Source organism: Candidatus Protochlamydia phocaeensis (assembly GCF_001545115.1).
GTDB classification, from domain to species: Bacteria; Chlamydiota; Chlamydiia; order Chlamydiales; family Parachlamydiaceae; genus Protochlamydia_A; species Protochlamydia_A phocaeensis.
Window position 1 is genome coordinate 1 of the sequence record NZ_FCNU01000030.1, and the last position, 96975, is coordinate 96975.

At 43.3% G+C, this 96975-nt stretch carries 80 protein-coding genes, 1 tRNA gene and 1 pseudogene; 41 read left to right on the forward strand and 41 right to left on the reverse strand.

Annotated elements, in window-relative coordinates:
- Positions 1-380: 380 nt before the first annotated feature.
- Entirely contained in the window at positions 381-629 is a 249-nt protein-coding gene (locus tag BN3769_RS11310; RefSeq protein WP_154017898.1) for a hypothetical protein, read from the forward strand.
- A gap of 640 nt (positions 630-1269) precedes the next feature.
- Here BN3769_RS11310 and BN3769_RS14810 read toward each other — a convergent pair.
- From BN3769_RS14810 to BN3769_RS11325, 3 genes and pseudogenes are all read right to left on the reverse strand, one after another.
- Positions 1270-1465: pseudogene (locus tag BN3769_RS14810) on the reverse strand (IS3 family transposase); the annotation flags it as partial.
- Positions 1466-1762: 297 nt separating this feature from the next.
- Positions 1763-2641: a hypothetical protein gene (locus BN3769_RS11320; protein WP_154017899.1), complete on the reverse strand. Its 879-nt coding sequence runs from the start codon at positions 2639-2641 to the stop codon at positions 1763-1765.
- Positions 2642-2870: 229 nt separating this feature from the next.
- Complete coding sequence (locus BN3769_RS11325) at positions 2871-5174, reverse strand: gamma-glutamyl-gamma-aminobutyrate hydrolase family protein (RefSeq protein ID WP_068470665.1); 2304 nt, start codon at positions 5172-5174, stop codon at positions 2871-2873.
- Between the two features lie 1007 nt (positions 5175-6181).
- Between BN3769_RS11325 and BN3769_RS11340 the strand changes: the two genes are divergently transcribed.
- The 6 genes from BN3769_RS11340 to BN3769_RS11365 all read left to right on the forward strand — a co-directional run bounded on the left by BN3769_RS11340 (position 6182) and on the right by BN3769_RS11365 (position 14350).
- Positions 6182-7222 carry a S49 family peptidase gene (locus BN3769_RS11340; protein ID WP_068470671.1) on the forward strand — a complete coding sequence of 347 codons (1041 nt, stop codon included), beginning with the start codon at positions 6182-6184 and terminating at the stop codon, positions 7220-7222.
- 271 nt (positions 7223-7493) lie between these two features.
- Entirely contained in the window at positions 7494-8246 is a 753-nt protein-coding gene (locus tag BN3769_RS11345; protein ID WP_068470673.1) for a hypothetical protein, read from the forward strand.
- 207 nt (positions 8247-8453) lie between these two features.
- Positions 8454-11126, forward strand: a complete 2673-nt coding sequence (polA, locus tag BN3769_RS11350; RefSeq protein WP_068470675.1) for a DNA polymerase I — start codon at positions 8454-8456, stop codon at positions 11124-11126.
- Positions 11120-11731, forward strand: a complete 612-nt coding sequence (gene coaE / locus BN3769_RS11355; protein WP_068470677.1) for a dephospho-CoA kinase — start codon at positions 11120-11122, stop codon at positions 11729-11731. The genes polA and coaE overlap by 7 nt, the downstream gene beginning before the upstream one ends.
- Positions 11732-11864: 133 nt before the next feature.
- The gene (gene rho / locus BN3769_RS11360; protein ID WP_420885325.1) at positions 11865-13196 is read left to right on the forward strand and encodes a transcription termination factor Rho; all 1332 of its coding nucleotides are present in this window, start codon (positions 11865-11867) and stop codon (positions 13194-13196) included.
- 257 nt (positions 13197-13453) lie between these two features.
- Complete coding sequence (locus BN3769_RS11365; RefSeq protein WP_068470680.1) at positions 13454-14350, forward strand: hypothetical protein; 897 nt, start codon at positions 13454-13456, stop codon at positions 14348-14350.
- Positions 14351-14420: 70 nt separating this feature from the next.
- Here BN3769_RS11365 and BN3769_RS11370 read toward each other — a convergent pair whose 3' ends face one another.
- Positions 14421-16382 (reverse strand): cellulase family glycosylhydrolase, encoded by a 1962-nt coding sequence (locus tag BN3769_RS11370; RefSeq protein WP_068470682.1) that lies wholly within the window; start codon positions 16380-16382, stop codon positions 14421-14423.
- A 372-nt stretch (positions 16383-16754) separates the two neighbouring features.
- Between BN3769_RS11370 and BN3769_RS11375 the strand changes: the two genes are divergently transcribed.
- Entirely contained in the window at positions 16755-18443 is a 1689-nt protein-coding gene (locus BN3769_RS11375) for a hypothetical protein (protein ID WP_068470684.1), read from the forward strand.
- Positions 18444-18885: 442 nt separating this feature from the next.
- Positions 18886-20580, forward strand: a complete 1695-nt coding sequence (locus tag BN3769_RS11380; RefSeq protein ID WP_068470686.1) for a hypothetical protein — start codon at positions 18886-18888, stop codon at positions 20578-20580.
- Positions 20581-20621: 41 nt separating this feature from the next.
- Here BN3769_RS11380 and obgE read toward each other — a convergent pair whose 3' ends face one another.
- The 5 genes from obgE to tsp all read right to left on the reverse strand — a co-directional run bounded on the left by obgE (position 20622) and on the right by tsp (position 24811).
- Positions 20622-21635, reverse strand: coding sequence for a GTPase ObgE (obgE, locus tag BN3769_RS11385; protein WP_068470688.1), 1014 nt, complete (start codon positions 21633-21635; stop codon positions 20622-20624).
- Between the two features lie 101 nt (positions 21636-21736).
- Positions 21737-21988, reverse strand: a complete 252-nt coding sequence (gene rpmA / locus BN3769_RS11390) for a 50S ribosomal protein L27 (protein ID WP_068470690.1) — start codon at positions 21986-21988, stop codon at positions 21737-21739.
- Positions 21978-22322: a 50S ribosomal protein L21 gene (gene rplU, locus BN3769_RS11395; protein WP_068470692.1), complete on the reverse strand. Its 345-nt coding sequence runs from the start codon at positions 22320-22322 to the stop codon at positions 21978-21980. Before rplU ends, rpmA begins: the two co-directional genes overlap by 11 nt.
- A gap of 213 nt (positions 22323-22535) precedes the next feature.
- Positions 22536-22608: transfer RNA gene (locus tag BN3769_RS11400), tRNA-Phe, on the reverse strand.
- Between the two features lie 196 nt (positions 22609-22804).
- Positions 22805-24811: a tail-specific protease Tsp gene (gene tsp, locus BN3769_RS11405; RefSeq protein WP_068470695.1), complete on the reverse strand. Its 2007-nt coding sequence runs from the start codon at positions 24809-24811 to the stop codon at positions 22805-22807.
- Between the two features lie 369 nt (positions 24812-25180).
- On the opposite strand from tsp, the gene BN3769_RS11410 reads away from it, so the two are divergent.
- Both BN3769_RS11410 and scpB read left to right on the forward strand, forming a co-directional pair.
- Complete coding sequence (locus BN3769_RS11410) at positions 25181-25909, forward strand: segregation and condensation protein A (protein ID WP_068470697.1); 729 nt, start codon at positions 25181-25183, stop codon at positions 25907-25909.
- The gene (scpB, locus tag BN3769_RS11415; protein ID WP_068470698.1) at positions 25906-26664 is read left to right on the forward strand and encodes an SMC-Scp complex subunit ScpB; all 759 of its coding nucleotides are present in this window, start codon (positions 25906-25908) and stop codon (positions 26662-26664) included. Before BN3769_RS11410 ends, scpB begins: the two co-directional genes overlap by 4 nt.
- A 106-nt stretch (positions 26665-26770) precedes the next feature.
- On the opposite strand, the gene BN3769_RS11420 is transcribed toward scpB, so the two are convergent.
- On the reverse strand, positions 26771-28468 hold the full coding sequence (locus tag BN3769_RS11420; RefSeq protein ID WP_068470700.1) for a hypothetical protein: 1698 nt from the start codon (positions 28466-28468) through the stop codon (positions 26771-26773).
- A gap of 253 nt (positions 28469-28721) precedes the next feature.
- On the opposite strand from BN3769_RS11420, the gene rpsL reads away from it, so the two are divergent.
- From rpsL to rpsJ, 4 genes are all read left to right on the forward strand, one after another.
- On the forward strand, positions 28722-29096 hold the full coding sequence (gene rpsL / locus BN3769_RS11425; RefSeq protein ID WP_068470702.1) for a 30S ribosomal protein S12: 375 nt from the start codon (positions 28722-28724) through the stop codon (positions 29094-29096).
- 165 nt (positions 29097-29261) lie between these two features.
- A complete protein-coding gene (gene rpsG, locus BN3769_RS11430) occupies positions 29262-29735 on the forward strand; it encodes a 30S ribosomal protein S7 (RefSeq protein ID WP_068470704.1) in 474 nt (157 codons plus the stop codon).
- A gap of 15 nt (positions 29736-29750) precedes the next feature.
- Positions 29751-31838, forward strand: coding sequence for an elongation factor G (gene fusA, locus BN3769_RS11435; RefSeq protein ID WP_068470706.1), 2088 nt, complete (start codon positions 29751-29753; stop codon positions 31836-31838).
- Between the two features lie 17 nt (positions 31839-31855).
- Positions 31856-32191, forward strand: coding sequence for a 30S ribosomal protein S10 (gene rpsJ / locus BN3769_RS11440; RefSeq protein ID WP_068470707.1), 336 nt, complete (start codon positions 31856-31858; stop codon positions 32189-32191).
- Between the two features lie 550 nt (positions 32192-32741).
- On the opposite strand, the gene BN3769_RS11445 is transcribed toward rpsJ, so the two are convergent.
- A complete protein-coding gene (locus BN3769_RS11445; protein ID WP_068470709.1) occupies positions 32742-34154 on the reverse strand; it encodes a hypothetical protein in 1413 nt (470 codons plus the stop codon).
- Positions 34155-34455: 301 nt separating this feature from the next.
- Positions 34456-35829: an MATE family efflux transporter gene (locus tag BN3769_RS11450; RefSeq protein ID WP_068470712.1), complete on the reverse strand. Its 1374-nt coding sequence runs from the start codon at positions 35827-35829 to the stop codon at positions 34456-34458.
- A 195-nt stretch (positions 35830-36024) separates the two neighbouring features.
- Between BN3769_RS11450 and sctJ the strand changes: the two genes are divergently transcribed.
- The 8 genes from sctJ (at position 36025) to BN3769_RS11490 (ending at position 42772) form a co-directional block, all read left to right on the forward strand.
- The gene (sctJ, locus tag BN3769_RS11455) at positions 36025-37032 is read left to right on the forward strand and encodes a type III secretion system inner membrane ring lipoprotein SctJ (protein ID WP_068470715.1); all 1008 of its coding nucleotides are present in this window, start codon (positions 36025-36027) and stop codon (positions 37030-37032) included.
- 32 nt (positions 37033-37064) lie between these two features.
- A complete protein-coding gene (locus tag BN3769_RS11460; protein ID WP_068470717.1) occupies positions 37065-37907 on the forward strand; it encodes a hypothetical protein in 843 nt (280 codons plus the stop codon).
- Between the two features lie 3 nt (positions 37908-37910).
- Positions 37911-38564, forward strand: coding sequence for an HrpE/YscL family type III secretion apparatus protein (locus tag BN3769_RS11465; RefSeq protein WP_068470719.1), 654 nt, complete (start codon positions 37911-37913; stop codon positions 38562-38564).
- An 8-nt stretch (positions 38565-38572) separates the two neighbouring features.
- A complete protein-coding gene (gene sctR / locus BN3769_RS11470) occupies positions 38573-39589 on the forward strand; it encodes a type III secretion system export apparatus subunit SctR (RefSeq protein ID WP_068470721.1) in 1017 nt (338 codons plus the stop codon).
- Positions 39590-39602: 13 nt separating this feature from the next.
- A complete protein-coding gene (gene sctS / locus BN3769_RS11475) occupies positions 39603-39887 on the forward strand; it encodes a type III secretion system export apparatus subunit SctS (protein ID WP_068470723.1) in 285 nt (94 codons plus the stop codon).
- A gap of 32 nt (positions 39888-39919) precedes the next feature.
- Complete coding sequence (locus tag BN3769_RS11480; protein WP_068470725.1) at positions 39920-40762, forward strand: EscT/YscT/HrcT family type III secretion system export apparatus protein; 843 nt, start codon at positions 39920-39922, stop codon at positions 40760-40762.
- Positions 40763-40971: 209 nt separating this feature from the next.
- A complete protein-coding gene (locus BN3769_RS11485) occupies positions 40972-41682 on the forward strand; it encodes a hypothetical protein (protein ID WP_068470727.1) in 711 nt (236 codons plus the stop codon).
- Positions 41683-42028: 346 nt separating this feature from the next.
- The gene (locus tag BN3769_RS11490) at positions 42029-42772 is read left to right on the forward strand and encodes an NADAR family protein (RefSeq protein ID WP_068470729.1); all 744 of its coding nucleotides are present in this window, start codon (positions 42029-42031) and stop codon (positions 42770-42772) included.
- Positions 42773-42836: 64 nt separating this feature from the next.
- On the opposite strand, the gene BN3769_RS11495 is transcribed toward BN3769_RS11490, so the two are convergent.
- From BN3769_RS11495 to sufB, 5 genes are all read right to left on the reverse strand, one after another.
- Positions 42837-43772, reverse strand: a complete 936-nt coding sequence (locus BN3769_RS11495) for an L-threonylcarbamoyladenylate synthase (RefSeq protein ID WP_068470731.1) — start codon at positions 43770-43772, stop codon at positions 42837-42839.
- A 6-nt stretch (positions 43773-43778) separates the two neighbouring features.
- Positions 43779-45014, reverse strand: coding sequence for a cysteine desulfurase (locus BN3769_RS11500; protein WP_068470732.1), 1236 nt, complete (start codon positions 45012-45014; stop codon positions 43779-43781).
- The gene (gene sufD / locus BN3769_RS11505; protein ID WP_068470734.1) at positions 45011-46333 is read right to left on the reverse strand and encodes a Fe-S cluster assembly protein SufD; all 1323 of its coding nucleotides are present in this window, start codon (positions 46331-46333) and stop codon (positions 45011-45013) included. The genes BN3769_RS11500 and sufD overlap by 4 nt, the downstream gene beginning before the upstream one ends.
- A complete protein-coding gene (gene sufC / locus BN3769_RS11510) occupies positions 46330-47094 on the reverse strand; it encodes a Fe-S cluster assembly ATPase SufC (protein WP_068470736.1) in 765 nt (254 codons plus the stop codon). The genes sufD and sufC overlap by 4 nt, the downstream gene beginning before the upstream one ends.
- Before the next feature lie 69 nt (positions 47095-47163).
- Positions 47164-48609 (reverse strand): Fe-S cluster assembly protein SufB, encoded by a 1446-nt coding sequence (gene sufB, locus BN3769_RS11515; protein ID WP_068470738.1) that lies wholly within the window; start codon positions 48607-48609, stop codon positions 47164-47166.
- Between the two features lie 477 nt (positions 48610-49086).
- Here sufB and BN3769_RS11520 point away from each other — a divergent pair, with 477 nt between their 5' ends.
- From BN3769_RS11520 to BN3769_RS11530, 3 genes are all read left to right on the forward strand, one after another.
- The gene (locus BN3769_RS11520) at positions 49087-49848 is read left to right on the forward strand and encodes a class I SAM-dependent methyltransferase (protein WP_228840686.1); all 762 of its coding nucleotides are present in this window, start codon (positions 49087-49089) and stop codon (positions 49846-49848) included.
- A gap of 297 nt (positions 49849-50145) precedes the next feature.
- Positions 50146-50502: a hypothetical protein gene (locus tag BN3769_RS11525; RefSeq protein WP_068470741.1), complete on the forward strand. Its 357-nt coding sequence runs from the start codon at positions 50146-50148 to the stop codon at positions 50500-50502.
- Between the two features lie 182 nt (positions 50503-50684).
- Positions 50685-51305 (forward strand): exopolysaccharide biosynthesis protein, encoded by a 621-nt coding sequence (locus BN3769_RS11530; protein ID WP_068470743.1) that lies wholly within the window; start codon positions 50685-50687, stop codon positions 51303-51305.
- Positions 51306-51325: 20 nt separating this feature from the next.
- Here BN3769_RS11530 and BN3769_RS11535 read toward each other — a convergent pair whose 3' ends face one another.
- From BN3769_RS11535 to BN3769_RS11545, 3 genes are all read right to left on the reverse strand, one after another.
- Positions 51326-52180 (reverse strand): glycosyltransferase family 2 protein, encoded by an 855-nt coding sequence (locus BN3769_RS11535; protein ID WP_068470745.1) that lies wholly within the window; start codon positions 52178-52180, stop codon positions 51326-51328.
- Between the two features lie 16 nt (positions 52181-52196).
- Positions 52197-55166: a hypothetical protein gene (locus tag BN3769_RS11540; RefSeq protein WP_068470747.1), complete on the reverse strand. Its 2970-nt coding sequence runs from the start codon at positions 55164-55166 to the stop codon at positions 52197-52199.
- Between the two features lie 75 nt (positions 55167-55241).
- Complete coding sequence (locus BN3769_RS11545; protein ID WP_068470749.1) at positions 55242-56288, reverse strand: polysaccharide biosynthesis/export family protein; 1047 nt, start codon at positions 56286-56288, stop codon at positions 55242-55244.
- Between the two features lie 403 nt (positions 56289-56691).
- Between BN3769_RS11545 and BN3769_RS11550 the strand changes: the two genes are divergently transcribed.
- Positions 56692-58026 carry a hypothetical protein gene (locus BN3769_RS11550; RefSeq protein ID WP_068470751.1) on the forward strand — a complete coding sequence of 445 codons (1335 nt, stop codon included), beginning with the start codon at positions 56692-56694 and terminating at the stop codon, positions 58024-58026.
- A gap of 196 nt (positions 58027-58222) precedes the next feature.
- Here BN3769_RS11550 and BN3769_RS11555 read toward each other — a convergent pair whose 3' ends face one another.
- The 4 genes from BN3769_RS11555 to BN3769_RS11570 all read right to left on the reverse strand — a co-directional run bounded on the left by BN3769_RS11555 (position 58223) and on the right by BN3769_RS11570 (position 61715).
- Positions 58223-58726, reverse strand: a complete 504-nt coding sequence (locus BN3769_RS11555; RefSeq protein ID WP_068470753.1) for a hypothetical protein — start codon at positions 58724-58726, stop codon at positions 58223-58225.
- 163 nt (positions 58727-58889) lie between these two features.
- A complete protein-coding gene (locus tag BN3769_RS11560; protein WP_068470755.1) occupies positions 58890-59429 on the reverse strand; it encodes a hypothetical protein in 540 nt (179 codons plus the stop codon).
- A 170-nt stretch (positions 59430-59599) separates the two neighbouring features.
- Positions 59600-60868, reverse strand: coding sequence for an ABC transporter ATP-binding protein (locus BN3769_RS11565; protein WP_068470757.1), 1269 nt, complete (start codon positions 60866-60868; stop codon positions 59600-59602).
- A 10-nt stretch (positions 60869-60878) separates the two neighbouring features.
- Positions 60879-61715 (reverse strand): ABC transporter permease, encoded by an 837-nt coding sequence (locus BN3769_RS11570; RefSeq protein WP_068470759.1) that lies wholly within the window; start codon positions 61713-61715, stop codon positions 60879-60881.
- 498 nt (positions 61716-62213) lie between these two features.
- On the opposite strand from BN3769_RS11570, the gene BN3769_RS11575 reads away from it, so the two are divergent.
- Positions 62214-63581, forward strand: coding sequence for a hypothetical protein (locus tag BN3769_RS11575; RefSeq protein WP_068470761.1), 1368 nt, complete (start codon positions 62214-62216; stop codon positions 63579-63581).
- 134 nt (positions 63582-63715) lie between these two features.
- On the opposite strand, the gene BN3769_RS11580 is transcribed toward BN3769_RS11575, so the two are convergent.
- The 3 genes from BN3769_RS11580 to BN3769_RS11590 form a co-directional block, all read right to left on the reverse strand.
- A complete protein-coding gene (locus BN3769_RS11580; protein WP_068470762.1) occupies positions 63716-64399 on the reverse strand; it encodes a hypothetical protein in 684 nt (227 codons plus the stop codon).
- A 290-nt stretch (positions 64400-64689) separates the two neighbouring features.
- Complete coding sequence (locus BN3769_RS11585) at positions 64690-64896, reverse strand: hypothetical protein (protein ID WP_068470764.1); 207 nt, start codon at positions 64894-64896, stop codon at positions 64690-64692.
- A 19-nt stretch (positions 64897-64915) separates the two neighbouring features.
- Positions 64916-65782, reverse strand: a complete 867-nt coding sequence (locus BN3769_RS11590) for a competence protein CoiA (protein WP_068470766.1) — start codon at positions 65780-65782, stop codon at positions 64916-64918.
- 615 nt (positions 65783-66397) lie between these two features.
- On the opposite strand from BN3769_RS11590, the gene BN3769_RS11595 reads away from it, so the two are divergent.
- From BN3769_RS11595 to BN3769_RS11620, 6 genes are all read left to right on the forward strand, one after another.
- Positions 66398-68065 (forward strand): RNA polymerase sigma factor, encoded by a 1668-nt coding sequence (locus BN3769_RS11595; RefSeq protein ID WP_068470768.1) that lies wholly within the window; start codon positions 66398-66400, stop codon positions 68063-68065.
- A gap of 294 nt (positions 68066-68359) precedes the next feature.
- Positions 68360-70594 carry an ATP-dependent DNA helicase gene (locus BN3769_RS11600; RefSeq protein WP_228840687.1) on the forward strand — a complete coding sequence of 745 codons (2235 nt, stop codon included), beginning with the start codon at positions 68360-68362 and terminating at the stop codon, positions 70592-70594.
- Positions 70595-70729: 135 nt separating this feature from the next.
- Positions 70730-71944, forward strand: coding sequence for a sensor histidine kinase (locus BN3769_RS11605; protein WP_068470769.1), 1215 nt, complete (start codon positions 70730-70732; stop codon positions 71942-71944).
- Positions 71945-71951: 7 nt separating this feature from the next.
- A complete protein-coding gene (locus BN3769_RS11610) occupies positions 71952-72413 on the forward strand; it encodes a response regulator (RefSeq protein ID WP_068470771.1) in 462 nt (153 codons plus the stop codon).
- A gap of 231 nt (positions 72414-72644) precedes the next feature.
- A complete protein-coding gene (locus BN3769_RS11615) occupies positions 72645-73649 on the forward strand; it encodes an adenosine kinase (protein WP_195155580.1) in 1005 nt (334 codons plus the stop codon).
- A gap of 37 nt (positions 73650-73686) precedes the next feature.
- Positions 73687-74013: a hypothetical protein gene (locus tag BN3769_RS11620; protein WP_068470776.1), complete on the forward strand. Its 327-nt coding sequence runs from the start codon at positions 73687-73689 to the stop codon at positions 74011-74013.
- A 17-nt stretch (positions 74014-74030) separates the two neighbouring features.
- Here BN3769_RS11620 and BN3769_RS11625 read toward each other — a convergent pair whose 3' ends face one another.
- The gene (locus tag BN3769_RS11625) at positions 74031-75533 is read right to left on the reverse strand and encodes a hypothetical protein (RefSeq protein ID WP_068470779.1); all 1503 of its coding nucleotides are present in this window, start codon (positions 75531-75533) and stop codon (positions 74031-74033) included.
- A 56-nt stretch (positions 75534-75589) separates the two neighbouring features.
- A complete protein-coding gene (locus BN3769_RS11630) occupies positions 75590-77011 on the reverse strand; it encodes an MATE family efflux transporter (RefSeq protein ID WP_068470781.1) in 1422 nt (473 codons plus the stop codon).
- A gap of 184 nt (positions 77012-77195) precedes the next feature.
- On the opposite strand from BN3769_RS11630, the gene BN3769_RS11635 reads away from it, so the two are divergent.
- On the forward strand, positions 77196-77561 hold the full coding sequence (locus BN3769_RS11635; RefSeq protein WP_068470782.1) for a hypothetical protein: 366 nt from the start codon (positions 77196-77198) through the stop codon (positions 77559-77561).
- Positions 77562-77803: 242 nt separating this feature from the next.
- On the opposite strand, the gene uvrB is transcribed toward BN3769_RS11635, so the two are convergent.
- A complete protein-coding gene (uvrB, locus tag BN3769_RS11640) occupies positions 77804-79819 on the reverse strand; it encodes an excinuclease ABC subunit UvrB (protein ID WP_068470784.1) in 2016 nt (671 codons plus the stop codon).
- A 374-nt stretch (positions 79820-80193) separates the two neighbouring features.
- Here uvrB and BN3769_RS11645 point away from each other — a divergent pair, with 374 nt between their 5' ends.
- The gene (locus BN3769_RS11645) at positions 80194-81144 is read left to right on the forward strand and encodes an MORN repeat-containing protein (RefSeq protein ID WP_068470786.1); all 951 of its coding nucleotides are present in this window, start codon (positions 80194-80196) and stop codon (positions 81142-81144) included.
- A gap of 272 nt (positions 81145-81416) precedes the next feature.
- Here the strand turns inward: BN3769_RS11645 and trpS are convergent, their stop codons facing one another.
- The 7 genes from trpS to BN3769_RS11680 all read right to left on the reverse strand — a co-directional run bounded on the left by trpS (position 81417) and on the right by BN3769_RS11680 (position 88342).
- Positions 81417-82484, reverse strand: a complete 1068-nt coding sequence (gene trpS / locus BN3769_RS11650) for a tryptophan--tRNA ligase (protein ID WP_068470819.1) — start codon at positions 82482-82484, stop codon at positions 81417-81419.
- 129 nt (positions 82485-82613) lie between these two features.
- Complete coding sequence (locus tag BN3769_RS11655) at positions 82614-83858, reverse strand: amino acid permease (protein ID WP_068470789.1); 1245 nt, start codon at positions 83856-83858, stop codon at positions 82614-82616.
- A gap of 25 nt (positions 83859-83883) precedes the next feature.
- Positions 83884-85074, reverse strand: coding sequence for an amino acid permease (locus BN3769_RS11660; protein WP_068470791.1), 1191 nt, complete (start codon positions 85072-85074; stop codon positions 83884-83886).
- 270 nt (positions 85075-85344) lie between these two features.
- Complete coding sequence (locus tag BN3769_RS11665; RefSeq protein ID WP_154017900.1) at positions 85345-85743, reverse strand: hypothetical protein; 399 nt, start codon at positions 85741-85743, stop codon at positions 85345-85347.
- Positions 85673-86110, reverse strand: a complete 438-nt coding sequence (locus tag BN3769_RS11670; RefSeq protein WP_068470796.1) for a hypothetical protein — start codon at positions 86108-86110, stop codon at positions 85673-85675. Before BN3769_RS11670 ends, BN3769_RS11665 begins: the two co-directional genes overlap by 71 nt.
- Positions 86110-87246, reverse strand: coding sequence for an FtsW/RodA/SpoVE family cell cycle protein (locus tag BN3769_RS11675; protein ID WP_068470798.1), 1137 nt, complete (start codon positions 87244-87246; stop codon positions 86110-86112). The genes BN3769_RS11670 and BN3769_RS11675 overlap by 1 nt, the downstream gene beginning before the upstream one ends.
- 148 nt (positions 87247-87394) lie before the next feature.
- Positions 87395-88342: a dual specificity protein phosphatase family protein gene (locus tag BN3769_RS11680; RefSeq protein WP_079989543.1), complete on the reverse strand. Its 948-nt coding sequence runs from the start codon at positions 88340-88342 to the stop codon at positions 87395-87397.
- A 534-nt stretch (positions 88343-88876) separates the two neighbouring features.
- On the opposite strand from BN3769_RS11680, the gene BN3769_RS11685 reads away from it, so the two are divergent.
- Together BN3769_RS11685 and BN3769_RS11690 are read left to right on the forward strand one after the other, a co-directional pair.
- Positions 88877-89611, forward strand: coding sequence for a biotin--[acetyl-CoA-carboxylase] ligase (locus BN3769_RS11685; protein WP_068470801.1), 735 nt, complete (start codon positions 88877-88879; stop codon positions 89609-89611).
- Between the two features lie 192 nt (positions 89612-89803).
- The gene (locus BN3769_RS11690) at positions 89804-90274 is read left to right on the forward strand and encodes a hypothetical protein (protein WP_068470803.1); all 471 of its coding nucleotides are present in this window, start codon (positions 89804-89806) and stop codon (positions 90272-90274) included.
- 308 nt (positions 90275-90582) lie between these two features.
- On the opposite strand, the gene BN3769_RS11695 is transcribed toward BN3769_RS11690, so the two are convergent.
- Genes BN3769_RS11695 through BN3769_RS11705 form a run of 3 tightly spaced genes read right to left on the reverse strand, consistent with a single transcriptional unit; the run spans position 90583 to position 93244 of the window.
- Complete coding sequence (locus BN3769_RS11695; protein ID WP_068470805.1) at positions 90583-91377, reverse strand: NifU family protein; 795 nt, start codon at positions 91375-91377, stop codon at positions 90583-90585.
- Positions 91378-91385: 8 nt separating this feature from the next.
- Positions 91386-92561 (reverse strand): cysteine desulfurase family protein, encoded by a 1176-nt coding sequence (locus tag BN3769_RS11700; protein WP_068470807.1) that lies wholly within the window; start codon positions 92559-92561, stop codon positions 91386-91388.
- 5 nt (positions 92562-92566) lie between these two features.
- A complete protein-coding gene (locus BN3769_RS11705) occupies positions 92567-93244 on the reverse strand; it encodes a 2,3-bisphosphoglycerate-dependent phosphoglycerate mutase (RefSeq protein ID WP_068470809.1) in 678 nt (225 codons plus the stop codon).
- Between the two features lie 326 nt (positions 93245-93570).
- Between BN3769_RS11705 and BN3769_RS11710 the strand changes: the two genes are divergently transcribed.
- The 3 genes from BN3769_RS11710 (at position 93571) to BN3769_RS11720 (ending at position 96545) form a co-directional block, all read left to right on the forward strand.
- Positions 93571-94437 carry a DUF1259 domain-containing protein gene (locus tag BN3769_RS11710; protein WP_068470811.1) on the forward strand — a complete coding sequence of 289 codons (867 nt, stop codon included), beginning with the start codon at positions 93571-93573 and terminating at the stop codon, positions 94435-94437.
- Positions 94438-94663: 226 nt separating this feature from the next.
- Positions 94664-95365, forward strand: coding sequence for a pseudouridine synthase (locus tag BN3769_RS11715; RefSeq protein ID WP_068470813.1), 702 nt, complete (start codon positions 94664-94666; stop codon positions 95363-95365).
- Between the two features lie 7 nt (positions 95366-95372).
- The gene (locus BN3769_RS11720; protein WP_068470815.1) at positions 95373-96545 is read left to right on the forward strand and encodes a small ribosomal subunit Rsm22 family protein; all 1173 of its coding nucleotides are present in this window, start codon (positions 95373-95375) and stop codon (positions 96543-96545) included.
- A 278-nt stretch (positions 96546-96823) separates the two neighbouring features.
- Here the strand turns inward: BN3769_RS11720 and BN3769_RS14525 are convergent.
- Positions 96824-96975, reverse strand: a 152-nt coding sequence (locus tag BN3769_RS14525; protein WP_255354199.1) for an IS1 family transposase, incomplete at its 5' end; no start/stop codon positions are given.

The following is a 96975-nucleotide window of genomic DNA, read 5'->3' on the forward strand; positions in this document are numbered from 1 at the left end:
GAACTCAATTGATAATCCTTCTGAATAGTCTGTTTTAAATGAACTTGCTGTGAAGATAATCGGCTTACTTCATTAATAATTTCTTGCTTAGTTTCCCATATCCGACCACCATATTTTTCCTCGAGAGCTGGCCATAATCTTTCTTCTATTCGCCAAAGTATCTCTTTTGTCTCAATCTTTGATATATCGTTTATGGTGCATAAAGAGGAAATCCCATCTATGCCAATAGTTTTCTCATGAACTATGATGATCAGATCTTTAAGGTCTTGGACTTGCTGCTTATGATAAGCAATACATTAACTCGAGAGATATTATAATCGTTGAAAATGGGATTTTCGTTAAAATTTGTGATAATCTCTTCAAGACAAAAAGTCTCTATCATGATGATATGGGAATATATTGTTGACTATGAAGCAAAAAAGTATCCAAATTATGATAGAGATTATCCTGCTTATAAGAAAGATAGCCCTTACAAAGGCTTACCAGACCATCCAAACGTAATTTTGCATTTCATGAAAATCAAAACGGTCATTCTACTCGTTTTATTTTTTTTTGATTTAATGGGAAGCCATTCTAAAAGGGCCTTCCGGAAAGTTAAGCAAATCATGGGAAACATGGCAAAAATATAAGCATAAATTTCCCATGAAAAAATATTTGATTGTAAGCGAGATAATGCCCTCCAAAAAACTTGGATCCGCCTTATACATTTATGTGATTAATAAAAGTAAGTTTAAATAAATTATTTCTCAAAATTTACTATTATTCCAAGCAATATTAAAGGAAGAAATATTGCCTGAAAAAATCTTAAATGATATTGAAACAGAGAAAAGCACCTTCATAAATAGTATTCATTATAATGGAATATTATTTGGTATATTATTAGGATTTGGCGCACATAATTCTTTTCTTTATGGAAAATCTATTTGTACTCGTTGCATATTAAAGAACAAGATCAAATTGGAATCTTTTTGTAAAGAGTCCTATCCATTTTTGCTTGTTAATAAAGTTCAATTCAAGGCTGATCTAAAGCATTCTGAGACAAGGCATCTTCAAAATAAACATAAAGAGTTTCATGAAAAAATTTCAGCTCTATACTCTCGGAAAAATGTTTTAATATAACGTTAAAAGAACTTATGGCACCAGAATAGCTAACTGTGATGCCGCTTTCTTCTGTGAGGTTTCCCGCAAAAAGACCGTCAACGCCTCTATTCGCATCGCTATGAAGCCTATGATCAGGCAGGCTAAGGGAAGAAGGATCTCTTTAAATTATTGCATAAGATTAGACCGAGACACTTGCATGGCTTCTGCTATTTTCCTTATGCTAAATTGTTTAAGTTTAGAAAGACCTGCCGTGAGATGAGTTTTTCCTTGCCTGGCCACTTCCTTTAAATCTCATTTCTAGTGTCTTCTTATCAAGCATGCGCTCCAATTCTCGGATGCGCTTTTCCATTTCCTTGACTTGGCTTTAAGCGGATTTCTTTAAACGGCTACTGGCCTAGATTTAAGTTCTTTTCCCCTAGCAGGGATAAGACAAAAGGCCATATCACTCAATATTGTCCTCTATCTCAGTTTCCTGCTAGAGAGAAAAATAATCTCAAATATTAATGGAATTTTAATTCGGCAAGGCTTTCCATCTCGCAATCCATTAAAAGGACAAAAGGCTAAACTCATTGACTTCTAAATAAAAAATAAAGCGACCAGACGCAATGAATTCCTTGCTTAGTTGATAAGCCTTAAACATTTCGGAAAGAACATATTCGCTCTATTCTTCAGTCCCAGCTTGATTAGCTTCAAATTCAGTGAGATTTTCCCACATTCTTAACATTACCTCAATTCTTCTTCGGCATTTCTGCGCAACAGTGGATACGGGATCGCTATAGACATTCTCTCCATACTTGGCCAACCATAGCTGTTCCACCTTATAAGAAGAATCAAACTTTTTAAAACTTTCTTCTGCGGAATAGAGATGGTGCTCATCGGGGCTGACATGGATCTCTTCTTCAAAGCTTTCCATATTTAATATAATGCGCTCTTGTATTGCTCGCCTAGCTGCCCTGCAAACCTCGCTCAAAACAGGAACTGCCCGCTGTATTTCTCTCACTTGTCCGCCTTTATCATAAAACCAAGACCAAATATACCATTTGACCGTGCCCCAAAGGCCTGTTGATTTTTCAATCGTTTTTTTATAGCGGGCTCTTTCGCTCATCTTCTGCAAAGCATCCGGAATGATTTGAAGACTCTCTGCATTTGCCTTTACTCGATTTAATTGAGCCATCATTTTTTCTTCTACATTTGCGGAGAAAACATCGGTCAAATGCACAAAGTTTTCTATTTCACTGATTGCAGCAATTCTCATTGTCTTCTTTATCCGACCCAGTTGGAAATGAGAGAAGTCCTGAGAAGAAGATAATAAATTTTGAGACAGAGATGTGATTTCTTGCATCGACAATTTCCGGCATGTACTCGTCCACCGAGAATGGGTATTGAAAAAATTGTTGTAATCCCTTTCCGAAAGGACTTCTATTCTGCGTATCTCATTATACTGAACTTCGCAAATCCAAGCATGCTCATCTACCAAGTGAGCATTAGGCGTAACAGCCGTTAAAAATTGACACCAATCTTGTAAGTTAACACTCATCATTTAACCTTATTATTTAAATAATTACATTAATTAATAAATTGTAATTTATTTTATTTTTTATAACAAGCTTAGCCGTTTAGATGACACATTACAACTTCATAATACTGACATTTGAAATGATTTCGATCGTCTTGATTCGATATCAAAGTGAATTCAAAATTGATTTTTTTAACGGTAAGGGCTTTCGCATTGATTATAAAAAGAACTTTTAACCTTTACCAAATTGCTTTTATGCGACTGGTTGCAGGCTGGCCTGTTTAATTAAATGACTGAAAAAGTTTTTTCCCTTTGCAAAAGAAAAGGAAAAGAAAACCTTATAATAAGGATCTAATTTCTTAAACTTCTCCAGTTTTGCGGGATCTATTTTCCCTTTTTGCTGATCGAAAAGATAGCTTTCCGGATGGAATTGCGTTAAAACAATATTCCCATCTTCGCTGATTAAGGCTTCGGGTACCTCCTCATGCTCCAACACTACATTTAATCCCTTTCCTATGCGATCGCTAGCTTGATGATGCATGGATAAACCATTAATTTGATCCCCTTCTAGAATAGTTTGCATCCATTTTTTGGCCTCCTCCGAGCATTCCTCATTAATTTTCAATGGATGAACGACAACCATGTGATCATCCACATGTTGTTTGAGCGTACCTCCCATAAAGACATTGACAATTTGCGATCCACGGCAAATGCCTTGCAGAGGAAGCTTTTTCGCCAAAGCTTGAGAAATCAGGCCGAACTCAAATAAACTACGTTGATAATCATCTTCATAATCGATGCCCTTCGCTTGTTGCCCATAAAATTCTGGCTCTACATCATCTCCTCCGGGAAGTAAAACGCCTTGAATATAGCTAGCCACTTTTTCTGTTTTAGCTTTTACTTGTTCGATCGCTTGCCCGGAGTAATCTTTTAACAAAGCATCTGCAATACTTAGGCGATTTGCGCCGATGCCTTCTCGATTAAGGCGAGCAAGGCCGTCTTGCACTTCGATCTCTAAGCGGGCTTTATCGAGCTCTTTTATTCGATAGTCAAATCTTAGAACGGTCGCTCCACAATCTTTTAGGGCTTCACCGATCAAATCGGTAAAAGGTCCATGCGATTTAAAATTCCATAAAAGCCCAATGACAGGCTTAGTCGTGCGATGAGATATCCCTCCTGTGATTTGAAACTGATCTTTATTATCTAGAAGCAAACAATCGGTTAAATCGGAATCCTTGATGCGACAACCTTTCACCTGGGCATCAAAAAAACTCGTTTCATTTAGCTGACAATTGACAAAAGAGGTATCATCCATTTTAGCGCTATTAAAGCATAAATAAGACAGCTGGCTATCTTTAAATTGTCCTTGTTGGTGAATTGTTTCTGCAAAATTGCCGTCTTCCATTCCACATCCTTTAAAGACAGCTCTGTTAAAAATGGAACGGTAAAAGCCGCTCTTTGTTAAATTGCTATTCTCAAAATGCGTATCATTAAAAATCGATTCATAATTCTGCGCCATTTGCAAATTGCAGCCTTCAAAGCGACAATGATTCCAAATGGCATCTAAAGAAAAAAGCCCAGAAAAATCGCATTTAAAAGCCTGAAAATTATCAAAGCGCACAAAAGCCATCGTTGATTGAGAAAAATTAGAATGCTGAGTAGAGACCCGTTGGAAGAGAGAATGGCTGAAATCAATTTGCGAGAAATCACAATTGGCAAAAGACATGTTTTTAAAGAAAATATGCGTTAAATCCGATGTCTCTTGTTGAAAGGATATATTGCGAATTTTACTCGAATAGTAATGGTCTATTAAAATTTTCTCGAAATCAACCAATTGCTCCGGATGCTCGCTCTTTTGCTTCTTTATATCTGCTAGTAAAACTTTTACATCTTCTTGCTTGATTTGATGGCCAAAGTAATTGCGATGAAGCACCTGAGCATGCGAAGACGCTTGATACAAACGTAGCATAGCCATAAGCAAATGCCCAAGGCTTTCTGGTGCATGCCCGCCTCTTTGCCACTCTTGATAGCAGCGATAAAGCTCCACTAAAGCTTGTGCCAATAAAGAAGCCAATAAAAGCTCAGGAGCGGCATAAACGACTGCTGCCATATAAATGAGTTGATGGGCTATCTTGGCAATCTGCCAGGCGGCTTCTTTATAGTGGCCTGCTTTCAGATGATAGCTCAAGCGAAAGATGCATTCTCCGATTTGCAAAGTCCCAGAGAAAATAGTCCCTGCAATGGGCATGAGAATGGATAAGGCTATTCCTGTTGTCATAAGAGCAACATGCACGCCATGTCTGGCAAAAATTTGCCATTCTCCATTTTTTGCATTTTCTAACATATGCTTGCTAAGCGTCCATACTTGCGCACCACCGAAAAGGACAGACAAGCCCATGCTGGCAGGCTGATAGAGATTAATAAACGGCATGGCCAAGCTTGCAATTCGCTGAATATCTTGATGACGAATAGAGGCTACGGAATGCAAGAGAGGATCTAAGCGTCTATTTAAATCTAATTGATGATAGAATGAATGGCTGCTTTCTAATTTCTGCATTTTTACCTTTATAATTAGAGCTAATTAAAATAGCACACGATTTTATCAAAATCACAATTAAATTTAACTTAATTTAAACAAACGAAGAATAATAACAAAAAAAAGATCTTAATTATAATATTTTATTACATAAAGAAAGCTGTGTTGGAAAAAACTAATCTGAAGAGAGAGAAATGCTGAAAAAATCTTAAATGATATTGAAACAGAGAAAAGCACCTTCATGAATAGTATTCATTATAATGGAATATTATTTGGTATATTATTAGGATTTGGCGCACATAATTCTTTTCTTTATGGAAAATCTATTTGTACTCGTTGCATATTAAAGAACAAGATCAAATTGGAATCTTTTTGTAAAGAGTCCTATCCATTTTTGCTTATTAATAAAGTTCAATTCAAGGCTGATCTAAAGCATTCTGAGACAAGGCATCTTCAAAATAAATATAGAGAACTTCATGAGAAAATTTCCGCTCTATACTCTCGGAAAAATGTTTTAGATATAACACTAAAAGAACTCATGGCACCAGAATAGCTAACTTTGATGCCGCTTTCCTCCGTGATGTTTCCGCGAAAAGCCAGTCAACTCCTCTCTTCGCATCACTTATGAAGCCTATGGCCAGGCAAACTAAGGGGAAGAGGGCCTATTTAATGATTAAATAAGATTTAGATTGAGAAATTTCACAACTCCTTCTATTCACGCTTATGCTAAAGCGTTTAGGCTTAGAAAAAGCTACCGCAGGATCAGTTTTTTTACTGCCTTGCCCGTTTTTTTTAAAAGACTCATTGTCTAGCGTCCTCTTGCCAAGCATCCGCTCTAATTCTTGGGTGCGCTTTCCCATTTCCTTGATCTGGTTTTTAGAGGATTTCTTAAGGATAAGTTCTTCTTCAACGAGCCATAATGAAGACCGCTTTTGAGAGACCTTATCGACACTTCTAGACTATGGGCTTTTATTTAAAATCCGCGTTGATTATAAAAGGAACTTTTAAACTCTAACAGGTTGCTTTTTATGCGAGAATCCATTTTATATTCGTCTGTCCGCTCTTTCATGGTCGCTTTTTGCGCCATGCTAGGCATTTTTATCGCTCTATTTGTCATTATTATTCTTTTTGCCGCTTTATCGACCGGAACAAACGAAGATAAGCTAACAACGGTCAATACGCAAGAAATCCTTCCCAATGCGGAAGGCAAACGCGAAGTATTATCTTCCGAGGCTCCGGTTATTCTCCAAATTAATATTGACGGAATTATTGGAACGGAAGAATTGAGCGCGAAAACCATCCGGCAACAGCTCATCGAATCGCGCGAGGGAGATTTTAAAAACAACCGCGTCAAAGGGGTGCTTTTATATATCGACAGTCCGGGAGGAACCGTAACGGATGCCAATGGCATTTATAATGCTTTAATGGAATATAAGCAGAAATATAAAGTTCCCGTCTATGCCTATGTAGACGGACTGTGCGCGTCCGGAGGAATGTATATTGCCTTAGCGGCCGACAAAATTTATGCAAGCGATGTCAGCTTGATCGGAAGCATTGGCGTCATTGCGCCGACTTTCATGAACTTGACTAAACTGCTGGAAAAAATAGGCGTGGAAACATTGACTATTTCGGCGGGGAAAGACAAAGATGCTCTTAACCCTCTGCGTCCTTGGAAGCCCGGCGAAGATGAGAACTACAGACAAGTCATCGATTATTACTATCAGCAATTCGTGCAGTTAGTCACCGCCAACCGCCCAGAAATCAGCAAAGATAAGCTCGTTAAAGATTATGGCGCCCATATTTTCCCAGCTGCGGAAGCGCAAAAATATGGCTACATTGACGTCAGCGATGCGCACATTAAAGATGCCCTGACAGGATTGCTTAAAGAAGTCGGCATTGAAGGAAACTACTACCAAGTCATCCGTTTCGAGAATAAAGGCTGGTGGAAAAATCTTTTTTCAAATCAGGCCAGCCTTCTAACAGGAAAGGTCAAGCACGAGGTGTCTGTTTCTCCGACAGTCGATCTGCTCTTGCAAAATCGCTTCCTCTATCTCTACTATCCTCAATAGCTTATCTTAGTAAAGGCTAAATCAAATGATTTAGCCTTTCTTCTTATCCATTATCTTTTCTTTAAATTCATAAATTTGAACTGTCTTATCTGAGATACACACTATCATTGATTTGAAATCTATGATCCTCCCCATTATAAAGATAAGAGGAAATATGGTTGGCATCCTCGTTACAGCAAAATAGGGCTGCCAATAACAAATAGAAGATTTTTTTGAATGAACGTGGTCTCTAAGCAAATTTGTTTAAATAAATTAGGAAAAATAAAAAATTATGAATACTATTCCTTTTATTATCTCCTTATCTCCTTCCTTGGCTCCCCATCTATTTACATTTGATTGCTCAAATGCGATTAATTTCATCAATGATTTTGGAGCCCTTTGCCAAACCTATCCCCTCTTAAAGAATACAATCGACAGCGAATTGAAAAGTCTTTTAAATGAGAAGGCGCAAAAAACCTTTGAGGAAATGAAACAGCATTTTATTTCTCATCCCTCCAGCTCACCTATCGTCATAGCCGGTCTCCGCAAAAAGGGATTCAAAGTCATGGAACATGAGGGAAAAACTCTCTATATTCCCTTGTATTTATTGGCCAAAATGCATGCGCAGCAAAACATCTCTACAGACGATTTCATCAAGTTTTCTAAACAAGTCAATAAGCATCAGAAGGAATGCGAGGAACAGGGCAAGAAACGCGAGGAGCAACGCAAACAACAGATTTCAGACGTTGCCATTAAACTTGCCTTTTGTTGCACACAACTTCAACTCCGCGAGGTACAAAGGAAATATGAGCTTCTCAAAAGAGTTTGGGAATCAAACGACTCTGTACAAGCGCGCTTACAGGATAAATATGACGATCTTCTAAAAGAATATAAACTAATAGTCCAAGAAGTCGAGCATACAGAAAAAGAGAATAGCGAACTCAAAGCCAAGCTAAATGAACATTTACTTTCTGCTGCTACAGATTCCAATCCTCATTCCTCGCAAGGAGGAGTAGAGAGTGTGGAAAAAGAAAAGTTCTTATAAATTTCTCGCTTTCTTGGCTTAAATAAAAATTAAATAGCGCTCTAAGGGGCGCTATTTCTTTTGCTTCCTTTTCCTCTTCTGCAATAGATCGCTAGGTAAAAATTCTCCTAATCATTATAATAGAAGAGTGAAAGTAACGTCTTACTTGCTGATTCTTTTATTTCCGTCGGCTTTCTATTCTTTCTTATTTTAATCATGTGAATTTTCATGGAAAAGATTTATATTTTAGACGCCTCAGGCTACATTTTCCGCTCCTATTTTGCCATCCGTCAAATGACCAACGCCAAAGGAGAGTCGACCAACGCCCTTTTTGGATTTATTCGCTCAGTCCTCAAGCTCATGAAGGACTTTCAACCGACCCACTTAGTGGCGGTTTTCGATGGGCCCAACAATGCGCGTAAACGCACGGAAATGTATGCCGACTATAAGGCACATCGCAAAGAAATGCCCAAAGACCTTCTCTATCAAATTCTATGGGCGCAGCAGTTCTGCCAACTGATGGCCATTCCCGAGCTGATGGTTCCCGAAGTAGAAGCCGACGACACGATGGGAAGCATCGCCCAATGGGCTGCGCAAATGGGAACTACCACCTATCTTTGCACCAGCGACAAAGACATGTGCCAGCTTGTCAATGACCGCATTTTCATCCTCAATACCTTTAAGGAAAACCTCATCTTAGATAGCAAAGGCGTAGAAGGGCAATTTGGCGTCAAGCCGGAACAAATGGTGGATTATTTGTCCATTACAGGTGATGCATCTGATAACGTTCCCGGTTTGTCCGGCTTTGGCCCCAAAACGGCCTCCGATTTACTGAGAAATTTCGGTACTTTAGATTACTTGCTGGAGCATCCTCAAGAAGTTCCGGGTAAGAAGAAGCAAGAAACCCTCCTTCAAGAGCGCGACAAAGTGCTGCTCAGCCGGCGCCTTGTCACGATCGATACCCAAGTGCCTTTTCCCCAGCAAGCGGATTTCTTTAAGCTGGGAGAGCCGTCTTGGAAAGCGCTTAAAGATTTTTATAACGAGATGAGTTTTTCCTCTTTGATCCGCGAAATGGAAAATCAAGCAAGCCCCGGGATCAATAAGACAAAAGTACTGGAGAATGTCTCCTACCTATTAGTAGACGACGAAAAAAGCCTAGATGAATTGATCGCCTATTTATCTCATCAAAAGGAAATTTGCATTGATACAGAGACGACCAGCGTCCAGCCTTTAAAATCTGAACTTGTCGGAATTGGCCTAGGAGTGGAGCCTCAAAAAGCCTGGTATATTCCTGTCAATGGCAACCTGGGTTTGAATACCGTTATCCATAAGCTTAAGCCTCTTTTTACCAATCCGGCCATTGGCTTTTATGGCCACAATTTTAAATACGACTACCACGTTCTCAGCAACTACCACATCCAGCCTGTCAACATTTGCTTCGACACGATTTTGGCCTCTTATCTTCTCAATTCCCACAGCCGTCAGCATTCTCTCGACCATCTGGCCCTTGAGCTGTTCGATAAGGTTAAAATCCCCATCCAGGATCTCATTGGAAGAGGGAAAAAGCAGCTCAGCATGAAGGACGTTCCTTTGGATAAGATCTGCAATTACTGCTGCGAAGATGTCGATTACACAGTTCGCCTTAAACAAGCTTTAGAGCCTCAATTGCAAGAGCGCGGTTTGGTTTCGCTTTTCAAGGATCTAGAGCTCCCCCTTCTACCCATTTTAGCTAAAATGGAAAGGCATGGCATTTTCATCGACATTGCTTATCTTCAACACCTATCGGGAGAAATAAGTAAGGAAATTCAAGAGCTGGAGCAAACCATTTTTGAAATGGCCGGGGAATCTTTCAATCTCAATTCTCCCAAGCAATTAAGCGAAATTCTTTTCGTCAAATTGGGAATTAAACCTCCCAAAAAAACGGCCACCGGCCATTCGACAAATGCGGAAGTATTGGAAAGTTTAAAGCACGAGTATCCTATTGCCGCTAAAATTTTGGAATACCGCACATTGGAGAAATTGCGCTCCACTTATATTGATACGCTACCGCAAGAAGTTCATTCTGTCAGTCATCGCATTCACTGCAATTTCAATCAGTCCGTAACGGCAACAGGGCGGCTATCTTGTCAAGATCCCAACTTGCAAAACATTCCGGTCCGAACAGCTGTCGGCCGTAAGATTCGAGAAGCGTTTCGTCCGCAAAAGAGCGGCTGGAGCTATTTAGCCGCCGACTATTCTCAAATTGAGCTGCGGCTATTGGCCCATTTAAGCGAGGATCCCGTTCTCATCTCGGCATTTACAGCAAATGAAGACATCCATGCCTTTACAGCATCTCTCATTTTTGGTATTCCTTTAGAAGAGGTCTCTAAAGAGCAACGCCATCAAGCCAAAGCCGTCAATTTTGGCATTATTTACGGGCAGCAGGCCTTTGGTTTAGCGCAAGAGCTTGGCATCAATACAAAGACAGCGGCAACGTTTATTCATCTTTACTTTCAGCGCTATCAAAAAGTGAAAGAGTTCTTAGATACCTGCAAAGAGAGGGTCCGTCAAACAGGCAAAGCCGTAACATTATTTGGGCGTGAACGGTTGATTCCGGAAATCAACAGCCAAAATGGCATGATCAGGGCGATGGCCGAGCGCTTTGCCGTCAATACGCCTATTCAAGGCACGCAGGCGGATTTGATTAAGATGGCCATGCTTCAAATTGAAAGAAAGTTGGAGCAAAGGCACAAAAAAGCGTATATGATTTTGCAGATTCACGATGAACTTATCTTTGAAGTCCCTAATGAAGAGTTGGAAGAAGTCACTCAGCTTGTGCGAGAGACCATGGAAGGCATTATGCCGCTTAAAGTTCCTTTAGTCGTTGATATCCATATTGGCAAAAATTGGAAAGAATGTTAAAATTAAGAAAAGTGGCCATAACAGGTGGTCTTTCTTGTGGCAAATCCTCGGTTTGTCGTATCTTAAAAGAACTTGGGGCTTACGTCGTAAGCGCCGACGAAATCGTTCATCAATTATTGTCTTCTGATACAAACCTTGGTCAAAAGGTCATTGAATTATTGGGGACGGGAATCCTCGTCAATCAGGCAATTGACCGCTCTCGAGTCGCCCAAATGGTGTTTCAAAATGATAGACTGCTGGATGCGCTTGAAAAGATCATTCATCCAGCTGTGTATGATGAGATAGAAAAACAATATCAAGAACAACAGGATAGCAAGAACCGACCCTCTCTCTTTATTGCTGAAATTCCCTTATTATTTGAAAGTGATGGCGAAAAGGGCTATGACGCTGTCATAGCTGTTATAGCGAATTCGAACAGGTGTTTTGAGCGTTTTAAACAGGCAACTGGTTATGACCAAGAAGAATTTAACAACCGCTTAGCTAGGCAACTTCCCTTGTTAAATAAGGCCGTCTTAGCTGATTATGTACTCATGAATAATGGCACTTTATCCGATCTTCAGCAATTAACCAGAGAGTTATATCAAGAGCTTATAGAAAGCGATTAACCGCTTTCTTTGATCATTTATTTCGTCCTTCTGTCTGCAATGGAGAGAAGGCAAACAATTAACCTATTTACAAATTGGAGTCTTGTTTTTAATGGACCCAGAGAACACAGAGAATACATCTACAGATACCTCGATGACATTTGAGGACAATCTATCTGACAAGCAACACCCCGAACAGGTAGTCGAACAGGAGAGATCTCAACCTGAGATCATCACCAAAATTGCTGACATCCAACGGATGAACATTGACCAACTTAATCAATATGGCAAAAAAATTGGCCTTAAGCATCTTGGCTCTTTAACCAAATCGCAGATGGTATTTGAAATTGTCAAGGCGATTTCGGAAAATCCCAATGAAGTCCTTTATGGAGAGGGAGTCTTGGAGATTCTCCCCGATGGTTTTGGATTCCTGCGCTCCCCTAACTACAACTATTTGCCTTCTGCCGAAGATATTTATGTTTCGCCAGCGCAAATCCGCCGCTTTGACCTTAAAAAGGGCGATACGCTTTGCGGAACTATTCGTCCTCCAAAAGACAAAGAGAAGTATTTTGCCTTGCTTAAAGTGGATAAAATCAATGGCAGGCCGCCCGAAAAGGCTAAAGAGCGCATTCTCTTTGAAAACCTGACTCCGCTTTATCCTAACGAAAGAATTGTCATGGAGACAACTAAAGACAAGCTCTCTACGCGAGTCTTAGATTTGGCTGCTCCTGTAGGAAAAGGGCAAAGAGGGCTCATTGTCGCCCCTCCCCGTTCCGGAAAAACGATTCTTCTGCAAAATATCGCCAATGCCATTGCTTGCAACAATCCCGAAATTATTCTGATCGTTCTTCTCATCGATGAACGTCCGGAAGAAGTCACGGATATGCAGCGCATCGTGAGAGGCGAAGTCATTTCTTCTACGTTTGACGAACCGCCGGAAAGGCACGTTCAGGTCGCTGAAATGGCTATCGAAAAAGCGCGTCGCTTAGTTGAGCATGGCAATGATGTTGTCATTCTGCTCGACTCGATTACGCGTTTAGCTCGCGCCTATAATACCATCCAGCCCCACTCAGGCAAAATTTTAACGGGTGGTATTGATGCCAACGCCTTGCATAAACCCAAGCGTTTCTTCGGCGCAGCCAGAAATATTGAGCAAGGCGGTTCCTTAACCATTATCGCGACAGCCTTGATCGATACAGGCTCGCGTATGGACGAGGTCATTTTCGAAGAGTTCAAGGGAACGGGCAATATGGAGCTCGTGCTCGATCGCCGTCTAGCCGATCGCCGCATCTACCCATCCATTGATTTGATTAAGAGCGGTACGCGTAAGGAAGAGCTGCTCTATCATCCGAACGAACTTGAAAAAATTTATCTCCTGCGTCAAGCCGTGGCTGATTTGGCTCCCGGTGATGCGATGAATTTATTGCTTGGCCGCTTGAAAAAGACCAATAGCAATGTCGAGTTCTTGCTCTCAATGAAGGACTAGTGTTCCAATTTGAAGGATTGAAATAAGGCTGCGCCCTTATTTCGATTTTTCAGCTGTCAATCAAAAGGATAAAGCAATCAGGCCAAAAGGCTTTTGACCTGAATTGTTTTATCCTTTTATTTTTTTAGCCATCTGTAATAAACTCCTTCCTTCTTCACTGCCTCTAACACAGAGCCTTCTCGATGGCTTGCCTGCCGAGCCTAATAAATCCAAGCTTAAGCGAGTAAAGAGGCAAACGGCTAATCAAGGAGTGACTCATGGCCAAAAAAGATAATGCTTCTCCCTCTTCTTCTTCTTTTTCTTTCCGCCGTCTGCTGCTAGGCGGACTATTGCTCGCCTGCGCTGGAGGCGGCTGGTGGGCATGGGAAAACAATTCAACTGTAGCAGATTGGAAAGATCATCTTTTTCAATATGTTGACAATCAAGACATTGTTACACTGGAATCGCGCTATTCTCCCGAACAAATTATGGAAGCGCATCGTCAAGAGCTTCTTACAAACGATAAAAAGACTTTTCAAGAGCCGATTCAAAAGTACTATCCCTTTCTTTTGTTAGACGTCAAATATACGGAAGATCAAAAGACACGCGAAGGAGTTGTCCTTTGGAGTTTGACAGATGGGGAAATAGTCCTCAATACAGACACGTGGGAGACGACGCATGGATTTAAGGATTGCGTTGAATGCCAAGCATCTCGCAATGACTTTAAAGTTATCCAGGCCTTGGCCCGCCGCCAGGGAAGTCTTAGCCTAGACGAATTGCAAAGGGAGCTAAAAGTCGAACGCGAAGTTCTCGAGCCTTGGATAGAGAGCGCCAAACAAAAGCATTTGATTGTTCAAAAGGGACAGCTTCTGCAGCTGCATTTCGAAAATCCCCGCTTCTTAGTTCTGCCTCAGACGCGTCTGAAACAGCAGCTAGTTTCTAAGCCTATTATCAATAGCCAAAAAGTAGGAAAGACTTATAGCCGCAGCCAAATTATTAATATGGCCCAGGCTGCATTCGGAAGCGATTTTAAGATTCGCAGCGAAAAGGAAATCTTCTTGCCTGTCTATCGAATAGAAGTTCTCAATCCAGATGGATCTCTTTCAGCGACGGAGTGGAACGCCTTGACAGGACAGCGCATTTTACCTTCTTATCTTTCACAAGCCTTACGCTAAAGTTCAAAACAGCGGAAAAGAGAGCTTTGCCGATCTGCATAGACCGGCAAAGCCTATTCAAATATTTTCCTTAATGCGTCACTGTCAGTGTAACGGGACTGCCGTTAATTGTCACATTGGCAGGCGTAAAATCCGTCGACGATGAAGTGATAATCATGCCAACATTTACCGTATTGCCTCCATTTGGCTGCAAGGCCTCCCAGTCAGCAGGCACTTCGGCTGTAATTGTTCCATTGGAAGTCGATTTGACATTCATGTTCCATGCCTGAGCGACTCCCGTATAAGCGTTATTGGTCACAGCCAACGTCCAAGGAACAGTGACGGCCGTAGATCCTGTGTTTTTAACATAGAAGTTAAGCACATTTTCATATACGTTGGGCGCGCTTTGCCAGGGCGTTCCCACTTGGACCGTAACGGCAAAAGCACCGGGCGGCGGAGGCGGAGTGACGCTTGCCTGATAAGTCAATTCAACCGTGCTTGTCTGGCCTTCCAAAACAGTCGTGGACTGAGAAGCAGCCGTAAAGGTCTGATTTCCCACCACTAATTGAGGGGCATTGACAGTATAGTCGCCTACAGCTACAGATTGGCAAACGGGCGTATCAAAAGCTGTGACATTAAACGTATAATTGCCAACAGAAAAGGGTTTTAAATTGCTGGCAGATAACCCATCCGTCGCTTTGACGGATAAGCAAAGGGTTCCTGTTTTGACAGGCGTATTGCTCTTATACCAAGGAGTCAGGCCAATCGTTGTCAAATATTCCACTTTTTGCCAAATAATATCGCGCCAATTATCGGCAACAATTCCGCCCGTATCGCCGCTATTGGCATTCCAAGACCAGTAAAACCAGCTAGAGATTTTATGATGCTTTCCATCGGCTGCAGCTCCTGTATTGTTGAAATAAGCAGCTAAATCAGGCATGGTTTGAAGATCTCTTGAATCGCTAAAGCGCGAACCAAATTCTCCTAAAGCCACCGGAAAAATCTTGCATGTTCCCCCAAAGCAATACCCCTGCTGGGTTAAATAGCCAAAAGACTCTGTCAGACGGTTCCACAAACCAGGGCCAAAGTAATTGGTCGATGCATTTGTCACCGATGGCGGATAAACGTGCGGAGAAATGACGACTTGATTGAGATAAGGCTTCTGCAAGAGCGCTTGGAAGAAAGGATTGGGATCGCTTAATCCATTCTGTTGAATAAGCTGCGGATCTGTTGCAAATCCATCTCCCCAGTTCGCGCCAATGCCTCCTTGTCCAGTTCCTTCTATGAAAAAAAGCGCGTCAGGATTGACAGCATAAATGGCATCCATAGCCGATAAATAAAGGTCTTTTAAGGCAGGTGTGCTACCAGAGGCTTCCCAACGGATGCCAAAATTATCGGGCTCATTGAGCAGATCGATCATCAATTTTTCTTTAGAAACAGGATCCTGCGAGATAGCGGTCACTAACTTCACCCAATCCTGCACCCATTGCTGTGGGCTTTGGAGAACAGTTTGATCTTCTCTTAAGTGATTGTCAATAAGGACATAAAAACCATTTTGTGCAAAGAAATTGACGACCCATAAGAAGCGATTCAAGGTTGTATCATTGGGCAAGTAGCTATTGCACATTCCAGCTTGCCTTTGAGGAGGCGCCACTTGTGGAGGAATGGTCTTGCCATCAACTGGCACGGAAGGATCTGTTACACTTGCCTGAATATCGCTTTGACTGTCAAATGTGCAACTCTGTGTAAAGTTGCGTGGCGGCAGGTTGAATAAATCTTGAAAACTGAAAGGCAAGCGCACAGCATTAAATCCCAGAAGCTGCATGCGATAAACGACGGTTGCAAAATCTAAAGAAAGCTGGTCAGGCCCTGTCCACAGTCCGTCCACCATTGTCGATTGATTATTGAAACCAAACCAGTTAACTCCTTTGAGCTCTATTGGATTTCCAGCTGAATCCACAATTTGATCGTTCTTCGTTGTCAAGGCAAATAACTGCAAAGACAAGAAAATGAAAAAAAGGCTGAACCAGCCTTTTAACGGCTTGATTTTCATAAAATCCTCCTTTTAAGGTGTTTATATCCAGGAAATTTCCGTAGCTAACGAAACCCTAAAAGAATGAAAAATAAACATCAAGTTTTTATTTTAAAATCTCTCCAATTTGCCAATTTAAACCTTTTTCTATAAAAGGCTTAAATTTAACAAGTTAAATTCATAATAAAAGATCATCCCGCCTATCATCGAACTGCTAATTATCTAAATCAGACGACAGCCTCTTATTCTTTTTCTTACCATTTAAACTTTGTTTTATTTATATAATTTTTTATTAATTATTAGACATCTATTATACTTATTTAAATTTGCAAAATAATTTAAAATAATCAATAATCTTCAAACTATCACTATTAAAAATAAAATATTAATAAAATGAAATATGAAATTAATTTATGCAATTATAGCCTAAATCAAGCCTATCAAACAGGCGATTGGGCAGCCAGAACAGACAAGTCAAGAGAGTCTGCTGATGCGTTCTCTCTGCCGCATGAAGGCTCAACCTGTACTTTTTCAACTAACCGCGAAGAAATTTATTTATTAGGTATTTCCCAAATTAATAGACATTCACTTGAACAGCAACAAAATGATCAAGCTGTAAAGATATTCAAGCTTAGTTTAGAAGCTCCTTCTTTAAATGAAGAAAATCGAATGTTTAAACTTGATGTATTTTTAAACTCTTGCTGGGATAAATTAAATATATTTTTAGAGCGTTTAAAAACAAATTCAACAAAATATACGTATTTTATAAAAGCGTCTAATCGATTAAGTAAATTAGATACCAAGCACTTGCTAGAATTGTTAAATTGCTGCCAGTCTTTGACTAAAGCCTTTTTTTCTTATGATTTTTTGCAAAAAAAGTTAACCATTCACTTTCAGGCAGAAGCCTTAAACTGGGAACCTCAGACATTTGTTAAAGAGTATCTAGAGAAAATAGATGGACAGATCGATTTGATTGAAAAAGATATTATTTTTTCTCCTCCTTCAGAAGAAGAAATAAAGGGATTAGCGATTTATATTCTCCTAGCACTAGAGAACAAATCTCTGGAAGGGCTAAGAGAAAAAGATTTAGCAGACTATCTATCTTGCATGCAAAGCCAAGAGGATGTCCATCCCTTTTCCCGAGTTGCCAAAGAAATTCCTTCTCGAAAATTATTTCTTGAAATTCAACGCCTTCATCTTCTTCCCAGCCTACTCATTTCTCAAGAAGACGAACAATCCGCAAAAGAGAAATGGCAAACTTATATTGTCAGAAAAAAAGATTGGAACAGACATTACCGTGACTCAAACCAAAGAGAGTATGGCCGTCTTATGCACCATGCCATTGGCTTTGCTGCATCGAGTTTGAAAAGGGCGCACTGGACCTTCGATACTCTGCTCAGTTTTTTGGCTAACCGTCGCCAATATATGGCCCACCTGTTAAATCAGAAAAATCCTTTACTTGTGGGAACTTTCCGAAAGAATAGTGAGGAGGATATAGCCATAACGACTTGTGTCAATGAATATTATGCCATTCCCAATCGCTTAAAAGCTTTGCTTTCCCAACAAGAGAATTTTCCTTTAAGAAGGGAAGAAAGCCTAGACTCGAACTTTGGAGAAATCAGCGGGAAAGGCTATTGCTATGAAGAGAAGTTAAATAATCGGCTCATTCCCCTTTCCCAAATTATTATTTATGAAGAATCCATTTCTCATTTCTGCATGTTCGATGAGCAACCCATGAGTGGAGAGATTATTCATACTTCTCCGGAATACATAGAAGACATTTTGACATTTATCAAAGAAGATCTCTATCCCAACGCTTTGGTCGCTTCAACTGCCGACGAGCGCCTTGTCTATCTAGGCAAAATTTTTTGGTTGATTTGCCAAGCTAAGCCTTGGCGACTGGGCGATCCCAGTATTGCCGAGATGCTCATTCGAACCATTCTAACTTTAAAAGAAGAAGAAAGCCGTCCTTGGAAAGAAGAGCTGATTCCTTGGATTGAAGTCATGTGTGAACCTAAAATGGAAAAGTTTGCCGCCAGTTTTCATCTCTTATTTGAATGGCATGAGAACGATCTACTTTAGTGGCAATAAGAAACTACAATCGAATTGCCAATTGTCGATATTCCAACTTATTTTTCTCCCTAAAAAAGGGCTGGGTAAGGAAAAAAACTCAAATCTAATCGCTAGTGGCTTTAAGACGGCTTCTAAAAAGCCTATCCCTAAAGCCTTTTTTACTTAAGGCAGAATGAATAAAATTCTTTATAGATAGCTGCCATTCGATTAAATTTTAATTTTAATTTTAATTTTCCATGGCTTATTTAACCTGCGTTTGGATTTTTTGCTCTTTCAACTGCGTTAAAGCCTCAGAGATGAACAAGTGCCAAGGCGGTCAATATTAAAAAATAGGGACCGTTTTGCCATTTTTCATCTGCAAGAGCTTTCACATCAGTCCAAAGGGCAAAAAACTCCACACTCAGGTTATTTAAGTTAATGTCTGCCTTTGAACATCAGATAGAGAAATAGAATGAATCCTTTAACCAGCTCTCAACGCGTTTCTTCCTCTTCGCCTCAGCCCGCTCTTAATCAGCAGTCATGGCCTTATTTAGCTAGCAGTCAAATCGAGCACTCTCAAGGCGAACCAGGCAATCCATTAAAATCAATCTCTCCCTTAACCTCTAGGCAAATTGCGCTTGATCAAAGGGAAGAGCGCTCTATTAAGCCTCGCGGACAAGCCAAAAAAATAGAGGCAGATCATCCAAAGCAAGCTTGCGCATCCAAATCGGCAAAAATCTTTCATTCTACTCTTTTGCCAAAAGAGAGAAGAGGCAAGCTGGCCGCTATATTGGAATCTGTGGAATATAATAGGCGCTTGCTATTTTATTTCACTCGAACAGCCGATCAATTAGCAGCCTTAGATTTAGATAATCATTTAGGCTTCTTGCGCTGCTGCCAAATGCTTATTGCTGCTACCTTTTCCTATCGGATTGATGAAAAAAAACTTTTAATTGAAATGCAACCTTTCATAGGCCTAAGCCCTGCTTATCGGTTTGCAACCGTTTGCCTAACAGGAATGGACTTCTCAATTTCTTTGGATGGAAAAAAAATTGAGATCCGCTTTTCTTCAGATGTCGAAGTCAAAGATTTTATCATTTTTATCTTAATTAAATTAGAAAGCGAAATTTTATGCGATTTATCCAGCGAGAAATTGGATGACTATTTCGCTTTTGTAGAAAGCCAAGACCATCCTCATCCCTTCTCCCATATTCTAAAAGAATTTTCAAATCAAAAAAGCTTTCTTTATGCGCTTCAAAAGAACCTCCTTTTCAGTTCTTGCATTTCACAAGAGGAAGAGGAAGCCATAAAAGAGAAATGGCAGAATTACGTTGTAAAAAAAACCGATTGGAATAAATTTTATCGCTCATGCAACCAACAAGCGTATGGAAGGCACATGCATCATACCATTCAGATTGCCGCATCAGGCTTAAAGAATGAAAAATGGAACTTTGATGCATTACTCAGCTTTCTCGCTCGCCGGCGCCAGTTAATTGCTTACCAATTGAATCATCCAAGGCCACATGTTGTCGGGTGCTTCAGAACCAAACCAGACCGCCCTTACATAACAATATGTGTAGAAGATTATAAGGAACTTGCCTTTCGCTTAAAAAAGCTGCTCGCTCGACAAGAATGGGCAAACCTAAGGGCAGATGCGGCGGTCCTATCAAGAAGGGGAATGAGAGGACAAGGCTATTGCTATGAAGAGAAATTAAGAGGAGAGCGCATCACGCTTTCTTACGCCTTCCTTTACGATAAGCCCCTTTCTCTTGATTCCTGCTTTAACGGCCAGCCTATCTATGGCGAAATTATTCATACTTCAGCGGATAAAATTAATCGCATTCTGAACTTTATCAAAGAGGATCTTTATCCAAAATCTCTAGCCGCTCAAACGTCTGATGAACGCCTCGCTTATCTTGGTCAAATCTTTTGGTGGATTTGCCAAGCTAAGCCGTGGGATCTGGGAGATCCCAGCATTGCCGAAACGTTTATTCGATCCATTTTAGCATTAAAGGAAGAAGAAAGCCCTCCTTGGAAAACCGGCCTCGTTCCTTGGATTGAAGTCATGTGCGAGCCCGAAGTGGAAAAGTTTGCCGCTAATTTCTCGCTCTTATTTGAATGGCCCACTTGCCATTCTGGACTTAGCGAGCGAGCTTCAGCCGGATAAGAGAAAGGGCTTCCGGCAGCGCTCTATCCTTTCTCTTTGCATTAATACGCCTCTTCTTGCGGCGCTTGCAAGCGACGAGCCATCTCTTCCACAAGCGCTTGCAGGCCATCGCCATAGGCTGCCGAAATTTTGAAGAGCGCATGCGGAGGAATTTCATAGGTGCGGCAGAATTCTTCCATCAAGGCCGGGGCTTCTTCCGCATCAATCTTATTTAACGCCACTAAATAAGGCCTTTCCAGTAATTCAGGATTATAAGCGCCGATTTCTTCGCGTAAAACGCGGAAGTCATGAGTAGGTGTGCGTCCATCAATTCCGGATGCATCCAAGATAAAGATCAAAAGCTTCGTGCGCTCGATATGGCGTAAAAATTCCAATCCAAGACCGCGATTGTGGCTTGCCCCTTCAATGATACCCGGAATATCCGCTATATAAATGCGCTGATAGTTGCCCAACTCAATGAATCCTAGATTAGGCTGCAAAGTCGTAAAGGGATAAGCGGCCACTTTTACGCGCAAGCCGGCCAGAGAAGAAATCAAAGTCGATTTGCCCGCATTGGGGAAGCCGACTAAGCCGACATCGGCAATGAGTTTTAACTCCAATTCAATGTGCTTGACTTCACCTAGTGTGCCCGATGTACAGGTGTTGGGAGCGCGGTTTGTAGGCGTTTTAAAGCTGTCGTTACCCCGGCCTCCTCTTCCTCCCTTACATAAGATAAAGCGCTCTTTATCATTGACAAAGTCATGCAGGATTTCTCCCGTTTTGGAATCTTTGACCAAGGTCCCGCACGGAACTTTTAAGATGAGATCTTGTCCATTCCGCCCCTGTTGGCAATTTCCGCCCCCGTCGCCTCCGTTATGCGCTTTAATCAAACGGCGATGGCGAAACCAATCGAGCGAAACAATTTGTGCATCAGCTTCCAGGATAACAGATCCTCCCTTTCCTCCATTGCCGCCCGAGGGACCGCCTTTGGGAATAAACTTTTCACGCCGCCAGGCAACAACACCATTGCCGCCTTTGCCGGCCACAAATTCAATGACTACGCGATCAATAAACATAATCCTCGCTAGAGCTAAAAACTAATGAAAGATGAAGGAAAAAAAGAAGGGCCTTGAACCAGCCTCAGCCGAGTTCAAGACCATAAAGAGTGGGAAAAGAATTAAGCGCCTGTTTCAATAGAGACATAAGTCTTATTGGACTTGCGGAAAGAAACAACTCCATCAGCAAGTGCAAAAAGCGTATCATCTGTTCCACGACCAACATTCTTGGCAGGATGCCACTTTGTTCCACGCTGTCTAACGAGGATGCTTCCTGCTCTGACCACTTCTCCAGATCCCACTTTCACGCCGAGACGCTTTGAATGGGAATCGCGACCGTTACGGGTTGAACCCTGACCTTTCTTATGCGCCATGCTTTCCTCCCTTACCTTGACGTTGGCTTCCAATTCCAGTTATTTTAACGCGAGCATACTTTTGGCGATGGCCCCAGGTACGGCGTTGGTTGTGGCTAGCTTTGTATTTCAAGCCTTTTACCTTTTCTCCCTTTACAATTTCCAACACTTCTCCATAAACGAGAAAGTTGGCAATCGCAGGCGAACCAATCTGAGTCTTTGAACCGTCGTTAGCAAATAAGACATCGCTGAATTCAACTTGAGCGCCTGGATCGGTATTAAGCAGCTCAACATCAATGATGTCGCCTTCTTTGACAGTATACTGCTTTCCACCTGTTTTAATAATGGCGTACATTGTAAACCTCTTAACAAATAATAATCAGTCAATTTGATGTTTAAAAAATCAATAGAAAAACAAAGTTTATCCTAAGCTTGCTTTGAAATCAATCATAAAATGAGACTTCTCTCACTTTCTCGTTTTCTCTCATTTCCTTACAAAGATGACTGATCAATAATAAACGCTGGAACAAAAGGAATGGGGCAAGGATAGGAAAGAGCAAAAGAAAGATGGCCAGAACTGGAATCGAACCAGCGACACAAGGATTTTCAGTCCTCTGCTCTACCGACTGAGCTATCTGGCCAAACTTAAAGAGAGTACAATAGGAAAAGCGGACTTTTTATGCAATCCTTTTTCTTTTTCCTCTCCATTTTAAAGTCATTTTAACCGGCTTAAGCACATCTTAAGAAACTTAAAATCAATAAAATACAGACAAAATAACAAAAGCGACGATTTATAAAAAAACAAGCCCTTTTATAGCGAAATAAAAGGGCTTTTTTCTATTTTTTTCCTATAGAATGGAGCAGGATCATATCTTTGACAATATTGACCGCTTCTTGCATTTGCATATCGTCCACTCCATATGTTTTGGGCTTGGTCCCTGACAACAGCTCTTCTTCTTCATCTGTTGCTTCATCCGGTACCTTGCCTGTCAAAAAGAGTTGGTAATTCTTGTTGTGGGCAATGCGATATTCGCTGTTTTTGCGAAGAGTCGGCAAAAGATTGCGCCAAACGAGGGAGCGGTGCTGGACAGTGGGGGTATAATATTTTAAATACCAAGATTTGACTTCTGGCGAAACATCTTCCAGATCGTCGTTGTAAGCCGGCGGAATTTTATCGGCTTCCACATCGTCTCCGGAATAAATTTCTCCAATTTCCTCTTTATTCCAATGGCCGGGAACGACGATATCGGCTTTCACCCCTTGTTTTTGCGGTGTTTTACCCGAAACCGTATAATACTTACCCACTGTCACTTTAAAATAGGACGTGCTTTGATTGTCGGTAATGGTCTGCGTTTGGATCGTTCCCTTGCCATACGTGTGCGCATCCCCGACGATGAGGGCAACGCCATAATCTTGCAAAGCTTGGGCGACAATTTCGGCTGCCGATGCCGTAGCCTTAGATGTTAGGACGACAAGAGGCCCATCATAAGATTTCTTTCCATCTACATCGCGATAAAAACGCTCCTCACCGCTAGAATACTTAGAAATGACAATGACTCCGTTAGTAATAAAGAGGCCGGCGACCTTAATAGCCTGCGAGAGAAAGCCCCCGCTATTATCTCGCAAATCTAAAACCAGCCCGCGCAGGTTTCCCTTTTTTTCCAATTTCTCGATCGCGTCCCGCACATCTTTTTCACTTGAGACTCCATCGCCTTGATAAAAAGAGTGCAAAGTGATTTCTCCAATAATGCCATTGCCAAATGGAACTGATTTGACGTCCACGCGATCGTTATTGAGAATAATTTCTGCACGCTTGAGGACGACGGTAAAAATTTTTTCTGGTTGCCCATTTGCCGCTTTGCGCTTAAAGACAAGGTTAACTTGCGGATTTTTCTCGTTGTGGAGCATTTCCATGACCTTTTCAAAGGGATGATCGGCCACTGCTTTGCCATTGACTTCTAGCAAAAAATCTCCAGGTTGAATCAGTCCGCTTTTGGCTGCGGGTCCTCCCTCCAACAGACGGGAGACTTGAATTTCATTACCTAAATCCTTAAGAACCAATCCAACTCCTTGAAATTCCTTTTGCAGCCGCACGCGCATATCGTAGGCTTCATTGGCTTGATAAAAGGATGTATGCGAATCCAGGCTGCTCGCTAAGGCTTTTAACACGTGAATGGCAAACAAATTTTCTTGTTCTGCAACCGGAAGGGGCACCCCGCTATCATTTTGATATAAATAAGGATTTTCAAAATCCCGCAGTTGCGTTTCATACGTGCGCAAAACTTGATCTCTTTGCTGTAAAGTGGGCGTTTCGCCATAGCGGCGCTTTTGCATGTCGATATAGATTTCCAAATTGAACAAAATGCGCTTTTTCAAGTCTTGCTCGGACGGCGCAAAAGACTCATTTCTGGCTAGCTCGTCTTCTTCTTTGATAGCCGGCTGATGGAAAAGGCTATCCTTTTCTTGCTTTTCGATTCCTTGCCTAATGCGCCTGGAGCGTAAAATAGCCGTCTTGATTACTTGATCCAGCTGCTTGAATATGGAAAAATCATTTTGCTTGTACTGCTCGGTGAATTTGGCAAGTTGATCCTGGGGCAAATGCCTATAAGGCTCCACTTCAGAGTCCAATAAATAAATTTTATGCGGATCGAACTGTTCGAGGTAGGTAACAAGAGCATGCTCAAGGATGTCTCCCGTGATTGCTTTTTTGTCTACATGCTGGCTCAGAATTTGCTGCATGATGCGATTGATATCCGTCGACTTTAAAAGGTCCTGTTCGTGCGCGCACAGAGAGGAGACATAGCTCAACATGCATAGGCACAGCGTCATCCACCACTTTTTCATATATCCTCTTGCTTGGTCGTAAAAACAGTAAAAATAGTCTTTGATAATTAAAACGACAATCCTTTTTTACAATTAGACCTTCTAGAAAGAAATCTAAAAAAATTTTCCTTCCCTCTCTTCTTCTTTTCCTTTATTTGAGGTTATTTTCTTCCTACGAGGCAATAGGAGAAGAGAATTTGCATAGGATTCCTTTTCTAATTGATTGGCAGGCTATTGAGAGAAAAGAATCTCGAATTCAAGCAAATCGCAATTCAGAGAATTGTCTTAATCATCAGTAGCATAAGAATTCCAAATCAGGTAATTTATCTATTCGGAGACTTGCCAAAAATAGCTTTCTCTAGAGAGACTGTTTAACACTTTATTTCATCCATGATTCAAAAACACGATCACTTTGCTTTAAATAACTTTGAAGGCCCGCTCGATTTTCTTCTTTATCTTATTCAAAAAGACGAGATGGAGATCTGCGACATTCCCATACAAGAGTTAACCCAACAATTTTTGCAAAAACTCAGTGAATGGCAAGCGCATTATTTGGAGAGGGGGGCAGAATTTGTCGGAACGGTCGCCTACCTGGTTTGGCTAAAGAGCAAAATGCTTCTTCCTCAACAAGACGTGGTAAGCGAGGGCGAAGAGCTGGAAGAAGATCCGCATTTTGAAATTATCCATCATTTGATCGATTATTGCCGTTTCAAACAAGCGGCAAAAGAGCTAGCTGTCCGCCAAGAGCAGCAACAGGCGTGTTATTTTCGAGGCGCTTCCCCTGTCGAATGGAAAAAACCCATGGGAATCGACCATGTCTCTTTGGCAGAACTCGCTTCCTTATTTAAAGATATGATGAGCCGCGCCTCTCAAGCCAAAGGCTTCATTCAAGAAGAAAACTGGCGCGTCAGCGATAAGATCCGCTTGATCCGCCAATTATTGGAACAGCAAGAGATATGGCCATTCGAAGCATTATTTACCCTTGAGAGGCCTCGCCTGGAAATGATTGTCACATTTCTGGCTGTATTGGAACTGATGAAAATGGGCCTGATCGGCGTAGGAAAACACTTGGATTCCTCACAGCTCGTCCTATTTGCTAAACAACAAGGATCCGCATGACTAAGGAACTTAATTTTTTTCAAAGTGAAATAGAAGTCATTGAAGCCTCTTTTGCGGAGAAGGCGTCCCCTCCGCTTCCCGCTTCAATAGAGTTAACAGTTTCCGCAGAAGAAAAAAAGCCGCCTCTTTCCGAGCTGGAAGCCAAAAACCTGGCAACAATTTTGACCGAAAAGGAAGCAAGCGAAGGGCATGCAGACCAAGAAATAGAGACTGAAGAAGAGGCGCAGATAGACCAGCATATCCAGCAACACATTAAAAAAGTCATGGAAGCCCTGTTGTTTACATGTCCCGATCCTTTGCCTCTTGCCAAGATGCGCGAAATCACCGACACTATTTTTCCTTTGCGCCCACGCCAATTGCGCCAGCTGCTCGACTCCCTCAAGCAAGAATACATTGCCCAACAGCGATCTTTCAAACTAGAAGAAATTGCCCAAGGCTATGTTCTTCGCACCCATGAAGAATATGCCCCTTATTTGGAGCTCTTGCATCGCCAGCGCCGGGGAGAAAAGCTATCGCATGCCGCAACAGAGGTACTAGCCATTATCGCTTACCGCCAGCCCATTACGCGCCCTCAAATTGACGCCATCCGCGGTGTAGATTCTTCCGGTACATTGATGCAACTTCTAGAGCGCCAGCTCGTTGAACCAGTGGGAAAGCTAGAAGCGCCGGGAAGACCAACGCTTTATGGGACAACAAAAGAATTCTTAAAGCACTTTGGCTTAAAGGACCTACACGAATTAAAGGGAAAGCTCTAGCTATTGCAGGATTAAGCGATGGATAGCCAAAGACCTGTTCCTAGAAAGGCCTGAAATAGAGGGCTCTATTGGTCCAATATGGGCTCTTTCTTTCCAGTCTAAGCAACTAGGCCTCTTGAGCGAAATAGCGATCATCTACTTTCAAGACTTTCATTTTAGTGAGGAAATAGCCTATATAGCGCTCTTCTACTTTTCCAGTCATGATATCATAAATATGATCATGCACCCACCCTGTCGCTTCATCGATTAAGCGCTGATTATAGTCTCTTTCCGATTCATTGACCTGCTGGATGCATTTAGAGCGCAAGACCTGCACATACTCGTCAATAAACCATCTGTCCATTAAATCGTAAGGCAGCTGCCCATTGGCAAGCGCCTCTTCCGTATTTGTGATAATATAACTTGTGTCATAGGCCTCAATAAAAGGCTTGATAAGTGGCCGATAGAGAAGCATCCACATTTTTTTAGTCAAGACATCGATATAGGACAGCGCATCTTGCTCGGCATCTTCGACTTCGGATAGATGAAAAGATTCCCCCAACAAATTGACGAACTCATTGTAAATATGGTTATCTTCCGGATCGGTCAGATGCCGCATGGGATTATTCGCCCACAAATCATGTAAAAAAACTTGAAATAGATAACGACGGGACTGGTCCAGTACCTGGTCTAGGCGCGAGCCAAGAGAATCATCGGAAAAAGAATCGCAAACGGTATAGTAAACAGCACGCACTTTTTCCAAATATCCGGCCGGACAGTAATAAGAGGCCAAGGCCAGGCGGATGGTATTGATAAACTGATCTTCATCGGACTTGGAAGGAAGCTGGTGAGCAATATGTTTGGCCCGGGACTGCAAAGAGCGGTAATCATTGATTTCTCCCGATCGGATGGTCCGATTAGAGACATTTTCTACAAACCGGTCCAGCCCTGTATGGACATAAGCGATCAGTTCGGCATCACTCCCCTTATCGGCAAAGAATTCTTGCCAATGCTCATCGGCTCGCACCATTTGCTTGAGCCTATTCAAATAAACGGGATCCTGCAAATTAAAGCGGCTATAATTGGTTTTAAGCGTTTGCAAATTGACCTCCGGAGAGGGGGGAAGAGAAGCCCCTTTTACCAAATGCCTCTGATCGACTCTAAGCCAAAGGGAATCCGGCGCCTGGTTAATGGGCAGAGAAGTCGCTTCGGCAGCAGCCGGCTCGGCAGCCGGCCCTCTTAACCGAGCAATTTTTGCATAAACAAAATTGGCAATTTCGCAAATGGCAGCGGCTTGGGAAAGAAGGGATTCTCCCAATACAAGCCGGGCGGTATTAATCCCAACGAATCCACACATATTGATTCCATTGCTGATCGCCAATGGCAACCAGCAGCGGCGTTGGACGAATCCGGCAATGATAAAGGCTAGGGACACCCCGCCCAATAGGGGCTGGCCAAAAACAATAAGCGTGACCGCAGAGACGGCGACCGCAACTTGGCATACACTTCCAATATGGGTATTAAGGATAATAAGAGATCGCTTAAGAAGCGGATGATCGCCCATCTTTAGCTTGGCGCAAGCGATATTCGTTATAACCGGGGTCAGATAAAGAACAACTCGGACACCTAAAGAAAAGTGGCCATAAGCAGCCAAAGAAGTGGTTTGCAAAGCTAATTGAGCAATATAAACTGCATTGGCAACCGACGCAGCTTGAGCAGCTACAGTCAAGAATCGATTAACTCCCACAAGGGCGCTGTCTTCTGCCTGCTTATATTGAGCGGCCCCATAACCGATGCAAACGCCTCGCAATACCTCTATTCCCATAAGATCCCGTTAATAAATTGAAAGTATCGCAATATAAACTAGAGCATTCAAACAGTAAATAAAAAAAGTGTAGATAATTAAATAACAGTAATTATAATATTAAATATACGCGCAGTAAAAAGATTCTCTTTATTTCCAATTCTTCTTTGTCAAAAATCTTTCATTTGCCTATACTAGGCAGGTATCTTCCCTTTTAGGTGTTTGATTTTAAAGGGAAGATTTGTATTTAAACCCTTATAAGGAGAAGGCAAACATGCCGACTATTCAACAGCTCGTTCGCCAGCCACGTGCTCCGAAAAAGCGAAGAAGCAAATCGCCAGCGCTGCAGAAGTGTCCTCAGCGTCGCGGAGTCTGCTTGCAAGTAAAAACAAAGACGCCAAAGAAGCCAAACTCAGCTTTGCGTAAAGTAGCCTGGGTTCGTCTTTCTACTGGCCAAGAAGTGATCGCCTACATTGGCGGAGAAGGCCATAACCTCCAAGAACACAGTATCGTTCTTGTAAGGGGCGGTCGTGTGAAGGACTTGCCTGGTGTGCGTTATCACATCGTTCGCGGAACATTAGATTGTGCGGCCGTTAAGGACCGTAAGCAAGGAAGATCTAAATACGGGGCTAAACGTCCTAAGAAGTAACACTAGGATACTCCATCAATGAGTATCCTGGTTCGCGATTTGCGTTTTAATTTGGAAGCGCCAATCACGCACAGGTGTTAAGGGAGCCTTACTCCCTGATTCCAGGTGAATCATTGAGATCTTCTATTATCCAATTAGATTTAATTACTCGTTTTTGAGGAAATCATGTCAAGAAGACACAGTGCAGAAAAACGCCCGACTGAACCAGATCCGTTATACGGAAGTACAGTCTTATCAAAATTTATCAATAAAGTCATGCTGAGCGGAAAGAAATCGACAGCCCGCCGCATTGTCTACAATGCCATTGAAAAATTTGCTAAGAGGATCAAAGCAGAGAATCCTCTCGAAGCTTTCGAACAAGCCTTAGAAAATGCTAAGCCTTCTTTGGAAGTCAAATCCCGCCGTATTGGGGGTGCAACCTATCAAGTGCCTATTGAAATTCCAGCAAACCGACGCGCTTCTATGGCTATGCGCTGGATCATTGCCCACTCTAGAGGGAAAGCTGGCCGTTCAATGGAAGATGCATTGGCATCTGAGCTGACCGATTGCTACAACAATCAGGGAACGACGATCAAGAAAAAAGACGATACTCACCGCATGGCGGAAGCGAATAAAGCCTACGCCCACTATAAGTGGTAATAAGGAGGAAAAATCATGGCAAGACCTGCTAATGAGCATCTTAAAAACGTGCGTAATATTGGTATCATGGCCCACATCGATGCCGGTAAGACGACAACGACAGAGCGTATCCTCTATTATAGCGGACGTTCCCATAAAATCGGTGAAGTGCATGAAGGCGCTGCCACTATGGACTGGATGCCTCAAGAACAAGAACGCGGCATCACCATTACTTCTGCGGCTACAACCGTATTTTGGAAAGGCGCAAAAATCAACATTATCGATACTCCAGGCCACGTTGACTTCACTATCGAAGTTGAGCGTTCTCTGCGCGTTCTCGATGGATCCGTTGCTCTTTTCTGTTCCGTTTCCGGTGTCGAGCCTCAGTCTGAGACTGTTTGGCGCCAAGCCGACAAATACGGCGTTCCTCGTATCGCATTTGTCAACAAAATGGACCGTATGGGAGCCGATTTCTTCGACGCCATCAAAACCATGCGCGACAAGCTGCACGCCAACGCGATTCCTGTTCAATGCCCAATCGGCGCAGAAGCTGATTTCAAAGGCATGGTCGATCTCGTTACGATGCGCGCTTACCTCTTCCACGATGAAACATTGGGTGCTGACTGGGATGAAACAGATATTCCGGCCGACCTCGTTGAAAAGTGCCAGAAGATGCGCGCCGAGCTTTTAGAAGAGTTGGCCACTATCGATGAAGAAGACGAAGAATTCATGCAAAAAGTCTTGGAAAATCCAGACTCTTTGACAGAAGAAGAAATTAATGCTGCTATCCGTAAAGGGGTTTGCCGCAATAAATTCAATCCTGTCTTGTGTGGATCGGCCTTCAAAAATAAAGGCGTTCAACAATTGTTGGATGCGGTTGTTAAATGGATGCCTTCTCCATTAGATCGTGGAAACATCAAAGCCCACGACCTCAATACAGACGAAGAAATCATTTTGACACCAGAAGATGATCAACCTTTAGCTGCTTTGGCGTTCAAGATCATGACAGACCCTTATGTGGGCCGTCTGACTTATATCCGTATTTACAGCGGAACGCTGACAAAGGGAACAGCTTTGCTCAATACAACAAAGGGCGAAGAAGAACGTGTATCCCGCTTGCTGGAAATGCACGCTAACAAGCGTGAAGAGAAAGACGAATTCCATACAGGCGATATTGCTGCTTGTATCGGTCTGAAGAAGGCGACGACGGGCGATACCCTGTGCTCACCTAAGAGACCAATCCTCTTGGAGAAAATGGAATTCCCAGAACCTGTGATTTCGATGGCGATCGAGCCGAAGTCTAAAGGCGATCGCGAAAAGCTGGCCATGGCGCTTTCCGCTTTATCCGTTGAAGATCCGACTTTCCGCGTTTCTACAAACGAAGAAACAGGGCAGACGATCATTGCCGGAATGGGTGAGCTCCACCTGGAAATCCTGCATGACCGCATGAAGCGTGAATTCAACGTAGAAGCCAACGTTGGCAAGCCTCAAGTGGCATACAAAGAAACCATTACCGTCCCAGGCGGCAGCCAAACGAAGTTTGTCAAGCAGTCAGGCGGTCGCGGTCAGTACGCCCACGTGGAACTTGAAGTCCGACCAAACGAAAAAGGCAAAGGCAACGAGGTTGTCAGCAAGATTGTCGGCGGTGTGATTCCAAGAGAATACATCCAACCTACAATCAAGGGTATCGAAGAAGGCTTGGCAACAGGCGTTCTCGCCGGCTACAACCTGGTCGATGTCTGCGTTGATATCGTATTCGGATCTTACCACGACGTTGACTCAAGCGAAATGGCGTTTAAGATTTGCGGTGCGATGGCAATCAAAGAAGCTGCGCGCAAATGCAAACCGGTCATCCTTGAACCAATCATGAAAGTGGACGTCACCACGCCAGAAGCGCATATGGGTGACGTGATCGGTGACTTGAACCGCCGCCGCGGTCAGATTGTCGGACAGGAAAACCATAAAGGGGCTGTGATCATTCACGCCGAAGTTCCTTTGAGTGAAATGTTCGGTTATTCGACGCTACTACGTTCGCTCTCTTCTGGGCGCGCTACCTATGTGATGGAACCTAGCCACTTTGAGCGTGTTCCAGCGAAAATTCAGGAAGAAATCATTAAGAAGTAAGAGTTGTAAAGGTTATTATGGCAAAACAAGAAAAGCAGCCTAGATCAGCGAGACAAAAGATCCGCATCAGGCTGAAAGGATATGATCAACGTCTGCTTGATCGTTCAACAGCTGATATCGTGGAGACAGCCAAAAGAACAGGTGCCGCCATTGCTGGCCCAATTCCGCTTCCCACAAGCTGTGAAAAGTTTACTGTGTTGCGCTCCCCCAACATTGACCGCAAATCACGCGAACAATTTGAGATCCGCACTCACCGTCGACTCATTGACATTCTCAATCCAACCAGCAAAACAATCGATGCTTTAAAAACGTTGACTCTCCCAGCCGGAGTAGACATCAAGATTAAAGCTTAATCCTTTGCTGATTGAGAATTTCTTTTTGGTTCAGAGGCTAGCGCAAGCTAGCCTCTTTTCTTTTCAGACGGGTGGATAAAAATTCTGACCGGCCAATTTCCTTTGTCCATCGCCCCCTTTATCCCTCTCCGAACCTCCCTTTAAGCTATCGTTCCTAAGGCATGTCGCAAATAGACAAAAGTGACTTGAAAAGAACTCGCCTAGAAGAAAAAAGAGGATCTAACAGCAAAGATGCATAAAACTCGGCGAAAAAATGAGCCGTCTTGAGAAGTCTCGTTCCTTGCTCTCGCGTCCTCATCTTCTATTTTTCAGAGAAAAGATAGGAAAAAAGGCCGGAATTTAACTTTTTAAGAGCTGAAATGAGAGATTTTACTTCAAATGTCAAGGTTTATCAGGAAATAGCCGAGTGAATGAACGATTTTCAAAGATAAATTCATTGAAAGATGAGTTAAAGGCGATTAAATTCAGCCTTTAAAAGGCGAAGTCTTGTTAAAAAAAAGGGCCGATTTCCTAAGAAATCAGCCCATAGAAACCCTCTATTTTACAGTGATTATGCAGCTGCTGCAGATTGATTAGTAGAGGTAGCAAATGCTTGATTGAAAATGTCTTCGGCTGCGCGCGGCGTAATTAACTTGGCACCCTTTCTGTCTTTCAGATAGTGATAATTGCCGCCTTCCCAGTAAGGCATTCCCCTACCTTGTTCAACGATCTGCTCTAAAGACAGACCTTTTCTCTTATCTTTTGCATCTTCGATAAGGTGAATGAAGACGTTGCCTTGCGCAACAGCGTTAAGTTCCATCGCAGTGATTCCACCGGAGCGAGTAATCGTTGCATTCGCTCTTGCCATCATAGGAGCGATTTGCTGATCCGATTGGAAAGCAAGAGGAACAACAGCTAAGTTTTGCGGATAATCGGCTTTTTGCCTTTCCGCCTCTACTAGATCGGCCACTTGCTTCATCAGAGAATTAGAACCCGGCACATGCTTTCCACAGAAGGCAAAGAAACGAATAGGCTCTTTTGAATCGGATTTTTTAGCCCATTCAATCGTATTTTTTACATAATCTAATGTCGACTGAATAGATGTTTGGCTGCCCAACATGAGAGCAAAAACCTTTTCATTTTCTTTTAAATCAAATTCTATAACCGAACCCTGCTCTGTTTCTTTAGTCGTTAATTTATCTTCTCCCGTGCTCTTCTTAATTAAAGTCAATTCTTCTTCAGAAGCCTTTACTTGAAGCTGATTAATCTTTTCCCCTCTTTCGTTTTTAGCCTGCTGCTCGATAAAAGTCGATCGAATAGGAGCTTCATCATACTTAATTTCTCCTCTTGCCAAAGACATGCCTGTATGACGCTTCCAAAACTCCTCTTCTGTCTGGCCTTTATAGTCCAGCAAAGGAGAATTTGTGGTAATTAACGTGCAGACCTTGCGATCATTCGCACTCATTCTCTTAACTGCATTGTAAAAGTTCTCCGTGCGAGGCCCGGGCAGCTCTGTCATGACAACAGACACTTTAATGGGCGGCTTGCCTAAACGGAAAACACGGTTAACAAAATTAGTTACGCGGACGGCTGCTACAATCGCTGGATTGGCAACAGGCTGCAAATTAAGAACTGTCTCAACATCATGCTTGCGCAACCAGTAAAGTGTTTTTACAAAGGTTGGCAGAGCCATGGCAAGATCGCCAAAATAGTGATACGTCAGTGGGCGATTAAGTCCATCAATATCTTCTTTCTTTTGATTTTGATTCCAAATATCTACTAAATAGCCACCAAGCCAATCGCCTAAGACATCCTTTAAAATATCTTTTGTAACAGTAGTAATTCTTTGGTCTGTTCCATTTAATTGATTTCTTTTCGCAATAAGTTTGTTAAGTTTATCGGCAGCTTGAACATGACCTCCGCCACACGAATTACTAATCATCAAACACTTTTGATTATCATTCATCAAATTGACTAAGTCCATTCTCTCATCCTTGTTTTAAAACTCATTATTTTTAAAACTATTTTAAAATAAATCCATTTGTTTTGTTTTAAAGTATTATAAAATAATTATAAATTTTTTAATAGTAAAATTTAATATAAGCTTGATTTTCATTCAATCAATAAATTTCTCTAGTAAATGCTTTTTAAATGAGAAATTAAATGGTTATTAACCAGAGTTTGGAGTTCTTTTCCCTAGGGAGCGAAAGGTCTCCTAGGGGAAAAGAACTTGAATCTAGGCCATTAGCAGTTTTGAGAACTCCTTTTTAGGGGCCTAATAGATTTTAAGATGAGCGTTGAGGGGCAATCAAAGAAAGGGCCTTCCAGCTGATATGCTTAAGGCGCCATCCATATAATAAGCCGGCTGTGAGACTGTAAAAAAGGCAAATTAAAGAGGCTGATTCAATTGTGCCTTTCTTTTCTACAATTAAAAAATACGTAGGTAGGACAAGGAAAACCCAAACAGATAAGGAACCGGCTATCATGAGAAAGACTGTATCTCCGGCAGCGGTCAGTACGCCGGAGAATAAAAGCCGGATGCCTTCAAATAAGAGATAAAAGCAAATATAGAACAGGCAGATTTTCAGACTCTCTTCTAAAGAATGCAAAGTAACCGAAGAGGCGTCCGGCAAAAAATCGGAAGCAAGGCGATGGGAAAATAGCATAAACAGGCCAAGAAGAGCCAAAAAGAACAGACCATGCAGTCTGATGCCAGATAAAATGACCTGTTTGATCAAATGGATTTTTCGCGCGCCAATCAAATTGCCGGTCAAGGCTCCTGCCGCCTTACTGATGCCTTCTGCAAAAAAGAATAATAGAATGACAATGCTTTGGGAAATGCCCGCAATGGTGATATGGCGCTCGCTGACCAAGGTCATCATATAATAAAAAGAGGCCCATCCCAATAATTCAATGACAATAAAGAGGGCTCCCGGAAAACCGATGCGTACGCATTGCCAAAAAGCTTTGGCTTGCAAGGCATAGCAATTAGTGCCATAAGTGGACCGATTCGAAAAATTGAGGAAAACGGCCGCTAAAACAAGGGCTTGGAAGATCGAACTTCCGCTTGTGGCAATCGCAGCGCCTTTGACTCCCATAGGAGGCAAGAAATCTCCCATTCCAAAAATTAACAGATAGTCGAGTCCGGCATTGACGAGATTGGCTCCGATGGCCAGTCCTGTAATCAACCGAGTTTTGCCTTGTCCGATGAAAAAACCGCATAAAGCCCCATAAAGGGCAAAGCTTGGGCCAAACAGCATCATCCAACTGAAGTACTCTTTCTCTAGTTGATGGGCAGTCCCCGCTCCATAAAACCAATCTCCGCCGTAGAGGCTTAAGGGAATAAAGAAAAGAGCAGAAAATAGGCTTAGCCAAATCATTTGCCAGACAGGTTCGCCTAACCGTTTTTTGCATTCGGCTCCATTGTATTGAGCCACAAACACCTCGGCAATGCTTGCCAAAACCATCCATCCATAGACATAAGCCCATCCTAGTGTCATGGCATTGGCGACAGCGTTAAAGGCTTCCAAGGAATAGCGCGCTAAAAAAAGACGGTCGACGAAGACCATAGACATGACGGATAAGGAAGACAGCATAAGAGGAAAAGCGATATGAATCAGCTCGCGCAAGCTTCCTTCTGGAAAACGGGTCAACGCCATAAAGCCTCTCATTTTAAATGTATAAGAAAAATAAAAGCAAAAATTCTAAGCTTTTATTTCTAATAAATCCATGGATAGGCTTCAAATTATAAAATAAAAAATCATTTTTTATGACCTCAAATAAGAACTATAGCAAAATTCGACGTTCTGCTAGCATCGAGAATCATAAATAAAGAACTTAATTCAGAGCAAACTATGAGAAAAGACTTGATTGTAGCCGGCAATCGCTTCTTGCGCATTCTTTATCAATTCATGACATTGTTTGTCATCATGGGCTTATTGACGGGATGCGAATCGCGCAAGATCATTGTCAACGGCTTGGATGAAAAAGAGGCCAATGAAATTCTGGTTTATCTCGCCACAAAAAACATCGATGCCGTTAAGGTTCAAGCAGCAGGCGGTGATGCAGGCGGCGGAGGAAAAGCAGTTTTATGGAATATTAGTGTAGAAGCCTCTCAAGCCAATGAAGCCATGGCGCTGTTAAATCAGGTTGGGCTTCCCCGTCGAAAAGGGCAAAGCTTATTAGGCATTTTTGCGAACACCTCCCTTGTTCCATCGGGAATGCAAGAAAAAGTCCGCTATCAAGCCGGATTGGCCGAACAAATTGCCAGCACGATTCGAAAAATTGACGGCATTTTGGATGCCGACGTGCAAATTTCTTTTCCCGAAGAAGATCCTCTCAATCCAGGTGCAAACAAGCAAAAAATTACAGCCTCTGTCTATGTCAAGCATAATGGAATTCTGGACGATCCCAATGCCCACTTAGTGACCCGCATTAAGCGTCTTGTGGCAGGCAGTATTAATGGATTGGATTATGACAACGTGACAGTGATTGGAGATCGAGCACGCTATGGCGATACGTTAGGGCTATCCATGCCTCTTTCAGAAGAGGAAAAACAGTATGTGAATGTATGGTCCCTCATTATAGCGAAGGAATCCCTTACCCGTTTTCGCATCATCTTCTTTTCTTTTACCCTTTCTCTTGTTATTCTCTTACTAGCGTTAACTTGGCTGCTTTGGAAGTTTCTCCCCATTCTTAAGCAAGCAGGAGGAATTAAGCAATTGTTCTCTTTCCATCCCATCCATCCGGAGAATGTAGGAGCTGCGGCTTCCAAAGAAGTGGAAGCTGCGCCTAAAGAGGAGGTTAAGCCGGCTGCAGGTGAAGATAGCGATACGGCTAATAAGGGAATTGATGAGACTTAATTGTCTACAGCCTATTTAAGAAGAGGAAAGTTATGGATAAAAGAGGCTGGATGATGTTCAAAGTCTTCATCAATCGCTACAATCCCAAAGCGGGCGAAACGCTATTGAAATTTCTTCCAGAAGAAGACAGGCGAGTCGCGCTTAGTCAAGATATTCTTTCTTCCGACCTTGCCCCTCTTCTTTATCAGCCTCATAAGCTATTCGAACGCATGCATTATTCTTGGATCCAGCCTCTGCTGGAGCAATTTCCCGAGCGGCTGCATCCCCTTGTCACAGCGGCTTTAACGGCTGAGCAAGTGTCGGGCTTAACCGCTTCTCCTCCGCTTGTCAGTGTAGCAGACCCCGTCCGCACCTTTATCATCAATCAGCTATACACCCTATTGAAGGCGGATGAGCACCTTCCTTTGGAGTATTTGCCAGAGGCCGAATTTTCTCCTTTGGCCAAATGGGACAAAAACAAGCTGATCTTGCTGATTGATTTATTAGGACTGCATGATTTGGCTTCCGAGGTGCGCCACATTGTCAACAAAAACCATTTAAAAAACATTTATAGCTGCCTATCATCCAAACAGCTTTATTACTTAAATGTTTGCCTCCATCAAAAAGAAACCATTATTGCTCCTAAGCTGGGCATTGACCCCTCTAAGAAAGATTGCAAAACCCTCAAGCGGATTGTTCATCGCCGTGGGCTTTTGCGTTTGGGAAAAGCGCTCTGTGGGCAGCATCCCGATCTAGTCTGGTACATTGCTCATGTGTTAGACATAGGCAGGGGAAAAATGCTATTAAAGACCTATCAGTCGGACTCTTCCCCGAAGGTCACTCCATTTTTAAAAACGCAAGTCATCAACCTTATGAATTTCCTAAAAAGCGAGTAGACTGTGAGCAAAAAGTTTTTTAGCCTCATTTATGGAGACCACATCCACATCGCCCCTAAGACCAAGCATATCCCTGCAGATAATTTTTCCACTTTATTAGAGGCCGGCGAAGTCCTGGAGCACATTAAACAAGATGCGGAAAAATATCGCATGCAAGTCGCTCAGGAATGCGAAGAGATAAAAGAAAAAGCCCACAAAGAAGGCTATGAAGAAGGCTTTGCCAAATGGGCCGAACATCTTGTTAATCTTGAAAAAGAAATTGAATCGGTCCATAAGGAACTGCAGCAACTTGTCATTCCCGTTGCGCTAAAAGCAGCCCAAAAAATTGTGGGAAGGGAAATTGAGCTTTCAGAAGACGTCATTGTCGATATCGTGGCTGCCAATTTAAAAGCTGTTGCCCAGCACAAGAAAATCACTATCTATGTCAATAAAAAAGATTTAGAGATTCTAGAGAAAAATAAGCCGCGCCTCCGGGATTTGTTTGAAAGCTTAGAAAGCTTGTCCATTCGCCCGCGCGATGATGTTGCCCCTGGCGGCTGTGTGATTGAAACAGAAATCGGCATTATCAACGCCCAGTTGGAACACCGCTGGCGCGTTTTAGAAAAAGCATTCGAGAAATTGGCCAAAAATAATATTGAGCCTGCAAAAAGCAGCTAAGGTGTCATATGTATCTATCCAAGCTTTGTTCTTTTAAATCAGCTTTCTGTCTGCTAGCTATTTTGGCCGTTCTCAGCCTGGCTCCCGACTCCCTTTATTCTCAAGCCACCTCGACGCCAGCTGCTAACGCCTCTTCCACCAATGCTGCTTCGACCAATCCTTCAACTCCGGCAACTGCATCCCCATCGGCACCAACTTCAGCGTCGCGATCGACGACCAGCACGACCCCTTCTGTCATTAAGCCTTTAAAACCAATTCCAAGGCCTCCCGCTCCGGCTTATCCTCCCAAGAAGCCGACACTGACCCCCGAACAAGAGTCCTACCAAGCCTCGGAAGCGGTTGCATCCAACTTCAAACGGCCTTCGCTTGTGACACAGGCGGTCATGCTGACGCTCTTGTCGCTTATGCCGTTCATCATTATGATTTTGACTTCTTTCTTAAAGATTGTCATTGTCCTTTCTCTTTTGCGAACAGCGCTAGGCGTTCAACAAGCGCCCCCAAACCAAATCATCAACGGCGTGGCCTTTTTGATCAGCTTATTTATCATGTATCCCACCGCCATCAAAATGTATGATGCAGCGCAAACCGTTATCAACCAATCCCAAGTGCCGGACTCTCTTCTTTCACCTGCTTCCTCCACCTATGTCATCGACGTAGCCGCTGCGGCAGCCGGACCCATGAAAGATTACTTAAAGAGAAATAGTTCGCCCAGGCACCAAGCGCTCTTTTATCGCTTGGTCTACCGCGGGCTGCCAGACGATTACCGCGCCACCTTAAAGCCAGATGATATCATCGTATTAGTCCCTTCCTATATCACTGGGCAGTTAAAAGACGCATTTGAAATCGGCGTTTTGATCTACATCCCCTTCTTTGTCATCGACCTTGTGACCTCCAATATTTTATTGGCGATGGGGATGATGATGCTTTCTCCCGTTACGATCTCCATGCCATTAAAACTCTTCTTATTAGTGATGCTAGATGGATGGACGATTCTCATTGAAGGGCTAGTCAAAACATTCCAATAAGGGGCTTTACACCATGTTTCAATCACAAGTCATTCAGCTCGCTTACCAAGGGATGCTACTGATTCTAATTCTTTCCGCTCCCCCCATCTTAGTCAGCATGTTCTTTGGAATTATTGTCGCCATTTTTCAGGCGGCCACGCAAATTCAGGAACAAACGCTCTCTTTCACCATTAAGCTGGTGGCCGTGACGTTGACCTTGATGTTTTTGGGAGGATGGCTGGGATCGCAAATTATGTCTTTTGCCAATGATATTTTCGTAAATTTTCCTCAATGGAGTGTGCTTAGCAGCAAAAACTAGGCGCAAGAAGGCAAGAATAAGGCAGCTTTCTTATGACAGAAGACTATGTTTCTCTGTACATCAATACAGCATTTTCTCTTAATGATCCGTTGGCGTTCTTCGGCCTATTCTTTCTTTTTTTGGGCAGAATGCTGCCCATTATAGCCTTGGCTCCCTTTTTCGGCGCGCGCGTCCTTCCCCATCCCGTCAAAGTCGCCTTGGGCATTTCTTTTTTTGCCATTTTTTTTCCCCAGCTTATCTTTGTCACGACGACTCCGCTTGACTTCAATCTGTGGCTGGTCCTTTATTTGATCAAAGAGATTTTTGTGGGCATTCTCATCGGCTATATGATCAGCCTTCCCTTTATTATTGTGCAAAACGCAGGGATTCTCATCGACCACCAACGCGGAGCCTCCAGCTTGATGGTCAACGACCCGACGATCCAAAACCAGTCCTCTCCTCTCGGCACCCTTTTTAACCTCGTCCTCATCTACCTCTTTTTCATGATCGACGGCCCTTTCGTCGTATTGGACATCGTTTCCCAATCGTACAATTACCTCCCTCCCGATAAGTTCATCAACGGCAGTTTCTTCGACTTCAATTCGAAATATTTTACCGATATTATGGGCATCATGGGCAAAGTCATGATTTCCAGCACCCAGCTGGCAGCTCCTGCCCTCATCATCATTTTGATGACAGATTTTTTTCTGGGAATCGCCAATCGCTTGGCTCCCCAAGTCCAAATCACCTTTTTGGGCATGCCCCTCAAATCTTTATTGGCGCTGGCCATTGTCTTCTTCGGCTGGCAGCTATTCACCAAGCAACTTGTCGACGACAGCTATACCTGGCTCAATTACCTCTACTTGCTTATCCAGCAGTTCCAGCCGGCTACTTAAGAAGCCCCTCTCTGTTTCCGAAATAGCCGGATTATCTAAGGGATTTTCAACAGGCAGCAAACAGGCCTATTTAATTTTATAACGAACTTCAAAAATATTTTAAAAATCAAAACAGCTTAAACTAAAACTAAAATTAAATTGATTTAATCAAATAACTTAACTATATTTTTTATCGCTAATTTTTATTATTTAAATAAAAGGAATTCAATATGGTCGCTCCTGCTCATAATTTATCCGGCCTGTCAGCTGAATTTTGGCAGCTCCTTGATGGACAATTGGATATGCAAACTATCCTAAATCTGCATGCCACTTGCCACAAAGGGCGAAAAGTTATCAATCCCCACTTTATCCTGGCCCAGCAAGTATCTGAATTAGCCCGAAAAGCGAATCTGTCTTCTTCTCAAGGTTATTGCTCAAAGAATTCCCAGCGCGTCTATGCACTTATTCAAAAGGAAGGGATTCAGAAATATATGCAAGGCTTCATCCAAGAAGATTGTACGCTTGATGCAGCCAAAAGAGATCTGCAAGCGCAGTATAATCGATTGCAATGGACGGAAAAAAAAGAACTGTCTCCGGTTTCATTAAAGCATATCTATGGCACTGTAAAAGCGATTGCAAGCATCAAAGCCGATTATCAGCTCGCTAAAAAAGTTGCTGAGGCGGCCAGCGGAGTCTCCTTATTGGAACAGCACTATTTATCAAATGATGTGGATACTGTTTACGACCATATTAAATCAAATGGGTTGGATAACTACATTCAGAAATTGTCCCTGGAACTGTTTTGTTCAAGAGGAACGGACTATGAAGAGAGCCAAAATATTTTTAACAAAATTGGCTATCAATACGAAACGCGTTGGGATGGCTACAGCCATCAATGCCAAATCAAAAAATTAACTCTGCCGTCCTTGGCCGATCTCTAAAGAGATCAGCCAAGAAAGCTTTACCTCTCTTTCAGAGAGGTAAAGGAGATAGGTGAGCGCACTTGTTCGTCCAATAAAAAGCACGCTTGCTCATAGCCAGTAAAAAACTCTAATCGCTTGGATTCGATTTCTTTTCCCTTCTAGGAGAAAATAATCTCGCCTACAAGCGATTAGCAGTTTCAAGACATCTTTTCAGACTTCCTTGAATTTACTAAACCTATAAATTTAATTTAAATTATTTTTTATTTAATGCTTATTTTATCTTTATCAGGTAAAATTAACTCTATTATTAATTCAAACGAATACAATTGTTAGTAATTCAAATTAATAAATAAGGAGGATAAGAATGCTAAAAAAACAGCTATTATATATGGGAATGGGCTTAATGGCCTTATCGCTCTTGTCTTCTTGGAATTTGCCTGCTGCCGTTTCCCGGCAATACACCGTCCAACCCTATAATGAAGACACCCTCAACGAGCTGAAAAGCAAAGCCGAGAAAAAGAAGCAAAAGCAGAAACAAGCCGCCCGAGACAAACTGGACCGGGCGCGCTTTGCCCATCTGGCCCACTACAAGAACAAGCTCGCCCGCTTTGCCGAGCGCGACGGCTTTATTTGGTTTTATGACAAAGAAAATAAGTACACATTTTTCCTGGGCAATTTCTATCCGGCTTCTGTGAAGCTGTGGAATATGGAGTTCTCCTGCTCGGAAGCGGCTTTTCAAGCTGCCAAATTTTTGCACAAGCCTGCCTTAGCCGCTCGCTTTACGCGCTTGAATGGAGAAGACGCCTGGAAGCTGGCCCAAAGGCATAGCTACGAGCAGCGCGACGATTGGTATAAGCTGCGGGATGCCATCATGCTGGAAGTGCTGAGGGCCAAGTTTCAGCAGCACCCGCAGCTCAACGAGCTATTGCTAGCCACAGGGGATGCCTATTTAGTTGAACACACCGACCGGGATGCCTACTGGGCAGATGGAGGAGACGGCAAGGGGAAAAACCGCTTGGGACAGCTTCTCATGCAAGTAAGAGCTGAAAAAGGAGGCGTCGGACCCGTCTCTAAGCCCTCCAAGTATAGAAAATTTGCTGCTGAGTAGCCGGGCAATTGAGCATTTCTTGAGGTTATTTATTAGAGGGATTTTGAATGCCTAATGGATTCAATTACCCCTCTCCCGCCCGTAATAGCCGCTCGGCAATGGTTTCCCATAATCCCTCGCGCGGAAAATCCATATCGACCCAGGCGACTCTAGCTCCCTCGAAATCGAGCTGCCGCAGCGCTTGATAGAGATTGACCGCCACTTCTTCCGCATCTAAGAGAGACCCCAGATAAAGCACGCGGCTATGAAGCGGATAGGAGCGTTCCTTGAATCCCAAGATAAAAGGAGCCCCTTCCATCTGTTCGCGGTCGCCCAAAATGAGCTTAGCGCGCGGAGCATAATGGCGGAATAATTGCCCGGGGCACAGCGGCTGCTCGTGCTTGAAGGCCTTCAGGTTTTCGGGCTGATAACCCAAAACGAGCGCAAAAACAGCCGGAGCAAGCGCTCCTAGCCTTACGACAACCCAGCGCGGATGTTGATAATACAAAATAGTGGATTCCACCCCTTTGTCGCATCCGCCTCCATCCAAAACGGGAAAATCGCGACCGAAATCCTCTTCTACGTGCTCAGGCCTCGTTGCCGAAGGCTTACCCGATAAATTAGCCGAAGGCATGACTAAAGGCCCCGTTTCTTTTAGCACTTCTAAAGCTAATGGATGTTGGGGCATGCGAAAGCCCGCTGTCGGCAAGCCGGAACGCACAGAAGCGGGGACGCGCTCAGGCTGAATGGGAACAATCAAGGTGAGGGGTCCCGGCCAAAAAGCCTCGGCCAATTCTTTGAAGTGAGGCGGCAGCTCTTTGGAACAGTCCACAACCGTTTTAATATCGGCCACATGAATAATTAAGGGATTCGTCGACGGCCTGCCTTTAATTTGAAAGATCTGCTCGATGGCTACCGGTTGGTCCAAGCAGGCAGCAAGCCCGTAAACCGTTTCTGTCGGCATCGCTACGACTTGGCCGGATCGGAGTAATTGGATCGCTTGTTTGACTGAAACGCGCATGTGATTCTATGGCTTTAATTGAGGAATAATGGAGTGAAGGGCTTGCTCCAATAGATCGATCTCTTCGAAAGTATTGTAAAAGGCAAAGGAAGCGCGGGCCGTTGCCGAGACGTTAAAGAAACGCATGACAGGCTGCGCGCAATGATGGCCGGTTCTTAAAGCAATGCCTTTTAAATCGAGCATGGTTCCCACATCGAGGGCATGAGCCCCTTCTATGACAAAACTGATTAAAGCGCCTTTTTGGCCGGCTTGTCCGATGATGCGCAGGCCGGGGATTTTTTCCAGCTTTTGCGTGGCATAGCGCAAAAGCTCGTGCTCGTACGCTTGAATGGCCTCCATGCCTATTTCTTGAAGATAATCGAGAGCTGCCCCCAGTCCCATGACTTCGGCAATCATCGGCGTGCCCGCCTCAAACTTTAAAGGCAGCGTATTATAGGTCGTTTTTGGAAAAGTCACGGTCTCAATCATATCTCCGCCTCCCTGATAAGGAGGCATTTGCTCTAGCAGCTGCTCTTTTCCGTATAAAATGCCGATTCCCGTCGGGCCCAAAATTTTATGGCCGGAGAAAACGAAAAAGTCCGCGCCCAAGTCTTGCACGTCGATTTTAAGATGCGGAGCGCTCTGCGCTCCATCTACCAGTACTTTAGCTCCCGCCTCATGCGCTTTGGCGACAATTTCTTTAATGGGATTGATTGTTCCCAAAGAATTGGACACATGCGTGATGGCCACCAGGCGCGTCTTATCGCTTAAAAGCTTGACGTATTCTTCAAACAGCAATTCGCCTTTTTCATTCATGGGAATGACTTTGAGGACCGCTCCCCTGTCTTCGCATAGGATTTGCCAAGGGACAATATTGGAGTGGTGCTCCATGGCGCTAATGAGGATCTCATCTCCAGGCTGCACAAAAGCCTTTCCGAATGAATAAGCGACCATATTAATGGATTCTGTCGTCCCGCGCGTAAAGATCACCTCTTCCATTTTAGCCGCATTGAGAAAAGATCGCACCTTCAGCCTTGTCTTTTGATAATCCTCGCTCGAGCGAATGGCCAGCTCATAAACAGCGCGATGGACCGTCCCATAATGGTTGCGATAAAAGTCAGTGATCGTATCGATGACGACTTGAGGCTTCTGAGAAGTGGCAGCCGAATCCAGATAGACCAAGGGTTTTCCGTGCATCGTTTTGCTCAGCATGGGGAAATCCTGCCTTAAATGCTTGAAATCGACTCGGCTGCTTTCCTTCATAGAGATTTCCTTGTTAAATAGCTTTGGGCTTTTTTGGAGATAGCATCCCGTAAAGAGCCCAAAGGGATCATTTCAATTACTTGTTCGCAAAATCCATAGACCAGCAAATTCTTTGCTTCGGCATCAGGAAAACCGCGCGTCTTCATGTAAAACAGCTGATCAGGATCGAGCTGGCCGACTGTCGCTCCATGCGACGCCTTGACGTCATCGGCAAAAATTTCTAGATTAGGCTTGCTGTCTGCATGGGCGTGGTCATTCAAAATGAGGTTGTTATTGAGCTGGAAAGCCTCTGTCTTTTGAGCCGCCTGCCTAACCATGATCTTGCCTTCGAAACTGGAGCGGCTAAAATCATTGAGCGCGCCTTTGAACAACTGATAGGAGCGGCAATGAGGCGCTTGATGATCAATGAACACATGCGTATGCGCCTCCCTTTTCTCGGCCAACATCCACACGCCATTGAGCAAAGCCTCGGCATTTTCGCCCGTCAAAGCCACCCGGTAATCTGTACGCACCGTCGCGCTTCCTTCCGTCACGCAAACGCTCTTGAAAACCGCGCTGCGCTTGAGCTGCGCGCGCACAGCATCGAAATGCCAAGCGTGGGGATGTTCATTGCAAAGAACCTGCGTATAGCGCACATGCGCCTCTTCTTCAATCAAAAAATCGGCGGCTTGATTGACAAAATAAGCCTGCTCTCCCAAATTGTACTGTGAAAAGACAAGATTGACTTGCGAGCGCGATCCGGCAAAAACCTGCAAACGAGGCATCAGCATGGCCAGCTGCCCATCAAAATCGATGAGATGCAGCACCTGGATGGGCGTTTCGACAACTGTTTTGGGAGGAATGTAAATAAAGGCCCCTTTGGGGTGCAAGGCGCCGTTGAGAACGGCAAAGGGATCTTCCTCTTCTTTAAGCGCGCGATTCCACTGGTTATTTAAAAAAGCTCCATATGTGCGAGCCGCTTCCTGCAATGTCGTCACAACTATTTGCGACGGCAAGGCGCTTGTTTGGGACAGCTGCGGACAGTAATGTCCATTGACGAAAACCAGCACAGACTGCCGGCATTCGGGCTGAACAAAAGCGGCAATCCGCTCGGCCGTCAGTCCTGTTTCTTCCGCCACTTCATAGTTCTGCGAGAACAAATGACGCAATTTGATATAGCGATAAACTTCCGTCTGTTTGTTAGGCAAGCCTAAGTCCAAAAAATGCTGCCAAGCCTTTAAACGGGCCTTATACAAAGCATCGTCCTGCTTAACCTTAGCCAAGTGCCTTTCTAAAAGCGTTTTGAATAGTTCTTGTTCCAACCCCATTTGAGCCATCATGAAACAACTCCCTCGCTTGGCGAACGGACCAACCAATCATACCCCTTGCTTTCCAGCTCTAAAGCCAGCTCAGGACCTCCCGATTGCACAATTTTCCCTCCCAGCATCACATGGACAAACTGAGGTTTAATATAATCAAGCAGGCGCTGATAGTGCGTAATCAACAGTAAGCCCATGTCCGGATTCATCAATTGGTTCACCCCTCTGGCAACAATGCGCATGGCATCGATGTCTAATCCGGAATCCGTTTCATCCAAGACGGCCAGCTCGGGATTTAAAATCGCCATTTGCAAGATCTCATTGCGCTTCTTTTCTCCTCCGGAGAAATTTTCATTGACGTTCCGCTGGCGAAATTCGGGGCGGATCTCCATGAGTCTCATTTTGTCTTCAATTAATTTTTCAAATTCCGCTGCCGACAGTTCCCCTTCTCCACGCGCCTTGCGTTTGGCATTCAAAGCCATTTGAAGGAATTGCGTATTGCTGACCCCGGGAATCTCGACAGGATATTGGAAGCTCATGAATAAACCCAAATGGGCCCTTTCTTCAGGCTCGAGCTCTAAAAGATTCTGCCCTTTAAACCAGATTTCCCCGCCCGTGACCTCATAAGAGGGATGCCCGGCCAAGACTTTTGCCAGCGTGGATTTTCCGGCACCGTTGGGCCCCATAATAGCATGGATCTCTCCTGCTTGGATCTTCAAATTAACACCTGTTAAAATGGGATTGCCGTCGACGGAGGCTGTCAGATCTTTAATTTCTAGCATTGTTTTTTCCTAATCTAAATCTATTCTATCGAAAGGCAGCGCAGGCTGCCTTGAATTGTTTTTCTATCTTTATCCTACAGAGTTTTCAAGCTTGATCGCCAAGAGCTTTTGCGCTTCCGCGGCAAATTCTAAGGGAAGCTCCTGGATCACATCTTTGCAAAACCCATTTACAATCATATTGACCGCATCTTCTTTAGAAATGCCGCGCGATTGAAAGTAAAAAAGCTGTTCTTCGTTCATTTTTGAAGTCGACGCTTCATGCTCGATCTGGCTAGTTGCATTGCCTACTTCAATATAGGGAAATGTATTGGCCGAGCATTTATCCCCGACCAGCATCGAATCGCATTGCGTATAATTTCTGGCTCCAGTTGCTCGCGGAGCCACTTTGACCAAACCTCGGTAGCTATTGTGGGAGACGTCGGCGGAAATTCCTTTGGATACAATTGTGGAACGCGTATTCTTGCCTAGGTGGATCATCTTCGTCCCTGTATCGGCTTGCATATGACCGTTCGTGAGGGCGACCGAGTAGAATTCCCCAACGGAGTTATCCCCTTGTAAAATGCAACTAGGATACTTCCAGGTAATGGCAGCACCCACCTCGACTTGCGTCCAAGAGATTTTAGAGTTCACGCCTGCACAGCGGCCTCGCTTGGTCACAAAATTGAACACCCCGCCTTCTCCGGTCGCCGGGTTTCCGGAATACCAGTTTTGGACTGTCGCATACTTGATCTGCGCATTGTCCAAAGCGATCAGCTCAACAACCGCCGCATGCAGCTGGTGATTGCTATAGGCAGGGGCCGTGCATCCTTCCAAGTAGCTGACATAGGAGCCTTCTTCGGCAATGATCAAGGTACGCTCAAACTGGCCGGACTCTTTGTCGTTAATGCGGAAATAAGTCGACAGTTCCATCGGACAATGCACGCCTTTTGGAATATAAACAAAAGACCCATCGCTAAAAACGGCGGAATTCAAAGTGGCAAAATAGTTATCCCCAATGGGGACAACGCTTCCCAGATATTTTTTCACCAAATCAGAATGCGTGTGCATGGCTTCGGAAATCGAACACAACACCACACCCGCTTCTTCAAGCTTTTTCTTAAAAGTCGTCCCGATAGAAACGGAATCGAAAATCATATCGACAGCGACGTTGCTCAAACGCATCTGCTCTTCTAAAGGGATTCCCAGGCGCTCAAATGTACGCAAAACCTCAGGATCCACCTCGCTCAAATTATTCAAAGCCGGTTTCTTTTTAGGAGCCGAATAATAGGTGATATTCTGGTAGTCAATCTTTGGATAATTCACATTGGCCCAAACAGGCTCTTCGGACTCTAACCATCTCTGATAGGCTTTCAATCGAAAATCCAAAAGAAAATCCGGCTCATTTTTTTTAGCAGAAATGGCACGGATGATGTCTTCATTCAACCCCTTTGGCAAACTTTCGGTTTCAACTTCCGTGACAAACCCATACTTGTAATCTGAGTTGCTGCGACTAAACATGGACGATTCTGCCGTCATATCCTTCCTTAATTCTTAAAAAATTTAGCCTCTTAGGCTATCAATTTCTAATTATTCCTTCAATCCTGAAGGCAACTGTTGATAAAAAACATGAGCTGCTTAGATTTTGATCTTTTCGGCCTGTTAAAAGATTATTTTGCAGGCTACCTTATTTTAGCCAAGAAAGCAGACGGAAAAAAGCGAGGAAAGCTTGAGCAGCCTAAGAGGGTTTCTTAAAATTCATAATAACCTATCAGATCGCCCCTGTCAATTATATTTAATAGTTAAACCTTTAATTTTTAAAACAATCTATATTTATTTCTCGTTTTAATTTTAAATTTTCCATGCAAATTCAAATAAAATAATTAAAAAAGTAAATACATAGGCGAAGAAGAAAGCAATTAAAAATTTAATTGACTCTGAATTAAAGCTATGTAATTTTTAACGATTAACCAAAAAATTGGGGTATTTTCAGGTTATCTATATCAAAGAGGTCCCATGCTACGTACACTTAAATCACTTGTTCCAGAAAATCTCAAAACACGCATGAAAAAACTTTTGCGCCGCCGTCACTTGTCTCATTCAAAGGTCTTGGGAAGAGAGCAGCTTTCCCATTTATATCTTAAAGGCAAGGGAATTGAGATTGGCGCTCTGCATAATCCCCTTTATGTCAGCAAAGCCGCCAAAGTCCAGTATGTTGACCGTTTATCGGTTGAAGATTTGAAAAGGCATTATCCGGAATTAAGCAAACTCCCCTTGGTCCACGTAGATATTATCGATAATGGAGAGGAACTTGGAACCATTAAAGATCGCTCTCAAGACTTTGTCATTGCCAACCACTTTATTGAACATTGCCAAAATCCACTGAGAACCTTAAGCAATATGTTCCGTGTCTTAAAAAAGGGCGGAGTTCTTTATATTGCCCTGCCGGACAAGCGTTATACCTTTGACATTGATCGCCCTGTCACCCCTTTAGAGCATATTCTCAAAGATTATCGGGAAGGGCCTGAAAATTCCAAACGCCAACACTTTGAAGAATGGGTGCGCTTAGTTAATAAAATTCACCAGCCTGCAGACGCCCAAAAAGAAGTCGAGCGTTTATTAAAGATCGACTATAGCATTCACTTTCACGTTTGGACTCAAAGCGAAATGCTTGAAATGTTCCTTGCCCTTAAAAATCAGCTAGGCCTTTCCTTTGATATTGAAACTTGCTTGAAGAACGAACATGAATTCATTTTGATTTTACGCAAAACGGACTAATTCTTTTGAAGTGCCGTCAGATTGACGGCACTATTTTAGAGGATTTTTAGAACTGCTCATGACCGCGATTAGCGGAAATTTAAGGCCTCTCTTTTATATAACTACCTAATATTAAGACATTTAACCTCGAACAACCGATTATTTTGTCATCTCCGCTTCAAACTTATCGTATCTTTACATTCTCTCTTTACAATGGGATTGCTTAAAGGGTGTATTAACCCGTCTTAGCTGTTGTCGAATTGCAATTACATTTCATTTTAATAAATCTATCGTCAACCATAACTTGAAGAGGTAATAATGATTTATCCAACCCATCAGCATGTGACTAATTACTTAACAGATCCCTCAACGCATATAAAGGATGAAAAAGGGATTCGCTCTACAAATACGATTAATCTTAGTAAAACAGAGCATACGCTTTATGGCATGCAATTTAAAGCCACAGATCCTAAGTCTTTAGAGAATACAGAACTTTTAAAGCGAGTGCTTCATTTAGCCTCTCAACTTTATGATCAACATTATCGGATTGCTCAGCAACTTCCTTGTAGAGAGCAAACTGAAATGAGACGCATCAATGCAGAACTCATAGAATTAATGAACGTTAACCAGGTCACTTATATTTGGCTAAATAAGTTTAATCAACCAGTCTGCTAACATTTGCGATTCCTCTAATACGCGGATTGCGCTATCATGAGTAACGTAAAGATCCGGAAGGGTGTCAATGACTGGCCTTCTGCTTTACGTTAACTCTTGCAATCCTTTTCCTCTTTTCAAATCTATTTGTTTTGGTGGAACCGGAACAGCTTGTAAAGGGAAATGAACCGGCCGTGGTGAAGATGTCTAATCAAAAATCTTCTAAGCTTTTCTTTCTCGACTCTTTGCAGCAAATTTTAATGCTCGCTCAACAAACAGAAGAGATAAAAATTGAGCAAATGCTCTTTATTTTAGCCGAAAAAGGCTACGCCGCGCTGCTCATTCTGCTCAGTCTCCCCTTTTGCCTTCCCGTTCAAATTCCCGGATTTTCTACGCCCTTCGGCCTCTTACTAGCCCTGATTGGCCTGCGCATGGCCTTTGGCAAGTCGCAATGGTGGCCGCAATGGATTTTAATAAAGTCTCTTAAAAGCCAGTCTGTAATCACGTTAGCGGAAAAAGCGATAAGTATCGTTAAATGGATGCAAAAAATTCTTCATCCCCGTCTGATTTTTTTGACGCGAAGCGCTCTCTTTTCTCGCTTAAACGGGCTGGTGGTTTTTGTGCTGTCCCTTTTTTTATCGCTGCCCCTGCCCATTCCCTTGACGAATCTGATGTCAGCCGTTCCTCTTTTTTGTATGGGCCTAGGGCTATTGGAAGATGATGGCCTGATGATTTTAGTCAGCTATGTGCTTTCTCTTTTATGCCTGCTTTTTTTTACTGGGGTATTTCTATTCAGCTTTTGCCAAATCAAGAGCATCTTTTAATGCCGTTTTTTCTACACGCTTTAAAGATCGAATGCTTTAACAGATAAATATTTAAGAGCCGAATAAAAATAGCAGGGCGATTTGAAGCGGGCGTATAAGCGCATTTCATTCTTAGCAGATAAAAGGCGCAAGCGCTTATCCACTTTAGAGCGATCGCGCTGCCAGCCGCGGCAATGATAGGCCCAAAGATGAGGAAGCATCCATAACTCCCATCCTTTGCGGCGCAAACGTAAAGAAAGGTCTATATCTTCCTTATACATGTAAAAGGTTGGATCCATGACTTGAAACGGCTCTAAGCATACATCCTGCAAAGCCCGGTAGCGGCAGAACATTAAAGCGCCGCACAGCGCCGGCACGGCTTCCGGATGGACAGGCTGACAGCCCGCCTCTTGCCCCTGCCCGCGATCATACCAGCGCCCATACCACGTACGGAAAATGCCGGATGAGTCTAACAAACCGGTAGGTTTGTTCTGCTTGACATCATATCCCAGCAAAAGGCCTGATAAAGCGCCCATATGAGCAGACTGCGGCAACTCCATATATGCTTTGGCTTGCTCGATGAAGGTGGGCCCCAAGAATGCGTCAGGGTTTAAAAAAAGGACGTAATCTGTATGAAGGGGAACATAAGAAAAGCCGATATTATTACCCTTGCAAAAGCCGACATTTTCTTTTTGCAAGCTGATCTGCATATACGAATCTTGACTGCAAGCCGCCACATAATCGCTTTCCGTAGAGCCGCTATCGACAATGATCACTTGGTCAGGCAAGCAAGTTTGTTTGCGAAGGGCATCTAAACAAGCGGGAAGATAAGCTTGGCTGTTATGCGTGACAATAATGACCGAACAGGTAGATCCCTTCTGTCCTTGGCTTGCCATTGTTTTCCTACCCGCTTTAGTTCATCGTTGAATCGGCAATTAAAAAGACCACTTTGCGATTGGGATTGTTTGCCAATTGAGCATAAAAATCCAAATCCTCCACTTTTTCTTGCCAAACCGTGACAGCCGCGTAAGGGAAAAGGGGAACTAAACTTTCGGCCTCTGCACTGACCGGCGAAGCACGGCTGATGCCTATTATCCAATCATAGCGCTCCTGCAACTCATTGATTAGCTTCTTAAAGGCTTCCGACCCCATTAATTCAATGAAAAAGCGGCTTGCTCCGCCTGCTCGAATAAAGTCGCCATAGGGCCCTGACTCAATTTCAGGAAAAGAGGCTTTTCCTTCCAAGTACTGCAAGAGGCCGTTTTTCACGTCCGAGCCGGCTTGATCGCCATCCAAATAAAGCATTAAGACTTTTTTTCCCTTTTTCAAGAAAAGCGTTGACAGGTCACGGGAATAATCCGGCCCGCACCCTTCTAGCAGAAGCAACCGCTGGGCAACATTCAACTCTCGATTTTCAGAGGACAAAGAAACAGGATCGATATAGCTTTGCAAACGGCGAATCGTTTCTAAATCAGCATCGCTAATCACCCTATTATCTTGTGTCTGAGAACGGAAAGGAAGCGAGCCCGCAACATACAAGCCTGCCAATTTTAGGTTGTCGGCCGAGGCTTTAAGCCCTTTGATCAAAGAGGATCCCAACACAACGCCTGCTCCCATAAAGCTTCCCAGCAAACCGCCTAAAATGGCGAATGCCAACACGCTAGGTGTAACGGGATGGACAGGAGGCGTAGCCAAGTCGATGGGGGCTGATTGAATGACCTCTAAGTTATGGGCAATATTTTTGGACTCGACCATTTTAGCGATTTCTTCGACGATAAGTTGGTTGATCTCGACTTCTTGTTCGATCAATTGCTCGGCCACCCATTTTTTGGGCAGGCCGCCCATTTCGTTATGAATGTGTTTGAGGTGCTGCTTAATAAGCGTTCTTTCCTGCCTTAAATTTTCTAGCCGCGACTCGACATAGTCGCGCAAGGTGTTTTCAAGCAGGGAGACTTGCTGATTGATGAGGTCCAAGCTGACATTTTGCAACGCATAAACTTTTTCTTCGATGAGCTTCTTGTTCAACTCCATGAGCTGCACCATTTGCTCAAGGTGCAAAGATAAAAAAGTCCGCTGTAAAAGGAGCTCTTCCTTTAAGCGCTCTTGTTCGCGCACGCTTTGGTTATTTTGGTCTTTTAAGGTCAATACAAGATTGCTCGCTTTTTTAATCATCTCTTGGCTGACAGAGTCATTTAGACCGGCACTCAAAGACGTGATTTCAAAATTAGGATCTTCCATTTGACCGATAAAGAAGAGATTTTGCCTAATGGTAGATTCTAGCTGGATGAGCTGCTTAGAGTAGTCCATATACAAGTCATCCGCCACTCTTAAATCAATTCCTTGGTATTCATCGGATGGATTTTGTTGGTGGATGAGGCGTTCTTGCAGCATTTTCTCATGCACATTAAAGATGCGCTCTAAATTTGTGAGGTAAAACTGGAAACTTTCGCGCGATTTGTTCCATTCAACCGGGTCTATCCCCTCCAGCTTGTCTAAGTGTTCGAACCAGCCCTTAATCAAAAAGCGCGGATCTTTTATCAAAGAGGTCTCTGAATCGGGCAAAAGGTGCTGGTGAAAGCGGTCGATAATATCTTGCAGCTCTACTATATAGCGCTGCACTTCTTTGAGCTCTTCTAATTGCTGATCGAAAGAATGATGCAGCGTATGGGTTGTAAAGGCCGCTTTCTTTTGAATCTCAATTTCCAATCCGTCTCTTCGCTGCTTCAAATCGCGAATCTGCGTGAGAACGTTATTAATGACGATTGAATCCGCCGCATCGGAATTATAGGTATCGTAATAAACGTGGCTATTGGGTTGAATATTCTCCAGGCGTTTAATTTCAAGCTCGTTGGATAATAACTTTTCCCTGTATTCATGTTGGCTTTTGGCCAAAAAATCCATTTCCTTATCAGAGTCGACAAATCCTGAATTAAACAAATCGTTTGCTAAGAAATTGGCGTGCTTCTGCATCAATTCGGTCAAATTATTGGCCAGCTGGGCTTGCCTATTATGCAAGTAATCCAGCTGCATTTTGGCCAATTTATCGTGATGAGATTTCAGGTGATCTTGATAGCATTGCATCGTCGTATTCAAAAATTCGCTGGCAGCATGGCGATTGCGATGGTCATAAGCGAGCTTGAGAACGCCCTTGTCATTCTTTGCATTTTCAATCTGCAGCTTTTTACAAAGCGCGTCCGCTGTATCGGCCATGGACTCGATTTTTAAGGAAAGCGGCTGGGGAGCAACTGTCTGCCCCTCCCTCGCATCGAGGGTAAAAGCGAGCGCTTGCCAAGTAAATGGAACGCCTAGTTTCCCTTGTCCGATAGACACGTGGTCATGATCGACATCGCGTACGTCAAACTCTCCGTTATCAGCCAGGAGGACTTCAAACTTAAGGGGAATTTCGCCTTGATAGTTCAAATCAACAATTTGAATGGGACATTGGTGGTCTTTTAGGACTGGCTGAGGAGAGCGCTTAAGGGCGTTCCAAGTCACCTCCAGATTGCGGCGGATGCGTCTAAAAATATTTTCTTCATCGCATTTCAGCTCCACTTGGCCTTGCAGCTTGAGCTTTTCAATTACGTTCTGCATGAGCTTGCGAGATTTAATCAAAGAGCTGGCTTCATTTTCTTGGCCGGCAGACAGGCTTTCGCTACTAAGAAGCTGCAGAATTGAATTTGACACGCCTCCCGACTTATTGCTCTTTTCTCTGAAGGTCGCTTCGGAACGGTAGCGGATAGGTTGAATTAAGGCGACTAAAGCCCCCAGCAATCCCATGACAAGCGCCCAGCGAAAAATGCGCCCTTTGGATTGCCGAAATAAAGAGGCTATGTCAGACATGGTGATGAGGAATTTATCGTCTGCGTCTTTGTTGTTATTCATCTCTGACCTTTATGTCTTAAAGAGGGTTAAAATGACCTCTATTGCTAGCCAATTACTCATTTAGCTTCATTCACTCTAATCGCTTATCATGCGATAGGTTCCATAAGCCGTTTGGAGGCCCAAGCAACTAGGCAGCAATTGATCGATAAAGCGGTTCCATTGCGTGATGGGTTTCTCGGATACATAGACGGTATCTCCCGGCATTAACAAAAGGCTGTCGTTAGGCAGGTGGATAATGTGATCCCAAGAAAGCACGTAGATCTTTGGGTTCTGCAAGTTTCCGCGAATCACTTGGATGCAATCGCGGTTGCCAGTAAAGGGAATGCCTCCAGCGGATACCAGCGCCTCTCTAAGCGACATAAAGCCATAAGGAAGATTGACGGCCCTTGGATTCCCCACCTCTCCCATAACCATGACAGTCGTATCGCTTGGGCTTGCAATAAAAATGCGGTCGCCTCCGCGCATGACAATGTTTTGCGACATATCGCCCAGATTCATCAACTTATATAGATCGATGGGAAGTTGAACCCCATCCCGCACAACATAACTCTTGAAGAAGTTGGCATTATTGGGGACATGCGCAACAGCCAATACCTCGTAAAGGCGAATCTTGCCATCGACGGGAATGACAGGCGTCGTCACAGCACCCGTCAGCTCGACTTTTCGCGATAAACGATCCCGATAACTAAGAAAAACTTCCATGTCTTGGATGTGTTCTTGGTAGCAACCTTGAATTTTCTGTCTGGCCTCTTCCAGCGTTAAGCCTGCCACTTCAATGGGAGGAATATCGGGAAAATCAACCATGCCTTGACTGACGCGGAATCCAACCTTCTCATTGATAAACTGAATGGCATCCATGACGTCGCGCCGCTTGGGATGATAGACGGCGATATTTAAAATATCATCTTCTGCAATGACATCTTGATATTCTTCCATATCTTCGCAAGACAGGTCTCCTAAATCAACGCCTTCCATGTCCAAAATCGCCAATTTGCCCTGTCGGATTTTATAAGAATCGATCACAAATTCGTCTGCGCCATAAATGTCGTAGTGATAGCAAGGCTTACAGCAAGAGCATAAAAAGAGCATGAAGCAGAAAGTTAACAAAGAAAGAAATTTCATTATCCAACCGTTAAAGAAAGAGCGTGTACGGAAGAGTTTTTAAGCCTAATTTCCCATTACTTAAGCATCCATTTAATGCCAAATAGAGGAAGAAGATTTTATTAAAAGGTTTAAGCCGATGCTTTTATAGGGTGTATTAAAACCGCTTAGATTATCCATCCTCCCTATCTTTTATTTAAAGCCTTTTAACTTTTAGGACTTATATTTCTTAGCGTATTTTCCATTAAATCGGAAGTGTTTTCTCTGATGAAGGCGATCTAAATGACATCTTCCTTCTTGAAGGTCAGCCATTTTATCCGCAGGTTCCTATCCGGCTTCTTTCAAGCGACAATTGAGAGGTTCTGCTTTGCAAGATTTATTTCTTGTGATTTAATGACTTCATTTTTAACAAAATTGTCTTCCTATGCGTTTTTTTGAAAAGAAGCTTTCGCTGTTCCTCCTTCTCTTCAGTCTCCCCCTTCTCTTTCTTCCTAAGTTGAATTTGATCAGCTTTGATTCGGAAACAGCAGGCCTCAGAATCGACGATTTTGTTTTATTCTTCTTTGGTGCATTGCTGATTTGGTCGCATGCCATTTTGCACAAGACGCTCTATAAAATAGAAGTATGGATGCTGCTCTTGACCGCTTTTGCGATTCTTTCCTTTCTTTCTAATCGCTTCTTCGTGTCTTTGGGAGTGCTGCACCTCGACGCCAAAATTTTTTATACCGTCCGTTTATTGGAATATTTTCTCTTCTTTTACATTGGCGCTTTAGCTTCGCAATTCGCTTTAGGCAAGCCTCTTATGCAAGCCTTCTTTATTTGGAGCTTTCTTTTGATGACCTTGCAAAAGCTCAATCTTGCGGGAGCGGTAACGGTAACCGGCTACAGCACGGATGTCTCTACGCGCGTGCAGGGAATCGCCTCCTTCCCTTCCGAGATGGGGCTGCTGCTCAATTTGCTGTTCTGTTACCTTATTTTTGACAACAGCTATCAATCCAAATTTGTCCGTCTCTTTGCCTCTCCACTTGCCCGCTACTTTCTAAGAAAATGCTATCCCTACTTGCTATTCGCTTTATTCGGCCTGTTTGTCATTTTTACTGGAAACCGCATTTCGATTATCGCCTTGATCGTTTGCTTTTTCGGCCGCCTTAAAGATGAGTTCAATTGGCGATCCATGGGATCAATTTTGACGATCAGCCTTCTCACTCCCCTGCTGCTTGGCGGCATCATTTTAGTCATTACCCAAACCGATTCGGTTTACCAACGCAGCGCCGGCCTTCTTTCCATGAAAAATTTCGAACTTGCCAAAGTTGTCTGGGATAAAATTGACATGACAAAGAATCCGGTGGGCAATGAAGTCGTCGCTGCGGACGAGTACGACATGAGCTGGTGGATGCGTATTCACAAATGGATTTATGTTATCAAAGTCTATGTCTCGCATCCTGAGATTTATTTACAAGGGCTGGGCCCCGGCTTTGCCTGGTCGGCCTTGGATGGCGGGCTGTTGCGGATCCTGACGGAGTACGGTCTGATCGGGGCTTTCCTTTTCTGGAAGTTTTTCCAATCCCTCTACCGCATTAATCCCCAAATCAAGTGGATGATGGTGGCCTTTGCCATCAACATGATCTTTTTCGACGCCTATTTGGCCTATAAAACGATGAGCTTTCTCTTTTTTGCCGCTGGCTATGCCTTTGAGAGCAAACACCGACCTCCGCTATCAACAAGCTGCTCGGCCAAGATAGCGATTAACCCAGCCTAGATCAGGCTTTAGCCTGCTCCTTATGAAAAGGTCTTTGAAGATAATTAATTATGGCTTCCTTGATCAAATCAATTAGTAATAACCTGAGTTTGGTTTTTTTTAATCTTCCCCTATAGCTGAAACTTAAAATAAAAAGGCAGATCTCTTGTAGATCTGCCTTTAATTTTAAGAACACATCATTACTCAAAAGCAAGTTTTATTGAATGACTTGATCCAAAACGGTCTCTGTGTAACGGCTCTCTAATTCCTCCGTGACGCGGCGCGCCTCGCCCATCGACTGCGTTAAAAAGAAATTGATTAAATTGTCTGGAGCAGTCAGCTGAGCCATCATCCCTAAAAAGCCTCTCATCGGATTGACTTGTGTCGGATTCATCGGATCCATCTGTGCCATCAACTCTCCTCCAGCTCGGTTTGCAAGTTGGCTGGCAACATCCTTGACGCGTTGTGGCAAATCTTTTAAAGCCGTGAGTTTTTCTTCCGTTAAATGCTCTGCAAAAAAAGTTGTCGCCAAGCCTCTTGCTCTCGCAATCACTTCCATAGGATTGCCTTGAGCCCTTAAAGCCTCTTGATTTTCATTCAATGCCTGTGTGACAATTTGCCCGATGGTATTGACAACTTCCCGTTTAGCATGAGTAATTTTTAACTCAACATCTAACCGAACAGCTTCATTGACAACCGAAATGCGTTCTCCAACTTGCATAATAGCTCCTTTTTCCAAAAGATTTAAATTAAAAAAACAACTAATTAAAAAGTATTATTAATCAAAACAAATTAAAATTCAATATTTTTTTATTATCTATAAATAATTACATTTTATTAAAGAGAGTGTATTAAATAAGTTATACTCGCTTGAATCTAGTTCATTAGCGGCTTTCGGACAGCTTTTCAGAGAAAGATAGCTCTTCTTTCTTTGAATTTGGCTTAATTCTCTCTTCACTATCTTTTCGAGGATAGTGTCTTTCTAACTCTTCGACGATTTTTTGAGCCGGAGGAATAGAATGTTTCACAAATAGATCGAATAATTTGTTTGCACGCACGTTTCTTTCTGGCTCGGCTAGGGCCAGTGCCCCTAAAAAACCAAATACACCCGGATAGGCGTCTAATCCCACTATACTGTGATTAGCCAATTGAATGACAAGCTGCCTAGTGCGCTCAGGCAACGCATCTAAATTTACTTCTTCTTGAAGATGCTTGGCAAAAAAAGCCTGAGCACAATGCCTTATATTTGCGATAATTTCCTGATAATCGCTTCTAGCGGTTAAAGAAGCTAAATAATCATTCAGGGCTTGTTGGATAATGGCTCGAATGGCAGACACAATTTCCTCTTGGGCCAGATTAATTTTCTGTTCTGCTTCTCTTTGAACCTGTGTCGGATTGATTACTAAAATGCGTTCGACTTTCATCAGATCTTTCTCTTCTAAATTCAACTGTTTAAGAAACCAAAATATCTAGCCATACAATCCATTCAAATTAAAATACTCATCCACTCGCTGTATTCATTAAAAAACAGCGGTTATTTAAAAGCGTATAAATGAGCGATTGATGGCAGTCTTAACCTATCTCAATAAATGGCTTATGCTTTTGCACAAGTAGACTGAGGCAACCAACGATTTCCCAAGCTGATGCCGTCTTTTTCCACACCGAGCTCATATTTAAGATGCTTATTTTGAGAATAGAGGGCAAATTTCAAATGAATATCGTCATGCAAAATCTTTTTCTTATTTAAAAGGGAGCACTCCAGTTTAATTTGATATTCACCCGGATGAAAAAGATTGAGATCTAAATGAAAAGATAGGCGGTGATGGCCCGCCGAAGCGACTAAGTGATGATGCTCTTTATGGTCGCACAAGCGCGAGCGGGCAATGGCATGGTTGCGCGAGTTAAGAACGCTGAAGCCCAGGATCAAATCAGGATGCGGCTTGAGAATTTCAAATTCAACTTGCAGGGAGGTTTCTTCTCCTTGGTAAAAGAAGCCTGTATCGGAAGCTGGTGCTTTAAGAGAGGCGTGATAGAAACGGATATGCTCATCTCCAACAGAGCCTTCCCAGGACAATCCTGCGACGGGGCAGCTGCGAACATAGCGGCTGACGCATTGCTCGATCGGTTCAAAAGCCTTCAATTCGCCTTTCTCTAAAAAGATGCCTTTATTGCAAAGGGACAAAACGGAATTGATGCTATGGCTGACAAATAGTACCGTACTCCCTTGCGCACCCATTTCATTCATTTTTTTCAGGCATTTTTCTTGAAACTGGGCGTCCCCGACAGCCAGGACTTCGTCGACAATTAAAAGATCGGAATCCAAGTGGGCGGCGATGGCGAATCCCAAACGCATAAACATTCCGCTGGAATAGCGCTTGATAGGCGTATCTAAAAATTTTTCGATATCGGCAAAAGCGACAATCTCATCAAATTTCTTTTTCATTTCCTTATAGCTCATGCCCATGATTGCGCCATTGAGCAAGATATTTTCTCTTCCCGTCAAATCGGGATGAAAGCCCGTTCCCACCTCCAATAAGCTGGAGACGCGTCCGCGGATCTTAATTCTCCCCTTGGTCGGCTCGGTAATACGCGAAAGCAGCTTGAGCAATGTCGATTTTCCCGCTCCATTGCGCCCCAAAAGGGCTATGCGGTCTCCTTCCTTGATATTCAAGGTCAGGTCTTTTAAAGCCCAAAATTCTTCCGTTTGAACCGGACTAGAGGGCGGCAAAGGACGCCCGAGGGCTTTGCGTGCGGCCTGCTTCATCCAATCAGAAAGGATTTCTTTTAAAGACGCATAAGGATTTTGACGCTCATGCGCAATGATGTATTTTTTAGATAAATTTTCAATTTCAACAATATTCATAAAAACCTATCTAGATAATGTCGGCAAAGATTCGTTCCATTTTGCGAAAATAGCGAAAGCCCGTCACGAGAAGAACGGCGTTGACCAAGCAAGAGATGGCAAGGGCTGCCGGAAGGTCGGCATGATAAGCTCCAAAGCAACACCAACGGAATCCCTCGATAATGCCAGCCATTGGATTGAGAAAATACAACCAACGCCACGGCTCCGGAACCAAAAAGCTTCCATATCCCACCGGTGAAATAAACATGCCGAACTGAACAATAAAAGGCACAATAAAGCGAAAATCTCTAAAGCGAACCGTAATGGCTGCCAGCCACAGGCTGGTTCCTAAGCATAAGATCAAAGTAAGGCCAATGAATGCCGGCAACAATAAGATCGTCCAATGCTGAAAAGAACCGGTGACCAGAAAAAGGAACAGCAGCATGGCCAAACTGATGGCGAAATCGACAAAATTAACCAAGATATAGCTGATCGGCAAGATCATGCGAGGAAAATACACTTTGGAAATCATCGGCGCATTGTTAACCAAACTATTGCTGGTCTCAATAAGGCAGCTGGCAAAAAGCTGCCATGGCAGCATGCCTGCTAGGATAAATAGCGGATAGTTGATGTGATCAGATGCTAAATTGGCAACCTTGCCAAATACAAAAGCAAAAACAGCCATATTGAGAAGCGGACGGATTAATGCCCAGGCCACTCCTAAAAAGGTCTGCTTATAGCGAACAAGAATATCGCGCCAGGCAAAAAAATAAAATAGCTCGCGGTAGCGGAAAAGATCTTTCAAGTATTCTTTTTGGACCCGACTGGAGTCGATAATCAAATTAAATTCGAGGCTTTTTTTTGACATATTACGATCAAATAAACTCCTTATTTATAACAACTCACATCTTAATTCTTAAGCATGCTCTTAGAGGGCGTACTTTCTCCTAATAAGCGAGATTTGAGATGATTTTCCCCTCGAAGTCAATAGGAAATAGCGGTCCATAGCGAGTGAATATGGCCCGCTCTCTCCTATTGCTTCCTAGGGGAAAAGAACTCGAATCTAAGTCATTAACTCTTAAACGCCTAATGAATCCGGAAGCCCGCTAAACAAAATTCACGAGAGGGAGGCGTTTCGTCCGATCTCTTTAACTGACTTATCCTATCAAGCAGGCAAGCGAAGTCGCAAACAAAAGCATTATAAATATTTTGAAGGCAGGGTTTTCCGCCAATAAAATAACATTAGGCATTCATTTAAAAGGCTTTGATGGATTTAGTCAATCCATTTAAATAATCTTTTCCCGATTTTAATAGGGATTGCACTATCTTTTTGTGTCTTTAGTCCCAATCGTGTATATTAAAAAAAATGAATCAAGCCCATAAGATTGTGCTCTCTTCTATGAAAATGAAACCCCTTAGCCGGCAATTTTTATCTGCCGCTATTATTTTCTTTTACCTGATTCCCCTGCTTTTTTTTGCTTCTTATAGCATTGGCTTAATGTCGCTTAATAAAAGCTGGTCGATTCTTTCTTTGGGCCTGCTTTTGATTACCTGCGGTTCCTTTGTGCTCATTCTATTGATCTATTATTGGGAGAAAGGGCTGAAAGGGCAAACGTCAGAAGAGCCGACTGCCCATTCTCGCCAACTGGCTTTTTTCCCGAATGACAAAGAAACAAAGGTCACTTCAATCGATCCGTCTTTGGCTTTGATACGAAACTCTCCATCGCCTATTGAAGCAGACGCCCCTCTCAAAGAAAGCGTAAAAGAGCTTTCTTTGCTTCAAGCAGCTTTAGAAGAGAATCAAGAGCAGTACAAGAGTTTGCAGGAGGAATTGGAGCTTAAAGAGCAGGCCTTCATTAAAATCGAAGAAGAGAACAAGCAGTTGCAAGTCAAAGCCCAACAAGCCGCGCAGGATTTCTCCGATTACAAGCTTTTTTCAGAAGAGCAATTGAAGCAGAAAAATATGCAAATTGCTGCCCTTCAACAAATGATTGAAGACCAGCGCGCCGAAATGGAAAAAAGACAGGATCAAATTTATCAGCTGGACACTAAGGTCCATGATCTAAGTTATGAAATAAAAACACTTTTATATTTGCATGAAGAAGAAAATTCTTCCAAAGCAAGCTCGAAGCCCGTTGTTAAGAGCGAATCCCCTTTCAAAATTACTTCATCTAGTTCTTTGACTGAGCAGCCGGATGCCCCGCTCCCTTCCTCGGCCACTATCGGCCTCTTAGAGGATAATCAGTCTGGGAAAGAAAAGCTGATCTCTTCGCCAATTGAGGCAACAGCTCTTCTAAAGAAATGCCTTAATATCGCTCAAAAATTAACAGGAGCCAATTATCATAGTAATGAAGCTTCTCGTTACCGCGAGTTTTCTTCTTCTCATTATACGATTGATCAGCGCCGCCTATTTGACAGCTTGCGGCATGAGACATCAGGCTTGATTATCATGTATGCCCCAAAAGACAATAAACTGCTTTTTGTGAATAACCAGTGTAAAAATATAGTGGGATGGAGCCCTGAAAAATTTACCTCAGATTTTTTTCAAATCTTTCAAGAAGGCTTGATCGACTGGAAGCGGGCTGTCGCTGCCTTATCCAGCTCTTCCGAATCGCAATCTCGCCTGCTCGCAAAAACAAAGAATGGCCAAGAAGTCCTCTTAAACTGCCATCTCGGCTTGATTCCAGCAGGGCTTTTCCGCAATTACATCATCGGCATTTTTTATCCCGCATAATCGCTTTTCCTTGCCCTTAATTGCCTATATATGCGTTTTAATACCTTCTTAGAAGCTGAATTTATTAACTGTTTGGAGTTTTTTTTACCCTTTTCACGTCAGTTAAAAGGTAAAAAAACTCCAAGTTCTTCTTCTTAAGCCAGATTTTTCGCTAACCCGGCAAAAAATTGGGCAGTACCCACACCTACTTTAGCAACAGTTAAAACACCTTTGCCAAACGACAGCGTCGCCTTAATTGAATCGAAGGCATCTGTTCCCACTAAGTCAAGAGCAGATTTCGCGGCTGTGGCCGCCAAGAGAGCAGCTTCAACTTTATTTCTAGTATGCGCTAAACCGGACTCTTTGCCGTCCATCACATCGCCAACTTTAGATTTGCAAGCCACTCCTACACGAGCCACTTCGCAAGCGCTGTTCGCCCATTTGAGAGTATTGCTAGCTGATTCGGGCAAATAGTCCACAAGCTGCGTATTGGCAACTTTCAAAGCGAGTTGAGCAATTTGCACCATCTTCTGGGCCTTTACATCCGCAGATGCTTGATCGGATAAAACTGTGTCCATCTTTGACTTGATATCCAAGCCGGAATGAACAACTGTGCAAACATCCCCGACAAAATGGACGGCCTTATTGCTTAAAATGGAAGGCGCTCCAGGAACATACTTGGCATAACGAGCATAAGATAAATACTGGCCATAATCGATCAGAGTTTTGGCGCAGTTCTTGACTCCCTCATTCTCGTACCAGGGCATCTGCTCTGGACCGGAAAAATCTGCAATTACAAATTCCTTTGAAATATCTGCATGGGAAATTGAATTTAACATAAATTAACCTCTCTATTAAGATAAACAATAATTATTAACACGATTAAAAATTAACCACCTTTTAAACAAACATATTAATAAATAAAGGTTAATCTTTATTAACAGTTAAATAATTTTAATATAAATTTCAAATTGGTTTTTAATTTAAATCATTTAAATATTAGGTAAGGAATTATGACGGATTGTTGTCGAATTGCTAATTATCTATATTCAGGGAGAAAAGAATGCGAGGAAGGCCTCAGGGAGTGTATTAAAACTCGGTCTTACCTATCACAGGAATGGCGCATCTTCTAGGGCGGTTGCAGATGATGCCGCTTTTCAAGATGGCAATCCTCCTTTTCTCTTCCGGCCTTATGACCTTTGCAGGTAAGGCTGGAGTCTTTTTCTTGAGCATAGCGATGCACGGCATGTGCAAAGGGGGCCTCCCAGCTCCCGGCGTCTGTCCTCGTTATCTTGCCGCCTTTATCTAGCAAGTAAAAGGTGGCTTCACGCTCCATGCCGCCTAGGGCATGTCCCCTAGCGGCAAGCCTTCTCCAACCATAAGTGAAATAGCAAACGGTAAGGATAAAAGAGGTGTTTTATAAAAGACTTCATCCGTTGATAAGCTCTTTTCTTGGCTTGCAGCGCTTCATCCCCATAAAATTGGTCTTCTTTCATATGCGCTGCCTGTAAATAGAAGCTGGTCTCTTTTTGCCTTTGCAAGCAACTAAGGTCGCCCGAAAAGAAAAAAGGCCATTGGCAAGCTCGTTGAAAAACGAGGCGCAAGCGCTTGTTTGAATCGCTGGACTTTTCAAACTCCTGCGGCTGGGTCAAATCGACCGGCAAAGGCTTCATTCTCTGCTTGCGCAGCCCTTTATTTACTAAATCAAACTGATCGTAAATACAGCCTTTTCCTTCGCGGTCCATATTTGTAAAATAATGGGGACAAGTGCGCAAAGCTTGTTCAGCGGCTGTCAGGCGCACTTGATTGTAGAGGTGGTCATGCAAGATCCAAACGACTTGCCAGCCTGCTTTTCGATAATCTTGGTTGCGCCGCTCGACTTCTTCTGAGGTAATAAAAGAATATTGGATTTCAAAAACAATCTTTTTAGATAACCAGGCAACGTCGGCGATGCGCCCAATTTCTGGCAGGCGGTATTCGAGCCGACAGTCTTGCGGGGGAAGAAGGTCGTATAGATGCAATTGCAGCTGCAAATGGATGGGCCCCTTTTGATGAAGCCGGCAAGACCGTGTGGGCTGTACGTGGTAAAAATGCCGTTTGCGCTGCAATCCGGCCCTTAGGCGTACGCAGCTTTGGCACTCGATGCAATAATAGTCTTGCTGTCTATTTGCCCTCTGGGCGCTAATCAGTTTTTTTGTTTGATCCAAAGCGTAGAGCTGCATGTCTGGGCCTCACTGGCTACTTATTTGAGAGGATGGGCCATCTTTTAGACGGTGTATTCCCCCTAACAATCGATAATTGAAATTATTTTCTTCTCAGGAGGCAATAGGAAATAGCAGACAATCGTGAGTGAAGATGGCCCGCTTATCTAAGTCATTAGTGGTTTTAATGCATCCTCTTAGAAAAGAAAAAACTTGAATCTAGTCCGGTGGCAATTCGACGGCGGCAGTCCTAATCAATAGATTCTTATTGAAATTGTATAATCCCATTAATTTTGATGAAAAGATAAACAAGTAGATTACAAAAAAATCCATTTATGATATAATTATACTTGTGATAAATTCCCATCTCCTTTATTCATACAATCATTATGTGCACAATCGCACACTTTTCATCTATTCTTGACAAAAACGCTTTATTTATCACAAAATGCCTATACCTTTTTTTCTATGTTGGTGGATTAAATTAGCTGTTTGGCCAACCTATATAAAATTATCTGAATCTAATTCGTTTGCATGGAAATTTCACTTCCCAAACAGCGCCTTCAGTTACAGACAACAAATCATACTGAATGGATTACTTATTCAGTATTTCTTATCTCTCTACTTTAGGAAAGCATGAATAAAACGACGAATTTCAAGAATCATTTTTCTCAGCAGCATCAACAAAAAATTGATGAGCTTGTGGCCATTTCTAAAGAGCAAGGTTTCATTACGTATGAAGAAATCAATGAAATTTTGCCAATGTCCTTTGATTCTGCAGATCAGATTGATCAAGTCCTAATTTTTCTTAGCGGCATGGATATTCAAGTCCTCAATCAATCTGAAGTAGAAAGACAAAAGGAGCGTAAAAAAGAGGCCAAAGAATTAGAGAGCCTTCCCAAAAGAGCGGAGGGAGCACCCGATGATCCTGTACGCATGTATCTTAAGGAAATGGGATCGGTCCCCCTTCTTAGCAGGGAAGAAGAAGTTGAGATTTCTAAGCGCATAGAAAAAGCCCAAGTGCAAATCGAACGCATTATTATGCGCTTCCGCTATGCCACATCAGAGGCAATTTCGATAGCAACCTATCTATTAACAGGCAAAGAGCGCTTTGACAAATCGATTACCGAAAAAGAAGTGGTCAATAAGCAAGAGTTCATGACTCTTCTTCCCAAGCTTTGCCAATTATTAAAAGAAGAAGATCTCATTTTAGAAAAATTATTGCTTGAGAGCAATAATCCCAATTTAAAGAAAACAGAAAAGCTGAAGGTCACGGAAGAAATCGAAAAATGCCGCATTCGCATGCAGGCCTATCTTCGTCGTCTGCACTTGCGCCATAATATTATCGATGATTTTGTTGAGGTTATTCTACGCGCCTATGACCGCTTTTTGTTCTTGGAAAAGGAAATGCAGGAGCTGGCTCCTCGCGCGGAGCGCAACAAATTTGCCGCAGCCAAAATGGCGGCAGCAAAGCGCAAGTTAGCCAAACGCGAATTGGCTGCAGGCCGCACGCTGGAAGACTTCAAAAAAGACGTCAAGATGCTCCAGCGCTGGATGGACAAGAGCCAGGAAGCGAAACGCGAAATGGTCGAATCCAACCTGCGCCTGGTCATTTCTATCGCCAAAAAATATACCAATAGAGGCCTATCTTTCTTGGACCTGATTCAAGAAGGGAACATGGGCCTCATGAAGGCAGTCGAGAAGTTCGAATATAGGCGGGGATATAAGTTTTCCACGTATGCGACCTGGTGGATCCGCCAAGCCGTTACGCGGGCAATCGCCGACCAAGCGCGCACAATCCGTATTCCTGTCCACATGATTGAAACGATCAACAAGGTGCTGCGCGGAGCGAAAAAGTTGATGATGGAGACAGGCCGAGAGCCCAGTCCCGAAGAGCTCGCAAAAGAGTTAGGCATTACGCCTGAACGAGTACGTGAAATTTATAAAATTGCCCAGCACCCAATCTCTTTGCAAGCGGAAGTAGGAGACGGCGGCGAAAGCCAATTCGGCGATTTCTTGGAAGATACGGGAGCCGACTCGCCTGCAGAAGCGACGGGATATTCGATCCTTAAAGATAAAATGGGAGAGGTTCTTTCTACGCTTAGCGACCGCGAACGCAAAGTCCTCATTCAGCGCTTTGGCTTATTAGACGGCAAGCCCAAGACGCTAGAAGAAGTGGGAGTCGAATTTAATGTTACGCGTGAAAGGATTCGCCAAATTGAAGCAAAAGCTTTACGCAAGATGCGTCATCCTATCCGGTCTAAACAGCTCAAAGCCTTCCTCGATCTGCTCGAAGCTGAATAAAACTTATGGCCCCTAAATAGGGGCTATTTTATTTTAGAGCCCTTTTGCGAACTTTGCTTTTTTTAACTCTTTGTCTCTTATTCCTGCTTTATATTTTATGAAGCTGCAAAAGCTAGAGGAAGAAAGGTAAGATTTGCCGCTTGTAGCGAATGAGATAGAAAATGCTTGGCGGTTTTTTCAAAGCCTATTATGATACCATCCTAATTCAGAAACCTTTTCAATTTACGCTGATCATTTCTGTCTGCGGCAGAATGATTTGTTCTTCCCATGGCTTCTCAAAAAATAATATAGCAGATGCAAGAACTCAATATAGAGAAAATTCTTAAACTTATTCAGCCTGATGGAATGCTCAGCCAGGCATTAAAGGGATTTGAATCTCGTCCACAGCAGCACCAAATGATGACAAATGTCATCCAAGCCTATAACCAGGACTTAGTCTCTTTAATTGAAGCCGGCACGGGGACGGGCAAAAGCCTGGCCTATCTCATTCCGGCCTTAATATGGGCAGCGCGCTTCAATGAGCGGACAGTCATTTCCACCAATACGATCACGTTGCAAGAACAGCTGATCCACAAAGACATCCCCCATTTGCTGGAAGCGTTGAATTTGAATCTCAAAGTCGTATTAGTCAAAGGGATGAATAATTATGTTTGCCTGCGCAAATTAGAAGACGCGCAGACAGAACTTCGCCTTTTTCCTACAGAGGAAAAGGAAGAAGTGGAAAAAGTGAATCAATGGTGCCAAGGAGCGATAGAAGGATCGCGCTCGGAAATGCCATTCGTTCCTTCTCCTTCCGTTTGGGATCGCATTGGAGCGGAAAGCGAAGCTTGCTTGCATCACGAGTGCCCTTACTATCAGCAATGCTATTTCTTCAAGGCTAGGCGCCAAGCTCAAGATGCGCATGTGCTGGTCGCCAACCATCACCTTTTATTTGCCGATCTCGTGAGACGGGCCGAAACCAATAATTACAGCGAAGCCTGCCTATTGCCTATCTATAGGCGCATTATTCTAGATGAAGCGCATCACATTGAAGATATTGCGACCGAGTATTTTGCCGCCCGCTTGCACCGCGTAGAACTGATGCGCACCCTGGGCCGGCTCGCTTCCGATCGGCATGGCTCCCAGCAAGGCAAGCTGCTCATTTTAAAAGAAAAACTCCAATCGCTCTTCAACAAAACGCCTCCCCGGGACGTTGCTCAGATCATTAGCCGCTTGACCATTGATCTACCGGCATTAAGGCACCTGTTATTGGAACAGATCAACCACACTTTTGATGCCTTTGCACACTTCATCGAATCAATCAATCAGCCACTCAATCAGCTGTTCCCGGAAGAGGCTTCCCCGACGCCGGAAAAAAAGCTTAGAATTGTGAAGGACCATTTAAGCCACCCTAAATGGAAAGAAGACATTCTGCCTCATACGACCAAATTGATTGCAGCCCTTAAGCAATACAGGCAAACAATAAGCAGCTTGGAAGGAGATCTTAAATTAATTGAAAATGACCGCCTGCAAGAACAAACCAAAGGCATGCGCTTGGATATTCAGGCGCTGGCTTACCGCCTCGAAATAGCCATTTCTTTGTTGGATAACTTTATCTCTGACCTCCAAAACGCCAATAAGGTCAGATGGATTGAAGCGCACAAGCTCAAGAGTCTGCTGAATGTTCATTTGGTAGACGCTGATTTAGATATTTCCAAAGCGCTGGTGAATTTTCTTTTTAGTAAATTTTCTACCGTCATTTTATGCAGCGCGACTTTGGCGTCCAATCAACAATTCCAATTTGTCCGCCAGCGCTTAGGCTTGACAGAGAGATTGCTGCCTCAAAGGAAAGTGACCGAGCATATCTATGATTCTCCTTTTAATTACCGCCAACAAGCCTTGCTTGTTGTGCCAACCGATATGCCGCCTCCCTCTCACCCCGACTTTAACGCTTTAGCTTACGAAAATATTTGGAACGCGATTCAAGCGAGCCGTGGACAAGCGTTTGTCCTCTTTACGTCTTATACCATGCTTCAAAACTGCTATGAGGCCTTGAGTAAAAAGTTTCAAGACCACCGTTATCCTCTCTTCAAACAAGGAGATGACAGCCGTCAAACACTTTTGAATAAATTCAAAAAGACAGACCGCGCTGTCTTATTTGGAACGGACTCTTTCTGGGAAGGGGTTGATGTAGCAGGCGATGCATTGCGCTGCGTCATTATTGTCAAATTGCCTTTTAAAGTTCCAAGCGAGCCCATTATCCAAGCGCGCACGGAAGCCATTATGGAAAGAGGAGGCGATCCTTTTTTTGAATTTTCCGTGCCCCATGCGATTGTTAAATTTAAACAGGGCTTTGGCCGCTTGATCCGCAATAAATCGGACCGCGGCTGTATCGTCTGCTTGGATAACCGTTTAGTGACAAAAGGCTATGGAAGACTTTTCCTCAATAGTCTTCCCCCTTGCGAAAAAGTTTTTGCCAATGGCGCTCATTTATGGAGCAAAATGCACGATTTTTATCGCAAAACTTATCATCTCGTCAAAAATAATTGAAAATAAACGATTTGCATTCTCAAACTTTTTAAGAGAATGCATAAAAACAGCTAATGGCCTAGATTCGAGTTCTTTTTTTTAAAAAAATAAGTATAAGAAAGAGAAAACTTAAAAATCTTTAGCGGCGCCATAAGCATGCTATCTATTAAAAATTGCCATTTAAACGCGTCATTTTTGCTCGATGGGCTCGATCGGCCGGCCGGCCTCTATCTGCGTTCTGCGGGATGGCTTTTATGCGGCATCCTATCGCTACTCTTTTGCCTGTCTTTCAAAATGAAAGACAGAAAGGTCGCTCTTCCAAGCGTAAAAAAATCCACTGTATGGATGGTCGGCACTGTTTTTTGCAAAGACTTGAAGAAACAATTTTCCGTTCTAGGAGAACGCGGCTCTTTCTCTTTTTGTTCCTCACGCGTATGGCTTCTTTTTCCTTGGAAAAATTTTCTAGATAATTTAGGCCAAGAAAAAGCCGCCTTTTCCTTTTCTCGCCAAAAAGACACCCTTTATAACTGGGAAAGCCTTGTCCCTATCTCACTCCTATGCTTATGTGTTTTTTTGATTGCATGCGCCCTGGCTTTCTGGGGCATGGCCATTTCATCCCGGCTCCGTCAAGCTAAAAAGCAAGAGGAGGAAGAGGCTGACCAAAAAAGACAGCCGCTTAAAGAAACTGAAATTGAACAGCTCGAACTATTTTCTTTAATCGCCTCACATGATCTAAAAGAGCCTTTATATAAGATCATGTCATTTGCAGATTTATTAAAATCGAACTATGCACAGATTTTAGACGACAAAGGAAAAGACTATCTAGAGCGCCTGCTCAATTCATGCCAGCAAATGAAGCTTATTACCGATAGAATTCTCGAATTTTCAAGGGTGATGACCGCAACTCATCCTTTTGAGCCCGTTCATTTATCACAAATCGTTGCAAATGCCCTTCATGAATTGGCAGACTCCATCAACAGCAAGCAAGCTCAAGTAGAGGTCTCCCCTCTTCCTGTCATAGAAGGAGACCCGGCTCAACTATCTCAATTATTTATCCATCTGATTGAAAATTCGCTTAAATTTAGCCGTCCAAGCATTCCCCCTCATATTATTATTTATCAAAGCAAAGCGGAAGGCAAAGGGATCGAAGTGGTGGTTTCTGATAATGGCATCGGTTTTGATGAGAAATATTTACATAAATTATTTAAGCCCTTTCAGCGCTTGCATAGCTCCAGTCATTATGAAGGCATAGGCATGAGCTTAGCCATCTGTCAAAAAATCATGCTTAGACATGGCGGAAAAATTTCTGCCAGCAGTCAATTGAATCAAGGAACAACATTCCATCTTTTTTTTCCCTATCTAAATCAATAGGATGCTTATGACCCTTTCTCATTCAGATACAATTTCTATTCTCTTAGCGGAAGACGATGACGATCAATTTTTTATTATAAAAACAGTCTTCGAAAAGCTTCTTCTGGTCAATGAACTGCACCGGGTTAATGATGGAGAAGAATTAATGGATTATCTTCTTCGCAGAGGAGAATATGCGCTTCCCAATAAAGCTCCCCGTCCAGAGCTCATCTTACTGGATTTAAATATGCCCAAAAAGAATGGGCTAGAAGCCTTAAAGGAAATTCGCAACCATCCTGACCTTTGCCATACTCCTGTTGTTGTTTTGACGGCTTTGACAGACCAGGACACAATAAGAATGTGCTATGCCGCCGGGGCAAACTCTTATATTGCCAAACCTGTAGGGCCGGAAGGATTGGTCCGCGCATTAAAAGATCTTAGAACCTATTGGTTTCAACTTGTCAAGCTGCCGCCGGGTAATAAGGAATAATCAGACGAGTTTGGAGTTTTGCTCTTCTGACGCAGTCGAAAGAGCAAAAACTCCAAACTCAAGTTAATAGTCCTTTTCTTTAAAATTAAAATTTTATATAGATTTCTCCTATCACATATCCTAGATTCCATCATGTCTATTATTCTAATTTTTTGTTTAACCTTGCTTGCAAACCCCTTGTCAATTCTTTATTCTGAAACCTTATTTGAAATTCCTTCAGAGCATGAAAATATGTTACAACAACACTCCTTCCGCATCTTAGGCGTGGGCGCTGCCTGCATTGATTTGCTTGTCCCTGTCGAAGAGCAATTCCTTGCGCATGTGCCGGGAGAAAAAGGGGGCTCGCAAGCCATTGAATTTGAAAAGCTCAATCACATTATCGCCCTAAGCGGCAGCTCTCCGCAAATTGCAACAGGCGGCAGCTGTGCAAACACCATTAAAGGCTTGGCCAATTTGGGAGAGCGCTGCGGCTTTCTCAGCCACATGGGCAGCGACTCTTTAGGAGAACATTTTTCCCATCAAATAAAGAAACTAGGAATTGTCGGTTTATTTTCGACTTCCTCTTTGCCTACCGCTCGGGTCTTATGCTTAATTACTCCTGACGGCCAACGGACGATGCGTTTTTTTGCTGGATCAAGCGAAGAGATGTCCGATCGCTACATTCATCCAGACTACTTCAAAGGCGTTCGACACGTTCACCTAGAGGCTTATTTTTTACGCAATGGCCCTTTGCTCCAGCGCATTATGGAATTGGCCAAAAAAGCAGGCGCTACAATCTCTTTAGATGTATCAAGCTTTGAAATCATCCGACAGTACCACCAGACTTTGCATGCCCTGCTTTCCACTTACGTCGATGTTGTGTTTGCAAATGAAAACGAGGTGAAGGAGCTGACGGGATTATCAGCTTTTGAGGGATGCGGTAAATTGCAAGAAATTTGTCCCATTGCTGTAGTTTTAATGGGAGAAAGGGGCTGTCTTGTCGGCCATCAAGGCCGCATTGTTCATAGTCCCGCCTTTCCTGCCAAAGTCATCGATTCAACGGGAGCGGGGGATCTTTTTGCCAGCGGTTTTTTATATGGCTATATCCGGGAATACCCTTTAGAAGCCTGTGCACGCTTGGGTAATCGCCTAGGCAGTGCGATTGTCGAAGTCAAGGGAGCCGATCTTCCGGAAGGCAAATGGCAAGAGCTGCGCGCCCTCATCGCTTATGAAGCCCCGGTCAATAATGACAGGTGAAAAGAGCAATCGAGCACGTATGATTTGAGAAACGCTTATGTCCAGTCCCTCCGCTTCCCTTACGCATCCCCTTCCTTCAAATTGGGAACCGCCTGTCCAAGAACAGAAAGCAAGCCCCCCTTTACCTTCTATAGATTTTGCAATTACAGCACTTGCACAAACCGTTTTGCCCGCTTCAGACATACAACCTGAATCGAATCAGCCAACTATCAGAACAGATCGATTAAAGCAAATGGAACGTTCGCCTCCCCTATCGCAGAATGATTCAAAAGAGAAACCGGCAAGGAAACTGCCGCCGCGCAAACAGCGCACGTATTTTCCAGCAGGAGAATATTATTTTTTTTTACCTTCTCAATTAAATTAGGAAAGGCGGTTCTGACTTCATTCATTCTGCAAGTGGTGGGCTTGATAAAAAGCATCGAAAGAGTGTCGATTCAAATGCCCTATCGTTGCCTTATGCAGGATGCGAGCCACTAGTTTTCTTAACCATTCCAGCTGTTGTCCGCATCTGATTTCTGCCTCTAATTCCTGACTTTCATAATAATTATACGCTTTCAGCGTCGTTTGGCGGGTATGAGCCTTGGGAAAAGAAATCAACAGCTTAAAAATGCGTTTAATTAATGAATGCTGGGCACATGATAGCGTGCATCGGTTCGCTTCTGCCGACCTGTTTGATGGCTGCTCCGATGCCGGTAAAAGATAATATATGTTTGTATTAGCCGCTCCTACATGAAGATGGGCGCCTCCGACAAAAGGAATATAATCGATCTCGTCAGCCTCATCTCGGCCGCCGTTGCGGACAATGCGGATCAAAGGCTTTGCTTTGCCTCCTTCTTGGACAGCTTGCTGAAAGACTTCATGGACTTTCTCTGGAACGCCGACTGAACAATGCGTTTCAAGCTTGTGAACTTCTGTTTGAGTAAGCCCCATAATAAGAGTGGTCAAATATTGGGCATGCCCACCACCCAAGCTCTTGCCAAAAATATCTACTTGCTGGATATGAGAGTCTCTCAAATAGGCTGCTAATTCTGGCCAGATGGTTTGAATGCCAAGCATGCCCAGCTCCAGCTGAAGATCATTTATACCCGATAGTAAACCGCTGCTTGCTTGCAATCTAAAAGCCGTGCCGCGGCAAAGTAAAATGGGCTTTTCTCTTCCTGTCAATTCGCGCAGAGCGCTGACATAAGCGCCGCCACCTGTAAAAATGCGATCGACGACATAATAGCCATTATGCAGGCGAATAATTGTCCCAATAGGAGGCTCGCGATCCCCCAAGCGGGAAGTGAGAATCTCCCCTTCCTTTAGATGATGGGCCAAATCCAGTTTTTTTTCTTCCGCGTTATCTTTCCACAATTTAAGAATGGTCCATATCCGCTCTTTCAACCCTTTATAACCTTTTCCACTAGTTGCAATCATATCGTGATAGTGAATCTCAGAAGAATTGAGTAAAAAATGCTCTAGCGCTTCAAAAGGAACAAGCGAAGCATATAACTGATCCATCTCTTCTGTTGTCATTGCGCTTAATTGCTTGCCTTGCCGCTGAGCCGCTTCTTCTAGATCTTCTAAACGCACATCTCCCAATCCGACCAAAATTTTATTTAGAATATCCGGTGTTAAGCCAATTCGACTGGATTGAATTTTTTTATAGGGAAGGGCTAATTCCTTGCGATGAATGATCCGTTCGAAGCGCTCTGCCCCTACCGCCTGTTTAAGAGATTCAAATGAATCCCTATTTGTTTGAAAAGCGCTGCAAAAAAAGGGAAGGAAAGCCCTCCAAGCAGAAGCGACTTTAATTTCAATGAGCCGCCTCCCTCCTTGATCCTCTGTAGGAGAAGAATCGGGGATTAAGATAGAGGAAGGCGAAGATAAAAGATTAAATATCATACAATTCAACCATTAATTTTTTATTATTAAATGAATAAAAACCATCTACTCAATTTTCAATTTTGCAGTAGAGCAGGCTCCTCTGCCTTCTTAATTGACAGCGCTTTCAGCCATTTTCCCGAACGATAACGCATCTGATAAAGCACGCAAGCCAAGATAGAATTAGCAACGATGATGCTCCAACCATTAATGGCACTCCCCTTTTGAATAACCATAAAGAGCACATAAGTCGGCAATAGATAGAATAGCCAATTGAGGATAAGACTTGCATATAGCAAAAACTTTGTATCGCCGCTAGCTGTTAGTAATCCAATATAAATCCAGCTCAATCCATCAAATAAAAAGAATAAGCTCAACAGGCACAAGCTCCACTGCATCTCATGCAAGAAAGATGGACTAAGCAGAAGCGCGCGGTCGCTTTCGGAAAAAAATAGGGGGACAAGAGTAGGCCAAAAAACCGCTAAAATTAGGCCGAACGCACAGAAAAGCAAGACTTGCATGAGCATGGCCGATTTCAACACTTTACCAATCCAAACATTTTGCTGGCCGCCAATTAAATTGGAAACAATTGAGGACACACCTTTGGAAAGCCCTTCTATGATAAAGCTGACAAGTAAATAAAAGCTTTGGACAATTCCCACAACGGTCAAGGTCTCCGAACTGGATAAAGAAATCAGTTGAAAAAATACAAAATGGGCCACAAGCTCTAAAAACCGGCCAACTCCCGCCGGGGCCCCAATACTAAAGCCTTCTTTGAAGACGGAAAAATTAAATTGCCAGCAAGCCGTTCCATAATACTCTCGATGGGATTTTTTCAAGAATAGCCCCATTAAAAATAGCGTCTGCAATACCTGAGAGAGTCCTGTCGCAAGGGCGGCTCCCTTGATTCCCATTTCGGGAAAAGGCCCCCATCCAAAAATTAAGGCTACATCCAATCCGATATTGGCCATATTTCCTAGCAAGGCACTCCAAGTCACCATCCTAACCTGGCCAATGCCAATAAAAAACCCCATCAAGGCCAGCGTCGAACAAAAGAATGGAGCAAAGACAATCATCCATTTAAAATAGAGCTCCTCTAAAAGCCTATTTTCGCCTTCCCGAAATAAAAAACCGGGCATTCCCTCAGCCATTCCCCAAAAAAAGGGCACGGTAAAAACAGATAACCAGATCATTTGCCAAACCGGTATGCCGACTTCTTTCAACTTTCCGGCTCCATGATGGCGTCCGACAAAAACTTCGGAAATCCCTGCAATAATAAGAGGAATGACCATGACAACATAAATGGCTATTCCGGCTGTTACAGCTCCATTGAGAGCCGCTGCCGAATAACGGGCTAACAAAAACCGATCGGCAAACATCATGAGGCTGCCTGATAGCAAACCCAGCATGAGCGGCCAAGAAATCGCTCCAATTTCTTTTAAACTTCCAATGGGATAACGAGTCAGCTGATAGGAATGATGCATGATAAAGATAATCAATTAGATTTCTATAAAAAATTATATTTTACTATTAAATGATTTATCAAACCATACAATTTTATTAACATTATAAAAATTAAAACGATCGACAATACAATCTCAATAAAACTAATAAATTTATCTTTACAAACAAGGAACATTTAAATAGATTTACTACTTATAAACCTTATTCAGGAGTGAAGCGATGACATTTAATGTTCCCAAATGGTCAGAAATTCCAGTCCAGTCCTTGGTGGTTGCAGGAGCGAGCTATCTGTATAGTTTGGCGTTTAAGACAGATTCCTTACAGACAATAAAAGCTTTTGTTATTTGGCAAGTCGCTAATGATGTTTTCCAAAAGCTTGCCGATTTAGCGATTAGCAATAGGACTGTTAGCGGAACACTCATCACGATGACGACAGGGATCATCGATACGGTAGCCATTATGGCGTTGCGCCAGCTAAAAATCATTGGCACAACAGGGACCGTTCTTTTGGGACTATTAACCTTTGCTCGCTTTGTCAATAGGCTTGAAATTGTAACGGGAGAAACTGCGGCAAGAAGAGTATAAGAACCTGAGTTTGGCGTTTTTTTACCCTTTGGACTGACGTGACAGCTCTTGCAGATGAAAATGGCAAGACGTTTTAATATTGATCGCCTTGCCATTTGTTTATCTCCGCGGCTTTGACGCAATCGAAAGAGCAAAAAACCCAAACTCAGGTTAACAAGGCCTCTTGCCAGGAAGCTTTATAGAAAAGGCAAGGCTACTTGCCTTTCGTTTTTCTCTAGATGATTATGGGTTTTAATAGCCCTCTAAGCCAACGTTAATTCCAATTGTTGGTATTGCCGCATTTTATCGCGCCATTCGGCCGCCTCTTCAAAGCGAAATTCTTTAGCCGCCTTCTTCATTTCACTTTCGCTTTCTTTAATTTTTTGACGAACTTCGTCGATGGTCAAATAGTGATGGGCTTCTTCTGCCACCTGCAGGACGTGATCGGCAAATTGCGTAGGATAAGCAACCTGGTCCTCTTCAGCCTCAACCAAAACGGAAATATCTCTTTTGACCGTCTGAGGAATAATTCCATGTTCGCGGTTATAGTTTTCTTGATAAATACGCCGGCTTTGGGTCACTTCCAAAGTGCGCTTGATGGAGCCTGTCAATTTATCGGCATACATGATGACGCGCCCCTCGGCATTTCTGGCCGCACGCCCGCATGTTTGGATGAGAGATGTTTCGCTGCGCAAAAAGCCTTCCTTATCCGCATCCAAAATAGCGACTAAAGAGACCTCGGGGATGTCTAAGCCTTCCCTTAACAAGTTGATGCCCACTAGGACGTCAAATTCGCCAAAACGCAGATCGCGAATGATTTGAACGCGTTCGATCGTATCGATATCCGAATGCAAATACTTGGCTTTGACATTTAAATCATTCAAATAATTCGTCAGCTCTTCTGCCAAGCGCTTGGTCAAAGTGGTGACAAGCACGCGCCCGCCTTTGCTGACGTGTGCACGGATCTCGGCCAAGCAATCATCGACCTGGCCGGATGCAGGCCGTACTTCAATAAGGGGATCCAACAAGCCGGTCGGGCGAATGACCTGCTCGACAACCTCGCCTCCCGCTTCTTTAATTTCCCATGATCCCGGAGTAGCCGAGACATAGATCACCTGATGGATGCGCTGATAGGTTTCTTCGAAACGCAACGGGCGGTTGTCATAGGCAGAGGGCAGCCTGAAGCCAAAGTCCACCAATGTCTGTTTGCGCGCGCGGTCTCCATTGCACATGGCATGCAGTTGCGGCAGCGTCTGGTGCGATTCGTCGATGAAAAGCAAATAGTCTGAAGGAAAATAATCGATCAAGCAAGGGGGCGGCTCTCCCGGGCGGCGCATGCTGAAATGGCGCGAATAGTTTTCCACTCCTTTGCATGTTCCCACTTCTCGAAGCATTTCCAGGTCATACATGGTCCGCTGCTGAATGCGCTCAAGCTCGAGATGTTTTTTCTCACTCTCGTAAAAGCGCTTGCGCTCATCCAACTCGGCTCGGATGGTTTCAATAGCTTTCCAGCGCACTTCTTCAGGCGTGACGTGGTGGGAGCTGGGATAAATGGTCACCGCAGGAATGCGGCGTTTGACCTTGCCTGTCAAAGGATCAATTTCGCTGATTTGCTCAATTTCATCCCCGAACATTTCGACGCGGATGGCTACATCTTCTTCATAAGCGGGGAAAATATCTAAGACATCTCCTCGCACGCGAAAAGTGGCACGCACGAATTCGAAGTCATTGCGCTTATATTGCATTTCCACTAAATGCAAGAGAAGATCATCGCGGCGCCGCTCTTGCCCCTGAGCTAGGGTCAAATTCATTCCTCGATAATATTCGGGAGAACCCAATCCATAAATGCAGGAGACCGAAGAGACAATAATGACATCCGAGCGCTCGAGCAAAGAGCGTGTGGCGCTCAGGCGCATCTTGTCGATCTTGTCGTTGATGGACATATCCTTTTCAATATACGTATCGGTACGCGGAACATAGGCTTCGGGTTGATAATAGTCATAATAAGAGACAAAATATTCGACCGCATTTTCCGGAAAAAAGGTCTTGAACTCTTGGTACAGCTGGGCAGCCAGCGTCTTATTATGCGCTAAAATCAACGTCGGCCTTTGGACTTTGGCAATGACATTGGCCATTGTAAAAGTTTTCCCCGATCCCGTTATGCCGAGCAAAACCTGCGAACGTCTGCCTTGTAAGACACCAGCTACAAGCTTATTGATCGCCTCTGGCTGATGGCCTCTTGGTTCGAAATCCGTATGCAATTTAAAAAGCTGGTCCATGCGTTGCTATCCTATAATAAAAAAGGAATATTCTCTTTGTCATCAATTAGCCATTCGAAGACAGTTTCTTAAAGCAAAGTATAACAGTAGATGATTAAAGAGTGTTAACAAAAAAAAAGATTAAACTTATTAAATAATAACAAGAATAACAACGAGTTAAATTTAAAATAACAAACCTTTTACAAATAAACCCATTCACCAACTACAATGATTAAATTACGTTAAGCACACTCAACATTTCAAAAAAAATAAAGTTTATTTATTTTAAAAAGTGCAAATAAAACAGAAATTTAATTTAATTGACATTATTAATATTCATATTTAAAATTTTTAAATTAAATAAAATTTTAACCTTCAAAAAGATAGGAGTAAATATGCTTCCCGGTATTAATTCTTTATTACAAGGGTGTCCTTCATCGCCACCACCGCCATTATCTGTTTCAAATAGTCATCAAAATCCACCAGCAATCATTCCGTTTCCTCTTCCTCAAGACCCTATCTTTACTGCAAATGACAGGGCTAAAAAATTTAAAATAAGCCACGACACGCAATCAGAGGAAAACACCCTAAATGTAAGGGTGGGGGATACGGTACAGAATATAAGGGTAAAACCAAGGCCAACGGGCAATTTTAGCTATAATGACGGGAGCAAATACGAAGGAGAATTGAGCAGCGTATGCAGCGGCATCCCTCATGGACAAGGCACTTTGATCTTTGCTAATGCGGACAAATACGAAGGAGAATTTTTCAATGGAAAGCGTCATGGAAAAGGCACTTTGATTTGTGCTAATGAGAGCAAATACGAAGGAGAATTTTTTAACGGAATTTTCCATGGAGAAGGGACTCTTGAATGTTTTAATAAAGGCAAATACACAGGACAATTTTTCAATGGACAGCGTCATGGACATGGCATTTTGATCTGTGCTAATAAAGATAAATACGAAGGAGAATTTGTCAATGGAAAGCCCCATGGACATGGCATACTTGAATGTTTTAACGGGGACAAATACGAAGGAGAATTTTTCAATGGAAAGTACCATGGAAAAGGCCTATTAGTATGGGCTCGCGGGAGCAAATACAATGGAGAATTTGTCAACGGAGAGCCCCATGGACATGGCGTACTTGACTGTTTTAACGGAAATAAATACGAAGGAGAATTTTTCAACGGAGAGCCTCATGGACAGGGCACTTTGATCTATGCTAGTGCGGACAAATACGAAGGAGAATTTTTCAACGGAGAGTTACATGGACAAGGCGCTTTGACTTTTGTTAATGGGGTTAAACAAGAAGGAAAATTTGTCAATGGTCTATATCAAAAGCCTTAACTAACTATTGGCTTGTTAATTGATACCCTGTGATAAGAAGGCTGCCGATCAATTCTTTGTAAGAAGGGATGGTTGGCAGCATTCAACATTGTCAGAAGCCATTAAGCCCGGTGTATGCAATTTCTACTCCGGCAAAGAAAAACTTAAAGAAACAAGCGATTTATGGATCAATTGTTTTCAATAAATGAGTCATTTGAAAATTTCGAAAAAATAGACTTAAGGGATAAAGAAGGTTTTTAATTTACCTTCTTTATCCCCCTTCTCAAGCAATTTTAACTCGACCCAATCGCTTGTTTTTTGCGTTCTCTGGCAACTCTGGAAATTTTATTCCAGGCACCGCCAATTCCCATCGCGCTGCGCATGTCTTTTAATGTCGCTTGTGAAATTTCATTCATTTTCTCGGTTCCCTCATAAATGATCTCTTCCACCAAACCTTTGTCGGCCTCATACTCGCGGCGTTTTTCGCGAATCGGATCGAGAAATCTGTTGATGGCTATAATGAGCTTTTCCTTTACCTCTACATCCCCTACCCGTCCTTCACGGTAACGCGTTTTGAGGTCTTCGACCTCATCGCGCAGCGGATTGAAAATGTCGTGATAAATAAAGACGGGATTGCCTTCTACCTTACCTGGCATATGGGCGTGCACGCGGTTTGGATCGGTATACATGCCCTTAACCTTTTTCTCGACCATTTTGGGATCATCAGACAAGAAAATGGCGTTATTGGCCGATTTGCTCATCTTGCCTTTGCCGTCCGTTCCGATCAAGGTCGGCGTTTCGCTCAATAAAACTTCAGGTAAAGGAAAAACGTCCCCGTAGTATTGATTGAAGCGGCGGGCAATATCGCGCGCCAGCTCGATGTGGGCCTCATTATCTTTACCCACGGGAACCAGATGGGCTTTTGGCATGAGGATATCTGCCGTCTGCAGCACGGGGTAGCCGATCAAGCCAAAGGGAATGGCATCGCTTTCTAAATGCGCATTGCGCGCCATCTCTTTTAAGCTTGGCAATCCTGTCAAGCGATTGAGTGAGATAAGCATCTCAAAAATTAAATTCATCTCGTAAACGGCAGGCGTTGCCGACTGCAGATAAATCGTCGACTTCTTAGGATCGATGCCGCATGCCAAATAATCCAGGACCATTAAACGCGCATTTTCGCGCAATTGCAAAATGTCGTCTTTTGAGGGCTTGGTCGTTAGGGTATGCAAATCGGCAATAATGAAATAACATTCATAAGTATTTTGCAGGGCCACACGGTTTTTCAATGATCCGACATAATGGCCTAAATGCAAAAGTCCGGTTGGGCGGTCGCCCGTTAAAATGCGTTTTTTTTCTGTCATGATTTTTTCACTCTTTTGTTCTAAGAAACTATCCACACTCCCAAATAAATAGGCTTTGCTGCTCAATTTAGTTAGAAATGCGGAAAAAATTTTCACGCGTTTGTAACTAAATTGAGCCGGCCAATCATCCTATTTCCGATTGTGGACAGTCTCTAAATGTGGCTTGTTTACAATCCATCCGCCTTTATTGACGACTTCTAGGGTAATAACAGTTAAAGAAACAACGAAAGCCAATCCCAATGCCAGCTTTCCACCCGGTACTTTAAAGCTGGACAAGCGATGCTGAATATAGCGGCCGCGCCAGACCATCAGGACGGGGAAAAGGCCGAGCAGTGTGACAACCCCAAAAGCACCCGCATATTCCAACGCATTTAAGAAAGCGCGTGGATCGATAAGCGTCAATAATAACGGAGGGGCAAAAGACAGTAAATAGAGAATCAACCGTCCCTTTCGTGTTTTTTGAATATTCAATCCATCCGCTAAGAAATCTCTTAAGCTCAACGATACGCCTAAAAAAGACGTCACGATGGCAAATAGGGAGAAAAAGCGAGCCAGCAAGGACAACTCCGACCGGCCAAGCAAATGGCTTAGCAACGTTGCGCCATCCAATCCCTTTTGATAGCCCGCCACTAGGCCGTTTTCTCCATAAAGAGGAACAATGCCCAGTGCAATAAGCTCCCAGCTGATATAAACTAAAAGGGGGACTAAGCTTCCGATCCAAATAACTTGTCGAATTTGTCTGACATCGCGATGCAAGTAATCTGTCAAAGTCGGGATAATGATGTGAAAGCCAAAAGAGGTCGATACGATTGAGACAGCTATCCCTAGCGCCGCCCAATTGGCTTGCTGCAATAAATCCATCTGCACATCGGGCATCAAAAAACCGACCATGAGAATATACGTGATCACTAATCCCAGCATCAATAGACGGTTGGCATAGTCGACCGAGCGTGCGCCTTTATAGACAAAAAAACCAAAGATCAGCAGAAGGGGAAATGGGCTGGCCCACACAGGCATTTGCCAGCCTGTCAAGCTATAGATAAAATCGATGAAAATGGGACCGCTGCCGGCAATGTAGGCTGTCGTCAAAGAGTACAATAAAAATAAGTAAACGATCCAGCTAAGGATTTGGCCACCCTTGCCAAGCGTTTGCCTAGCCATCGTAATCAGATTGGTCTGCTCCCCCATCCACAAGTTAACCTCTAACATGAGGAAAGCCGTAAAAGTCATATAAAGCCAATAGCCGATAAATAAAACGATAGAAGGAACAAAGCCTGCCAGGCCGGTTGCCACCGGTAAAGCCAGCATGCCGGCCCCGATCGTTGTTCCCGCAACCAGAAGGACCCCTCCTATTAAGCGATGTATGTCATTCATATGATAAATTAGTATTGTTTTATAGTTAAATAAGCTGCAGTGCCATGACCCAAAAGGCAAAGAGAAAGACAGCGATCAACACGGGCTTTCCTCCGGGAACTAACTGGCGTTTTCCCATCTTTTGAGTATAACGGCCCTTCCACACCATCAAGGCAGGCAAAATGCCAAATAAAATCACTGCGCCAAACCCGCCTGCATAATTCAAGGCTTGAAGAAAAATAGTGGGATAAAGCAGCGCGCAAAGCAAAGGAGGCCCCAAGACCAAGCTGGCCAGAAGAACTTTTCCGCGCGGCGTTTTTTGAATGCCAAGGCCATCTGATAGGAAATCGACAAAGCTGACCGCTACGCTCAAAAACGAGGTGACAATGGCAAAAAAAGCAAAGGCTTGGGCAATGTCCAAAATCCAAGATATACCCACGGCATTTTTTAACGCTTCGGTGGCAATTTCCCCTTGATCCAAAGCCTCTTGAAAGCTTCCCAATGGAACCAGACCCAAAATCAGCCATTCCCAAATCAGATAGACGCTAAGCGGAATGGCGCTGCCTATGACAATGGCCTTGACCAAGGACCCCACATGGCTTTTGAAATAAGTCGTCAGGCTGGGAACCAGATTATGAAAGCCAAATGATACAATGACAGCCGGAAGAACCAATGTTGCAGCTTCCCAGTCCTGATGCTTAAGCAAGGAGACATCCACATGAGGCAGCCCTAGTCCAACTAAGCAAACATAGGAAATAATAAGGCCAAACATTAATAGCCGATTAAACCAATCCACGGCTCCAATCCCCAAATAAATGAGCAAGCCGAACAAGAGGCAGAAAAGCGCCCCTCCGATTCCATGATGCAGGGAGTAGCCTGTCCATTGATTTAAAAAATCCGAGACCAACGATCCGCTAGCTGCCACATAGGCGACCATTAAGGAATAGAATAAAAACAAAAAAACAAGCCAGCTGACTGCCTTTCCCCCCTTTCCCAAGGTACGCTCGGCCATCGTAATAATGCTGATTTCTTCGCCAAACCAGAGATTGACTTCTAAAAGCAAAAGGCCGGTGCAAACCATAAACAACCAGCAAATCAGGAACATCACCACGCTCGGCTTAAATCCGGCCATTGCACTTAATACTGGTAGGCCTAGCATTCCAGCTCCGATGCAGCAACCGGCAACGAGCAAAATGCCGCCGAGGAGGCTTCCTTTTTTAATTAAGTCCTGTGTCATATTTTTCCTGTCATTAAATTTGATCCAAGCCTCTATTAGAGAGTTCCTGAATTACTTGCTTATCTTTGTCAATTGGTAAATAGCGAAAGGAGGACGTGCGGCGGCTAGAGCCACCAAAAGAAAAAGCGAGAGAAGGAGCTAGAGACAAGTTTAAAAGAATTTAACATAGCATATTAGTGTAGTTAAAAGAATATACTACAAGATTAAAAATTTTAAGGCGATCCTTTTTATGGTCAAGTTTTTCATTTAAAATACGCGCTTACTCAAGCGTTAAGGCGAGCTCACATCCAACACACCTTTTGAGCAATGCGAAAGACGCTTGTCAGCAACTTTTCCATCAACAATAGTCAAAGTATAAGTATTTTGATTGATTGATCCCGGTCCAATTTCAATGCGCTCTATATAGCGATAATAAGAAATGTCGGGTTGATTGCCTGCAATGACCTCATAAGCCGGGCCGACTTGTGCCTCCACTTCGGCAATAGGAGCTCCAATAGGAATCCCTTCATAAGCCGAGCGCGTCATGAGCGGAGAAGTGCAAGAAAAGAGGCTTAAAATCATCAAGGCAAGCGCATACCATAATAAAAAAGAGAACTGATTAAGAGCCTTTGCGCCAAACCAGGCCTTCAATTGTTGTTTTAAATTGATCGGGCGATCCATATTCTGCATGAAAAAAATAATCTCCATTCTCTTGTTGTTCATATACTTCAAAGCCTTCAAAGGCCACCTGGCCGCGGAACTCCCATGCAACCATTTTTACATCTCTTAGGCCCGAGCCTTCCACTTTCCCCACAATGTTGTTTTCCAAAGAGAGAGAAAATCCATTTTCACGGATATCTTTAAAGGTAAAACTATTGACGATCTGTTCCTCAATCCCTTGCATTTCTACGACTTGGATTGCCTGAATAATTTCAGGGGTTTTTTGAGTAATTTCCCAGCGCGTATAAAATTTGATGAATTCGGGCGAAGAGCTGAAAGAGATCTTGCCTTCCCCTAGCCATATGCCGGGAGAAAAAATAAATTCTTGCTGTTCCATTAAAACATAAACCTCCGGCTATAAACGCTTTGCAAGATACCGAGTGCCATCATCGTCGATAATACGGACGATCCTCCATAGGTGACAAGGATAAGAGGAACACCTGTTATGGGTAAAAATCCGCACATCATCCCAATATTTACCAAAATATGCATCGCCAAATAAACAGTGACGCCAGCAGACAACAAACGACCGAAGGGGTCTTTTGCTACGGCAGTCACCTGAAAACTAAAATAAATCAAAGCATAATAAAGAACGATGAGTAAAAGCAATCCCAACAAGCCGAATTCTTCGCCGAAAGCAGGGAAAACAGAGTCCGTATAAGGCGCGGGAAGCCATCCGCGGCCCGTAAATTCGCTCTTGCGCCATCCGGTTCCCGTAATGCCGCCTAAAGCAATTGCCGTCGCTGCAGCTTTTTGATGATGAGTGGCCGGATCCAAACGATCGAATTGATATTCCTTTAAAACCTTAGTGGCATAGGGACGCAATACTTCATGGGGCAAAATGCCCAAAAAGATGATTGCGACAATAATAAGAATAGCTCCTCCGCTTATCGTCATGAATTTGATAACTGAAGGGCGCAAATCGCCAAAATAGCACATGACCAAACTAACAGGAAATAAGACCAAAGCCGTTCCCAGATCGGGTTGCTTCAAAATTAAAATAAAGGGAATTCCCACAATGAGGCCCGCATAAAAGACCGTACTCCAAGCATTAGCTAAAGATCGCCTGCGTTCTAGAAACCAACTTAGCGTAATAACGACAATAAATTTGGCCTGTTCCGAAGGCTGGAAGCTTGCATTGATAAAAGGAATGCGATACCAGCGATGAACACGTTGAATCGAATCAGTAAAGAATAGCCCAATCAAAGAAATCAGCATTAGGGCATACAGAATCCACGTCCATTCCCTTAGCTTGTTATAGTCAAAACCGGCGAAAAAAAAATAGACAGCCAGGCCGAGGACAAACCATTGAATTTGCGTACGTACGATAGGCGTTAAAAAGACTTCTTCCGTATGGTCAGCGGCAGGATCAAGTGTATAAGCAGAAATGGTTAGCAGGCTAATAATCATTAAACCCAGAATAACGGGAATAACTCTAAAGTCCAATCGAGTAAGATAGCGAGCGCTCCACATAACTTAAGAAAAAAAAAGAAAGATTCCTTAGTATAACAAGAAAATAAAGCGCTTGCAATGATAAATAATCCTTCTTTTCTGTTTGAGTAGGAAGGACTATAAAACGCGCTCCCCAAAATCAAACCATTAGCCTATGGCCTGCTATTGTTCAGGCAATCCTCTGCAAAGAATCCTGTTGCAAAGTGGCTGAATAAGCATATAGAGAGTCTATTTGCTTAGGACTTAGATAAATCTGCGGCCGGTTCTCTCGCACAAGTGAAATGGCTTTTTGAACAAAATCGGCTTCCCCCCTCTGCTCTATTTTTTCTTTGTGATATTTCATGATATACCCCATCACTTCCATTGCACTGCGCCCGCGACCAGCCTTGCAATGCACGTAAACATGGCCGCTTTGCAAACTTTGATGAATAAAATCCGCCCCTTCATGAATTTTATCTGTTGCAATAGGTTGCAAATCAAAAATGGGAATTTGCTTGTGATTGACTTCCAAATGCGCCCAATCTTGCGGACGAACGGGATCGCCAACTAGTCCGCTCTCCTGATTTTCAAATGGCTGCAAAACGGTCAAAACCGAGAGTTTCCTGTCCGATGAAAGCGAAATAATTTCCTGATGATGCCCCATGGAAGCCAAGGGGATCGCTCCTAGATATAAGCGGCCTATCCCGTCTTGTTCGGGAAAAAGGCGAATCTCGTCATACCAATTGCGCTGGGCAATGGCAGGAAGCCCTTGTTTTAAGGCGGCCCATGCCGACTCAAGGCGAATACAGAGCAAAGAAAGCTCAAACCAAATCTTATGCTCATTCTTTTTGAAAAAAATGACGATGGCAAGAGCTGAAATGACAGCTATGGATCCAAAAGAATAAGGCGAAAGAGCAACCGCCCCCATTAAAACAGCCGCAGTAAAGGTAGCACACAGACTTACACTTAAAACCGACCAAAATAAGGGACTCTTTAAAACGCGCAGAACTATATTTTCCGTCTTTCTATTTAATTCTATTTGCCTTAAGGATTGTATACGAGAAGGATGGACTGCCGCGTCTTTTGAATGAGCCGTTATAGGTGCAGATACCTGTAAGCCCGATTGAATGAACACCATTATTTACCCCCCGTTTATGCGACTGTCGTCGAATTGGCGTAATATCAAACAAAAAAAATTTAATAAATTTATTTTTAAAACTTGCTATTTTCTCATCTCATTGAAAATATTCACCAAATTCATCTTTAAGAATTTCTTTTAATTCGCTTTAAAAGGTTGTCGATAAATTCCTCATTCTGTTAGATAAAGAGTTGTTTGTTAGAAAAATCACTAGAATAAAATTAATATTAATTATTTGCATACTGCGGCTCAAATTGGCAGTTTTAATACTTTTTATTAAATACTATAATTAATTTGATTATTTTATTCCATTTTTAAAATATTATTTTTTTTGAGATAATTATTTTTTTACAATCTTCTGATAAGTTTGCTAGGGTTTAGAGCCTGTTAAATAACTTATAGTAGCTGGCATTTGAGGGTATTCCCCCTAGGAGGTGCTTTTGCTCCCTAGGAAAAAGAACGCGAATCTCGGTTATTAGCGGTTTTAATATATCCTCTTAAAGCCTGTTGGCATTTAATAATTAGGAAATAACTATGCGCTCTCATCTTCATTACCATTTTGAGACAATTGATTCTACTAATACATGGGCAAAGAAAAATGTTGATCAGCTCGCTCCTGAAGGAATAACCTTGATTACAGCTTCAGAGCAAACAGGAGGAAGAGGTCGCTTTAAACGCCGATGGGAGTCCCCTCCCGATGTCAATATTTATGCGACTTTTTGCTTTTTTGTTGAGCCTAATCGCCCGGATATTGGGCATATTCCTCAATTGATGGCTTTAGCGACTGTTGATGTTCTTGAAGAATTGGAATTTGCTCCGTCTCTCAAATGGCCGAATGATGTGCTTTTGCAAGACAAAAAAGTCAGTGGCATTTTATGTGAAACTGTTTTAGCCGAGCAACGGCGCTGCATTATTTGTGGAATTGGTTTAAATGTTAACATGCCGTCCACCCTTCTAAAAAAAATTAATCGCCCGGCCACATCTTTATTGGTTGAAAGCCAGCGTTCATTTGAAATCAATCCCATTTTAAAAAGGCTGGAAGAGAGTTTTGGCCAGCATCTAGCCCGTTTCTTAAAAGAAGGATTTTCTCCTTTCTTCGAAACTTTCAGAGCTAAATCCTATTTTCAATTGGGGCAAAAAGTTCGCTTTCAAGATAGTCAAGGCCCGATTGAAGGACTTTTTGAAACTTTGGAAACCGATGGATCCGTTCGATTGCGTTTGCCTAACGGGATATCTAAAGCCTTTTATGCAGGTGAATTTATTTCTTAAGATTCGAGAGCACATACCGTCAAGTGGCCAGTGGCTGCCCAAGAGAATAGAAGTAAAAAATTATTTTAGAGCTTTAAGAATTCTTTAGCTAAATTTTAAAAAAATTTAATAGATATTTTTTTGACTTATTATGTTTTGTCTAATATAATAATCGCTTAATTTCAATATTTTAAACAAAGGAACATTAATCCTATGATTCAAGATTCTTTTCTAATTCCAAATTTTTTTCAAACGGTCCAGCAAGACTTTACGGAGCTTAAAGAAGCCTTTAGCAATTCATCTCAGTCTCGCAATGAGTTGCAGCAAGAAAAAGTCAATTTAGCGGCCATTCGCATGTTTGCTTCTTTAATGATGGGTTTAGGAGCCATTAAAACGCTTGTAGCTCTTACTTTTGTTGCCACTGCTCCTATAGGGGCTATATTGGGTATGGCTCTTGGAGTCGGTTTATATGCAATTGGTCATGATGTATTTATTATGGCGCGAAAGCGTACACAAGAGCTGGACAATCCTGTTATTAGAGTGGGAAATTTGGTGATAGGCCTTGTACACGAAGTACAGAATGTAATAAGAGGAGCTCCTAGCCAGCCAGGACAAGGCGTATGGGTCGAACGCACAAGAGACACTCTCCTCCGTCCTATTTGGCTAGCCCTTTTTAACCGCTAATCAGCCAAATCGCTAGGACGCAGTAATAAAAATGCGCTTAGGGGTGTATTCCCCCCTCATAACCTATATTTGAGATCATTTCTCCTAAGAGCGAAGAGCTCGAAGTTAGGTTATTAGTGGTTTAACAACCTAAGTTTGGAGTTTTTTTACCCTGTGGACTAACGCAAAAGCTCTTGCAAATGAAAAATGGCAAGACGGTCCCTATTTTTTGATATGGATCGCCTTGCCATTTATTCATCTCCGCAACTTTGACGTAATCGAAAGAGCAAAAAAAATCCAAGCTCAGGCTAATATCCCCTTCTTACAGGTCATTCGCTTTGATGAAAAGTCGTCAAGTCCGGTACAACGACTAAATCTGGATGCACCTTCGCCTTTAGAACTTGTTGAATATAGGAAAGCGTGGTTCCCGTAGCTGAAAAACACGATGTGCAAGAGCCTTGATAGGCAATAATGACCGCTTTTTCATCAACCAAATCCATGACTTGCACACCGCCGGCATCGAGCTCAATATAAGGCCGGATATCGCGATCTAAAACCCCGTCAATCAAGGCGATTTTTTGCTCCTGCGAAAGCTCTTGCCAGCCAGGATATCCCCCTTCCAGCACTTCTCCAATATCGCGGGGCGCAGGCGGAGCGACATAATTGACGGCCAGCGGAATGTCAAGGCATTGTTCAGCTGCATTTTCCATAGCCGACAGCACAAGATTCAAATGAGGCGAAGCTTCTTTGGGAAAAGCCGGCTCATCCTGGCGATCCCTGACCTGTTTATCGATTAAGTCTGCGCCGATACGCTTGGCTTGATCATAATTTTTGCCGATTACAAGTTCGCAAGCCACTTCAGCGGCTCCCAAAAGAGCAGATTGCCCATACGCTTGAAAGCGCGCGTCAACGATGATGCCATCGTCTGGATCAACCAACCAGTACAAGCAAAGCGCATTGCCATCACTGATATGACCTTCTCGCCCTTCGATCAGACGCATGGCGCGTTCTTCAGACTGCTCTTTGGTAAAAAAACCCACACAGCGGGGCTTGTCAATTTTGGCCATCAACTTTTTGCTATAGCGCGACCAGGGAAATGGCTGGATGAGAATTTTTAAACTCATTTTTATTCCTATCTATCCGGATGCATAATTTTATTTGAGATCTTAGCTAAGGCCAGAGTGCATTCTCCAATAATTTCTATTGCACGGTCGATCTCATCTTCTGTTGTATAGCGCGATAAGCTAAAGGAGACTGCACTATGGGCTTCATTTTCTTCTATTCCGCAGGCAGCTAAAATCAGCCCTAACTGTTGGAAATTGCCTCCACCGATACTTGCGCACACACCTTTGCGGTTCAAAGCAAATAATAGCGCTTCATTGGCAATTCCAGGAAACAAAAGTGTCGTGCAATGAGGAAGACGCTCTTGCTCTTTAAAGCATACTTTAGCCGCAGGATAGACGCGCGCAATGCCCATCTCAAGCTTATTCCTCAGACGAGCCACTTCCGTGCATAATAAGTCCCGCGCCTCCAAAGCTTCTTTTGCAGCCCAAGCAAGTCCAACAAGGCCCGGCATATTCACCCCCCCAGCTCGCAGCCCTGCCTGCTCAGCTCCTCCGGAAATAAAAGGAGAACACTTTATTCCTTGCTTAATATAAAGCGCTCCTGTCCCTTTAGGGCCATGGAATTGCTCGCCATTAAAAGTCATAAAGTCTGCTCGAATATCTTCCAACTCGTAAAAAAGCTTGCCGATGACATGCGTTGCATCCACATGCAGGCGAACGCCTCGCTGCCGGCAAAGATCGGCAATTTCTGCCAGAGGCTGAACGGTTCCGGTCAATCCATTGGCCCAGGATAGGGACACAAGCGCCGTACGCGGCGATAAAGCTTCAGCCAACGCCTTTGCTGTCACTAAACCCGTCTGATCGACTTCAATCATGCGACTCACACAGCCCAAAGGCTCCAAACGTCCCATGGCCATAATCATGGGGGCTTCATCAATTGTAGCTGTTAAAAAATGATTTTTCCCGGTAGGGACCGTGATATCGCGATAAGTGGAAAAAATGACGTGATTAATGGCCTCTGCTCCGGAAGAAGTCAGGATCAATTGATCAGCCTCTTGAGCGCCAATCACATGATAAAGCGTTCGATAGCTTTCCGCTAGAGCGGGATAAAGCTCCTGCCCTTTCTGATGCGGAGCCGATGGCTGCCCCCAGCGATCTGTTAAATAAGGCATCATTTGGCTAAGAGCTTGTTCAGAAAGGCGGCTGGTTGTGCTGTTATCTAAATAAATGAGAGATTGAGACATATAAACTACTGTTGTTTGATGAATTGCCCGTGATTAAATTCATAAATAATGGGGTGTCCGGTGGCCAATTCCAAGCTGATGACCTCTTCAGCCGATAACCCATCTAATTTCATAATGATGGAGCGTAAAGAGTTGCCATGGGCGGCAATGAAAACATTTTTTCCGCCTTGCAGATGAGGCAGGATCGCTTTTTCAAAGTAAGGAATAGAGCGGGCTGCGGTCATTTCTAAACTTTCTCCACTTGGAGGAGGAACATTAAAGCTGCGGCGCCAAATGTGCACTTGTTCAGCTCCATATTTCTTAGCCATCTCTGCTTTATTGACTCCCTGCAGCTCTCCATACATGCGCTCATTGAGCTCCCAAGCGCGAATCACAGGAATCGTCTGCGCTTGCGTCTCTGGACTGTAAATTTGCGCCCATTCTTCCAACTTTCCTTCGCCTGTATGTAAAACGACAGGTACTTTACCCGAATGATGAACAGTCATGGCAAGCATAGCTGTCATTTGTGCGCGGATTAAAGAGGAGGTGAAAATAATATCGATCGGCTCATCCTTGATCTGCCTGCCCCCTTTTAGCGCTTCATCAACCCCTGTCAAGGAGAGAGGAATATCTACCCAGCCGGTAAATAAATTATATAAATTCCATTGCGATTGACCATGCCGCATTAAAATAAGTTTAGGCATTTTCTCCCCCTCCTTTTTTCTAACTTCCTTCATTTATAACATGTAAGCTGTTATTCCGCTCTAGAAACCTCCAAAACCGCGCGTCTTCTTTTTTGCGGATGAAGCAAGCTTCTGGCAAAAAACACTCCAAACTCAGGTTAATAAATCCTCTAAGCTCTTCGCTAAGTTTTCACTAAGATGATAGACTTAAAATTCCTTTTTATTTAAAAGGGCAAATAGACTCTAATCATCACAGTCTGCCGATTCTCATCTACCAAAAAAACTTCATTTTTAGAGGGTTAAATTGCCCTTTTGAGTAATTACCTTAAAATGACAAGGAGGAGAAAATGGGCAAAAGCAAAATAATTAAGCTGTTTGTCTTCATGCTGCTATTAGTCGGCAAAAGCTATGGAGAGAGCTTATGCGATCAGCTAGGAACCCTTTTACAAGGAGAAACCTCAAGACACGATCGCGTTTGCGATGTATTTGTTCCCCGAAATGATCTGATCTCAGTTCTTGGCGGCTTTACCCTCCACCCTGAAATGGGAATCGGCTTGGAAGCTGAGTTTATTCCGATTAAAGGCTCTCGCCAAGAAAGGCTTGTTCAAGCAGAAATTGCCTTATTGGAAAGCGAGGTCCAGGCGGTAGAGCTATATTTGATAATGAATAACTTCGAAATCACAGCCTTACACAATCACACGCTCTTTGATACCCCTAAAGTGATGTATTTGCACTTCTCAAAAACAGGGAATGCCATCCAGATTGCTACTCAGCTAAGAGAACTTCTCAACGCAGTGGGCAACTTTAGCGTCTTTGGAGAAAGCACCGTACCTGTTAGCTTTTTAGATCCCGCTACCCTCAATCAAATTTTGGGACTTAATGGCGAACTAAAAGCCGGTGGAATCTATCGAGCTGATTTCCAACGTCCTTTCCATGTGAGAGACAGTGGAACAACCAGTGAGCCTGAGGGAATGATCGCTATTCAAGGAACAGGCGCTTCGGCTATACTCCTCGGAGAGATGCCTCTTCGAGTCAGCGAAGTCGAAACCTTTATTCAAACTCTTCTGGCCAATAATATCATCGTTTCAGCGATTCATAATCACGAAATTTCAGAAAGACCTCGTCTCATCTACGTTCATTTCCAACAGATCGGTCCTCCAGATGTTTTAGCTGCAGCAGTTCGCCAAGCGCTTAATACGGCCCCTGTTGAATAAAGGATTCGAGTCCACCTAAGACTATGGCAATCCGGCTTTTAGGCGCGTCATATTCGCCGACACGCTTAGGCTGAATTGCCATCTTATCCATCCTTTGCGCTCAAATTTCCTTAAACTCTAAGCTAAATTTATAATAAATTTTATTTATAACTTTTATTGATTTTTAATTTTTTGTGTACTATTATAATACAATGATTAAAACAAAAAAATTGAATTAGGAAAAAAAGTGGAAAAAAATCGCTTAAGCAAAGTGTTAGCCGCTGCCGGTATTGCTTCCCGCCGCGCTTGCGAACAGCTCATTTTCGATGGTTTGGTTAAAGTCAATGGCCAAGTGGTTATTGTTCCACAAACCATTGTCTCTCCAGATAAGGATGTCATTACTGTTCGGGAGCAACCGATCAAGAAAAAAGAGGATAAAGTCTATTACATTCTCAATAAGCCCGCTGGCTATATTTGTTCAGCCCGGAAAAGCGGTCAGTCCAAACTGGTATTGGATCTCTTTCAAGAAGAGGGCCACCGCCTTTTTACTGTAGGCCGTCTGGATAAAGATACCCAAGGCCTCTTGATTGTGACAAATGATGGGCACTTTGCCAATGAGGTCATCCATCCCTCCGCCAATATTCAAAAAGAGTATGTCGCCAAAACCGACCAAGAAATTTCTGCTGAGCATCTTAAAGCCATTTCCAACGGAACTTTAGTAGAAGGAGCTTTTGTTAAGCCTTTGCGTGTAGAAAAAGTTCGGCGTGGAACATTGAAAATTGTGATCGGAGAAGGAAAAAAAAGAGAGGTCCGCCTGCTTCTTAGCGCAGCGGGTCTTAAAGTGAAAGAATTAACCCGCATTCGTTTAGGCGGGCTTGTATTAGGACCTTTGCCAGTAGGCAGTTGGCGTCCCTTAACACAGAAAGAAAGACAATCTATTTTTGCATAATAATAAAATGAAGACTAAAAAAATTCCCTTATCTGATTTTGAAACGGTCATGCCTTTGCTTATAGGCGCTTGGCGTCGTTTCCATAAACTGGCCGGACCCGGAGATGTCTTGCAAACTCGCGAATTTCGCAGTGTTGTATCAGCTGTCCAGACACTTCAACAAGGTCTGGAATCAAGTCAAAATCTTGCCGGACAAGACTATTTTTCCCAACCCGATTTATTGGGCGCCTACTTGCTTTATCATTGGCCACTGCATTATCAGCAAGGTTTATCCCTTATCAATGAAATTCCCGATACGCCTGGGCGCGTACTGGATATCGGAAGCGGACCTGGGGCATTTGCCTTTGCTGCTTTGCGCCATGGGGCAAGAGAAGTGATCGCCCTTGACCGCAATGCCGCCGCTCTCCAGCTAGCCGCCGAGGTATGCGGACGTTATGGATTTCCTTTGACCGTTAGACGGCATGACGTGCATAAAATCTCTTTTCCTGTTGAGGGAAAATTTGATCTCATTATTGTGGGCCACTGCCTGGAAGAGCTTTTTCCCGATACGCAGAAAAATTGGATGAGCCAGCAAAAAGCGTGGATTGATGCCCTTTTACAAAAGCTCACGCCTCAAGGCCATTTGCTCTTAGTCGAAAGCTCGCTTCTTCATACCAACCGACGGGTGCTAGAACTGCGCGATCAACTCGTCAAAAACAATATCGCCGTTCAAGCCCCTTGCGTATGGCAGGGAGAATGCCCAGCCTTGCAAACGAAGAATAGCCCTTGTTATGCCCAACGAGAATTAGAAAAACCCTATCTTATCAAAGAGATTCAACGGGCGGCACAGATCAATTTAGGCTCTTTAAAAATGTCCTATCTCATTCTTCGCAGCCCAGGGGCAGCTTGGCCGACCCTCCCACCCCGCCCTCTCTACCGAATCATCAGCCCACCCGTTGAAACGCAAACCGGCAAACGCTTTTACCTTTGCGGGACCGACGGCAAAAAAAACCTAGGCTCCCACTTGACCCAGCATCCTCCCGAATCGCGGGCCTTCGAATATCTGAAGAGAGGAGAATTGATTTCCGTAGAAGAGGCTCTGGAAAAATCCAATCATTTTGATATTGTCCTGGGCACACGCATCAAAGTCGAGGCGGCCTTAAATAAACCGCTGCCTGATGAGGAATTCCCTTCCGACTAATCATCAACCCCTTTATCCGACGAGCACACGCTCAATGTCTGAAGAAGCTGTACGGCTTCTTCAGGCCTAATTTAGTTATAAACGGACAATTTTTCGCCTTATTTAAAAGCTGGCTAAACATTTTTCCGCGTTTCTAACAAAATTGAGCAGCAAACCAAACCCATTTGAAATGGGGGCAACCCCTAAGGGGTGTATTAAAACCGCTAATTGGGAAGCCTCTTATTTTTTAAATAAAGGTAGTTCTAAACATGTAATGCTAAATTGTAATAACAGATAAACTATTTGATCATTCCAATATGATTAGCTAGTTTTTTAGAGAAAGATAAAGTTTTTCTTACAAGCCTTGCGACTCTTTGTCTAAGAGTACAATTAAATCTTTCAATATAACTTGTTTTGCCAGATTCTTTTCCAACTGGTCGGTGTTGAGCCC

What these genes read in the sequence shown, in the direction of transcription:
- BN3769_RS11675 (WP_068470798.1), bottom strand. Translation starts at nt 87,246, where the DNA reads ATGTGGAGCGCTCGCTATCTTACTCGATTGGACTTTAGAGTTATTCCC.
- sufD (WP_068470734.1), bottom strand. Translation starts at nt 46,333, where the DNA reads ATGATGGCTCAAATGGGGTTGGAACAAGAACTATTCAAAACGCTTTTA.
- BN3769_RS11605 (WP_068470769.1), top strand. Translation starts at nt 70,730, where the DNA reads ATGCTATCTATTAAAAATTGCCATTTAAACGCGTCATTTTTGCTCGAT.
- BN3769_RS11490 (WP_068470729.1), top strand. Translation starts at nt 42,029, where the DNA reads ATGCTAAAAAAACAGCTATTATATATGGGAATGGGCTTAATGGCCTTA.
- rpsG (WP_068470704.1), top strand. Translation starts at nt 29,262, where the DNA reads ATGTCAAGAAGACACAGTGCAGAAAAACGCCCGACTGAACCAGATCCG.
- BN3769_RS11540 (WP_068470747.1), bottom strand. Translation starts at nt 55,166, where the DNA reads ATGAATAACAACAAAGACGCAGACGATAAATTCCTCATCACCATGTCT.
- BN3769_RS11345 (WP_068470673.1), top strand. Translation starts at nt 7,494, where the DNA reads ATGAATACTATTCCTTTTATTATCTCCTTATCTCCTTCCTTGGCTCCC.
- BN3769_RS11705 (WP_068470809.1), bottom strand. Translation starts at nt 93,244, where the DNA reads ATGCCTAAACTTATTTTAATGCGGCATGGTCAATCGCAATGGAATTTA.
- BN3769_RS11535 (WP_068470745.1), bottom strand. Translation starts at nt 52,180, where the DNA reads ATGGCAAGCCAAGGACAGAAGGGATCTACCTGTTCGGTCATTATTGTC.
- scpB (WP_068470698.1), top strand. Translation starts at nt 25,906, where the DNA reads ATGACTAAGGAACTTAATTTTTTTCAAAGTGAAATAGAAGTCATTGAA.
- rpmA (WP_068470690.1), bottom strand. Translation starts at nt 21,988, where the DNA reads ATGGCGCATAAGAAAGGTCAGGGTTCAACCCGTAACGGTCGCGATTCC.
- BN3769_RS11520 (WP_228840686.1), top strand. Translation starts at nt 49,087, where the DNA reads ATGCTACGTACACTTAAATCACTTGTTCCAGAAAATCTCAAAACACGC.
- sctR (WP_068470721.1), top strand. Translation starts at nt 38,573, where the DNA reads ATGTATCTATCCAAGCTTTGTTCTTTTAAATCAGCTTTCTGTCTGCTA.
- fusA (WP_068470706.1), top strand. Translation starts at nt 29,751, where the DNA reads ATGGCAAGACCTGCTAATGAGCATCTTAAAAACGTGCGTAATATTGGT.
- BN3769_RS11480 (WP_068470725.1), top strand. Translation starts at nt 39,920, where the DNA reads ATGACAGAAGACTATGTTTCTCTGTACATCAATACAGCATTTTCTCTT.
- BN3769_RS11420 (WP_068470700.1), bottom strand. Translation starts at nt 28,468, where the DNA reads ATGGGAATAGAGGTATTGCGAGGCGTTTGCATCGGTTATGGGGCCGCT.
- BN3769_RS11410 (WP_068470697.1), top strand. Translation starts at nt 25,181, where the DNA reads ATGATTCAAAAACACGATCACTTTGCTTTAAATAACTTTGAAGGCCCG.
- BN3769_RS11690 (WP_068470803.1), top strand. Translation starts at nt 89,804, where the DNA reads ATGATTCAAGATTCTTTTCTAATTCCAAATTTTTTTCAAACGGTCCAG.
- BN3769_RS11625 (WP_068470779.1), bottom strand. Translation starts at nt 75,533, where the DNA reads ATGATATTTAATCTTTTATCTTCGCCTTCCTCTATCTTAATCCCCGAT.
- BN3769_RS11525 (WP_068470741.1), top strand. Translation starts at nt 50,146, where the DNA reads ATGATTTATCCAACCCATCAGCATGTGACTAATTACTTAACAGATCCC.
- BN3769_RS11320 (WP_154017899.1), bottom strand. Translation starts at nt 2,641, where the DNA reads ATGATGAGTGTTAACTTACAAGATTGGTGTCAATTTTTAACGGCTGTT.
- BN3769_RS11325 (WP_068470665.1), bottom strand. Translation starts at nt 5,174, where the DNA reads ATGCAGAAATTAGAAAGCAGCCATTCATTCTATCATCAATTAGATTTA.
- BN3769_RS11575 (WP_068470761.1), top strand. Translation starts at nt 62,214, where the DNA reads ATGAATCAAGCCCATAAGATTGTGCTCTCTTCTATGAAAATGAAACCC.
- BN3769_RS11375 (WP_068470684.1), top strand. Translation starts at nt 16,755, where the DNA reads ATGAAATATGAAATTAATTTATGCAATTATAGCCTAAATCAAGCCTAT.
- trpS (WP_068470819.1), bottom strand. Translation starts at nt 82,484, where the DNA reads ATGACAGAAAAAAAACGCATTTTAACGGGCGACCGCCCAACCGGACTT.
- obgE (WP_068470688.1), bottom strand. Translation starts at nt 21,635, where the DNA reads ATGTTTATTGATCGCGTAGTCATTGAATTTGTGGCCGGCAAAGGCGGC.
- BN3769_RS11720 (WP_068470815.1), top strand. Translation starts at nt 95,373, where the DNA reads ATGAAGACTAAAAAAATTCCCTTATCTGATTTTGAAACGGTCATGCCT.
- BN3769_RS11340 (WP_068470671.1), top strand. Translation starts at nt 6,182, where the DNA reads ATGCGAGAATCCATTTTATATTCGTCTGTCCGCTCTTTCATGGTCGCT.
- BN3769_RS11635 (WP_068470782.1), top strand. Translation starts at nt 77,196, where the DNA reads ATGACATTTAATGTTCCCAAATGGTCAGAAATTCCAGTCCAGTCCTTG.
- coaE (WP_068470677.1), top strand. Translation starts at nt 11,120, where the DNA reads ATGTTAAAATTAAGAAAAGTGGCCATAACAGGTGGTCTTTCTTGTGGC.
- BN3769_RS11680 (WP_079989543.1), bottom strand. Translation starts at nt 88,342, where the DNA reads ATGGTGTTCATTCAATCGGGCTTACAGGTATCTGCACCTATAACGGCT.
- BN3769_RS11370 (WP_068470682.1), bottom strand. Translation starts at nt 16,382, where the DNA reads ATGAAAATCAAGCCGTTAAAAGGCTGGTTCAGCCTTTTTTTCATTTTC.
- rpsL (WP_068470702.1), top strand. Translation starts at nt 28,722, where the DNA reads ATGCCGACTATTCAACAGCTCGTTCGCCAGCCACGTGCTCCGAAAAAG.
- BN3769_RS11590 (WP_068470766.1), bottom strand. Translation starts at nt 65,782, where the DNA reads ATGCAGCTCTACGCTTTGGATCAAACAAAAAAACTGATTAGCGCCCAG.
- rho (WP_420885325.1), top strand. Translation starts at nt 11,865, where the DNA reads ATGACATTTGAGGACAATCTATCTGACAAGCAACACCCCGAACAGGTA.
- BN3769_RS11695 (WP_068470805.1), bottom strand. Translation starts at nt 91,377, where the DNA reads ATGAGTTTAAAAATTCTCATCCAGCCATTTCCCTGGTCGCGCTATAGC.
- polA (WP_068470675.1), top strand. Translation starts at nt 8,454, where the DNA reads ATGGAAAAGATTTATATTTTAGACGCCTCAGGCTACATTTTCCGCTCC.
- BN3769_RS11700 (WP_068470807.1), bottom strand. Translation starts at nt 92,561, where the DNA reads ATGTCTCAATCTCTCATTTATTTAGATAACAGCACAACCAGCCGCCTT.
- BN3769_RS11610 (WP_068470771.1), top strand. Translation starts at nt 71,952, where the DNA reads ATGACCCTTTCTCATTCAGATACAATTTCTATTCTCTTAGCGGAAGAC.
- BN3769_RS11495 (WP_068470731.1), bottom strand. Translation starts at nt 43,772, where the DNA reads ATGCGCGTTTCAGTCAAACAAGCGATCCAATTACTCCGATCCGGCCAA.
- rplU (WP_068470692.1), bottom strand. Translation starts at nt 22,322, where the DNA reads ATGTACGCCATTATTAAAACAGGTGGAAAGCAGTATACTGTCAAAGAA.
- sctS (WP_068470723.1), top strand. Translation starts at nt 39,603, where the DNA reads ATGTTTCAATCACAAGTCATTCAGCTCGCTTACCAAGGGATGCTACTG.
- BN3769_RS11615 (WP_195155580.1), top strand. Translation starts at nt 72,645, where the DNA reads ATGTTACAACAACACTCCTTCCGCATCTTAGGCGTGGGCGCTGCCTGC.
- sufB (WP_068470738.1), bottom strand. Translation starts at nt 48,609, where the DNA reads ATGACGGCAGAATCGTCCATGTTTAGTCGCAGCAACTCAGATTACAAG.
- BN3769_RS11585 (WP_068470764.1), bottom strand. Translation starts at nt 64,896, where the DNA reads ATGGAGCGTGAAGCCACCTTTTACTTGCTAGATAAAGGCGGCAAGATA.
- BN3769_RS11665 (WP_154017900.1), bottom strand. Translation starts at nt 85,743, where the DNA reads ATGCAGAATATGGATCGCCCGATCAATTTAAAACAACAATTGAAGGCC.
- BN3769_RS11365 (WP_068470680.1), top strand. Translation starts at nt 13,454, where the DNA reads ATGGCCAAAAAAGATAATGCTTCTCCCTCTTCTTCTTCTTTTTCTTTC.
- BN3769_RS11660 (WP_068470791.1), bottom strand. Translation starts at nt 85,074, where the DNA reads ATGACACAGGACTTAATTAAAAAAGGAAGCCTCCTCGGCGGCATTTTG.
- sufC (WP_068470736.1), bottom strand. Translation starts at nt 47,094, where the DNA reads ATGCTAGAAATTAAAGATCTGACAGCCTCCGTCGACGGCAATCCCATT.
- BN3769_RS11310 (WP_154017898.1), top strand. Translation starts at nt 381, where the DNA reads ATGATGATATGGGAATATATTGTTGACTATGAAGCAAAAAAGTATCCA.
- BN3769_RS11485 (WP_068470727.1), top strand. Translation starts at nt 40,972, where the DNA reads ATGGTCGCTCCTGCTCATAATTTATCCGGCCTGTCAGCTGAATTTTGG.
- BN3769_RS11595 (WP_068470768.1), top strand. Translation starts at nt 66,398, where the DNA reads ATGAATAAAACGACGAATTTCAAGAATCATTTTTCTCAGCAGCATCAA.
- BN3769_RS11620 (WP_068470776.1), top strand. Translation starts at nt 73,687, where the DNA reads ATGTCCAGTCCCTCCGCTTCCCTTACGCATCCCCTTCCTTCAAATTGG.
- BN3769_RS11710 (WP_068470811.1), top strand. Translation starts at nt 93,571, where the DNA reads ATGGGCAAAAGCAAAATAATTAAGCTGTTTGTCTTCATGCTGCTATTA.
- BN3769_RS11645 (WP_068470786.1), top strand. Translation starts at nt 80,194, where the DNA reads ATGCTTCCCGGTATTAATTCTTTATTACAAGGGTGTCCTTCATCGCCA.
- rpsJ (WP_068470707.1), top strand. Translation starts at nt 31,856, where the DNA reads ATGGCAAAACAAGAAAAGCAGCCTAGATCAGCGAGACAAAAGATCCGC.
- tsp (WP_068470695.1), bottom strand. Translation starts at nt 24,811, where the DNA reads ATGAAAAAGTGGTGGATGACGCTGTGCCTATGCATGTTGAGCTATGTC.
- BN3769_RS11570 (WP_068470759.1), bottom strand. Translation starts at nt 61,715, where the DNA reads ATGTCAAAAAAAAGCCTCGAATTTAATTTGATTATCGACTCCAGTCGG.
- BN3769_RS11655 (WP_068470789.1), bottom strand. Translation starts at nt 83,858, where the DNA reads ATGAATGACATACATCGCTTAATAGGAGGGGTCCTTCTGGTTGCGGGA.
- BN3769_RS11565 (WP_068470757.1), bottom strand. Translation starts at nt 60,868, where the DNA reads ATGAATATTGTTGAAATTGAAAATTTATCTAAAAAATACATCATTGCG.
- BN3769_RS11450 (WP_068470712.1), bottom strand. Translation starts at nt 35,829, where the DNA reads ATGGCGTTGACCCGTTTTCCAGAAGGAAGCTTGCGCGAGCTGATTCAT.
- BN3769_RS11500 (WP_068470732.1), bottom strand. Translation starts at nt 45,014, where the DNA reads ATGAAGGAAAGCAGCCGAGTCGATTTCAAGCATTTAAGGCAGGATTTC.
- BN3769_RS11380 (WP_068470686.1), top strand. Translation starts at nt 18,886, where the DNA reads ATGAATCCTTTAACCAGCTCTCAACGCGTTTCTTCCTCTTCGCCTCAG.
- BN3769_RS11555 (WP_068470753.1), bottom strand. Translation starts at nt 58,726, where the DNA reads ATGCAAGTTGGAGAACGCATTTCGGTTGTCAATGAAGCTGTTCGGTTA.
- BN3769_RS11685 (WP_068470801.1), top strand. Translation starts at nt 88,877, where the DNA reads ATGCGCTCTCATCTTCATTACCATTTTGAGACAATTGATTCTACTAAT.
- BN3769_RS11445 (WP_068470709.1), bottom strand. Translation starts at nt 34,154, where the DNA reads ATGGACTTAGTCAATTTGATGAATGATAATCAAAAGTGTTTGATGATT.
- BN3769_RS11580 (WP_068470762.1), bottom strand. Translation starts at nt 64,399, where the DNA reads ATGTTAAATTCAATTTCCCATGCAGATATTTCAAAGGAATTTGTAATT.
- uvrB (WP_068470784.1), bottom strand. Translation starts at nt 79,819, where the DNA reads ATGGACCAGCTTTTTAAATTGCATACGGATTTCGAACCAAGAGGCCAT.
- BN3769_RS11530 (WP_068470743.1), top strand. Translation starts at nt 50,685, where the DNA reads ATGTCTAATCAAAAATCTTCTAAGCTTTTCTTTCTCGACTCTTTGCAG.
- BN3769_RS11550 (WP_068470751.1), top strand. Translation starts at nt 56,692, where the DNA reads ATGCGTTTTTTTGAAAAGAAGCTTTCGCTGTTCCTCCTTCTCTTCAGT.
- BN3769_RS11460 (WP_068470717.1), top strand. Translation starts at nt 37,065, where the DNA reads ATGGATAAAAGAGGCTGGATGATGTTCAAAGTCTTCATCAATCGCTAC.
- BN3769_RS11600 (WP_228840687.1), top strand. Translation starts at nt 68,360, where the DNA reads ATGCAAGAACTCAATATAGAGAAAATTCTTAAACTTATTCAGCCTGAT.
- BN3769_RS11545 (WP_068470749.1), bottom strand. Translation starts at nt 56,288, where the DNA reads ATGAAATTTCTTTCTTTGTTAACTTTCTGCTTCATGCTCTTTTTATGC.
- sctJ (WP_068470715.1), top strand. Translation starts at nt 36,025, where the DNA reads ATGAGAAAAGACTTGATTGTAGCCGGCAATCGCTTCTTGCGCATTCTT.
- BN3769_RS11560 (WP_068470755.1), bottom strand. Translation starts at nt 59,429, where the DNA reads ATGAAAGTCGAACGCATTTTAGTAATCAATCCGACACAGGTTCAAAGA.
- BN3769_RS11670 (WP_068470796.1), bottom strand. Translation starts at nt 86,110, where the DNA reads ATGGAACAGCAAGAATTTATTTTTTCTCCCGGCATATGGCTAGGGGAA.